We start from the raw sequence: 113,302 nt of genomic DNA on the forward strand, positions 1-113,302 counted from the left end.
CTGAACGCAGAAAAAGTTGCTGTAACCGGCAACAAGCGTACAGACAAAGTGTATTACCGTCACACCGGCTACGTCGGTGGTATCAAGCAAGCGACCTTTGAAGAGATGATTGCCCGCAACCCAGAGCGTGTGATTGAAATCGCGGTTAAAGGCATGCTGCCAAAGGGTCCGTTGGGTCGTGCAATGTTCCGTAAACTGAAAGTTTACGCGGGCACCGAGCACACTCACGCGGCACAGCAACCGCAAGTTCTTGACATCTAATCGGGATTATAGGCAATGGCTGAAAATCAATACTACGGCACTGGTCGCCGCAAAAGCTCCGCCGCTCGCGTTTTCATCAAGCCGGGCAGTGGTAACATCGTAATTAACCAGCGTAGTCTGGAACAGTACTTCGGTCGCGAAACTGCCCGCATGGTAGTTCGTCAACCGTTGGAACTGACTGACATGGTTGGTAAGTTTGACCTGTACATCACCGTTAAAGGTGGTGGTATCTCTGGTCAGGCTGGCGCTATCCGTCACGGTATCACCCGTGCACTGATGGAGTACGACGAGACTCTGCGCGGTGAATTGCGTAAAGCTGGCTTCGTTACTCGTGACGCCCGTCAGGTTGAACGTAAGAAAGTCGGCCTGCGTAAAGCACGTCGTCGTCCGCAGTTCTCCAAGCGTTAATTTTTTACTGCCTCGGCAGTGGAATTTACGCCAAAAACCCGGTGCTTCACCGGGTTTTTTTATGCCTGAAAATCAACTTGTCGCTACTAAAATCTTTGGTATATCAGACAATTCAATACGAAATCACCGCACAGCCCCCACAAAACAAGCAAAATCTGGTAAACTATCATCCACTTTTGCGCCTGTTCGCCATGCAGCAGTTATCAGTCTACCTCCGAGGCCGTTTTTATGACCTAAGGTTTCGCTGCAAGTTGCTGGCCTGCGGTCAAGATCATTCAGGATAGCAGCCTGTCAGTTGGCTATTCGCAGTATTTTCTAGATAACTTGGAGGTTTTCATGGCTGTCGCTGCCAACAAACGTTCGGTAATGACGCTGTTCTCTGGCCCGACCGACATTTTTAGCCATCAAGTACGTATCGTACTGGCGGAGAAAGGTGTCAGCGTTGAGATTGAGCAGGTTGAGTTGGATAACCTGCCGCAGGATCTGATTGACCTCAACCCGTACCAGACGGTGCCTACCCTGGTCGATCGCGAACTGACCCTGTATGAATCCCGTATCATCATGGAATACCTCGATGAGCGTTTCCCGCACCCACCATTGATGCCGGTCTACCCGGTTGCTCGTGGTGAGAGCCGCCTGATGATGCTGCGTATCGAGAAAAACTGGTATTCGCTGATGTACAAAATCGAGCAGAGCAACGGCCAGGAAGCTGAATCAGCTCGCCGTCAACTGCGCGAAGAACTGCTGGCGATTGCCCCTATCTTTGGTCAGACCCCGTACTTCATGAGCGAAGAGTTCAGCCTGGTGGATTGCTACCTGGCGCCGCTGCTGTGGCGTTTGCCGCAGTTGGGCATTGAACTGAGCGGTGCCGGTTCCAAAGAGCTGAAAGGCTACATGACTCGCGTGTTCGAGCGTGACGCCTTCCTGGCCTCCCTGACCGAAGCCGAGCGCGAAATGCGCCTGCAGACTCGGGGCTAAGCGTTATGGATATGTCTCAGATGACTCCGCGCCGTCCGTATCTGCTGCGAGCTTTCTATGACTGGCTGTTGGACAATCAGTTGACACCGCACCTGGTGGTGGATGTGACGCGTCCTGACGTTCTGGTGCCTATGGAATTCGCCCGTGATGGTCAGATCGTTCTGAACATCGCGCCGCGTGCTGTGGGCAACCTGGAGTTAGGCAACGACGAAGTGCATTTCAACGCACGTTTCGGTGGTGTACCGCGTGAAGTCTCGGTGCCAATGGCAGCGGTGCTGGCGATTTATGCCCGTGAGAACGGTGCAGGCACCATGTTCGAACCGGAAGCCGCTTATGAAGCGGAAGGCACGTTTGAAGGTTTGGACAATGAGACGATCCCTTCGGAAAGCCTGATGTCGGTGATTGATGGCGATCGCCCCGATCTGGATGAAGGTAACGATTCAGACGACGAGCCGCCACCGCCACCACGTGGTGGCCGCCCGGCACTGCGCGTGGTGAAATAATCCCGCAGCGGTGAACAGTAAAGGTCGCTTCGGCGACCTTTTTTATGGCCTGCGCCCCGGGAAAAAACAAAGGGCCCGGCAGATCACCTGCGGGCCCTTTGGGGAAAAGCCGGTGGAAGATTACACTTCCAGGTAGCTCATGATGCCATCGGCAGCTTTACGACCTTCGGCAATCGCCGTTACCACCAGATCCGACCCGCGCACCGCATCGCCACCGGCGAAGATTTTCGGGTTGCTGGTCTGGAAGGCATTATCGGTGCTTTCCGGTGCCACAATGCGGCCCTGTTTGTCGAGCTCAACGTCGTGCGCGGCCAGCCAGTCCATCTGGTGCGGACGGAAACCAAAGGCCATAACCACCGCGTCGGCATCAATGATGTGCTCGGAACCTGGCACCTGCTCAGCAACCTGACGGCCATTGGCATCCGGTGCGCCCAACTGGGTACGAACCATTTTCACTCCGGCCACGCGACCGGCGCTGTTGAGTTCGATGCTCAGTGGCTGCAGGTTGAATTTGAAATCAACCCCTTCCTCACGCGCGTTTTTCACTTCGCGTTTGGAGCCTGGCATGTTGGCTTCATCACGACGGTAGGCGCAGATAACATCGGTTGCCCCCTGGCGAATAGAGGTACGCACGCAGTCCATCGCGGTGTCACCACCGCCCAGCACCACCACACGCTTGCCTTCCATGCTGACATAAGGCTCGTGCTGCTCGGCCTGATAGCCCATCAACTGCTTGGTGTTGGCGATCAGGAACGGCAGGGCGTCATAGACCCCCGGCGCATCCTCGTTCTCCAGGCCACCGCGCATTGACTGATAGGTACCGACGCCGAGGAACACCGCGTCATAATCACTCAGCAGCGTCTCCATGGTGATGTCTTTGCCCACTTCGGTATTGAGTTGGAACTCAATGCCCATCTCGCTGAAGATGCCACGGCGCTTCACCATCACTTCTTTTTCCAGCTTGAAGGCCGGGATCCCGAAGGTCAGCAGGCCGCCGATCTCCGGGTGACGATCGTAAACCACCGCTTTCACGCCGTTACGGGTCAGCACATCGGCACAGGCCAGGCCAGCCGGGCCAGCCCCGATCACCGCCACGCGTTTACCGGTAGGCAGCACGTGAGACATGTCTGGTTTCCAGCCCATCTCAATCGCTTTATCGCTGATATAGCGTTCGATGTTGCCGATGGTCACCGCACCGAACTCGTCGTTCAGGGTACAGGAACCTTCACACAGACGATCCTGCGGGCAGACGCGACCGCACACTTCCGGCAGGCTGTTGGTCTGGTGCGCCAGATCCGCTGCCTCCATGATGCGGCCTTCATTCGCCAGCTTCAGCCAGTTCGGGATGTAGTTGTGAACCGGGCATTTCCATTCGCAATAAGGGTTACCGCAGGACAGACAACGGTCCGCCTGCGCCTTCGCCTGACTTTCCGAAAACGGCTCGTAAATCTCTACAAACTCAATTTTACGGATCTTGAGCGGTTTCTTTGGCGGATCAACGCGCTGCAGGTCGATAAATTGATAAACATTCTGACTCATTAATGACCTCTTACTGCGCCTGAACCCGCAGCTCGGCAGCGGTTCGACTACGGTGACCCAACAATGCTTTGACATCACTGGACTTCGGCTTGACCAGAGCGAACTTCGGTGCCCATTCCGGCCAGTTGGCCAGGATCTCTTCCGCACGCGAAGAACCGGTCGCCTGGACGTGCTCGGTAATCAAGCCGCGCAGGTGCTCTTCATGGATAGCCAGTTGTTCGACATCCAACACTTCCACCAACTCTGGATTCACACGTTTGCGGAACTCGCCGTCTTCATCCAGCACGTAGGCGAAGCCGCCGGTCATGCCCGCACCAAAGTTGATGCCGGTTTTGCCCATTACGCAGACAATACCGCCGGTCATGTATTCACAACCGTTGTCACCGATACCTTCGACGACGGTGATGGCACCGGAGTTACGCACGGCAAAGCGTTCGCCTGCCCGGCCAGCGGCGAACAACTTGCCGCCGGTCGCACCATACAAACAGGTATTGCCGATGATGCTGGCTTCGTGGCTGCGGAACGCAGAACCAATCGGCGGACGTACCGCGATACGGCCACCGGCCATGCCTTTACCAACGTAGTCGTTGGCGTCGCCGGTCAGGGTCAGTTCAACCCCACCCGCATTCCAGACGCCGAAGCTCTGGCCGGCGGTACCGGAGAAGTACGCCTTGATCGGGTCGGCAGCCATGCCCTGATCGCCGTGCACGGTTGCGATAGCCCCGGACAGGGTAGCGCCCACCGAACGGTCGGTATTGCGGATATCGAAGTAGAAAGCCTTGCTTTGTCTGGCTTCGATATGCGGTTGCGCCTGCGCCAGCAGATCTTTGTTCATCAACCCCTGGTCGAACGGCGGGTTGCTGCTTTCGGTGCAGTACAGCGCCTTGCCCGGATGCGGCGTGGCGGTTTGCAGCAACGGTGACAGATCCAGCTTGTTCTGCTTGGCAGAAATGCCATCCAACTCGGTCAGGAACTCGGTGCGGCCAATCAGATCTACCAGTTGGCTGACGCCCAGTTGCGCCATAATCTCGCGGGTTTCACGGGCGATAAACTGGAAGTAATTAACCACACGTTCCGGCAGGCCGTGGTAGTGATCGCGGCGCAGTTTTTCATCCTGAGTTGCTACGCCGGTTGCGCAGTTATTCAGGTGACAGATACGCAGATATTTACAGCCCAGCGCCACCATAGGGCCGGTGCCGAAGCCAAAGCTTTCCGCACCGAGGATCGCCGCTTTGACGATATCCACGCCGGTTTTCAGGCCACCGTCTACCTGCAAGCGGATTTTATGGCGCAGGCCATTAGCCACCAGCGCCTGCTGTGTTTCCACCAGACCCAGTTCCCACGGACAGCCGGCGTATTTTACCGAAGACAGCGGGCTGGCACCGGTACCGCCGTCGTAGCCGGCAATGGTGATCAGGTCGGCATAGGCTTTCGCCACGCCGGTGGCAATGGTACCCACGCCCGGTTCTGACACCAGTTTTACCGAAATCATCGCCTTCGGGTTGACCTGTTTCAGGTCGAAAATCAACTGCGCCAGATCTTCGATCGAGTAGATGTCGTGGTGCGGCGGTGGCGATATCAGGGTCACGCCCGGTACCGAGTAACGCAGCTTGGCGATATAAGGGGTCACCTTGTCGCCCGGCAACTGGCCGCCTTCACCCGGCTTGGCCCCTTGCGCCACTTTAATTTGGATCACATCGGCATTTACCAGGTAGGCCGGAGTCACGCCGAAACGGCCGGATGCCACCTGCTTGATGCGTGACACCTTGTTGGTGCCGTAACGTGCCGGATCTTCGCCGCCCTCGCCGGAGTTGGAGAAGCCGCCGAGGCTGTTCATGGCGATTGCCAGCGACTCATGCGCTTCCGGGCTCAGGGCGCCGATAGACATGGCCGCTGTATCGAAGCGTTTGAACAGCGACTCTGCCGGTTCAACCTGATCGACCGGAATTGGCGTGCTTTTCGGCGTGATGGCCAACAGGTCGCGCAGCATCGCCACCGGGCGTTCATTCACCAGCTTGGCGTAAGTCTGATAGTCGCTGTATTTGCCGCTGTGGACCGCGGTTTGCAGCGTGCTCACCACGTCAGGGTTGTACGCATGGTACTCGCCGTCGTGGACGAACTTCAGCAGGCCGCCTTGTTCCAGCGGTTTGCGTTTCAGCCAGGCGCGCTTGGACAGGTTTTGCAGATCCTGTTGGATGTCACTGAAGCTGGCACCGCCGATACGGCTGACCACGCCCTGGAAGCATAGATCGGACAGATCGCGATGCAGACCGACGGCCTCGAACAGTTTGGCGCAGCGGTAAGAGGCAATGGTCGAAATGCCCATTTTGGACATGATCTTGTACAGGCCTTTGTTGATGCCATTACGGTAGTTCAGCATCACTTCACGGTATTTCTTGTCGATCGCCTGGGTATCTACCAGTTTGGCCAGGGTTTCGTAGGCCAGGTACGGGTAGACCGCCGTTGCACCGAAACCCAGCAACACGGCGAAATGGTGTGGATCGCGGGCGCTGGCGGTTTCAACAATGATGTTGGCGTCGCAACGCAGGCTCTTTTCAACCAGACGGGTCTGGATCGCCCCTACGGCCATCGGTGCAGGCACCGGCAGACGGCTGGTGGAGATCGCGCGGTCCGACAATACCAGCAGCACAGCGCCGTCGCGGACTTTGCGTTCCGCTTCGTCGCACAGGGCGCGAATGGTCTGCTCCAGATCCTGCTCCGCCGGATCAAAGGTCAGATCAAGCGTATCGGCGCGATAATATTCGCCTTCCAGCGTGGTGAGCTGTTTGAAGTCGGAGTACAGCAGGATCGGTGATTTGAAGCTTAAACGGTGTGCCTGGCCTTCGGCCTCGCAGAACACGTTCATTTCGCGGCCGATGCTGGTCGCCAGCGACATCACATGCGCTTCACGCAGCGGGTCGATCGGTGGGTTGGTCACCTGGGCGAACTGCTGACGGAAATAGTCATAAATAATGCGCGGACGGCTGGAGAGCACTGCGAACGGGGTATCGTCACCCATTGAACCCGTGGCTTCCTGGCCAATCTCACCCAGCACGCGGATCACCTGATCCAGTTCTTCGCTGCTGTAACCAAACTGTTTCTGGTAAGTCTCAAGCTGCGAGTCGTCAAGCTCACGGCTGCCAACCTGATCGGCCGGTAGATCTTCGAATGGCACCAGACGTTTGACGTTCTTTTCCATCCACTCTTTATACGGATGGCGGCTTTTCAGATCGTCGTCGGTCTCGGCGGAGTGCAGGATCCTGCCGCTGCGGGTGTCGATCACCATCAGCTCGCCAGGGCCCACGCGGCCTTTCTCTACCACTTCATCGGGTTGGTAATCCCAGATACCGACTTCCGAGGCGCAGGTGATCAGCTTGTCTTTGGTGATGACGTAGCGCGCCGGACGCAGGCCGTTACGGTCCAGGTTACAGGCAGCGTAGCGGCCATCGGACATCACGATGCCGGCAGGGCCGTCCCACGGCTCCATGTGCATCGAGTTGAAGTCGAAGAAGGCGCGCAGATCGGTATCCATATCCGGGTTGTTCTGCCATGCCGGCGGCACCAGCAGGCGCATGGCACGGATCAGATCCATCCCGCCCGCCAGCAGCAGTTCCAGCATGTTATCCAGCGAGCTGGAGTCGGAGCCGGTTTCGTTAACGAAGGGGGCAGCAGTCTGCAAGTCCGGGATCAGCGGCGTCTGGAATTTATAAGTACGGGCACGCGCCCACTGACGGTTGCCGGTGATGGTGTTGATCTCGCCGTTGTGCGCCAGATAGCGGAACGGCTGCGCCAGCGGCCAGCGCGGCACGGTGTTGGTGGAAAAACGCTGGTGGAACAGGCAGATGGCCGATTCCAGACGCAAGTCCGCCAAATCAAGATAGAAACGCGGCAGATCCGCAGGCATGCACAGGCCTTTATAGATCGTCACCAGATTCGAGAAGCTGCAGACGTAGAAGCTGTCGTCCTGGACGCGCTTCTCGATACGGCGACGCGCGATAAACAGGCGGCGTTCCATATCACGCGGACGCCAACCGGCCGGGGCGTTCACGAAGATTTGTTCAATGCGTGGCAGAGAAGAGAGGGCGATCTCACCCAATACGTCCGGGTTGGTCGGCACTTCACGCCAGCCGACTACCGACAGCGTTTCATTCTGCAGCTCTTCTTCGACAATGCGGCGGCTGGCACGGGCTTCCTCTTCGTTCTGGCTGAGGAACATCATGCCAACGGCGTAGTTCTTGGCTAAACGCCAGCTGCGCTCTTCTGCGACCATGCGGAAGAAGCGATCGGGCTTTTGCAATAACAGGCCGCAACCGTCGCCAGTCTTGCCGTCAGCAAGGATTGCGCCACGGTGCTGCATACGGGCAAGTGCGTGAATAGCGGTACGCACCACCTTATGGCTAGGTTCGCCTTCTATGTGGGCGATCAGGCCGAAACCACAGTTGTCCCGCTCTTGGGATTTATCGTACAACATATCAGTGAACCTCCCCAGGCTCTGCGTGACTCTCACAACCCACTGCGAGCGGCTTCTTAATTTCAGGCAGAAGTCCAATCAGCAAGGTTAATAGCGCCGATCTGCTTTTCCGCCCTCCGTTAATGGCCTCTCGTGACGGTTCTCACAAGTGGTAAATGACTTGTTTTAAGAGGGAGTCTTAAATTACTGCATAAATATGACGAGACGTTTGCCCGTCCAGAAAGCTTCCAGCGGACTTCCAACTTAGCGAGAAAGAATACGCAGGTCAACTATAGGCCTAAGGGGGTTTCTTATGGGATTTTTTGCGCTCAATTAGTTGATATTTAATATGTTATATCCGTTTTTGAGCTTGTGCAGGAGAGCAGTAACCCCCGGAGAAATGTGAGCTGTCTCACTATAGTGCAACGCCTGAATCTCTGCACCATGCTAGTGCGGGTGGGAATGTCGGAATTTTATTCTAATAAGTTATTCTTTTTCGTTGTTTATAACTATTTTTCATCGCTTTGTCATATTGACGTGAACGGTTGCGTGAGAATAAGAAAAATTCATCTCGGCCAGAGTGATTTTATTTGCATTTATAATGAATAGTTATGCCTGGTGAAGCCTTGCGGGGAAAGCGTTGATCTCTGTCATCGCGGGAAAAGCCGTTTCTTATTAGCATCACGGGCTTTGAGCACAGAGACTCCCAAGATTATGCAGTTGCCGCAATTAGTCAATATGTTTGGCGCCGATCTTCAGCGCCGCTATGGTGAAAAGATCCATAAACTCACGCTGCATGGCGGTTTCAGTTGCCCGAACCGCGATGGCACGCTTGGGCGCGGTGGCTGTACCTTTTGCAATGTGGCCTCTTTCGCCGATGAACAGATGCAGCAACAAAGTATCGCCGAGCAGCTGGCGCTGCAGGCGGTCAGGGTCAACCGTGCCAAGCGTTATCTGGCCTATTTCCAGGCTTATACCAGTACTTATGCCGAAGTGAACCTGCTGGCACAGATGTATCGGCAGGCGCTGGCGCAGGCGGATATGGTCGGTATCTGCGTCGGCACGCGCCCGGACTGTGTACCGCCCGCCGCACTGGATCTGCTGGCGGGTTACCTTGAACAGGGCTATGAGGTGTGGCTGGAGTTGGGGCTACAGACCGCGCACGATAAAACTCTGAAACGCATCAATCGCGGCCATGATTTCTCCTGTTATCAGCACACCGCCCGGCTGGCGCGTGAACGCGGGTTGAAGGTCTGCAGCCATCTGATTGTTGGGCTGCCAGGGGAAACGGCCGCCGACCATCTGGCGACCCTGCAACAGGTGGTGGACAGCGGGGTGGACGGCATCAAGCTGCACCCGCTGCATATCGTGACCGGCAGCACCCTGGCGCGGGCCTGGCAGGCTGGGCGCTTGCCTGAGCTGGCGCTCGAGGAGTATGCCTGCAGCGCCGGTGAGATGATCCGCCATACGCCGAAAGAGGTGGTGTATCACCGCATCTCCGCCAGTGCCCGCCGGCCGACGCTGTTGGCACCATTATGGTGCGAAAACCGTTGGAACGGCATGCAGGCGGTGGGGGGGTATCTGCAACGCCATGGCGGTCAGGGCAGCGCATTGGAAGAAAAGCAGCAATATCGCCCTTGCGCACTGTTTTGATTTGCAATCTTTCCCACACTTCGGCGTTTGCTTTCTTATCTCACCGGGGTTTTACGGTATGATTTACAAGATTCTGTCTGATGGGAGCGGCTATGAAGCAAATCCGGGTGTTAGCCCAGTACTACGTTGATTTAATGGTAAAACTGGGGCTGGTGCGCTTTTCGCTGCTGCTGGCATCGGCGCTGGTGGTGCTGGCGATGGTGGTACAGATGGCGGTCACCATGCTGCTGCGCGGGGAAGTAGAAAGCATAGACGTGGTGCGTTCCATCTTCTTCGGCCTGCTGATTACGCCATGGGCGGTCTATTTTCTGTCGGTGGTGGTCGAACAGCTTGAGGAGTCGCGCCAGCGCCTGACGCGGCTGGTGGATAAGCTCGAAGAGATGCGCCACCGCGACCTGGAGCTGAACCAACAGCTTAAGGACAACATCAGCCAACTGAATCAGGAAATTGCCGACCGTATCAAGGCGGAAGAGGAACGTCAGCAGGTGATGGACAAACTGACGGGAGAGATGGAGCAGCGTGAACTGGCGCAGATCGAACTGGGCCAGCAGTCGGCGCTGTTGCGCTCCTTCCTCGATGCTTCACCGGATCTGGTCTATTACCGCAACGAAGACAAAGAGTTCTCTGGTTGTAACCGGGCGATGGAACTGCTGACCGGCAAAAGCGAAAAGCAGCTGATCGGTCTGACGCCTTTTGACGTCTACGGTGAGGAAATTGCCGAGAAGGTAATCGAAACCGACGAGAAAGTGTTCCGTCACAACGTCTCACTGACCTACGAACAGTGGCTGGTTTACCCGGATGGTCGCAAGGCCTGTTTTGAGCTGCGCAAGGTGCCGTTTTACGACCGCGTGGGCAAACGCCACGGCCTTATGGGCTTTGGCCGCGATATAACCGAGCGTAAGCGCTATCAGGACGCGCTGGAGAATGCCAGCAGGGACAAGACTACCTTCATCTCAACGATCAGCCACGAGCTTCGTACGCCGCTTAACGGCATCGTCGGCCTGAGTCGCATTCTGCTCGATACCGAATTAAACGACGAACAGCTGAAATACCTCAAAACCATCCATGTCAGCGCCATCACGCTGGGTAATATCTTCAATGACATTATCGAGATGGACAAACTCGAGCGCCGTAAAGTGCAGCTCGACAATCAACCGGTGGACTTTACCGGCTTCCTGGCCGATTTGGAAAACCTCTCCGGCCTGCTGGTGCAGCCGAAAGGACTGCAGTTTGTGATGGAGCCGCAGCAACCGCTGCCGCAACAAATCATCGCCGATGGCACCCGCCTGCGGCAGATCCTGTGGAACCTGATCGGCAACGCGGTGAAGTTTACCCCGCAGGGGCAAATCGTGGTGCGGGTGCGGCGTGAAGAGCAGGATCGGCTGGTGTTTGAAGTGGAAGACTCCGGCATGGGCATTCCGCAGGATGAACAGGACAAGATCTTCGCCATGTATTATCAGGTGAAGGATCAGCACGGCGGCCGTCCGGCAACCGGTACCGGCATTGGGCTGGCGGTTTCCAAGCGGCTGGCGCAGAGCATGGGCGGCGATATCACCGTCAGCAGCGTACAGGGGCAGGGTTCTTGCTTCACCTTATCCATCAAGGCACCGGCGGTGCAGGAAGTGGAAAGTGAAACCGCAGTTGAAGAGGAACTGCCATTGCCGGCGCTGCATATCCTGCTGGTGGAAGATATTGAGCTGAATGTGATTGTGGCGCGTTCGGTACTGGAAAAACTGGGTAACAGCGTTGAAGTGGCGATGAACGGCCAGGATGCGCTGGCCATGTTTGATCCGGACGAGTTCGATCTGGTGCTGTTGGACATCCAGTTGCCGGATATGACCGGGCTGGATATCGCCCGGATACTGCGTGAACGCTATGCCGGGCAGGCATTGCCACCGCTGGTTGCGCTGACTGCCAACGTACTGAAAGACAAAAAAGAGTACCTCGACGCGGGAATGGACGATGTGCTGAGCAAGCCGCTGTCGGTACCGGCGCTGACCAAAGTGATTAAACATTACTGGGATCATCAACCCTCTCACACCACGAAGAAAACGGAGCAAAAGACGATGAAGATTAATGAGTCTTTACTGGATACCACCATGCTGGAACAGTATATGGACCTGGTGGGGCCGCAGTTGATTCATCAGAGCCTGGAGATGTTTGAGCAGATGATGCCAGGTTATCTGGCAGTGCTGGATTCCAACATGACGGCGCGCGATCAGAAAGGCATCACGGAAGAGGGGCATAAAATCAAAGGTGCCGCCGGCTCGGTTGGCCTGCGTCATTTGCAACAGATTGCGCAGCAAATTCAAACTCCGACGCTGCCGGCATGGTGGGATAACGTGCAAGATTGGGTTGATGAGTTGAAGCTGGAATGGCGCAACGATGTGCAGGTACTGCGTGAGTGGGTAGCGGAAGCTGAAAAAAAATGACCCCGACCTAGGCCGGGGTGCGCGAATATTGCGCCAACACCAGGGAAATTGTGAACCTGCGTATTGGTTTTAATGTTCTGGTCGAGCAGGTTGTAGAGAATTCCTAAACATCATACAGCCAACAACATAGCAAATGTAAGCGCTCTTGTTAGAAGATTCATTAAAATGTGTGATGTAGATTAGTGTTTGTCAACTCAGAGCACTAACCAGTTGACAGTAGCGACAGGAGGAAGGGTGATGAAAAACGTTGGCGTAGTGCTGAGTGGCTGTGGGGTTTATGACGGTTCGGAGATCCATGAAGCCGTCCTGACGCTGCTGGCGTTGGACCGGGCGGGGGCGCAGGCGGTGTGTTTTGCCCCGGATAAACCTCAACTTCATGTTATCAATCATTTATCTGGCGATGTAGTGCCGGAAAATCGCAATGTTTTAGTGGAGTCTGCGCGCATTGCCAGAGGTAAGGTTCAGCCGCTTTCGCAGGCTGACGCCAGCCAACTCGACGCCCTGATCGTCCCCGGCGGCTTTGGTGCGGCAAAGAACCTCAGCAGTTTTGCCAGCGAAGGGGCGGAATGCTGGATTGATAAGGATTTGGCTAAGTTAACGCAGCAAATGCATAAGGCAAATAAACCAATTGGTTTTATGTGTATTGCGCCTGCCTTGCTGCCGAAGTTGCTGGATCAACAAGTGCGGCTGACCATTGGCAACGATCCCGACCTGGGTGAAGTGATTGATGCCATGGGCGGCGAGCCGGTGATTTGTCCGGTTGACGACATCGTAGTGGATATCGAGAACAAAGTGGTGACTACGCCGGCCTATATGCTGGCGAAATCGATCGCTGAGGCGGCCAGCGGAATTGATAAGCTGGTTTCACGGGTGCTGGATTTGACTGAATGAGAAAATCTGCGGGCAAATCGATTTTTTCCCGGCCCTGGTTTTGGCTGAAACGTGGATTAATTGTGCTGGTTGGCGCATGGCTACTGGGGATCCTTGCCTTTGCTTTCCTGCCAGTGCCTTTTTCTGCGGTGATGGTTGAACGGCAGATCGGTGCCTGGTTGAGTGGCGATTTTAGCTATGTGGCGCATTCCGACTGGGTGTCGATGGACGATATTTCCCCGCAGATGGCGTTGGCGGTGATGGCGGCGGAAGATCAGAAATTCCCGGAGCACTGGGGGTTTGACGTGGCGGCGATCGAAAAGGCGTTTAGCCACAACGAACGGCGGCCCACGCGCATCCGTGGTGCATCCACGCTGTCCCAGCAAACGGCGAAGAACCTGTTCCTGTGGGATGGGCGTAGCTGGCTGCGTAAAGGGCTGGAGGCCGGGCTGACATCGGGCATTGAGCTGGTGTGGACCAAGCGACGGATCCTGACGGTTTATCTGAATATCGTGGAGTTCGGCGACGGCGTCTTCGGCGTGGAGGAAGCGTCACAGCGCTTTTTCAATAAACCGGCCAAACGTCTGACGGCCTCAGAGGCGGCATTGCTGGCGGCAGTCTTGCCCAACCCGCATCGCTTCAAAGCCAATGCGCCTTCGGGCTACGTGGTACAGCGGCAGCAGTGGATCATGCGCCAGATGCGTCAGTTGGGTGGTGAAGGGTTTCTGAAAGAAAATAATCTGGATTGAGTGAGCTTTCCCCTCTCCGGTGGGAGAGGGCCGGGGTGAGGGCATCAGACAATGCTGAAGCCACTTTCCCCGGCAAGCGGTTATTTCACAAAGGTAAAGGCGGTGGTGACGTGTTTCACGCCGCCGACCTGGCTAGCCGTCTGTGCCGCAGACTGCGCTTCCTGTTGCGTGACCAGACCCAGCAGGAACACTTCACCATTTTCGGTGGTGACTTTCACATTGGATGATTTCACTGCATCGCTGGTGAGCAATTGTGAACGCACCTTGGTGGTGATCCAGGTGTCGGAAGACGCGGTGCTCAGACTGACCGGTGTACCCTGACGGACCTCGTTATACACTTCGGTAGTGCCTTCAACACCCATCGCGATTTGCTTGGCGCGGGCGGCCAGATCGGTATTCGGCGCCTGGCCGGTCAGCAGCACCTTACCCTGATAGGCGGTCGCAACCACCCGGGCCTCTTTCTTCAACTGCTGATCTTTACTCAGGGCGTTTTCAACCCGGGCTTCCAGCGTGCCGTCGTCTACCTGAGTCCCGACGCTACGTGGGTCGGTGGCCGTTTTGGTGGCAACGGCGGCGCTGCCAACGACAACGCCTGCAATACAGCCTTGTAACAGCAGGGCGCTGGACAGCACTGCAAATGTGGCTTTCAGCTTCATCTCAGTTCCTTATTCGTCCTGGTGGGGAAACAACGTACTATCAATCAGGTCGCATAGGCAATTTACGGTAAGCATATGCATTTCCTGAATACGTGCACTGCGGTGTGATGGAATGCGGATCTCGACATCCTGCTGGCCGAGCAAGCCGGCCAGTTCACCGCCGTCATAGCCGGTCAGTGCGACAATCGTCATGTCGCGCGTCACTGCGGCTTCGACCGCTTTCACAATATCACGGCTGTTGCCGCGGGTGGAAATTGCCAGCAATACGTCGCCGGCATGGCCGAGCGCGCGGACTTGTTTGGCATAAACTTCGTCGTGCAGACGATCGTTGGTGATCGCCGTCAGCACCACGTTATCGGCATTCAGCGCAATGGCCGGCAGGCTTGGGCGCTCGGTTTCAAAGCGATTGATCATGCTGGCGGCGAAATGCTGCGCGTTGGCCGCCGAGGTGCCGTTGCCGCAGCACAGAATTTTATTACCGTTAAGTAAGGATTGAACCAGCGTCATCGCAGCACGCGAAATGGCGTCGGGCAAGGCCTCCGCTGCCGCAATCTGGGTTTGGATGCTTTCGGTAAAACAGGCTTTAATTCTATCCAGCACGTTGTATTAATCCACTAAGTCAAAGGGCCGGTCTGCACCGGTAAACCATGATTAATCCGCATTGAAGGCGTTGGGTATCCATTCTAACTGGCTACCGGTGATGGCCAAAACATCAAAACGGCAAGACGATGTGTCAAAACTGGCTCCGCGTCCCGCCAGCCACACGGCGGCGGCATGCAGCAACCGCTGTTGCTTGCGGTAAGTGACGCTGGCAGCCGCACCGCCAAAAGCGTCACTGCGGCGGTAGCGGACTTCAACGAACACCCAGGTTTGACCATCGCGCATGATGAGATCGAGCTCACCGCCGCGCAGCGCCACATTGGCGGCGCAGAAGGTGAGCCCGGCGCGTTCCAGATAGTGGCGGGCCTGTAACTCATAGCCCGCCCCTATGGCGCGTTGACTCAAGAGACCGGAACGACCGTGCCCTGACGATATTGCAGCCAAGGCAGCTTTCTGTTGATCACACAGCCTGGCGCGGCGGTGAGTACGCCAGTGGTGCCGGAGACCTGGAAGCCAGGCAACTGGCGCATTTCAGCAAAGTGGTTGGACAATGTCCAGGCATCCATCCCCATTGCGTACAGGCGCACCAGCGAATAGTCGTTGCGGAACTGGCTGCTTGCCTGCTGCAACAACTGCGGGTTAGCACCGGCCAACAATGGAATATCACTAAATTGCAGGCCTTCCATTTCCAGGCGGAAGTCCGGGCCGGCACCGGCCTGGTAGCTGCGAGAACTGGCGTACATTGCCGGTTTGCTGCGCGAGTTGGTGGCCATATCGATCATCGGTTTAATCAGCGTCAGCTGGGACTGAGTCGCGACGATATACACCGAGTCTACGCTGCCACCGCTGGTTGCAGGCGTATCGCTTGGTGGTGCCGGAATAGTCAGCCCGGCAATGGTCACTGCCTGCGGCGCCGGTGCGGTGGAGATTGGCGTACCGGACATGCGAATACCACCGCTGTTGACCATCTGGCGCAGCTCACTGGCGGAACCGATGCCTTGCTGCAGCACGGTTTGGCCACCCAGTTTCTGCCACTCCTGGTTAAAGGCTTTGGCAACGCGATCGCCGAAGGCACCGCGTGGGATCAGCAACAGCGGCTGCCGCTTCTGCTGTTCCCAAATATGACGGGCTGCATCACGCGCTTCGTCTTCCGGAGAAAGGGCGAAGTAACAGATATTCGGGTTATCTTTCGGCGTTTCCGGCTGATTGAGCGCCAGTACGTTCAGCGTAGTGGTGCTGCTGGCCAGTTGATCGACGTTTTCTTTCAGCAGCGGGCCGACCACCAGGGTCGCGCCATCCTGCTGTGCCTGCGTCAGCAACGCGGCCAGCGGTTGGCTGGAGGTATCATACACCTTAATCTGTGCGTTAGCGGCCTGCGGCGGTGTAATTGGCGCAGTAGAAGGCGCAGAAGGCTGGGCGGCGGTCACCGGGGCCGCATCCGGTGACGAGGTGCTCACCGCACCATTGGCGTTTGGATCGGTTGATGCCGGTTGCGCTGCCTGCTCAGGTACGCTGGCGGGTTGTTGTTGCTGAACCGGCGTAGAAGGCGTCACGCCATTTTTAGCCGCTTCAAAGCCTTTTTGGATCGCGTCGGCGAACACTTTGGCCTGGCCGTTCAACGGCAGCAGCAGGGCGATTTTCGACGTGGAAGCCTGGGTAAAGTGCAGTACCTGGTTCAACTGGGTCGGTAGCGTTTTCGCCGCTGGGTTCTGCGGGTAACGGTTCTGCCAGTCTTTAATCCCGGCCTTCAGCAGGTCAGGATCCTGTTTGTTGTCCTGATATACCCGCAGCAGATCCAGCCAGCCTTGCAGCACATTTTCATTGGCGTTGATCACCAGGCTGTTCATGTCCTGCGGCGTCAGTTGCAGCAGTGACTGCCAGGTTTGATCCAGGTTGTTCTGATGTGCCTTGCCGGTCAGCAATGGCTCTTGCGCAATGTAAGCGCGGATTAGCGGCAGGGAAGCTTTACCCTGATTGACCGCGATCTGAGCCTGGTAGAAGCGCACCAGCTGATTGGCTGATAGCGAGCCGCTATCGATATGACCCAGCGTGCTGCGCGCGCTGACGTAGCTTTTGTTCGCCACCTGCAGTTCTGCGGTCAGCAACTGGCTTTCCACCTGCTGCACGCTGCTGAGGTTTTTCGGCAGTTGGTTCAGTTGTTCACTGGCCTGCGGCAGTTTCCCTTCGCGTAACAACGCGCGAATAGCAAGTAATTGCCAGTCAGCCTTGTTATCATTGCTGCTTTGCTGCAGCTGCTGCAGATAGTAATCGGAACTGGCGCTCGCTTCGTCCTGTATATTGGCAGGCGGCGTCTGCGGGGCCTGACTTGGACAGCCTGCAAGGAACAGGGCTGCTGCGATAACTGCGGTAAGTCGGACAGGCTTTGAACGCCCTGCTTTGGTACGAACGAATGTTGAGGAAAGCATACTGTATCCAGTGATGTTTTTTTCAAGATGCTCAATATTAAATCGGCAACCCGGATGAAACAATGAATCAACACCAACAATCAGTCATTTCTGCATCAACGCTGTATGTGGTGCCCACCCCAATCGGCAATTTAGGGGATATTACCCACCGTGCGTTAGAGGTACTGAAAAGCGTTGATCTGATTGCGGCGGAAGACACGCGCCATACCGGGTTGCTGCTGCAACACTTTGCGATTAGCGCGCGGTTGTTTGCGCTGCATGACCATAACGAACAACAAAAGGCCGATCAACTGTTGGCGAAACTGCAGGAAGGCCAGAGCATTGCGCTGGTTTCCGATGCGGGTACGCCGTTGATCAACGATCCTGGTTATCACCTGGTGCGCCGTTGCCGTGAAGCAGGCATCCGTGTGGTGCCGCTGCCAGGTGCCTGTGCGGCAACTACCGCACTTTGTGCCGCCGGTTTGGCTTCAGACCGCTTCTGCTACGAAGGGTTCCTGCCGGCGAAAACCAAGGGGCGTAAGGATACGCTGATGGCGCTGGCAGAGGAACCGCGCACGTTGATTTTCTACGAATCCACCCACCGTTTACTGGAAAGTTTGCAGGACATGGTCACCGTCTGGGGGCCGCAACGTTATGTGGTGCTGGCGCGCGAGCTGACCAAAACCTGGGAATCCATCACCGGCGCACCGGTTGGTGAACTGCTGGCCTGGGTGCAGGAAGATGAAGTCAGACGTCGCGGCGAAATGGTACTGATCGTTGAAGGCCACAAGGCGCAGGAGGACGCATTGCCGCTGGAGGCGCTGCGTACCCTGGCACTGCTGCAAAAAGAACTGCCGTTGAAAAAGGCGGCGGCGCTGGCGGCGGAGATCCACGGCGTGAAGAAAAATGCGTTGTATAAATATGCTTTAGAGCAACAAGAACAGTAAAGCGGTTGACCTGCGGTGGGCGCAACGCTACTATCCGCGCCGGAGTTGACCAGACAGTCGCCGCTTCATTGCCGTCCCTTTCGGGGGAGACAGATGGAGGGGAGGAAAGTCCGGGCTCCATAGGGCAGGGTGCCAGGTAACGCCTGGGAGGCGCAAGCCTACGACTAGTGCAACAGAGAGCAAACCGCCGATGGCCCGCGCAAGCGGGATCAGGTAAGGGTGAAAGGGTGCGGTAAGAGCGCACCGCGCGACTGGCAACAGTTCGTGGCACGGTAAACTCCACCCGGAGCAAGGCCAAATAGGGGTTCACATGGTACGGCCCGTACTGAACCCGGGTAGGCTGCTTGAGCCAGTGAGCGATTGCTGGCCTAGAGGAATGACTGTCCACGACAGAACCCGGCTTACCGGTCAGCTCCCTCTATAAAGAAAACCCCGCGTGACGCAAGTTACGCGGGGTTTTTTCCTTTCTGGATGCCCATTACACCGGCAAATCGATCAGCAGTGCGCGCAGCGGTGTCTCGGCGCGGATGGTCAGGCGGTTTTCCTCGTGGATAAACGCCCCATCGCCGCAGGTCAGGTGTTGGCTGTCGTTGCGCTCGCCATGGGCTTCAATGGTGCCGTGGATCGATTGCAGGTACGCCCGCGGTCCGTTCAGCGCCAGCGTCTGCTGTTCGCCCGGCTGTAAATCCAGATGGTGGATCCACACCTGTTGACGCAGTTGCAGACTGCTCTGAGCACCGTCTGGCGAGGCCAGCAGTGTCAGGCCGGCCTCTGGCAACATCAGGCGCTGTACGCGTTCGTTGTTGCGCTCTGGGCAGGCATCCAGCCACAGTTGCAAGCGGGTCAGCGGCGTATCACTGCTGATGTTCTGCTCGCTGTAACTCAGCCCCGGCTGGGTGGCCAGCAGCAAAGCCTCACCGGCACTGGCGTTGACCGTGTTGCCTTCGCTGTCGCGGTATTCCGCTTTACCCTGCAGGATTAAATTCAGGATATCCACGCTGGGGTAGGTGCGTGGCTGGAACGACGCGCCCGGTGCCAGCACTTCTTGATTTAACACCCGCAGCGAGGCGTAGCCCATCAGCTTGGGATCGAAGTAGTGTCCAAAAGAAAAGGTGTAGCGAGCCTGCAGCCAACCAAAGTCAGCTTGCCCGCATTGTTGTGCTGTTCTGCATGTAATCATGGCAATCGGCTCTCTAAATTCATTATCTAGATGGTAAGCATCTGGACGGCGGATTGTTAGCCAGTTAATCTGGTCGGTATATTCAAATTTCCTGACAGAGAGATTCGATGGCCAGAGATCGGGCGTTAACGCTTGAAGCGTTAAGGGTTATGGATGCGATTGACCGACGTGGCAGCTTCGCTGCGGCAGCCGATGAGCTGGGGCGCGTGCCTTCGGCGCTCAGCTACACCATGCAAAAATTGGAAGAAGAATTGGACGTGGTGCTGTTCGACCGCTCCGGGCACCGTACCAAGTTCACCAACGTCGGACGTATGCTGCTGGAGCGCGGACGGGTACTGCTGGAGGCGGCAGACAAGCTGACCACCGATGCCGAAGCGCTGGCGCGCGGCTGGGAAACCCACCTGACGATTGTCAGCGAGGCGCTATCACCCCCGAGCAAACTGTTTCCGCTGGTCGATAAACTCGCGCTGAAGGCCAATACCCAGGTGTCGATCTTGACCGAAGTGCTGGCCGGTGCCTGGGAAAGGCTGGAGCAGGGGCGAGCCGATATTGTTATCGCTCCGGATATGCACTTCCGCGCGTCGTCCGAAATCAATACGCGTAAGCTGTACAAGGTGATGAGCGTGTATGTGGCCGCACCGGGCCATCCAATCCACCTGGAACCGGAGCCGCTGTCTGAAGTGACGCGCGTGAAGTACCGCGGTATTGCGGTCGCGGATACCGCCCGGGAACGCCCGGTACTGACGGTGCAATTACTGGATAAGCAGCAGCGTCTGACGGTCAGCACCATTGAAGACAAGCGCCTGGCATTGCTGGCCGGGCTGGGTGTGGCGACCATGCCTTACCCGATGGTCGAGAAAGACATTGAAGAAGGGCGTCTGCGCGTTGTGGGGCCGGAATACAGCCGCGAAGTTGACATCATTATGGCCTGGCGGCGTGACAGCATGGGGGAGGCAAAGGCCTGGTTCCTGCGCGAAATTCCGCGTCTGTTTGCACAGTTGGAACGACAGTAAAACTCCCTCTTGCCGTTAAGCAAAAGGGAGGTGTGCGTTAACCAAAACGCCGGTCGCGGCCGTGTGGCTCATCCAAATCTTGCACCGGTCCGATAGAAATAATGCCGTGCGGATTGATGGTGGCATGGCTGCGGTAATAGTGATTGCGGATGTGCGGCAGGCTGACCGTTTCGGCAATGCCCGGCATTTGGTAGATGTCCCGCAGGAAGCCGTACAGGTTGAGATAATCGCTGATACGGTGTTTGTCGCATTTAAAGTGGGTGACATACACCGGGTCGAAGCGTATCAGCGTGGTCCACAGGCGCAGATCGGCCTCAGTCAGGCGATCGCCCGTCAGGTAACGTTGTTGCCCCAGGATCTGTTCCAGTCGCGCCAGCGCGTCAAACACCCCGTTTACCGCTTCGTCATAGGCTTCCTGGCTGGTGGCGAAACCGGCCTTGTAGACGCCATTATTCACCTGGTCATAAATCCAACCATTCAGTTCATCAATTTGTCCGCGCAGCTCGGTGGGATAATAGTCGCCGGCGCGTGCGCCAACACCATCAAATGCGTTGTTGAACATGCGAATGATATCGGCGGATTCATTGCTGACGATGGTCTGTTGCTGTTTGTCCCACAGCACTGGCACCGTCACGCGGCCGGTGTAGTGCGGGTCGGCGCGCAGGTAAAGCTGGTAGAGAAAATCCGAGTGGTACAGGCTGTCGCCGGTGGCCTCAGGGAAGTCGGTGCCAAAGGTCCAGCCATTTTCCAGCATCAGCGGATGCACCACGGAAACGGGAATGAGTGACTCCAACCCTTTCAGTTTACGCATCAGCAGCGTGCGGTGCGCCCAGGGGCAGGCGAGTGAAACGTACAGGTGATAACGATCCTGCTCCGCTTTAAAACCTCCGACTCCGTGTTCGCCCGGCTGACCGTCGGCGGTCACCCAGTTGCGGAACTGAGAGGTTGAGCGTTTGAAACGGCCCCCGGTGGATGAGGTGTCATACCAGATGTCTTGCCAAACGCCATCGACGAGTTGTCCCATGGGAATCTCCTTCGTGTCCGAGTGAAAAAGCAAAAGGGCCCGACATGCGGGCCCCTGAGTCGGTGTTAAAACCTTACCACTTTTTGTTCAGAAGACGGTCGATGCTGAAACCGCCTGGGCCGGCAACGGCCAGTACGATGAAGCCGCCGGCGATGGTCAGGTTCTTCATGAACATCAGCTGGTTTACGCCATCTGCAAAGTTAGTATGGAACAGTAACGCGGTCAGGATGGTAAAACCGGCGGTGAACAGTGCCACGGTGCGAGTCAGGAAACCGAACAAAATTGCCAGACCGCCGCCAAATTCCAGCAGGATGGTCAGCGGCAGCAGGAAGCCAGGTACGCCCATCGATTGCATGTACTGTTGGGTGCCGGCATAGGCATCACCCATTTTGCCGTAGCCTGCCACGATAAACAGGATTGGCATCAGAATACGAGCAACCAGCAAACCTGCATCTTCTAATTTTTTCATCATTTACTCCAAAGTGATTTTTGTTTGCCAGTTTTGGCGTTTGTCATGTTAGTGAGCGGTATGCCGGGTATCTGACCCTGTCCTGCCCGTTTCGTCTTGATGGAGTGAATGTTAATCGGGATGAGTACGCTTTGTTAGCAAGTAAAACTGTCGTATTTTTTCAAAAAAACTGAATCTTTAGCCTGCTAACAAATCGTGGGGAATCAGAAAGTTGCCCAGCCTTCACCGGCAGAAACGCAAAGTCTCTGTGAAAAGGCGGGCAAAACATCGGAAGTATTGATGGAAGGGGGGAAGGTTACTTGCTGGAAAACGTTTTCTGGATCAAGCGGATAGTACCAAAGGCACCAAAAGCGCGGCGTGACCAGCGAATCAACTTGCTGGGATGGCGGATGCCGTACAACGCCATCACGCTGGAACCGACCACCAGATATTTACGCAGGCCGAAAAGGGTTTGCCAGCCGCGATCGATGCGCTCGGTCTTTTCCAGCCACAGGGTTTTGTTTTCGGCAAGATCCAGCCTTTGTTGCTGGATCTTGCCAATCAACTTCTCTTTTCTCCATTCCAGATAGCGGCGGCGATTCATTTTTCACCTTCCAGCTCGGAACGGTCGATTTCCAACTGATTGCGTGTCGCACCCAGCAGCGTGGAGCGGCGCGCTTTGACCAGTGTCCAGATAGCGCCAGCCACGGCCAGGAACAACAGCACACCGGTCGTCGTGCCTAACGCGATCAAACGGTAGACGGGATCTACGGCCCAGAAAATCAGGATCAGCAGGCTCATCAGGCCGAATGCGGTGAATAACAGGGTCATACCGGCCATAATCAGCAACTGAATGAGGTTAGCTTTCTCCTCCTCCAGCTCGACCACGGCCAGTCGAACCCGGGTCTCCACCATACCGACCAGAATGGTGATGATGCGCTGGGCGACATCCAGGACCCCTTTAGCGGGGCCCTGTGCACGAACTTGCGGTTGTTCTGCCATAATTAGCGGCGCGCTAACAGAACGCCCAGCACTACGCCGACCGCAGCGCCGATACCGATACCGGTCCACGGATTATCACGAACATACTCGTCCGCCTGGCCGGCGATTTGTTTGGTCTGGGAGGCAATCTTGTCCCCGGCATCGCTCAGGCGAGCACGGGTATCCTTCAGCGCACCTTCAGCTTTGGAACGCAACTTTTCCAGCTCGGCTTTTGGCTTATCGGTGGAAGAGTTCAACACTTCTTCCAGCGTATCGGCTAAGGATTTAAGTTCAGCGCGTAAGTTTTCTGCATTTGAATCATGTGCCATGTGATTATTCCTTAACGTTAACTTCGACAGACTTTCAACATAGCGGATTTTTTCGCCGGAGCAAAGGGCGGATGAGTAGCTGATATCACTAAGCATCCATTTTATACGCAATAAAAATCCCGTGTGGCGTGGCTCTCAGCGATAAATCCGCTGGTGTAAAAAAATTATTCCGCTTGAGCTTGTTTCAGCTCGGCTTGAGCTTCAGCCAGCTTTTTCTGTTTCTTGGCCACTTTCTCCAGGTTGCCGGTCTGCTGGGCTTCTTTCAGTTCCTGCTGACGCTCGGTGACCTTGCTTTGTTTTTCATCGATTTTTTTCTGACGATCGGCCTGCAGGCTGGCTGGAGTGCAATGGGTCTGCACTTCGCTCAATGCCGTTTTCAGCCCGGCGACACGCTGAGTATTGCCGTGCTGGGTGGCATAATCGATCTGTTTCTGAATTTCTTGTGCCTTGGTCACACAGCCATTCTCTGCTGCGAATGACAGGGCCGGCACGAGGAATAATGGGAGGGCAAGTAACACCGAATGGCGTAATTTCATGTTATCAGTTCCTTAATTATTGGGATGCATTGGTAAACATCCTCTGTTCCTGACTGCCAACAAAGGCAGCGCGACAGGAGTCTTACGCTGCTGACTGACGCTAACCTTTAGCATAGTCATGGAAAGCGTAGACCCCCAAAGAATCCGCCCCAGTTCGGTGGTGATTGGTGATTAATTGAACAGTGAGGCTAAATGAAAGGAAAGCCCTTCATATGAAGGGGGTATTATCCCAGATTGAGTGGGGCGCGTGCAAATTCACGCACCCAATGGGTAGGAACAGGGGATTCGCTGAGGGCGATGATGTAGCCCGGTGGCAAAATGTTTTGCAATGCTTCGCGCGCCAGCAACTGTTGTTCCGGCGAGTCCAGGCGGATCACCAGGCCATCGCCTTCCGGGGTGATGCTTTTGATGCGAATGCCTCGCTGATCCAGCCTTTGGTAGACATAGAAACCGTCAGGTAGCGAAAGGCCTTGCTGGCCCGCACGGATGCGCAGTTCGCTTTCGGTACGCACCATGCAGGGCACCAACAGCGTGGCGAGTGCCAGTAAAGCTAGCGCAATCAGCAACACGTACTGCCAGCGCGGGCGCTTGATCATCACGCCCCTTTCCCCTGATCGGCGCGTTTCTTGCGCCACAGCACGATTAACGAGCCCACCAGCCCCGCTACCAGCAACACCAGCGGCAGTAGCATCAGGCAGAACATCAGTTGGTCTTCATATTTGCGGAACACCGGAGTTTTGCCCAAGGCAAAGCCCAGCGAGGTCAGGATCACCACCCACAGCAGACCGCTCATCCAGTTAAAGAACTGGAAACGTGCGTTGCTCAGGCCGGAGAGGCCGGCAATGGTCGGCAGCAGAGTGCGGACAAACGCCAGGAAACGGCCGACCAGCAGAGCGGAAAGCCCGTGGCGGTGGAACAGCTGATGGGCACGCTGGTGATAGTGAGCCGGCAGATGGGATAGCCAGCCCTGCACGGTTCGGGTATTACCGAGCCACTTGCCCTGTATGTAACTGACCCAACACCCCAGACTGGCGGCGACGGTGAGGATAAAAATGGTGAGCGGGAAATTCATGGTGCCTTTGGCGATCAGCACGCCAACCAGGATCAACAGGCTGTCACCCGGCAGAAACGCCGCCGGCAACAGGCCATTTTCCAGGAACAGAATCAAAAACAGCAGGCCGTAGAGCGTCCAGACTAGCGAGGGATTCGCCAGCGTCTCAAAATCCTGCTGCCATAAGGCATGTAACAGTTCTTTAATGATGTCCATCCGGTGTTCCTAAAACGTCATTGTTTGTTTTTGTCTCAGCGGCGGATCGGGAGTGGACGCAGAGCGCGCGGGCGATCCTGGCTGCTGATAATGATGAAACGGCGTTGCTTTTTAGTGGTTTCTAATCGGTGCGACACCGGTCAAGAGTGGTAAGTCAGCGTACCACGATAAAGCATATTACTTTCTTTCCAGCCACCCAGCCTGTTTTGCTGCTGCGAGGTATGCAGCGTCCAGTTCATCTGGGCAAGCCGGTTTGGCGCAGGTGATTTCTGGCGCGGGAGGCAAGTGCTGTGACCCAACTCTGTGGCTAACGAATAAACCGGCAACAGTTGGGCGGGGGCAGGTAGCGAACCGGGGTAAGAATGCACCCGCGGCAGCAGCAGCGGCATTTTACCGGGCGCTTTACGCCGCAGTTCTGCCGGTGACCGGTAAACCGGGTCATCAGGGGAGAACACCGACTCGGCAAGCGATGGCTGACCGTTCAGTGCCGTGGGAATAGCTTTGGAGGGCGCCGCGCATAGCTTTTGGCCGGAGACCGAACCGGTCCAGCAAAAAAGAGCAATAAGCATGGCAAACAACCAGCGCATGTATTCGCGTCCCGCCCCGTAGCAGAGGGTAAAAAGTGGCTCAACTTTACCAAAATAGCACGATTGGCAACAGGGAAATCTACGTTGCCAGCGGTGAAATACTACACGGCAAATCGCCGTTCAGGCATCGATTCAGCGGATTTTACAATACCTGACATAACGCTACGGTTTTTGACTGCTCGCGCTATTTATTTTCTGCGGCCACGCCGTCCAGATGAACCACCGGGTTATCGGCGAACAGATAGCGGTCGGCATTATATTCAAAATCGTCGCTGGTGGCGTTGAACAGCATCTGCTTGGTATTTTCCAGATGCTGCCACATGGCCAGTTTGGCGGCGTAAGGATCTTTACGTATCAATGCCTTGAGGATCTGATCGTGATCGTCGCACCAGCTGGCGATCGAGCGGTCGTCAATATGCTCATGCAGCTTGATCCAATAAGGGTTATTCACGCGCTGTACCCACATTTTTTCCACGATGGTGGCCATCGCCGTGTTCTGAGTGGCCAGCGCGACCTGAACGTGGAATTTCAGATCCCACTGCGAGTCGCGGAAGCGATCTTCCTTGCGAGCCTGTTCCTGGATCTCCATCAACAGAACGATGTCCTGTTTGGTGACCTGGGTGGCGGCGAATTCGGCAATGTTGCTTTCAATCAGTTGGCGCGCCTGCAGCAGTTCAAATGGCCCGGCGGTGGCAAACTCGATGCTGTCGCCCGGAATCACCAGGTTTTTCTGCTGGTTGGACATCACATGGATCCCGGAGCCTTTGCGCACGTCAACGTAGCCTTCCACTTCCAGCATGATGATCGCCTCCCGCACGACGGTGCGGCTGACGTTCATCTCTTCGGCAATGTAGCGTTCGGCCGGCAGTTTATCGCCCACCGGATACCGGCCGCTTTCAATACGCTGCTTTAGCTCGGCGGCCAGCTGCTGATACAGGCGTCTGGTTTCAGTGAATTCCATAGTGAATGCTCTTAGGGTAGGGAGGGGCGCGTAACCATGGATTTGTTATACCACTTATCCTGCGGAGCTACCAGTGGCCGGGAGGCGCGCCCGGCACGCTGGCCGGGCGATGGGGTTAACTGCGAGCCGAGGCCGGTTGCAGCGGATCTTCCTGCGGCTGTGAGGCCGGCCGATTTTGCAGGATGGTCCAGATGGCGATGGCACCGAGAATATCGAATACCGACAGCGCGGCGAACAGTGGGCTAAAACCCAGAGTATCGGCCAATGCGCCGACCACCAGGGCAAACATTGTGCTGGCGGTCCAGGCTGCCATGCCGGTCAGGCCGTTGGCGGTGGCCACTTCGTTGCGACCAAACACGTCAGATGAGAGGGTAATCAGCGCGCCAGACAGCGCCTGATGGGCAAAACCACCGACGCACAGCAGCGCGATAGCCGCATAAGGGCTGGTAAACAAACCGATCATGCCAGGGCCAATCATTAGCACGGCCCCCATAGTGACCACCAGTTTGCGTGACACGATCAGGTTCACCTTAAAGTGTTTTTGGAAGAACGGTGGCAGGTAGCCACCAACGATGCAGCCGAGATCGGCGAACAGCATCGGCATCCAGGCGAACATGGCGATCTCTTTCAGGTTAAAACCATAGGCTTTGAACATGAATAACGGGATCCAGGCGTTGAAGGTGCCCCAGGCAGGCTCTGCCAGAAAACGCGGCAGCGCTATGCCCCAGAACTGGCGGTTGCGCACAATCTGCCAGGCGGACATTTTCTTGGCGTTATCGGTTTGGTGCTGCGCTTCCTGGCCCTCCAGAATGTACTCGCGTTCCTCACTGCTGAGTTTCTTCTGGTCTTTCGGGTGCTTATAGAAGATCAGCCAGCAGATGGCCCAGATCAGGCTTAGCACGCCGGTGATGATAAACGCCATTTCCCAACTGTGTGCCACTATGGCCCAGACCACCAGCGGTGGAGCGAGCATGCCGCCGATTGACGAGCCGACGTTGAAGTAGCCAACGGCTATCGAACGTTCTTTGGCCGGGAACCACTCGCTGCTGGCCTTCAGCCCGGCGGGGATCATCGCCGCCTCTGCCATGCCAACGGCGCCGCGCGCCAGTGCCAGACCGCCCCAACTGTTGGCGAGTGCGGTGCCCATACAAAACAGCGCCCACAGAATGGCGAACATGGCGTAACCCACCTTGGTACCCAGTACGTCCAGCACGTATCCCGCCACCGGCTGCATCAGGGTGTAGCAGGCAGAATAGGCCGCGACAATGTACGAATACTGCTGCGTGGTGATATGTAAGGTGCCTTCCAGCGTCGGTGCCGCCACGGCCATGGCATTGCGGGTCAGGTAGCCCAGCACGGTGCCGATGGTCACCAGCCCGATCATGTACCAGCGTAACCCTTTAATTTTACGCATCCAAAATATCTCCCAGTCTTCAATAAGTGACGCCGAGATGGCGGCAGAGTTTAAGGGGCTCCCCCTTTTCGTTGTTCTGCGCCGGTCTGTCCGTCACCGACGTATTCCCGCCGCATGAACGACTGGGTGGCGAGACAATAACTTGTCATACAGATTTAAAAGTTGAGTGATATCACAAAAGCCATTTTTCAATTGAGGGATACTGCCTGCTGGATAATTAGTCTATTTAGACGGTTTTTTGCCGTAAAACTGCCAATTAATGGCCTTTTATCGGCGATGGCGCCAAGACATAGGGTGATATTTTGCTGGACGCTCAGTGAAATTGGTGTGATAACTTTGTCGCATTGGACAGAGTACCGAACGGCAAGCAAGGCGAGGAACCAAAAAAGATGGCGACGTTTTTAAGCGAAGATTTTCTGTTGGGCAACGAATTTGCCCGACGTTTGTATCATGACTATGCGGCAGACCAGCCGATCTTTGACTATCACTGTCATTTACCGCCGGAGCAGATCGCCGAGAACACCCGCTTCAAAAATTTATATGAGATCTGGCTAAAGGGCGATCACTATAAATGGCGGGCGATGCGCACCAACGGTGTGGCTGAGCGGCTGTGTACCGGGGATGCCGGTGACCGTGAAAAGTTTGATGCCTGGGCCGCTACCGTGCCGCATACCATAGGTAATCCGCTCTACCACTGGACTCATCTGGAGCTGCGCCGCCCGTTCGGGATTACCGGCACGCTGCTTTCCCCAACGACTGCGGACGATATCTGGCAGCGGGGCAACGCCTTGCTGGCGCAGGATGATTTCAGGGCGCGTGGCATCATGCAGAAAATGAATGTGAAGATGGTTGGTACTACCGACGATCCGATCGACGATTTGCGCCACCATAAAGCGATTGCGGCCGACAGTAGCTTCGATATCAAGGTGTTGCCAAGCTGGCGACCGGACAAGGCGTTCAATATCGACGCGCCGGGTTTCAATGATTATCTGCAAAAACTGGAAGCGGCAGCGGATATCAATATTGGCCGGTTTAGCGCGCTGTGTGACGTGTTGAAAAAACGCATGGATCATTTTGCCGCCCATGGCTGCAAGGTGGCTGACCATGCGCTGGACGTGGTGGTGTATGGCGAAGCGGACGAAAGCACATTGGACGCGATTTTAACCGCGCGCCTGAGTGGCAAGCTGCCGACGCCGGAGCAGAGCGCCCAGTTCAAAAGTGCGGTACTGCTGTTCCTGGCCGCCGAATATCAACGTCGTGAATGGGTACAGCAGTATCACATCGGCGCGCTGCGCAATAATAACAGCCGTATGCTCGCCAGTGTGGGGCCGGACATCGGCTTCGACTCGATTAACGACCAGCCGCTGGCGGAGGCGCTTTCTCGCCTGCTGGATGCCCAGGCACGCCAGGGCGGCCTGCCGAAAACTATTCTGTACTGCCTGAACCCGCGCGACAACGAAGTGATCGGCACCATGGTCGGCAACTTCCAGGGTGAGGGCACGCCGGGCAAGATGCAGTTCGGCTCCGGCTGGTGGTTCAACGATCAAAAAGACGGTATGCAGCGGCAAATGACGCAGTTGGCGCAACTGGGCCTGCTGAGCCGTTTTGTCGGCATGCTGACCGACAGCCGCAGTTTCTTGTCTTATACCCGTCATGAATATTTCCGCCGCATCCTTTGCCAGATGATTGGCGGCTGGGTGGAGAACGGGGAAGCACCGGCGGATATCACGTTACTGGGTGAGATGGTGAAAAACATCTGCTTCGACAATGCCAAAAACTATTTCGCCATTGAACTGGCCTAGCCGTTGCCCGAGGTGGGTTTATGCAAAGCATGGTAAAAATTCATTCGCTGGATAATGTCGCGGTAGCGCTGAGCGATCTGGCCGCCGGCGAAACCTTGGCGTTAGAAGCACAGAGGATTCAGCTGGTGCAACCGGTGACGCGTGGGCACAAGTTTGCGCTGCAGCCGATCGCTGCCGGTGAGGCCATCATCAAATACGGCTTGCCGATTGGTCATGCGCTGGAAGCCATAGCGCCGGGTGAACATATTCACTCGCAAAATGCCAAAACCAACCTGAGCGATCTCGACAGCTATCAGTATCAACCCGCTTTCCCGACGCTGCCACCACAGGCTGCGGATCGTGAGGTGCAGCTTTACCGCCGAATCAGTGGGGAGGTGGGGATCCGCAACGAACTGTGGATCGTGCCGACCGTTGGCTGCGTCAACGGCATTGCCAGGCAGATCCAGCAGCGTTTTCTGAAGGAAACTCAGGATGCGCAGGGGATTGACGGTGTGCATCTGTTCAGTCATCCGTTTGGTTGTTCGCAACTGGGTCAGGATCACGAGAACACCCGCACCATGCTGCAAAATATGGTGCGCCATCCGAACGCCGGGGCGGTGCTGGTGATTGGACTCGGGTGCGAGAACAATCAGGTGGATGTGTTCCGCAGTACGCTGGGCGCGACCGATGAGCAACGGGTGCGCTTTATGGTGTGCCAGCAGCAGGACGATGAGGTTGAAGCCGGGCTGGAGCAGTTGCATGCGCTGTATCAGGTGATGCGCGACGATCGCCGTCAGCCGGGTAAGCTGAGCGAGTTGAAGTTCGGACTGGAGTGTGGTGGATCGGACGGTCTGTCCGGGATTACCGCCAATCCATTGCTGGGGCGTTTTTCTGATTACCTGATCGCCAACGGCGGCACCACGGTGTTGACCGAGGTACCGGAGATGTTTGGTGCCGAACGGATCCTGATGAGCCGTTGTCGCGATCGGGCGACCTTCGAGAAGACCGTCAGCATGGTCAACGACTTCAAACAGTACTTCATCGCCCATAATCAGCCGATTTATGAAAACCCTTCACCGGGCAACAAGGCTGGCGGGATTACCACCCTGGAGGAGAAATCCCTCGGCTGCACGCAGAAAGCCGGGCAGAGTCAGGTGGTGGACGTGCTCAAGTATGGCGAACGCCTGCGCCAGCCCGGCTTAAACCTGCTCAGCGCGCCAGGCAATGATGCGGTAGCGACCAGCGCGCTGGCCGGTGCCGGCTGTCATATGGTGCTGTTCAGCACCGGACGCGGCACGCCTTATGGCGGCTTCGTGCCGACGGTGAAACTGGCCACCAACAGCGAACTGGCGGCGAAGAAACCCCACTGGATTGATTTTGACGCCGGTCGGCTGATCCACGGCACCTCGATGGAGAGTCTGCTGGAGCAGTTTGTCGACCTGATCGTGGCGATTGCCAATGGTCAGGCGGCGCGTAATGAAGTGAATGATTTCCGTGAGTTGGCGATTTTTAAAAGCGGGGTAACCTTGTAGGGCTGTGATATTGAGGTCAAAAAAAGGCGCCCGATAATGAGCGCCTTGTTGAATAAGCTCGGAAATTAACGCACCTTCAGCGGATCTTCATCTGCCAACCGCTGGTCTTCCGCCTGACAGGCTGCGGCAGTAAACAGGACGTCGGTAGAAGAGTTCAGTGCGGTTTCGGCGGAGTCTTGCAGCACGCCGATGATAAAGCCGACGGCGACCACCTGCATGGCCACGTCGTTCGGGATGCCGAACATGTTACACGCCAACGGGATCAGCAACAGCGAACCCCCGGCCACGCCGGAAGCGCCGCAGGCACAGACGGCGGCCACTACGCTCAGCAGCAGCGCGGTCGGCACGTCAACCGGGATCCCCAGAGTATGCACCGCCGCCAGCGTCAGCACGGTAATGGTGATCGCCGCCCCGGCCATATTGATGGTCGCACCCAGCGGGATAGAAACCGAATAGGTGTCTTCGTTCAGATTCAGTTTTTTGCACAGCTCCATATTCACCGGAATATTGGCGGCCGAGCTGCGGGTGAAGAACGCGGTCACGCCGCTTTCACGCAGGCAGGCGAACACCAGCGGATAAGGATTGCGACGGATTTTCCAGAAAACGATCAGCGGGTTCAGCACCAGTGCGACCAGCAACATACAGCCGATCAGTACCACCAGCAGTTGAGCATAACCCCACAGCGCGCCGAAGCCGGTTTCGGCCAGCGTCGAAGCCACCAGGCCGAAGATGCCAAGCGGGGCACAGCGGATCACCGCACGCACCACCATGGTGACTGCATGTGACATATCGTTAATCAATGATTTGGTGGTGTCAGAGGAGTGACGCAGCGCCAGTCCCAGCCCCACTGCCCAGGCCAGAATACCAATATAGTTAGCGCTAATCAGCGCCTGGAACGGGTTGGCCACCACGCTCAACAGCAGGCCTTTCAGCACCTCAATAATGCCGCCCGGTGGGTTGATCTCGGCATTGCCGGCCACCAGCGCCAGGTTGGACGGGAACATAAAGCTGACCACGACCGCCACCAGCGCCGCAGCGAAAGTGCCCAGCAGGTAAAGGAACAGGATCGGCCGGATATTGGTTTTCTGCCCGTGTTTGTGATTGGCGATTGAGGCCATGACCAACACCAGCACCAGTACCGGCGCCACCGCTTTCAGTGCGCCAACGAACAGCGCACCCAACAAGCCCACAGCCGAAGCCGTTGCCGGTGAGACCAGCGCCACGATAATACCGGCTATCAGGCCGACCATGATTTGTTTGACCAGACTGCCCTGAGTGATCTTCTGTAATAGTTTTTGCATAGTGCTTTTTCTTCCCGATGATGTTGCTTACAGCTTTATCTCGGCGGGAACCTCGCCGGACAACTTTTATTTGAATCTGTAACCAAGTGTGTTTGCCAAATCAGTATTCAGTAAACCAGGGGGGTTGGAAAGGGCCAGCGGTGAAATTCTGAGGGCGGATCAACTCTTGATAACATACTGGTTACATTTGTGTGATCGCAATAACGTTTGGCGTTTTAGGCGAATTGCCAAACAATCACGGGGCGACTAGCGCCCCGGATAACAGATTATGGTGCTTTATTATTAGCCAGGCGGTCATTCCGGCGGTTAACCCAGGCGTTGATCAGCAGCGTCAGCGTCAGGATACTGGCGACCACGCCGAGCGAAACACCGATCGGAATGTGGAACAAATCGATAATCAGCATCTTGACGCCGATAAACATCAGGATCAGCGACAGACCATATTTCAGCATCGAGAAGCGTTCTGCCACGTTAGCCAGCAAGAAGTACATGGCGCGCAGGCCCATGATGGCAAACAGGTTAGAGGTCAGGACGATGAATGGGTCGGTGGTCACGGCAAAGATCGCCGGGATGCTGTCGACCGCAAAGATCACGTCGCTCAGTTCCACCAGGATCAGCACCAATACCAGCGGCGTAGCAAACAGCAGGCCGTTGCGGCGCACGAAGAAACGCTCACCTTCCAGATTATCAGTCATGCGCAGATGGCTGCGCAGCCATTTCACCAGCGGCTTGTCGCCAATCGCCGCGCCATCTTCCTTCGCCAGCGCCATCTTGATACCGGTGAACAGCAGGAAAGCGCCGAACAGGTACAGCAGCCACTGGAACTGGGTCACCAGCCAGCTACCGGCGAAGATCATGATGGTACGCAGCACGATCGCGCCCAGTACGCCAAAAATCAGTACCCGACGCTGCAGGTTGGCCGGAACGGCAAAGTAGCTGAACAGCATCAGCCAGACAAAGACGTTATCAACCGCCAACGCTTTTTCGATTAGGTAACCGGTGAGGAAGGCCAGCGCCTGTGTGTCGGCAACGGCACGCCCGGCGGTTTGGTTCAGGTAGTACCAGAAACCCAGGTTGAACAGCAGAGAAAGGCTGACCCACACCAGCGACCAACTGGCGGCCTGCTTCAGCGTCATGGTATGTGCGCCTTTGCGGCCCTGCAGCAGCAGGTCAATTGCGAGCATCACAACTATGATGGCGGCAAAGCTGCCCCATAACCAAGGTGTGCCAACGGTATTCATCATCAGAGGTATCCTTCAAAAACAAAAACGGCCAACGTCGGAAGACGCTAGCCGCTCTTATGAACGCTGCAAGCAAACCTCGCCTTCCGGCAAGGTCTCACTTACAACGTTGATGAAGGTGCACCTTGGTGCTCCCTGACATCAGGTTGCCCGGTAACCGGGTGCTTGCGCACCGTAATGACGATTAACCGGCAATGAAGTTACTCCCCTTTGCACGGCAGAAAGTAATGCAAAATGTGTCAGCGGTCAACGTTTATTGCGTTACCCGGCCAGGGCTTTTTGTGCGCCCAGGCTGACGACAAACCCTTGCAACAGCAGCCGGCTGAAGGGGGTATCGCTAACCTGCTGTTGCTTAAGCTGATACTCCGCCTGTTGCTGCGGATACAGCTCACCGAGCCAACTTAGATACTGGTGCATCACCGCGCCGTTAAACTCTGGGTGGAACTGGGTGGTCAGCACGTTATCGCCATAACTGAGGATCTGATACGCATCCTGTTGCGAACGTGCCAGCACTACGGCACCGGCAGGGGGCGTCAATACGCTCTGCGAGTGGATCAGATTCGCCTTGAAGCGCGGCGGCAGCATCGCCATTCGCCGGTCATGGGCGGCGGCGGGCAACAGCTCGATATCCAGCGTCCCCACCTCCATGCCCTGCGGGTGATAGCCAACTTCCCCGCCAAGCGCATAGGCCAGCAACTGATGACCGTAGCAGGCGCCAAAAATCGGCAGTTTGATCAGCATCGCCTGACGCAGCCATTCGGCGGCCTGTTCGCTCCACGGCAGTTGCTCGGTGACCATCGCCGGTGAACCGGTGATCACCACCCCAGAGTAGTGTTGCGGTGGCAGCGGCTGTTGGCCGGCGGGTAGGTGCACGATCTGCACGCGATCGGCGTCGATATTCCCCTGTTGCAGGAACATACCATCGAAATTGGCCTTTTCCTGGCGGATAACTTCCGGCGCGTCGCCGGTCTGCATCAGTAATAACGGTTTCATGTCATTCTCCGTCGGCAGGAAACACTACGCCGGTCTGGCGGCGGATTTCGGTCAGCAGGCGGGCGATAATCAGCGAGTTTTCCAGCCCCGGATGTTCTACCTGCCGTTTCTCCACCAGTTCGGCGAAGACTTGCGCTTCGTACAGCATGGTATTGATATGCTGCGGCTGGGTCAGATCCTGGCGTTGACCACCGCGTGGCGTCAGCACTACGCCCTGACACTCCGAGATTTTCTCAATTACCAGCGTGCCTTCTTCGCCCTGGATCTCGCTCGGAATGTCCGAGTTGCTGACCTTGGAGTGGGAGATTGTCACATCGAAGTCGCCGTAGTTGAGGCAGGCGGTGCCGTGCGCATCAACGCCGGTATCCAGCAAGCTAGCGCTGGCGATCACCGATTTTGGCTCACCGAACAGCGCCACGGCACTGGCCAGGCAGTAATAACCAATGTCCATGATCGAACCGTTGGAAAACTGCGGGTTGAAGGTGTTTGGATTTTCACCGGCCAGATAGCGTGGGTAGCGCGAAGAGTATTGGCAGTAGTTGATAAAGGCTTTCCGCAACCGGCCGATTTTCGGCAGCGTCTGCTGCAAGGCCAGGAAATTCGGCAGGTGGGCGCTTTTAAAGGCTTCGAACAGCACCACCTGATTTTCACGGGCACAGGCCACCAGCTTTTCGGCTTCGCGCAGGTTGGATACCAGCGGTTTTTCGCAAATTACGTGTTTTTTATGGCTGAGGAACAACAACGACTGCTGGTAATGCAGGCTATTGGGGCTGGCGATGTAAACCGCGTCGATGGCGTCTGACTGGGCCAGCGCTTCCAGGGAATCGAAAAACAGACTGACGGGGTAGTTGGCACCAAATGCCTGCGCCTGTTCCAGCTTGCGCGAATAGACGGCGGTCAGCTTCAATTTGCCGCTTTCGTGTGCGGCGTCAATAAAGCGTTCCGTAATCCAGTTGGTACCAACAACGGCAAAGCGAATCATAGATATCTCCGGTTCCCAGACGTAAGAAATCAGAGTATCACAGGGAATCGTCAGGTATACAGATTGCCAAACACGGAGAGGTGAGTCAGATACAGCCGGGTATCGAACTCCAGTTGATGGTAGTTGGGTTCCATATGGCAGCACAGACTGTAGAAGGCTTTGTTGTGGTCTTTTTCTTTCAGGTGCGCCAGTTCATGCACCACGATCATGCGCAGAAACGGTTCCGGTGCCAGCTTGAATACCGTCGCCACGCGGATTTCCGCCTTGGCCTTCAACTTGCCACCCTGCACGCGGGAAATGGCGGTATGCATGCCGAGCGCGTGTTTCATTACCTGGATTTTACCGTCGTAGGCCACTTTGCTCAGCGGCTGGGCATTGCGCAGGTACTGGTTTTTCAGATCGACGGTAAACTGATAAAGCGACTTGTCGGTGGTGCAGTCGTGCACCTGCGGATAGCGCTGTAACAGCACCTCACCCAGACGCTGCTGGTCGATCAACTGTTGCACCTGGCTTTGCAGATGTTCAGAGTAACCCTGCAGGTAAGTCAGTTCGATTTCACGCATGAGTAATATCACGCCCCAGAATTTCCATAATCGGACGCAGTCGCTCGCGCTGCATATTTGCCTGTCGGGCTTCCCAGCGGTCGTGGGCCGCCTGCAGGTTTAGCCAAAAGTCTGCAGTGGTTTCAAAAAGATCGGCAAACAGGTTTGCCTCCACAACGCTGAGACGGCGATGCCCATTGCATAAACGGTTTACCGTGGCGCGAGTGACGCCCAAGACCTTGGCCAGATCCTCCTGGCCGATACCCAGCGGTGTTAAGTACTCTTCTTGCAGCACTTCCCCCACCGTAGTGGGTTTTCGGCTTGTGGTCTCTAACATATATTCTCCGTTGCCTAGGTATCTTGATGTGGGTCCAGGTAAATCAGATCGGCGGCATCATTGCGCCAGCGGAACATTAAGCGCCATTGAATATTAACCCGCATACTGGACCAACCTTGAAAGGTGCCGGACAGGCGTTTGTAGTAATTGCCGGTCGGATTATGTAAATCACACTCTTTTTCAGCGGCGGCCAGCATATCGAGTTTTCTGGCTAGTTGGCGTTCAATGGTCGAAGGAATCAAACGATCGTGTCGACCCTCCTGATAGAATTGCGCCAAATATTTGTCTCGGAAAGACGAAATCATTTCCTTCCCCATTCCATTGGGCCAATGAGTGTAACATTTAAAGTTACATTGCGTCGGATTAAAAATTGCTCAATACAGATTAAGCGGAAGGAATGCTATAGCTATCAGCAGCGAAAAGCGGGTTTGGCTTTCCGCTATGCGAGTGAATGCGCAATTTATCCGAAAAAACATTTTACTGGCGGACGTTTTTAGGGGATAAACAGCCCAAATTTTATCAGTCAGGAGGGGCAATGAGCCAACTCGATCTGGGAACACAGCAACTTGAGCTGGAGCGTTATCCCCAACAGGAAGAATCCACCCAACTACAGGCGTGGGAAGCGGCGGACGAATATCTGCTGCAACAGCTTGAAAATGTAAACATTGGCGATCGTCCGGTGCTGATTTTCAACGACAACTTTGGCACGCTGGCCTGTGCGCTGCACGGCCATCAGCCTTACAGCATCAGCGATTCCTACATGAGCCAGTTGGCCACGCGCCATAACCTGAAGCTCAATGAATTGGATCCGCAGCAGGTTACGCTGCTGGACACCCTGGCCGAATTGCCTGCGTCACCGGCGGTGGTGCTGATCCGCGTTCCTAAAGCGCTGGCACTGTTGGAACAGCAGCTGCGTGCGTTGCGTGATGTAGTGGCACCGGACACGGTGATCATCGCCGGGGCCAAAGCGCGCGACGTGCATACCTCTACCATGCAGCTGTTTGAAAAGGTGCTCGGCCCCACTCGCACCAGCCTGGCATGGAAGAAAGCGCGGTTGATCCACTGTGAAGTCGCAGACATCGTGCCACCGGCAGCGCCGGTAACCACCAACTGGGTGCTGGACGGCACCGATTGGGTGATCCACAACCATGCCAACGTGTTCTCACGCAGCAACCTGGATATTGGCGCACGCCTGTTCCTAGATCATCTGCCGCATGACATTGAAGGCCACATTATCGATCTGGGCTGCGGTAACGGTGTCATCGGCATGGCCGCATTGATGCAGAACCCGCAAGCGCAGGTGAGCTTTGTTGATGAGTCCTATATGGCGGTGGCCTCCAGTGAACTGAACGTGGAGCATAACCTGCCGCAGGATATGGATCGTTGCCAGTTTGAAGTGAACAACTCGCTGGCGGGGATTGAGCGTGAAAGCGTGCAGGCGGTGCTGTGTAACCCACCGTTCCACCAGCAGCATGCGATCACCGATCATACCGCCTGGCAGATGTTCTGCGACGCCAAGCGTTGCCTGCAGGTGGGCGGCGAGCTGCGCATCGTCGGCAACCGCCATCTGGATTACCACCAGAAGCTGAAGCGTTTGTTCGGTAACTGCACCCTGATCGCATCCAACAAAAAGTTCGTGATCCTCAAAGCGGTGAAATCCGGCGCACGTTACTGATTGGCGGAGCGTAGAGCCAGCCATTTCCCATCAATATCTCGTTGAATCTCTTTGGCTAATGCGGTTGGTAACCCGACCGTATTAGCCTGTTGTTGGAAATGGCTTACCACGCTGTAAATTTCTTCGGCCACATTCATTACGGCCTTGGCGTTGGCCAAACCGGCCTGCCCGGCCATCATCGTCATTGCTGATGCGGTGATTTTCGAACCGTTACCGTTAAAAGCCGTCATATGCTGACCATAAGGCGAAGGGCTATAAACGATGTCATAACAGGGGGATAGCCGCCAGTTGTCTTGATCATCCGCCAGAAAAGCAAAGTTTTTGGCGTGGTCGTCCTGATTTACCGTCAGATAATTGAACAGGGCTCGGCGTAGTAATTTTCTGGCTTCTTCCACACCGCAGAGTATTCGGGTCGCTTTAATCAGATCGACATAATCCAATGAAGGCTCACGAAAAGGGGCATCCAATAATCCGCTGGCAGAAATCATGTGCCGACGGCCATGGTCACCCACGCAGTCAAAGCGTTCTTGCTCAAGCCAATGACGGTCTTTGCCAATATCGATCAAAGTAAAGTCTGCGACTTCAATACCGGCTTGCCGCGCCATCATCATATAAACGTATTCGATCTGGCTTTCACGATGCCCAAGGGCAAATTTCTCGGAGGTTAGCTTTACCAAAAGCTTCTTGCCGACAGCATCCTGTTGGCTAGAAAAAGTACCATCAGCTAAGCGAGTGACGCTTAATTTTGGCCGCGCGCCCCCCGATCCCCCGGCAGCCATCAAATGAGCAATCAGGTGTGACTCCGTCCCTTCAAACTCCTTAACGGCCTCATTCCCCAGTGTTATCAAGGTTAAATCTTGATTGTTCTCCTGACGGGATAATGGCAAGTCAGGCTCATAAAACAAAGCACCAAACCCACGTTCACCGGTGAAGGCCAACCTTTCCAATACGCTAATTGTTCTGGGATTGTAGCCATTTTGTCGAAATACACGGTCCATCAAATAAAGCCCCCAACCGTCCGGCAGGCTATCGGCAAAAACGCCCTCTAACCCGTAATGCGGCTGTTTTGGTGCCTGATGCAAAAAGTTATCCCAGGGCAAATTGAAGGGGGAAAGTGAACTCTGATGCGAGGCTAAATAGCTTTCGTCGTAACGGAAATAAACACCGGTGGCATTTTCTGCCAGTTGCCCCACATTTTGTACATTGCCATCGCTCAGGCGACGTTTTACCAGCAGAGGAATATCAAGCATTTTTCAATACCTCCTCAATAGTTTGCGGTCTATTGCGGGTTCTGGTCAGTTGATGAAGTTCATTCAGATCACCAAGAGCGTCATAGAGCATCAGGAACTGACGCAATGAGATATTGCCGTCGGCTTCAAACTTACGGATGGTACTATTAGGGACGCCAGAAATTTTAGCCAAGGCGGCGACTGATAATTTACGGCGTTTACGCAATTGCTTCAGGTAATCCTGCAGGGCGAGTTGCGTATCGTAGGGAGTATGTAGGGAAATCATGGTGCACCTATGACAACCTTAATTGCTACTATTATAGCAATTAAGGTCATATATAGGTGTTTTTTGCCACTATAGTGGCAATTTTTTACAGAGCCATCGCCAGCCGCGTGCCCTGATCGATAGCGCGGCGGGCATCCAGCTCGGCGGCCACGTCCGCTCCGCCAATCAAGTGCACCGTTTTGCCCATCTCCAGCAGCGGCTGTTGCAGCTCGCGGCGCGGTTCCTGCCCGGCGCAGATAATCACCGTGTCTACCGGCAGGCAACTTTCCTGTTCGGCTCGTGAAATATGCAGGCCTTCATCATCAATGCGTTGATAATTCACGCTGTTGAGCATTTTTACGCCGCGCATCGCCAGACTGGTGCGGTGGATCCAACCGGTGGTTTTCCCCAGGCCTTCACCCACTTTGCTGGTCTTGCGTTGCAGCAGATAAATCTGCCGAGCCGCGTGCGTCGCCACAGGCCCTTCGGCTGCCAGACCGCCGCGATGGTTAAGCTGGTTGTCGATGCCCCATTCACGGTTAAACTCCGCCTGATCCAGGCTGCTCGACACGCCGTGCTGGCTGAGGTATTCGGCGGTGTCGAAGCCGATGCCGCCAGCACCGATAATCGCCACCCGTTGGCCGACCGGTTTTTTGTCGCGCAGCACGTCCAGATAGGTCAAGACTCTGGCGTTATCGATGCCTGGGATCTCCGGGGTACGCGGCACGATGCCGCAGGCGAGGATCACTTCGTCAAATTCTGCCAGATCGGCCGCCGTCACCCAGGTACCCAGTTTCAGCGTCACCTCCAGCAGCGCCAGTTGGCGGCGGAAGTAGCGCAGGGTTTCATGGAATTCCTCTTTGCCGGGGATCTGTTTGGCAATATTGAACTGGCCGCCAATCTGATCGGCAGCGTCGAACAGCGTCACCCAGTGGCCGCGGCTGGCGGCGGTGGTGGCAAAGGCCAGCCCGGCTGGCCCGGCGCCGATCACCGCCAGTTTCTTCGGTTTTTCTGCCGGAACCAGTGGCATTTCGGTTTCGCGGCAGGCGCGTGGGTTAACCAGGCAAGAGGTGAGTTTGCCTTCAAAAATCTGGTCGAGGCAGGCCTGGTTACAGCCAATACAGGTATTGATTTCGTCGGCGCGACCTTCGGCGGCCTTTTGCACAAAGGCGGCGTCGGCCAGGAACGGACGGGCCATCGACACCATATCGGCGCAGCCGTCTGCCAGCACCTGCTCGGCAACGGCCGGATCGTTAATGCGGTTGGTGGTGATCAGCGGAATGCGCACTTTGCCCATCAGCTTACGAGTTACCCAACTGAAACCGGCACGTGGCACCATGGTAGCGATGGTCGGGATACGCGCCTCATGCCAACCGATACCGGTGTTGATGATGGTCGCCCCCGCCTGCTCAACTGCCAGCGCCAACTGTTCGATCTCCTGCCAGCTGGACCCCTCTTCCACCAGATCCAGCATCGAAAGGCGGTAAATCAGAATGAAATCGCTGCCGACCGCCTGTCGCACCGCCCGGACGATCTCCACGGCAAAACGCATGCGGTTGCTGAAGCTGCCGCCCCATTGGTCGTCGCGCTGGTTGGTGCGCGACACCAGAAATTGGTTGATCAGATAACCTTCGGAACCCATCACCTCGACGCCATCGTAACCGGCCTGCTGCGCCAGTGCCGCACACTGGGCGAAGTCGGCGATGGTCTGCACGATCTCCGCCTCGCTCAGCGCAGTGGGAGCGAAGGGATTGATCGGTGCCTGCAGCGCGGAGGGGGCGACCGGCTGCGGCTGATAACTGTAGCGACCGGCATGCAGGATCTGCAGCGCAATTTTACCGCCGGCCTGATGAACGGCCTCGGTGACGATGCGGTGGTGGCTGACCTGCTGTGGGTGGCTGAGGGTGGAGCCGCCGCGATACACCACGCCCTTTTCATTGGGGGCGATCCCGCCGGTGACGATTAGCGCTACACCGGCCGCCGCGCGTTCGGCATAGAAAGCGGCCATGCGCTCGGGGCCATTGGGCAGTTCTTCCAGGCCGGTGTGCATCGATCCCATCAGCACCCGATTTTTCAGGGTAGTGAAGCCGAGATCCAGCGGCGCCAGCAGGTGTGGGTAATTGCTCATTGCAGTCTCCATCGCGTCTTTCATCGTTATTATTATGTACGACCAAGTGGTCGGATGAGATAAATCTAGCCGTCTTCACTGCGGTTGGGAATCTGCATTGCGCTGAATGTGATAGATGTCATGAATCTTTATTGCTGTTTGCATCGTGAACAGTAAATCGGTTAGCATTTGCGCGTTGAAATACCTTCTCTCTGCGGAGCCATTACCGAAAATGAACACACACGCCTGCTGATATCTTGTCCCACGTTGCGCACATCGGTGCCTTGTGGGGATGTTTTGATCTCATTCAGGAGTGCTTATGGCTCATTTTGCGCAGTCACCTCATCTTGTTTTACATCAACTGAGCTGCCAGTTTGCTGACGGCGAAACGCTGTTCGGCCCATTGGATCTGACTTTCGATCAACAACGCTGCGGCCTGGTTGGGCGCAACGGCGTCGGCAAAACGCGTCTGCTGCGGCTGATTGCCGGGCTGGACTTGCCGGGTAACGGCCATGTTGAATCCCATGCTTCACTGGCCTACGTGGCGCAGCAGTCGGATCTCGCACCGCGGACCACGCTGGCGCAGCTGCTCGGCTACGGCGAGACCTTTGCCGCGTTGGCCCGTCTTGAGCAGGGACGACCGCAGGCGGACGATATCGATCGTCTGGAAGGGCAATGGGATCTCAGCGATCGTCTGCAGGCCGCTTTTACCTCCGCCGGATTGCCGCCGTTCGATCCGCAACGGCCAGCGAGCGATCTGAGCGGCGGTGAACGGATGCGTGCCGCCTTGTGCGGGGCGATGCTCGGTGGCGCGGACTTCCTGCTACTGGACGAACCGACCAACCACCTTGATACCCGCGCCCGCGACTGGCTGTATCAGCAGTTAGAAAACTGGCGTGGCGGCTTGCTGGTTGCCAGCCACGATCGACAACTGCTGGCGCGTATGCAGCGCATTGTCGAACTGACGCCCGGCGCACTGCACAGCTACGGCGGTAATTATGATGATTATCGTCACCAGCGTGATCTGGAGCAGCAGGCTGCGCGTGCCGGACTGGAACATGCGCGTCAGGAACGTCGACGCACCCGCGCCCGGCAGCAGAAAGAACACGACATCAGCCAACGGCGCTCTGCGCAGACGCTGAAAACCGTCGATACGCTGAATATTGCCTCCTTTGAACGCGTGGCCTACAAGGCGGCGGCCAAAGAGAGTTTGGGTACGCTGCGCAAGCAGCATCAGGAGCAGAAAGGCTCCCTTGATGCCGCAGTGCGTGAAGCCTGGCAGCGGGTGGAGGAAGACAGCCCGGTGATGTTGACTCTACCAAGCAGTGCAGTGGCGGCGGGCAAACAGGTATTGGTGCTGGAACAACTGCAACTGCCCTTTATCACTATGCCGCCGCTGGATTTACGCATCGATGGCCCGATGCGCGTGGCGTTAACCGGCCCGAACGGCTGCGGTAAAACGACCTTGCTGAAGGTGATCCTCGGGCAGTTGGCCGCCAAAGCCGGTCGTTGCCATTGCTTGCTACCGACGGCTTATCTCGATCAAAATCTTTCGCAGCTCGATCTGTCGCTCTCGGTGGTTGAGCACCTTGGCCTGCAGGATTCGCCGCTAAATGAGGGCAGGATGCGCAGCCAGTTGGCACAGTTGCAGCTAAACGCCGAGCGCGTACTGTTGCCCCTGGCGGCGCTGAGTGGCGGTGAGCGGTTGAAGGCGGCGCTGGCCTGCATGCTGTGGCGGCAGGAACCGGCGCAGTTGCTGCTGCTGGATGAGCCGACCAACCACCTGGATCTGGCATCGTCACTGGCGATCGAGGCCGCACTGGCCAGTTTTCCCGGCGCGATGCTGGTGGTCTCCCATGATGAAGCGTTTTTGCAGGCGCTGAAATTAACTCACCGTTTGCAATGGCGGCAGGAAGGGTGGCAATTGCAGAGCCTTTGATGGAAAACAGCGCTCAGGGACGGATGCATTCCAGCAGCAGGGTAAAGGCGGCGGCCATTTGTTCTTCTGGCACGCAGGCAAACCCCATCAGCAGGCCACGGCGATGGTTGGGCAGCATGTAGTAGCGCGACAGCGGCCGCACCAGCACGCCGCGTTCGTTGGCAGCGGCGGCGATAGCCACGTCGTCCGCCTCGTCAGGCAGGTTTAGGATCAGGTGCAGGCCGGCGTTGTTGTTGAACTCGCTCAACGCCTGCTTGCCCAGATGCTGCTCGATCAATGCGGTCAGAAACGCCCGGCGGCGGGCATACAGCAGCCGCATGCGGCGAATATGCGCGGTGTAATGGCCTTCTTGAATAAACTGCGCCAATGCGGTCTGGATCAGCAGATGACCGCCGCGGTACAGCTCGGCATGGGCGGTTTTCAACGCCGCGACCAGCGGCTTTGGCAACACCACGTAGCCCAGCCGTAGCGCCGGGTACAGCGTTTTACTGAAGGTGCCGATATAGATCACCGGTGCGTCGGCTTCCAGCCCCTGCAATGCCGGGATCGGCTGGCCAGAAAAGCGGAATTCACTGTCGTAGTCATCCTCAACGATCCAGCTGCCGCCGTTGCGTGCCAGTGCCAGCAAGCGTTGTCGCCGCGCCAGGCTCATCACCGATCCCAATGGATATTGGTGCGACGGGGTGACAAATATCAGTCGCGGTGCGCCGCTGGGCTGCTCCGGCGGCACCATGCCGGCCTCATCAACCTCCAGCGGGCAGATATTCACGTCGTTCATTCGCAGGATATTGCGGATCCCCCAATAGCCCGGCTCTTCAATCCAGGCATCGTCGCCCGGATTACACAGCAGCCGCGTCACCAGATCTATCGCCTGATGGATGCCCTCGGTAATCAGAATCTGCTCCGGCGAACAGCGTACCGAACGCGCCACACGCAGATAATCCACCAGCGCATGTTGCAGTTCCGGGCTGCCGCCCTGGTTGCTGTAGGTCAGTTTCTGCGGGGCTGGGCGACGGCTAATGCGTGCCTGGATCTTGCTGAATAACTGATGAGGGAAGGCATTAACATCGGGCACGCCGGGGATAAACGCGCCCCATTGTTTGGGGCTGGCGCTGGCGTGATGCAACAGAGCGGCGCCGCGCTCTGACAGTTCAATACGCCGCTGTTCCCCGTCACTGCCTGCCGGGGCGCTGGCAGTGGATAAACAACTATCTGGCACGGTTTCGGCGACGAATGTGCCACTTCCTGCGCGCGCCAGAACATATCCTTCTGCCAGCAATTGTTCATAAACGGTTAAAACCGTGTTACGTGAAAGGCTAAGCTCCTGCGCTAAATCGCGTGAGGCGGGCAGGCGACTGGAGGGCGGCAGACTGCCGTCCAGAATGCTGGTACGGATCGCATTATAGAGCCGTTTATGCAGCTTATCATCGGGCTGTTCGCCCAGACGCTGCAATAACAGGTCACCACTCAGTGAGCGCAATTGGATCCCTCAATTAATCGTAACTGGCTCTCGATTATAGGGCCACATCCTGTGTAAATAAACGCCATTGTTTCACGAATGTGAACGAAACGTACAACTGGCATCGCTCATCGACCGGAGAGAACAACATGAAAAACGCAGAATTGAATCAACGTCGTCAGGATGCCACCCCGCGTGGGGTAGGCGTGATGTGTGGTTTTTACGCAGAGCGTGCAGAGAACGCCACGCTGTGGGATGTCGAAGGCAATGAAGTCATCGATTTCGCGTCTGGTATTGCGGTGTTGAATACCGGTCACCGCCACCCGAAGGTGATCGCCGCGATTGAAAAGCAACTGAAGGCCTTCACCCACACCGCTTACCAAATTGTTCCTTACGAAAGCTACGTCACGTTGGCGGAACGCATTAACCAGCGCGCGCCAATTGAAGGCCCATGTAAAACCGCATTCTTCACCACCGGTGCCGAAGCGGTAGAGAACGCGGTCAAAATTGCCCGTGCTCATACCGGTCGTCCAGGTCTTATCACCTTTGGCGGCGGTTTCCACGGCCGTACCTATATGACCATGGCGCTGACCGGCAAAGTGGCTCCTTACAAACTGGGCTTCGGGCCATTCCCTGGTTCGGTGTTCCACGGTCAGTACCCAAATGCGCTGTACGGCGTGACCACCGAAGACGCGATGAACAGTCTGGAACGTATCTTTAAAGCGGATATCGATCCCAAGCAGGTTGCGGCCATCGTGCTGGAGCCGGTGCAGGGTGAGGGTGGTTTCAACATCGCACCGGCCGAGTTTATGCAAGCGCTGCGCACGCTGTGTGACGAGCACGGCATTCTGCTGATTGCTGACGAAGTGCAGACCGGTTTTGCCCGTACCGGCAAGCTGTTCGCCATGGATCATTACAGCGTGAAACCCGATCTAATCACCATGGCGAAAAGCCTGGCGGGCGGTATGCCGCTGTCGGCGGTGGCCGGGCGTGCCGAAGTGATGGATGCCCCGGCACCGGGTGGGCTGGGTGGCACCTATGCCGGTAACCCGCTGGCGGTGGCGGCAGCGTTGGCGGTGTTGGAAGTGATTGAAGAAGAGCAACTGTGCCAGCGTTCGCAGCGCCTGGGGCAGCATCTGGTGGAGGTGTTGCAGCAGGCGCGCCAGACCAGCAAGGCGATCGTGGATATCCGCGCGCAAGGTTCGATGGTGGCAGTGGAGTTCAACGATCCCGCCACCGGCAAGCCTTCGGCGGAGATTACCCGTCAGGTACAGCAAAAAGCGCTGGCAGAGGGCCTGCTGTTGCTGAGCTGCGGCGTCAACGGCAACGTGATCCGTTTCCTGTATCCGCTGACCATTCCGGAAGACCAGTTCACCAAGGCGCTGGGCATTCTTTCCCGCGCGCTGGCCCAATAAGGAGTGCGTGGCAATGAAATTGAATAATCCCGAGCTGCTGCGTAGCCAGTGCCTGATTAACGGTGAGTGGTGCGATGCGCTGAGCGGCAAGCGTGAAGCGGTGATCAACCCGGCGACCGGCGTAGAACTGGCCAGTATTCCGCTGGTCAGCGGCGAAGAAACCCAGCAGGCGATTAACGCGGCGCAGGTGGCGCAGCAAGGCTGGAAGCAACTGACCGCCAAGCAACGTTCCGCACTGTTGCTGGCCTGGGCCGATAAGATAATGGCGGCGCAGGAAGATTTGGCGCAGTTGATGACCGCTGAACAGGGCAAGTCATTGGCGGAAGCGCGTGGTGAAGTGGCCTATGCCGCTTCGTTTATCACCTGGTTTGCCGAAGAGGCCAAACGGGTCGACGGTGCGGTATTGCAGGCACCGCTGGCCTCACAGCGCCTGGTGGTGGTCAAGCAACCGATTGGCGTTTGTGCGGCGATCACCCCGTGGAACTTCCCAGCGGCGATGATCACCCGCAAGGTCGCGCCGGCGCTGGCGGCAGGCTGCGCGATTATCGTTAAACCGGCCGAACAAACGCCGCTGACCGCGCTGGCGTTAGGCAAGCTGGCGCAGGATGCCGGCATTCCTGCTGGCGTATTGCAGATTGTCACCGGTGATGCCGCTCAGGTGGGCAAGGTACTGTGCGACAGCCCGGTGGTGCGCAAACTGAGTTTTACCGGTTCGACCGAGGTCGGCCGGATCCTGATGGCGCAGTGCGCACCAACCATCAAAAAACTGTCGCTGGAACTGGGCGGCAATGCGCCGGTGATCGTGTTCGACGACGCCAACCTGGACGCGGCAGTCGCCGGCATTATGGCCTCCAAATTCCGCAACAGCGGCCAGACCTGCGTCTGCGCCAACCGCATCTACGTGCAGGACGGCATCTATGACCGTCTGGTGGACAAGCTGGTGGCGGCGGTCGAGCAACTGAAAGTCGGCGACGGCAGCCAGGAAGGGACCACTCAGGGCCCGCTGATCGACCAGGACGCGGTGGAAAAAGTGCAGAGCCACATCGACGATGCGCTGATCAAAGGTGCGCAGATCGCTATCGGCGGTCAGCCACACGCGCTGGGACGTACCTTCTTCCAGCCCACGGTAGTGACCGGCGTGACGCAGAAAATGCGTTTCGCCAAAGAAGAAACCTTTGGCCCGGTGGCGCCGTTGTTCCGTTTCCATGATGAGGCGGAAGCCATCGCCATGGCCAACGATACCGAATTCGGCTTAGCTGCCTATCTGTTCACGCAGAACGCCTCACGCCAGTGGCGAGTCCCGGAAGCGTTGGAATACGGCATGGTTGGCATCAATACCGGGCTGATTTCCAACGAGGTCGCGCCGTTTGGTGGCGTGAAACAATCAGGGCTCGGGCGTGAAGGATCGCGTTACGGGATTGAAGAATATCTGGAGTTGAAATACCTGTGTATCGATGTGAGCTGTTAATCACTGGGAAATTAACCTCTCCCGGTGGCTCGCACCGCCGGGAGACAAAGGATGCTGCATGTCTTCTGATAATACCTATATTCCTCCGGCGCTTAGCGCCGGGGTGCGAAAGCCTGCACCCGCCAAATCACTGAGTTTTCTCGAAGGGGTGGCGATGATTGTCGGCACCAACATTGGCGCCGGCGTGCTGTCTATCGCTTACGCTTCCAGCAAGGCCGGTTTTTTACCGCTGTTGTTCTGGCTGGTGCTGGTGGGCAGCCTGACCACTATCACCATGCTTTACGTCGCCGAATCCACTCTGCGCACCCGTGCTCACCTGCAATTAAGCGGGCTGGCGAAACGTTATGTCGGCGGTATCGGTGCCTGGCTGATGTTTGCTTCGGTCTGCGTCAACAGCGTCGGGGCGCTGACCGCCTATATGACCGGCAGCGGTAAACTGCTGCAATCCCTGTTTGGTATCTCACCGGCGATCGGCAGCCTGCTGTTTTTCGTGCCGGCGGCGGGGGTGTTGTACCTGGGGCTGAAGGCGATTGGCCGTGGCGAAAAGTTTATCAGCATTGGCATGGTGGTGATGCTGACCGCGCTGGTGGCCGCCACGCTGCTCAAAGACACCACTCAGATGCGCAACCTGCTGGACGGTGACTGGCGCTTTATGGTGCCGGTCTTCAACGTGGTGGTGTTCTGCTTCTCGGCGCAGTATATCGTGCCGGAAATGGCGCGCGGTTTCTCGGACAAACCAGAGCAACTGCCCAAGGCGATTATGGTCGGTATGGCGGTGACCTTTGTGTTGCTGGCGGCGGTGCCGATGTCGGTCATTGCTCTCAGTGGATTGGATGGCATCACTGATGTGGCGACCATTTCATGGGGCCAGGCGTTGGGGCAATGGGCGTTCTTCTCCGCCAACATCTTTGCCCTGTGCGCGATGTTGACCTCTTACTGGGGGCTGGGCGGCAGCTTCCTGACCAATATTTTCGACCAGTTCAGACTGGGTAATGACGAACAGCCGCTGCGCCGTTTCGGCGTGCTGATGCTGGTGGTATTGCCGCCGTTCGCGCTGGCTTACAGCGGGCTGGTATCATTCGTTAACGCGCTGTATTTCGCCGGGGTATTCAGCGGGGTGATTCTGTCGATTATGCCGATGCTAATCCTGCGCGGAGCGCGCAAGCACGGTGACCAGACGCCACGTTGGCAGTGCAGCTGGATCACCCATCCGTTGTTGCAGATCAGTATCGTATTGCTGTACTTGGGCAGTGCGGTGTATGCCATTGCGTCGCTGTTCGGCTATCTGCCCTCTGGATGGTGAATTGCCTTCCCTCAAGAAGTGATGTTGTTTCTCGATAATTGAGAACGGCGGCGTCGTGGCCGCCGGTTTTTTTAGCCGCGCATTTTCTCCGGCAGTGCCAACCAGGCCTGCACCGAAGGACGTTGCCACTGTTTCTGCGCATAGTGGCGAATGTTTTCCGGCACCGCATCACCGTGTATCACCAGCCGATTGAGCATCAATGCCAGATCGGTATCGGCAATGCACCATTCCCTGAACAGATTATCCTGGCCGTGGCTCAGCATTTTTTCGACGGCGGCGATCAGCTTGTTGGCGTCAGCCTGTGCGGCGGCGGACAGCGGGGGAAACTTGCCTTTGCCGAAAACGGCCTCGGTCGAGCGTTCGGCGCGAAGGTTCTGCAGATCGCTGCGTAGCCATGCCTGGACTTCCCGGGCCTTGGCGCGTTGTTTAACGTCGCGCGGATACACCGGGTGAGCCGGGTGGATCTCATCGAGATATTCATCAATGGCCGAGGACTCCGAGAGTTGAAACTCACCGACCACCAGCGCAGGGACTCTGCGTGTCAATGACAGCGCTGCATAGGTTGCCGCTTTGTTTTCTCCCTGTGACAGGTCGACCGGTTTAACGGTAAAGGGAATGCCTTTCTCCGTCAGGGTAATAAACGCCGACATGGCATAGGGGCTGAAAAATTCGGCATCGGTATAGAGTTCGGCAATCGGCTGAGACATTGGGTTTTCCTCAAGGCAAAGGGATGCGAACTTTGATAATTGCCGAGCAGTGGCTAAAAATCAATCTGTTAGCGGAAAGTTATTTCAACGGCGACCCGCACTGCGGGCGGTGGCTGCCGACGTTGTGATATATTTGTTGCTATTAAGTTGGTTTTGGCAGCGCGAAGTAACATGAAGAAGCAGTGGATAGAGAGTTTGAAACTAGGGTGCGCTCGTTTGTGGCCGCATCCCTTAGCCGTAAGCAAAAAAGAGATATTGCTTTCCAGCGTTGGCGCCGGATTGGGGCTGATGATTTCCGGTTGGATCAGCCATTTTGTTCTGGGCGAAGTGAACCTGTGGTTTATTGCGCCGATGGGGGCTTCCGCCGTGCTGCTTTTTGGCGTGCCGAACAGTCCGCTGGCGCAGCCATGGTCCATCGTCGGGGGCAATATGTCGGCCGCAGCGGTGGGGGTCAGCACCAGCCTGCTGATAGCCGATCCCGGCCTGGCCTGTGGAGTGGCGGCGGCATTGGCGATTGGGTTAATGTTTAAACTGCGTTGCCTGCATCCTCCCGGCGGCGCGGTCGCGCTGACTGCGATCCTCGGTGGGCCGGGCATTCATCAATTGGGCTATAGCTTCGTGCTGTACCCGGTGCTGTTGAACTCGGTGTTATTGGCGCTGCTGGCGATTATCTTCAATAACCTGGCCGGACGACGCTACCCGCACCCTCTGGCCTCGGCCGAGGCCAAGCCAGCCAATCTGCCGATTGATGCGGTGTCTATCACCCGCGCTGACTTGCATGAGGCACTGATGCAGGGCGAACTGTTTGATATCGACGAAGACGACCTGCAGGAAATCCTGCTGCGTGCCGAACAGTTGGCTCACCAGCGGCAGAACGGTGGCGCCTGATTAAGCTATCGCCATTTCATCGCCATGAAAATCAGGGCAACAAAAAAGCCACTTCGTGTGAAGTGGCTTAATGTGCTGTTATATCAGCTAAATTTGGTGGCCCCTACTGGACTTGAACCAGTGACCAAGCGATTATGAGTCGCGTGCTCTAACCAACTGAGCTAAGGGGCCAAGCGGCGAGATTATACGGTAATCCTCCGGCGCAGGTCTACTGTTAACCATCTGTATGTTGCTTTTATGCGCAGTTCTAGCCTGTTGTAATTGCTGGCGGATTTTGCGATAACCGCTGTAAATCCCTTTAATGGACTCTCGAACCTTATGGAACTCCTGGCACCCAACCTGCGGGTCGTGTTTTGCGGCATCAACCCTGGCCTGTCCTCGGCCCATCAAGGCTACCCCTTTGCTAACGGCAGTAACCGATTCTGGAAGGTAGTGCATCAGGCCGGTTTTACCGATACTCAGTTAGCGCCTGAGCAGTGGCAACAGCTGCAGGATACCGGTTGTGGCATCACTGCGCTGGTGGCGCGGCCCACGGTGGCGGCCAGTGAGGTAACGCGTGACGAATTGCTCAGCGGCGGTGAGGCGTTAAAGGAAAAGATCCTGCGTTACCAGCCGCGTGCGCTGGCGATTTTGGGCAAGCAGGCGTTCAGCAGTGCCTTTGGGGTGAAAAATGCGGCCTGGGGCCGTCAGGAGATGACGATTGGCAAAACGGAGGTTTGGGTATTGCCTAACCCCAGCGGATTGAACCGTGCCACGCTGGAGCAGCTTACGGAGAGCTACCGCGAGTTGTTCCTGGCTCTGAAATAATTTTTATTGCGGGCATGAGATCGATAATAAGGCTGTGGGGACTGTCAAAGAGCTGCCCCGGCTTTTGCCGCGAGCAGCTTATACTGACTTAATTCAAACCAAACTAATAGAGCAGCGACTACCCTGGATAGCCGTTACGTTTGGCATTGGCAATGCAATCGGAACGGTTCTTATAACCCTCCGTAGATGCGCCGACAATCTTACCGTTAGGTGCCGTACGGCGCCAACGCCATTCATTGCGATTGTCTTGATAAAACTCCCATTTATCATTCATCAAAATCATTCCTTTTATTTGATATCTCTCAGTAATGTTCTTAAGACAATTACCTCGTGTTTTAACGGAAACCGTAAAACACTATTAATATGGTGTTTTTTTGACCGCCGCTCAAGACCTTTTTTATTGTAGGGTTACTGGTGTTTTGAGGCATAAAAAAACGGCTTCCTGTTAAAGAAGCCGTTTATTGTCAAAGCTTAAAGTTCGATCAACCAAACCAAAGCTTAGTCGTCCAGGAAGCTACGCAGCACTTCGGAACGGCTTGGGTGACGCAGTTTACGCAGCGCTTTGGCTTCGATCTGACGAATACGCTCACGGGTAACGTCGAACTGTTTGCCCACTTCTTCCAGCGTGTGGTCGGTGTTCATATCGATACCGAAACGCATACGCAGCACTTTCGCTTCACGGGCGGTCAGGCCGGCCAGAACGTCGTGCGTGGCAGAGCGCAGGCTCTCCGAAGTAGCAGAATCCAGCGGCAGCTCGAGGGTGGTATCCTCGATGAAATCGCCCAGATGTGAATCTTCATCATCACCGATCGGCGTTTCCATGGAGATCGGCTCTTTGGCGATCTTCAGCACTTTGCGGATTTTGTCTTCCGGCATCAGCATGCGTTCAGCCAGCTCTTCCGGCGTCGGTTCGCGGCCCATCTCTTGCAGCATCTGGCGCGAAATACGGTTGAGTTTGTTGATGGTCTCAATCATATGCACCGGAATACGGATGGTACGCGCCTGGTCGGCGATAGAGCGGGTGATAGCCTGACGGATCCACCAGGTGGCATAAGTTGAGAACTTATAACCACGGCGGTATTCAAACTTGTCTACCGCTTTCATCAGACCGATGTTGCCTTCCTGGATCAGATCCAGGAACTGCAGACCACGGTTGGTGTATTTCTTGGCGATAGAAATAACCAGACGCAAGTTGGCTTCAACCATCTCTTTCTTCGCACGGCGGGCTTTCGCTTCACCGATAGACATGCGACGGTTAATGTCCTTCACCTGCTCGATGGTCAGGCCGGTTTCTTCTTCGATCTGACGCAGTTTCTGCAGGCTGCGCTGCACGTCATCCGCGACGTCTTTGAGCTTTTCTGACCATGGCTTGGCCATTGCCAGCGCTGCTGCGAACCAGGTATCACTGGTTTCGTTGCTGGAGAACAGGGTAACGAAGTTTTTCTTCGGCATTTTGCACTGCTCAACGCACAGCTTCATGATGATACGTTCTTGAGTACGAACGCGGTCCATCATGATGCGCATGCTGTTGACCAGGAAGTCGAACTGTTTTGGCACCAGGCGGAACTGCTTGAACACTTCAGACAGCTTCAGAATTTCTTCTGCTGCGCTGGCGTGGCTGCGGCCGTTCTTTTTGATGACTACACGAGTCGCTTCATACTGATCGCGCAGATCGGCGAACTTCTGACGAGCCAGCTCTGGATCGATGCTGTTGTCATCTTCTTCTTCGTCTTCGTCGTCTTCTTCTTCGTCATCTTTCTGCTCTTCGGTCGACAGCTCAGAACCGACGTGCGTTGCGGTAGGAGCGATGTCTTCTTCCGCGTTAGGATCGACGAAGCCGGTGATCAGATCGGACAGGCGAGCTTCGCCCGCTTCGACGCGATCGTACTGCTCCAGCAAATAGGTAATGGCTTCCGGGTACTCGGCAACCGAGCACTGAACCTGGTTGATGCCGTCTTCAATGCGCTTGGCGATGTCGATTTCGCCTTCGCGCGTCAGCAGTTCAACGGTCCCCATTTCACGCATGTACATGCGCACCGGGTCGGTGGTACGGCCAATTTCAGACTCAACGCTGGACAACACTTGAGCAGCCGCTTCCGCCGCATCATCATCGGTGTCGGTGGTGTTCTCGGCCAGCATCAGGTCATCGGCGTCCGGTGCTTCTTCCAGCACCTGGATGCCCATGTCGTTAATCATCTGGATGATGTCTTCGATCTGGTCGGAGTCGACGATATCTTCCGGCAGATGGTCATTGACCTCAGCATAGGTCAGATAGCCTTGCTCCTTACCACGGGTGACAAGTAGCTTTAGCTGTGACTGCGGGTTTTGCTCCATAAGACGGTATCCACACTTCAGAGTATTGGGGTTGGTGTCGGTCGGCGAAACCGCCAACAATAGCATTTGGGGCGTTTTTGTTGTTGCCGCGGCCCACTGTGGCGGCATATTGCAGGGCTCTGCCCTCGCATTTATCGGCACTTAAGCCGTTTAGGTATTCAGTTTTTCTTCGCTAGCACTTGGTTAAGAGAACGGACTTCTTCACGTTCTTCCGGGCTGAGGCCATGTGTTCTGGCCTGGGCGATCAATGTCTCCAGCCGTTGCTCCAGTACCGAGTCATATAGGCTGGCCAAGGTGTCCAAAAAGGTCTGTTCGACCCTTTCCTCAACGATCATATGGTTCCATGTCGCCAGGGTTTCAAGCTGCTGGCTCAATTTGTTGTCGCGATACTGCTCCAACAACTGGCCGGTAGTCAGGCCTGGCTGAGCTAAACAGGTCTGCACCAACTCGACAAACAGCGGTAAACCGGCCTGTTTGGTCTGCTCCAATCCCTCGAGTGAAGGGATAAGTGTAGCCAACTGCGGATTTTGTACCAGTAACCCTATTAGTATACGCATGGTTGTGCGTTTTAGCTGGGGTGCCTGATAGGTATTCGCATTTTCAGCCTGTTTGGGCATCAGCTTGTCTAGCTGGCTGTCATCGAGCAGGCCAAGCTTGCTGCCGAGCTGTTGACGCAGGTACAAGCGCAACGTTTCGCCCGGCACCTGAGTAATCAGCGGTAGCGCCAGCGTGCTCAGCTTGGCGCGGCCGTCCGGGCTGCTCAGATCAACCTGTGGCATCAGGGTTTCGAACAGGAAAGTGGAAAGCGGCTGCGCCAGCTCCATCCGTTGTTCGAAGGCCTCTTTGCCTTCTTTGCGTACCAATGTGTCCGGGTCTTCGCCATCAGGCAAAAACATAAACCGCAGCTGACGCCCGTCATTGAGATAGGGCAGCGCGGTTTCCAGTGCGCGCCAGGCCGCTTCACGACCGGCCCGGTCACCGTCATAGCAACAGACCACGTTGTCGGTGGCGCGGAACAGCAGCTGAATATGTTCAGCCGTCGTTGAGGTTCCGAGCGAGGCGACGGCATAATCAATGCCGTATTGCGCCAACGCCACCACGTCCATATAGCCTTCCACTACCAGCAAACGCTGCGGGGTAGGGTGGTTCTGCTGCGCTTCATACAGGCCGTACAGTTGACGACCCTTGTGGAATACTTCAGTTTCCGGCGAGTTCAGGTATTTCGGCATGCCGTCACCCAACACGCGTCCGCCAAAGGCGATCACTCGCCCACGCTTGTCGCGAATAGGGAACATTACGCGTTCACGGAAACGATCGTACGAGCGTCCTTGATCGTTAGTCACCAGCATGCCGGCATCGTTCAATGCACTACGGCTGTCGGCGTCGCGACCAAAACGCTTTAAGGCATTATCCCAACCGGCAGGTGCAAAGCCGATGGCAAAATGGCGGATAACATCGTCACTCAACCCGCGCTGTTGCAGATAATTACGCGCCGGCGCACCGGAAGGTTGATGCAGTGACTGTTGATAGAACGAACTGAGCTGTTCCATCAGTTGATACAGGCTTTGGCGCTGATGACGTTCGATTTGGGTCGGCCCGGAACCTGCCTCGTAAGGCACTTCCAGTCCGTGCATGGTTGCCAGCTCTTCGATGGTTTCGACAAACTCAAGTCGGTCGTAATTCATCAGAAAGTCGACGGCGTTACCGTGCGCACCACAACCAAAACAGTGATAAAACTGCTTTTCACCATTAACGGTAAATGAAGGCGTTTTTTCGTGGTGGAACGGACAGCACGCGTGATAGTTCTTGCCCTGCTTCTTGAGCTTTACCCGGGCGTCGATCAGATCGACGATGTCGGTGCGAGCCAGCAAGTCATTGATAAATACACGCGGAATTCGTCCAGCCATAAGCCCTTACTTTACTAGCCTATAAACGAGAACAAGCCGCGCATTCCTTTCGGAAAGCACGGCCTTCGTATGCAACTACTCGGTCTGCGCGATTTTTAAAATCAGAAATTCACGCGGCGGGGTTGCCCCCGAAGAATTAATACAGACGAGTGCGGCGTGCGTTTTCGCGAGCCAGTTTCTTCGCGTGACGTTTCACAGCAGAAGCTTTAGCGCGCTTACGTTCGGTAGTCGGTTTTTCATAGAACTCACGACGACGAACTTCAGCCAAAACGCCCGCTTTTTCGCAAGAGCGTTTGAAACGACGCAGAGCAACGTCAAATGGCTCGTTTTCACGTACTTTAATTACAGGCATGTGCCTCTCACCTCAATAAAATTCGGTTTGCTGCTGGCCAAGCGCCAGCAATTTCAAAATGGTGCGGAATTTTACTTCAACGGATGCTGCTTTGTAAAGCACCACAGCAAATTGAACCTGCGGCCACCCTGGTAAAACATGCGCAATTTTGCATCGGGCGCTGATTATAGACTAATCAGAAAAAAATGCTCGTTTTTAATCAAACGGCATTTATGGCTGGAATCATCAACATAGCCCAGGGGAGCCGACAAGATGCGCCGCACTGGCGGTAAACCGGCCTGTTTGTGCTAAACTGGCGGCCGCACGTGAATGATGGGAAATGTAATGCGAGTACTGGGTATAGAAACCTCCTGCGATGAAACCGGAATTGCAGTGTATGACGATCAGGCCGGTTTATTAGCGAATCAATTGTACAGCCAGGTGAAGCTGCACGCCGACTACGGCGGTGTGGTGCCGGAACTGGCTTCCCGCGATCATGTGCGTAAAACCGTGCCCTTGATTCAGGCGGCATTGAAGGAAGCGAACCTGACCGCGGCCGATATCGACGGCGTTGCCTATACTGCCGGGCCGGGCCTGGTGGGGGCGCTGCTGGTCGGCGCGACCATTGGTCGTGCGCTGGCGTTTGCCTGGGGCGTGCCGGCAGTACCGGTGCATCACATGGAAGGCCACTTGCTGGCACCGATGCTGGAAGACAATCCACCGGCGTTCCCGTTTGTCGCGCTGCTGGTTTCCGGCGGCCATACCCAGTTGATCAGCGTGACCGGCATTGGTCAATACCAACTGCTGGGCGAATCGGTCGACGATGCGGCGGGTGAAGCCTTCGACAAAACGGCCAAGCTGTTGGGGCTGGACTATCCCGGCGGGCCAATGCTGTCGAAAATGGCGCAGCAGGGTGCCGCAGGCCGTTTCACCTTCCCACGGCCAATGACCGATCGGCCGGGGCTGGATTTCAGTTTCTCCGGGTTGAAGACCTTTGCCGCCAACACCATTCGTTCCAACGGTAATGACGATCAGACGCGTGCGGACATTGCTCGGGCGTTTGAAGATGCGGTAGTGGATACGTTGGCGATCAAATGCAAACGTGCGCTGGAGCAAACCGGTTTCAAACGGCTGGTTATGGCCGGCGGCGTCAGTGCCAACCGCACGCTACGCACCAAAATGGCGGAAATGCTGCACAAACTCGGCGGTGAGGTGTTCTACGCCCGTCCGGAATTCTGCACGGATAACGGCGCAATGATCGCTTATGCGGGTCTGGTACGGTTGCAGAGCGGTGCCAATCCGGAACTGAGCGTTTCGGTGCGACCGCGTTGGCCGCTGGCTGAATTGTCTGCGGTATAAATAGTCGAAGGCCGGAGAGCTCCGGCCTTTTTGATTACTCTTCTTTTTTTTCTTCCTGCTCTGCCGCGTCGTTTTTCTTCTTGCGGAAGACACCCCAGATTTTTCCTTCCTGGCCACGCCACAGGCGCTGAATATTGTCGTGGTGCCGCATCAGGATCAGGCACGACAGCATCGCTACCGGGAAGGTGAACTGCGGTTTGAACCACCAGACGTAGAACGGAGCAATCAGCGCGCTGATAATCGCACCCAGCGAAGAATAGCCGCTGAGCAGCACGGTCAGCAGCCAGGTGCCGGTCATCAGGCCGGTAAGATCCCAGCCGATCGGTGCTATGGCACCAAACGCCGTTGCCACGCCCTTACCGCCGCGGAAGTGGAAGAACACCGGGTAGATATGTCCCAGACAGGCGGCGATCGCCGTCAGGCCCAGATACAGCGGCGGGACATCAAGTTTGTATGCCAGCCAGACCGGCAGCATCCCTTTGAGAATATCGAATACCAGCACCGCCGCCGCAGCTACGCGCCCGCCGATACGCAGGACGTTGGTCGCTCCTGGATTCCCTGAGCCATTTTCACGCGGATCGGGCAGCCTGGCGATCCGGCAAACCAGGATCGCACTGGAAATTGAGCCACACAGATACGCGAAGATAATCATGCCAAGCGCGGTAGCACTCATAACGCGGTTCCGTTTAATAAGGGTCGTTTTACTCGCAACATATATGGATAATACCCATATTCCGCTGGAAGTGGTATCCGGCAAGGCCAAAAACAGAGAATGACGTGATGGATATCGTATTTATAGAAGAGCTTACCGTAATTACTACCATTGGCGTTTATGACTGGGAACAAAACATTCGCCAGAAGCTGGTGTTCGATATCGAAATGGGCTGGGACAATCGCCAGGCGGCCGCCAGTGACGATGTGAATGACTGCCTGAGCTACGCCGATATCAGTGAAGCCATCATCCAGCACGTGGAGCCCAATCGCTTTGCGTTGGTGGAGCGGGTTGCAGAGGAAATATCTGAAATATTACTCCAGCGCTTCAATTCCCCGTGGGTCCGTATTAAGGTCAGCAAACCGGGCGCTGTTGCACATGCCAGCCGGGTTGGGGTGATCATTGAACGTGGCACCCGGCCGGTGTGACGTTCTGTCATACCTGTGCAACTAAAGGTCATTAAATTGGTCTGAACCTGAGAATTGTTTTAGCGGCAATGTATTGAACACTGCCGCTTTTTTATGTTTATAGCCGTAAATTTATAGGGTGATCGAAGCACATGGCGGACATGCATTCACTGTTTATTGCGTTTGTTCTTGGGGTGGTCGAAGGGTTAACTGAATTCTTACCGGTGTCTTCAACCGGGCACATGATTATTGTCGGCGAGTGGCTGGGTTTTACCGGCGATAAGGCCAAAACCTTTGAGGTGATCATCCAGCTGGGGTCGATTCTGGCGGTGGTGGTGATGTTCTGGCGTCGCTTGTTCGGGCTGATCGGCATTCATTTCGGTGGTAAGCCGGTTGAGCATGAAGGCAAAACGACGGGCCATTTGAAACTGGGCCATATTCTGCTGGCGATGATCCCGGCGGTGGTGCTGGGGCTGCTGTTCCACGACGTTATCAAGTCGCTGTTTGCACCGAAAAACGTGATGTATGCGCTGGTGGTGGGTGGTTTCCTGCTGCTGGCAGCGGAATGGTTGAAGCCGAAAAAGCCGAGTGCTGAAGGGCTTGATGACATCACCTACCGCCAGGCGTTTATGATTGGTTGCTTCCAATGTCTGGCACTGTGGCCGGGCTTCTCCCGCTCAGGTTCCACCATTGCCGGTGGCATGCTGGTGGGCGTGAATCGTTACGCGGCTGCGGAGTTCTCATTCATTCTGGCGGTGCCGATGATGATTGGTGCCAGTGGGCTGGATTTGTACAAGAGTCTGCATTTCCTGACGATGGGCGATTTACCGATGTTTGCAGTCGGCTTTGCCACGGCCTTCGTGGTAGCGCTGATCGCGATCAAGACCTTCCTGACGCTGATCAAACGCATCTCGTTTGTACCGTTTGCCATCTATCGCTTTATCGTGGCCGGCGTGGTTTACATGGTCTTCATGTAAGCCGAGCTGCAATAAGAAACCCCGCGCTGCGGGGTTTTTTTATGCCTGATCGAGAGGGATATCCTGAGTTTGTTTCCACTCGGCCAATGCTTGTTGGCGGCGGCGTTTTAGCTCGTCGCGGACAGCCAGCCCTTGCAGGCCGCTGGCCACCACCTCTTTGACCGATACCGCATTCGCCACCTGAAACGCCTGGCGCAGATAGTCGCCCTGCGGATAAGGGTTGTTTTCAAAGCCGGTACGGCCTCGAGCGTCGGCTTCGCTGGTGAGGATCATCTGTTCCAGCCGCTGCGGTTTGCGCCAAACATCGACCGCATCAAACAGTTTCAGCAAGGTCTCAGGGCGCAGTTTGTTTACCGTATGGATCAGATCGTGATATTCGGCAACCAGCTTGGCCAGATCGCGCACCGGATTGGGGACTCGCAGCCGCCGGCACAGTGCTTCGACCAACAGAACGCCCGCCGGTCCATGACCGTGGTGATGCGGCCATAGCTCTTTTGGCGTCTGCCCCTTGCCGAGGTCGTGACAGAGTGCGGAGAAGCGTACGTCCACTTCAGGGCTGAGCTGGGCAGCGATAGCCAGCGTCATCAGGGTATGAATGCCGGTGTCGATCTCCGGGTGCCATTTGGCGGGGGCCGGTACGCCGAACAGCGCGTCGATCTCCGGGAACAGCACGCCCAGCGCCTCGCAGTCACGCAGTACCTGAAAATAGACCTGTGGACTCTGGCTTTGCAGCGCCTTCTCGGTTTCTTTCCATACCCGCTCGGCCGTCAGCGCTGCCAGTTCACCACTGCGTGCCATCTGACGCATCAACTCGGCGGTTTCCGGGGCGATGCTAAAACCCAAATGGGCGAAGCGGGCGGCGAAACGCGCCACGCGCAGTACACGCAACGGATCTTCACCAAAGGCATCGGACACGTGGCGCAGCACTCGCGCTTGCAGGTCGGCCACGCCGTTGAAAGGGTCGATCAGCTCACCGTCGTCGCTGCGGGCAATGGCGTTGATGGTTAAATCACGACGTTGCAAATCTTCTTCCAGCGTTACGTCCGGCGCGGCGTAGCAGGTAAAACCGGTATAGCCCTGGCCGGATTTTCGCTCGGTGCGCGCCAGCGCATATTCTTCATGTGTCTTGGGGTTGAGAAACACCGGGAAGTCTTTACCGACCTGTTGATAGCCCAGGGCTGTCAGCTCGGAAGGCGCAGCACCTACCACCACCCAGTCGCGGTCGACTACCGGTATCTCAAGCAAGCTGTCGCGGACGGCACCGCCGACCAGGTAAGTCTTCACTGTTAACTCCTGAATTTATCCTAAGGCTCTGTTGACCAGATTACCTCAATTAGCGGGGCGCTGCCGAAACCAATAAAAAGGGCGCCCCGCAGGCGCCCAATCTCAAACCGAACGATACTTTAATCAGTTCATCCAGCGGTTGTTGCTTTTACGACGCGGGATCAGGTGTGGTAACAGCAGACCCAACAGCAGGCCTACGCCGGCCACGCCGCCGCCGTACATAAACCACTGCAGGATAATGGTGCGCTGTTTGTCGTCGAGCTGCAGGTTAACCGCGTTAACCTTTTTCTGCGCCACTACCAGCTGGTTTTTCAGATCCTGGTTTTCCTGCTGCAGGCCGCTGATGGTGCTGTCGCTGCCGGCCACTTTCTGCTGCATTTCAGCGGTACGCTGGTTCCAGCTGTTGTCGATATTGGCCAGTTTATCGGTCAGGGTTTTGACCTGCTGCTCCAGCGCGGGCACCTGAGTGCGCAGGCTTGGGGTCTGGCTAAGCTGATCCAACGGGATCCAGGTGTTGCGGCCCTTGGCATCGCGGATCTGGCCATAGTTGGTGCTGTCGTTTACGCTCAACAGGGTCACTTCTTCACCGGCGTTCAAGGTGCCGACAATACGGTACTGATTACCCGGGCCGCTGTGGACGTAAGTATTCAATTCATCGGAGATATAGCGTTTATCTTCGGCATGGGCGCCCCAAGTGATGCTGAAGCTCAGCACGGCAAGGCAAATCAGGCGTAATTTCTGCATTAGTTCATCGTTTCTGTGTGAATTTATGGGAACGATAGTAGAGCGTTCAGTCTGACGACGCAACGCTAAAACCGGAATGAGAACTATCTTACTGTGGCAGATTCTGTGAGTTGCGCAGCGTTTTATAACGTAACAGGTTTTTTCTGCAGTTAGCAGGGTTAAGGCGCCGGGAATCGCGGTAAGATAACGGCAACTGTGCGTCACCGGGCAGAACGTGGCAGGCCAGGCCCGCCGCCGTGAAGGCTGACGCGAATGCGTAACTTATTGGTGTAAAAGACTTATGACCGTTGAAATAGAACTGAAATTTATTGCCACCCCGGATGCGGTTGCCGCCTTGCCGCAGCAACTGGCTGCCTGGCCGAATCAGCATTCCGCACCGCAAAAACTGACCAATATTTATTTCGAAACCGCCGACAATTTCCTGCGTGGTCAGGATATGGGGCTGCGTATCCGCGGGTTCGACGACAGTTATGAAATGACTATCAAAACCGCCGGCAAGGTGGTGGCGGGCTTGCATCAGCGTCCGGAATATAATGTGGCGATTGCCACGCCGGAGCTGGCGCTGGATCGGTTCCCGGCAGATATCTGGCCGCAGGGTTGTGATATCCCGGCGTTGCAGCAGGCGTTACAACCGCTGTTCCGCACCGATTTCGTGCGTGAGAAGTGGGTGGTCACTTACGGTAAGAGCGAGATTGAGGTTGGTCTTGACCAGGGTGAAGTGCGTGCCGGGGAACTGAGCGAAGCACTGTGCGAAATCGAACTGGAATTGAAAGAAGGCAATACCGCCGATTTGCTGGCGTTAGCCAACCAACTGGCGGAGCACGGCGGCCTGCGTCAGGGCAGCCTGAGCAAGGCGGCGCGGGGTTATCATTTGGCGCAGGGCAACGTCCCGCGCGAACGTCTTCCATTGGCGGTGTTGAAGCCAGCCGCCAAATCCAGCGTTGAGCAAGGGATGATCGCCAGTTTTGAACTGGGTTTGAGCCATTGGCAGTATCACGAAGAACTGTGGTTGCGTGGCGATACTCAGGCCCGTCGTTCCGTGATGGAGGCGATTGCGCTGATCCGCCAGGCACTGGTGATTTTCGGCGGCCTGGTCCCCCGCAAGGCCAGCGCCGATCTGCGCGCCCGGCTGACTGCACTGGAGCCGCTGCTGATTGATAAAACTACTCAGCCACAGGAGTTGTGCTATAGCGCGGAATATCTGCAATGTAAGTTGGCGCTCACATCGTGGTTGGTGACCGCTGCCTGGAAACCTTTTATCGATGCCAAGGCGCAGGCCAAGCTTGACGGTTCCTTCAAACGTTTCAGCGACATTATGCTGGGGCGCAGCGCCGCCGAGTTGAAAGAAGCCTTCACCCGCACGCTGAACGATGACGAATACGAGGAACAGCTGCCGCGTCTGACTCGTCAGGTCTCGGCATTTATCCTGCTGTCTGGGGCTTACCCTGACGACGAAACCGGCCCCTACATTGACGGCTGGCGCGAGCTGCAACTGGCGGTGGCCGAACGGCGCCAGGGCTGGTACGAAGGCAGCCGCAAGCAGGCCTTATCGCATGCGCCATTCTGGTTAAACGGCGCGCTCCGCTAACTAAGCTGGCCTGCCAGGCGCAGGCCTTCGATTGGATCATTCACTATGTTGCCACTTTCAGCAGCGTTACAGACTCAGGCACAGAACATCGTGCAGCGTTTTCAGGAAACTCAGGGCGCGGACTGCGCGCTCAGCAGCCAGGAACTGTGGGTTTTGGCGTCGAGCGACTTTGTCTGCGACATGTTGCAGAGCCAGCCGGAATGGCTGGCGACGCTGCGCAAGCAACCGCCGGTGGCGGACGAGTGGCAACATTATGCCGCCTGGCTGCAGGATGATTTGGAAGAGGTGCGTGACGAAGCGCAACTGATGCGTGCACTGCGCCTGTTTCGCCGCGAGACGCTGGTCAGGATCGCCTGGGCGCAGGCGCTGGGCCAATGCAGCACGCAAGAAACGCTGTTGCAGCTGAGTGGGCTGGCGGAAACGCTGATTGTCAGCGCCCGCGACTGGCTGTACCAAACCTGCTGCCGTGAGTGGGGCACTCCATGCAATGCTCAGGGCGTGCCGCAGCCGTTGCTGATCCTCGGTATGGGGAAATTGGGCGGCGGTGAGCTGAACTTCTCGTCCGATATCGATCTGATCTTTGCCTACCCGGAAAACGGCCAGACCCAGGGCGGGCGGCGTGAGCTGGATAACGCCCAGTTCTTCACCCGTCTGGGGCAGCGGCTGATCAAGGCGCTGGATCAGCAAACCATTGACGGTTTCGTCTATCGCGTGGATATGCGGCTGCGGCCGTTCGGCGACAGCGGCCCACTGGTGATGAGCTTCGCCGCGCTGGAGGATTATTACCAGGAGCAGGGCCGTGACTGGGAACGTTATGCGATGGTCAAGGCGCGGCTGATGGGCGGCTCGGAAGACGCCTACAGCGAAGAGCTGCGCAAAACCCTGCGGCCGTTTGTCTTCCGTCGCTATATCGATTTCAGCGTGATCCAGTCGCTGCGCAATATGAAAGGCATGATCGCCCGTGAAGTCCGGCGGCGCGGGCTAAAAGACAATATCAAACTGGGTGCCGGTGGCATCCGCGAAATTGAATTTATCACCCAGGTATTCCAACTGATCCGCGGTGGCCGCGAGCCGGCGTTGCAAGGGCGCTCGTTGCTGCCGACGCTACAGGCGGTGGGGGAACTGGGGCTGCTGGAGCCGCAACAGGTACAGGCGATGAGTGCCAGTTACCTGTTCCTGCGCCGGCTGGAAAACCTGCTGCAGGCGATTGCCGATCAACAAACGCAAACGCTGCCGCAAGATGAACTCGACCAGGCGCGGCTGGCCTGGGGCATGGGGTTCGACGACTGGTCGGCCCTGCTGCTGGCGCTGGATCACCATATGCAGGCGGTCAGGGCGGTATTTAACGACCTGATTGGCGATGATAGCCCCGACGTTGGCGAAGATCCTGATTATCAGCACTATCACAGTCTGTGGCAGGACGCGCTGGAAGAGAACGAACTGGCCCCGTTGACGCCACATCTGGATGAAGAGGCGCGCAGACAAATGCTGCGTACCATCGCTGAATTTCGGCATGACGTCGACAAACGCACCATCGGCCCACGCGGTCGTGACGTGCTCGATCAACTGATGCCGCGCCTGCTGGCGGAAGTCTGTCCGCGTCAGGATGCGCCGACCGCACTGCTCAGGCTGACCCAGCTGTTGCTGAGCATCGTGACCCGTACCACCTACCTTGAGCTGCTGGTGGAATACCATGCGGCCCTTAGCCATTTGATTCGCCTGTGTGCCGCTTCGCCGATGGTGGCCAACCAGCTGTCGCGTTATCCGCTGCTGCTCGATGAGCTGTTGGAGCCGGCGACGTTGTATCAGCCGGTGGCCCCGGATGCCTACCGCAGCGAGCTGCGCCAGTACCTGCTGCGGGTGCCGGAGGACGACGAAGAGCAGAGGCTGGAAGCGCTACGCCAGTTCAAACAGGCGCAGCAGCTGCGTATTGCCGCCGGGGATATCTCTGGTGCGCTGCCGGTGATGAAAGTGAGCGATCACCTCACCTATCTGGCGGAGGCGATTATCGACACCGTGGTGCAGCAGGCGTGGAACGATATGGTCGTACGCTATGGCCAGCCAACCCATTTGCAGGAGCGTGAAGGGCGCGGTTTTGCGGTGATTGGCTACGGCAAGCTGGGCGGTTGGGAACTGGGTTACAGTTCCGATCTTGACCTGGTGTTTATCCTCGATTGTCCGCCGGAGGTGATGACCGACGGCGATCGCAGCATCGACGGCCGTCAGTTTTATCTGCGTCTGGCACAGCGGGTGATGCACCTGTTCAGCACCCGTACCTCGTCCGGTATTTTGTATGAAGTGGACGCCCGCCTGCGGCCGTCGGGTGCGGCCGGCATGTTGGTCAGCACCGTCGAAGCCTTTGCCGATTATCAGCAGAGCGAAGCCTGGACCTGGGAACATCAGGCGCTGGTACGGGCACGCATCGTGCATGGCGATCCGCTGTTGCATCAGCAGTTTGATGTTATCCGCCGGGAGATCCTGTGCAAACCGCGTGACCTGGAAACGCTGAAACGCGAGGTGCGTGAGATGCGCGAGAAAATGCGCAATCACCTTGGCAACAAGCAGCGTGAACTGTTTGATATCAAAGCCGACGAGGGCGGGATCACCGATATCGAATTTATTGCCCAGTATCTGGTCTTAGGCTATGCGGCCGCCGAACCGCGCCTGACGCGCTGGTCTGATAACGTGCGCATTTTCGAACTGATGGCCAATTACGACATCATGCCGGAAGAGGAAGCGCGTGCGTTGACTCAGGCTTACGTCACCATGCGCGATGAGATCCATCATCTGGCGTTGCAGGAGCATTCCGGCAAGGTTGGCAATGGGCAATTCGCCGCCGAACGTGAACAAGTCCGCGCCAGTTGGGCGAAGTGGCTGGGCTGAGCAGGCCGGTTGCGCAATACGTTTTGCAGCTATTACAGACGTCTGTGGTAATATCTGCGCCACTAAAATTTTGTACTTTTTTGGAGTTATCGGATGAAAGTTACACTGCCTGATTTTCGCCGCGCCGGGGTATTGGTGGTGGGTGACGTCATGTTGGATCGCTATTGGTATGGGCCGACCAGCCGCATTTCACCGGAAGCGCCGGTGCCGGTGGTCAAGGTTGAAACCATTGAAGAGCGTCCCGGCGGTGCGGCTAACGTAGCGATGAACATTGCTTCGCTGGGCGCCAATTCACGCCTGGTGGGCCTGACCGGTATTGATGATGCCGCGCGGGCGCTGAGCGCCAAGCTGAATGAAGTCAACGTGCGCTGTGATTTTGTCTCGGTGCCGACGCACCCGACCATCACCAAGCTGCGCGTGCTGTCGCGTAACCAGCAATTGATCCGCCTCGATTTCGAAGAAGGTTTCTCAAACGTCGATCCGCAGCCGCTGTTGGAACGTATTCAGCAGGCATTGCCGCAGATTGGCGCACTGGTGCTGTCAGATTACGCCAAAGGCGCGCTGAGCCAGGTGCAAAGCATGATCCAACTGGCGCGTGCCGCCAAGGTGCCGGTGCTGATCGATCCAAAAGGTTCTGATTTTGAGCGTTATCGCGGTGCAACGTTGCTGACGCCAAACCTGTCCGAATTCGAAGCGGTGGTCGGTCACTGTAAAGACGAAGCCGAACTGGTTGAGCGCGGCATGAAGCTGGTGGCGGATTTTGAGCTTTCTGCACTGCTGGTCACCCGTTCCGAGCACGGCATGACGCTGCTGCAACCGGGCATCGCGCCGCTGCATTTGCCCACTTTGGCGCAGGAAGTGTTTGATGTTACCGGTGCCGGCGATACCGTTATCGGCGTGTTGGCCGCGGCACTGGCTGCCGGTAACACGTTGGAAGAGTCCTGTTTCCTGGCCAATGCCGCCGCCGGCGTGGTGGTAGGCAAACTGGGGACTTCGACCGTTTCACCAATCGAGCTGGAAAACGCGGTACGCGGCCGGGCCGAAACCGGCTTTGGCGTAATGACCGAGGCGCAATTGAAAACCGCCGTGGCGCAAGCCCGTCAGCGCGGTGAAAAAGTGGTGATGACCAACGGCATCTTCGACATTTTGCATGCCGGTCACGTCTCTTATCTGGCCAATGCCCGCAAGCTGGGCGATCGCCTGATTGTGGCGGTGAACAGCGATGCTTCCACTAAACGTCTGAAAGGCGAAACCCGTCCGGTCAACGCGCTGGAAAACCGCATGATTGTACTGGGTGCGCTGGAAGCGGTGGACTGGGTGGTGCCGTTCGAAGAAGACACGCCACAACGCCTGATCGCCGATATCCTGCCGGATCTGCTGGTGAAAGGGGGCGATTACAAGCCTGAAGATATCGCCGGTAGTACCGAGGTATGGGCCAATGGCGGCGACGTAAAAGTGCTGAACTTTGAAGACGGCCTGTCGACCACCAACATCATCAAGGCAATCAAAGACGGGCGTGGCTAACGTTCGCTGAAAACGGCGGTGGGCAGTGAGTGGACTGAAGCAAGAGCTGAGTTTGGCGCAGGGCGTTGGGCTATTGTCCACTTCACTGCTGGGTACCGGCGTATTTGCCGTTCCGGCTTTGGCAGCACAGGTGGCACAGGGCGATAGTCTGTGGGCCTGGCCGCTGCTGATTATCCTGGTTTTCCCGATCGCCATTGCCTTTGCGGCTTTGGGCCGCCATTTCCCCAGTGCGGCTGGTGCCGCGCACTTTGTCGGGCTGGCCTTTGGTCCGCGCATGGCGAAAGTCACCGGCTGGCTGTTTTTGTCGGTTATTCCGGTTGGCCTGCCGGCGGCGCTGCAGATTGCCGCCGGTTTTTGGCAGGCCACTTTCGGCTGGAGCGCCAATGGCCTGCTGTTGGTGCAAATTGCCACGCTGGTGATGATTTGGTTTTTAGGCACGCGCAGCGCGGGTTCCAGTGCCAATATTCAAACGCTAATCGCCGTTCTGGTGGTAGCGCTGGTGGCCGCTATCTGGTGGCGTGGCGACATTTCACTGTCCCAAATTCCCTGGCCGGCAATCAACGAAATCTCCTCGCCCAATCTGTTCCATGCGCTGGCAGTGATGTTCTGGTGCTTTGTGGGGTTGGAGGCGTTTGCGCATTTAGCGACCGAGTTCCGTAACCCTGAACGCGATTTTCCGCGTGCACTTCTGTTTGGCATGTTGGTCGCCGGGGCGGTGTACTGGGGCTGTACCGTGGCGGTGCTGCATTTCCACGCCTACGGTGAGCATCAGGCGGCGGCTGCGTCATTGCCGGGTATCGTGGTGCAACTGTTTGGTCAGCATGCGCTGTGGGTGGCCTGTATCATTGGCTATCTGGCCTGCTTTGCCAGCGTCAATATCTATACCCAAAGCTTCGCCCGGCTGGTGTGGTCGCAGGCGCAGGATCGTCCGTCCAGCGCACTGGCCAGGCTGTCTGCCGGACAGGCACCGGTCAATGCATTAAGCGCGGTGGTGGGCAGCTGTTTGCTGTTCACCTTGCTGATTTATACGCTGAAGCTGCCGCTGGATACGCTGCTGGTGTATGCCAATGGCATCTTTGTGCTGATCTATCTGTTGTGTATGCTGGCGGGCTGCCGAATTTTACACGGGCGTTCGCGGCTAATGGCGGCGACAGGATTAGGGCTGTGTGTGCTGTTGATGGTGATTATCGGCTGGAAAAGCCTGTATGCGCTGGGAATGTTCGCGCTGATTTGGCTGGTGTTGCGGCTTAAGGCTCAGGCGGCGCTCAAACCGCAATAAGGGCGCAGTATCGCGCCCTTAACGGTAACTTATTCGGCGTCTGGCTGTTGCGCAGCAGGCGTGGCGTTCAGCTTGCTTTCCAGCTCGCTCATACGCTGTTCCAGCAACGCCAGTTTTTCACGGGTGCGCAGCAATACCTGGGTCTGCACGTCGAACTCTTCGCGGTTGACCAAATCCAGACGGGTGAGCTGTGACTGCAACACCTGACGGATTTTCTTCTCAACGTCTTCCCCGAATTCGCGCACGCCTTTAGGCATGGACTCATGCACCTGACGTGCGATCTGTTCAATTTTTTTCGGGTCAATCATGGCGTATCCCTTTCAGAGTTTAATAGCTGTCGCCTAGTGTAATGCGAGTTGCCCGCCGGATAAACTATTTAACCGCATTCCCTGCGGCTGGCCGAATTGTGCTTTTGCCAATTGCCCTGATTAATCATTAGCGTTATAGTCGAGAGGCTTATTCTCAGGGCGGGGTGCAAGTCCCCACCGGCGGTAAATCACCTTCTACGGTGAAAGCCCGCGAGCGCTCAGCCAGTCTCTTGCAGTTTGGTTAGAGGTCAGCAGATCCGGTGTAATTCCGGGGCCGACGGTTATAGTCCGGATGGGAGAGAGTAACGGTATCTGCCGGGTTTGCGCCCGCTTGCGTTATTTTTTTAGCTATTGCTAGCTACTCCTCAAGATCGCCCTGGTTCTGGTAATCCATAATTTTCTAATGAGGTTTTTTACCATGAATCAGACCCTACTTTCAGATTTCGGCACGCCGGTAGAACGCGTAGAACGCGCTCTTGAAGCATTGCGCAATGGGCGCGGTGTGATGGTGCTCGATGATGAAAATCGTGAAAACGAAGGTGATATGATCTTCGCCGCAGAAACCATGACCGTTGAGCAGATGGCGCTGACCATTCGCCACGGTAGCGGTATTGTGTGCCTGTGTCTCACCGAAGAACGCCGTCAGCAGCTTGAGCTGCCGATGATGGTGACCAACAACTCCAGCCAGTTCCAGACCGCCTTCACCGTGACTATCGAAGCGGCGCAGGGTGTGACGACCGGTGTTTCCGCGTCCGATCGCCTGACCACCATTCGCGCGGCGGTAGCCGATAACGCCAAGCCGAGCGATCTGAATCGTCCTGGCCACGTGTTCCCACTGCGTGCGCAGCCGGGTGGCGTCCTGAGCCGTCGTGGCCATACCGAAGCGACTATCGATTTGGTATCTATGGCCGGTTTCAAACCTGCCGGCGTGCTGTGTGAACTGACCAACGATGACGGCAGCATGGCGCATGCGCCAGAAGTTATCCTGTTCGCCAAACAGCATGATATGACCGTACTGACCATCGAAGATCTGGTGGCTTATCGCCAGGCTCACGAACAGAAAGCCAGCTGATATCGGACTGATTTTCTGAATATAAAAAAGCCGCGAATGCGGCTTTTTTTGGCTTAAAAGGTTTAACCGATCCCGCTGCTTTGCAATAACGTCAGGCTGAATCCCATCACCGCCATTCCGCACAGCACGCCGTAACTCGGGTTATTGTTCGGATCAATTTCTTTCGCCAACGGCATCAGCTCATCGACCGACAGCGCCACCATAATGCCGGCGACTGCCGCCATAATCGACGCCATCACCACCGGCGATATCATCGGGCCGAGCAGCAGAAATGCCAGCACGCCGCCGAGAATTTCCGCCATGCCGGAAATACCCGACCACAGCAACGCCTTGGTCTTTGAGCCGGTCGCGGCATAAACCGGCCCGGCGACCGCCAGACCCTCAGGGATATTGTGAATGGCGACGGCCAGCGCGATACCCATTCCCAGCTCCAGATCGGCGCTGGCGGTCACGAAGGTGGCGATGCCCTCCGGGAAGTTGTGCAGGCTGATGCCTAGCGTCAGCAGCACGGCAGTACGTTTCAGGTTGTGCGGCTGGAGTGGTTTTTGCAGTAAATCCTGTGGATGCTGATGTGGCAGCATCCGGTCCAGCGCAAAATAACCCAGCAGGCCAAGCATGAACATGCCGTAGCCCAGCATGGGTGACATACCGACGGTGTGCAGCGCCGCTGGCAGCATTTCCATCAGCGATATCAACAGCATAATCCCGGCCGCAAAGCCGAGAGCAAACGCCAGCATTCGGTTGGATGGCTTCTGGCCGATAATGCCGAACAGGGCACCGACAAAGGTGGCGCCGCCGGCCAGCAAGGTCAGGAGCAGCGGTACGGACATAGTCTTCTCCTGTACGTTGAAATTGTTGTTTATTTTCTGATACTAACAGAGTAAAGGCATAAATCGAGTGGATTTGGCTGATTGCTTCCATTGTTTTAACCATTCAAATTTATTGAAGATCATCATCATGGTTATCCGGCTGTTTTACCTCGGCAAACGGCGTAGTCTGGTTTATAGAATGTATTGCGACCAACCAAGGATCCTCTATGAAAACCTCTCGTATGCCAGCACTTTTCCTCGGCCACGGTAGCCCGATGAACGCGCTGGAAGAAAACCGCTACACCCGGGCATGGCGTACGTTGGGTGAAACCTTGCCACGTCCGAAGGGCATCGTTGCCGTATCCGCTCACTGGTATACCCGTGGCACCGCCGTTACTGCGATGGAAAAACCGAAAACCATCCATGACTTTGGTGGTTTCCCACAGGCGCTGTTTGATACCCAGTATCCGGCTCCCGGCTCTCCCGAATTGGCTGCGCAGGTCCAGCAGGTGTTGGAGCCGACTCGCGTCAAGGCTGACGTCAGTGAATGGGGGTTGGATCACGGTACCTGGGGCGTGTTGATCAAAATGTACCCTGAGGCGGACATTCCGGTGGTGCAGCTCAGCATCGACGGTACTCAGCCGGCAGAATACCATTATGAGCTGGGCCGCAAGCTGGCGGAGTTACGCGAACAGGGGATTATGATCGTTGCCAGCGGTAACGTGGTGCATAACCTGCGGATGGTGAAATGGCAGGGTGACGCGACGCCTTATCCGTGGGCCACGTCGTTTGACAAGTTCGTGCGGGATAACCTGAATTATCATGGCGATAACCACCCGCTGGTGAACTTTATGCAGCATGAAGGCGCGGCGCTTTCGAACCCGACGCCGGAGCACTACCTGCCGCTGCTGTATGTGCTTGGCGGTTGGGACGGCAAGGAAGCGATCACCGTGCCGGTAGATGGCATTGAGATGAGCTCATTGAGCATGCTGTCAGTGCAGATCGGCTAGATCATTCACGCCAGCTCAGGCTGGCGTGGATTTATCGGCAAAACCGCAGGACTCGCGGATCACCAAAGAAGGCGGCAGGATGATACGTTTTGGCGGCTCATCATTACCCTGAATACGGCTGTACAACAGTTCCCCGGCTTTACGGCCAATCTCGCGTGAAGCCACCGATACGGTGGTCAAACCCGGCTGTACCAGCGAGGCTTCGGTAATATCATCAAAACCAATTAGCGCAAAATCACGGCCAATCTGGCGGTTGAGTTTGCGCAATGTCTGCATCACCCCCAGCGCGACAATGTCCTGATAGCATAAGGCCGCAGTGATTTCAGGATGGGCTTTCAGTAACTGTTCCGCCGCCATGGCTCCGGAACTCTGGCTGGCCTCGCTATCCACAATCCATTCCCCGTTGACCGCGATACCGTGCTCTACCAGCTTGCTGGTGTAGCCGCCCAGCCGTTGTGCGCGGGTAGTCGAGCTGATGGATCCCCCGATAAAGGCGATATGGCGATGCCCCAGATTCAGCAGATGCTGAGTCGCCAATTGAGTGCCCAGGAAGTTATCGGTGCCGACGAAGTCAAAGTGCGCATCGGCCACCGGGCGGACTACCATAATGGCCGGTATCTTGCGGCGTTTCAGCGTTTCAAAAAACAGCGGTGGTGTTTGTCTTGCGGCGCACAGCACCATGCCGCTGGTATTGTTCTGCAACAGGGAGTCGACAAATTTTTGCTGCCTGTCGGCAGACTCTTCGCTGTTGGCCAGAAACAGCATCAACTGATGGCGCTCCATCTCCTGGCTCAGCCCGGCGGTCATCTCCGCATAAAACGGATTGGTGATGTCGTGCAGCAGCAGGCCGACCTGATTGCTGCTGCGATTGCGCAGGTTAGCGGCGGTCTGATTGTAGACATAGCCCAGCTCATCAATGGCGCTCAGCACGCGCTTGCGGGTGGCATCCGATATGCGACCACGATTGCGCAATACCATCGATACCGTCGCGGTGGAGACTTTTGCAAGTGCGGCGACGTCCGCCAAGGTTATTGTGCTCATTTCATCTCCTGTCGGTGCCGACTGTCATAGCAAGGTATAACGATTAACCTTATTTTGTAAAACCCTGCCGATAAATCGTGATTCGCGTCACGAAAGTTTGGTTTTTTATGGGGTTATTATCGATTGTAAGAGGTTAATCTCGTTAATCAGCCTATTTTGTCTTCGGTTAATCGATTAATCTTTTTCTATGTATTCAGTTCATAGGCAGAAGAATATGACACAGCAACAGCATAAATCAACAAGCTATGACAAGTATCCGGAAGTGGCAGTGCAGGGATTTGATCATGCCGCCTGGCAGGGCTGGCAGGCAGTGGCCGCCGCCGTCAGCCACAAGATTGCCACTCTTGGGTTGCGCAAAACCCTGTTGGTGGTGGATTGCTACCATGGGGTGAGCCTGGCAGAGCTAACCGAGAATTTTATTCATCCTCTGCAACCGGTCAGTAGCATCAACGCCGAGTCGGCTAAATACGATGAGCCGCACATCCACGCGATGATTGAGCGCAATTTAACGGATGACCGTGTGTTTGGCGTGCTGTCGTGCCATGAAATGCCCGAGTTTTTTGATGCCGAGCGCGTCCGGCAATTGCGCGATCAAATTGCGAGCGTAGACAGTGGGCTGGTGGTGGTTTACGGGCCGGGCGCGGCGCTGATCGCCGAAGCCGATGTGCTGGTGTATGCCGATATGGCCCGCTGGGAAATACAGCAGCGTTTCCGTCGCGGCGAACTGGGCAACTGGGGGGTGAATAATGTGGACGAAGACGTGCTGCGCCGTTACAAGCGGGCATTCTTCGTGGAATGGCGAGTCTTCGATCGTCATAAAACCCCGTTGCTGCAGCGTGCCGATTTTGTGTTGGATACCAATCAAGCCGGTCAACCCAAGCTGGTGACCGGCACGGCTTTCCACGCCGGATTGCAGCAGGCAACCCAACGCCCATTCCGCGTGGTGCCTTTTTTTGACCCTGGCATTTGGGGTGGCCAGTGGATGAAACAACAGTTCGATCTCGACCCGACGGCAGCCAACTACGCATGGTGTTTTGACTGCGTGCCCGAGGAAAACAGCCTGCTAATGCGTTTTGGTGACGTTCGGGTCGAGATCCCCTCACAGGATTTGGTGCTGTTATATCCCCGCCCCTTGCTGGGTGAGCAGGTGCATGCCCGCTTCGGCGCCGAATTCCCGATCCGCTTTGACCTGCTGGATACCGTCGGTGGGCAAAATCTCAGTTTCCAGGTGCACCCGCTGACGGAATACATCCAACAGCATTTCGGTATGCATTACACCCAGGATGAAAGCTATTACATTCTGGCGGCAGAGCCGGGGGCTGAGGTGTACCTGGGAGTGAAAAACGGCACCGAACCGCAGGCGATGATGGCCGACCTGGCCGCTGCCCAAAGCGGTGAAAAGCCCTTCGATGACCAGCGTTTTGTTAATCGTTTTCCGGCGCGTAAACACGACCATTTCCTGATCCCTGCGGGGACGGTGCACTGTTCCGGCTCCGGCTCCATGGTGCTGGAGATCAGCGCGACGCCATATATTTTCACCTTCAAACTGTGGGACTGGGGCCGCCTGGGGTTGGATGGTCAGCCACGCCCGGTGCATCTGCAGCATGGCGAACAGGTGATCAACTGGCAGTGCGACACCACCTGGGCGAAGGAGCATCTGGTGAACCGTATTGAACAGGTTGCTGAAGGTGCGGGCTGGCAGGAAGAGCGAACCGGTTTGCACGAGCGCGAATTTATCGAAACCCGTCGTCACTGGTTCAGTGAACCGGTGCTGCACCATACCGAAGGCCGGGTGAACGTACTGAATTTGGTTGAAGGGGAAGAGGCGGTAATTGAAAGCCCTGAGGGCCATTTCGCGCCCTTTGTGGTGCATTACGCCGAAACCTTTATCGTACCGGCCGCCGTGGGGCCATACCGTATCAGCCCCCATGGTCGCAGCCTGGGCAAGACCATGGGCACCATCAAAGCCTGGGTAAGGGGATAAGCATTATGTTGAAAGTGATAGTGACCTCCCATGGCCCGCTGGCCGAGGCGCTGATGAGCAGCGCACGTATGGTTTACGGTGATCTGCCGGGGACCAGCCATGTAGGCCTGAGCGAAGGTGCCGGTATCGAAGCCTTTAAACAGGAGTTTGCCGACGAATTGCAGCGCGTGAGCGCAGGGGCCGACGGCGTACTGGTGCTGTGCGACATGCTGTGCGGTACGCCCTACAACGTGGCCTGTCGCCACGCTTTTGATCCCCAAACGCCGGTGCCGATGGCCGTGGTGACCGGCGTGAATTTCCCGATGCTGTTGATGAGTGCCGAATTGCTGGAAGAAAAGGACGTTCACCAGGCGGCACAGGAGCTGGTAGCGCTGGCGGGTGAGGCGATTGCCGTTGCCCGTCCGGCGGTAACGGCGCAACTGGACGATTTCTGAGGAGAGAAGATGGCCATTTCATTTGTACGTATCGACGACCGGGTCATTCACGGTCAACTGGTCACCCGTTGGGCGAAGGAGTTGCCTTGCGACGGTATTGTGGCGATCGATGATGAGGTGGCGGCAGACCCGTTGCTGTCATCGGTGATGAAGGGGGCGGTGCAGGACACGAAAGTGTGGCTGTTTACCGTGCAGCAGGCGATAGAAAAACTGCCGAAGGTGATCGCCAGCGACAAGCAGTACTTTGTGATTGGCAAGTCGCCGGTCACGCTGCGCAGGTTGATAGAGGCAGGGATCGATCTGAGTAATCGTAACAAGAAAATCAACGTCGGGCCGATGTCTGCCCGCAAGGAAACGGTGACCATCGGCCCGAATCAATCCGTGAACGCGGCAGAGACAGAGGCCTTTGATTTCCTTGCTGAACAAGGACATGCCATCGAATTCCGTTTAGTCCCAGACGCCAGCCATTTCAGCTGGCTGGACGCAAAAAAGAAACTCAAATAAGCCTGAACGGCGGGAGTTAACTATGTGGTTTGAAGCGACGCTTATCGGGATACTTTGTTATCTCGGTGCGCTGAGCAGCCCCTGGCTGCTGGGACTGACCGGAGGCTGGTATATCCTCAGCCGTCCGCTGGTTTCCGGCATGCTGGTGGGGGCTATCCTCGGCGATGTACAGACCGGCATTATCATCGGTGTTGCGGTTCAGGCGGTGTATATCGCCATGGTAACACCGGGCGGATCGATGCCGGCCGATCTCAATTTTGTGGCGTTCCCGGCGATTGCGTTGGGCATTCTTTCCGGTAAGGGAACCGAGGTGGCGGTGGCGCTGGCGGCGACTATCGGCATCATGGGCACCGTGCTGTTCAACGCCATGATGGTGCTCAACTCTTACTGGAATCACCGAGCGGATCTGGCGGTAGAGCGCGGCGATGAGCGGGGGATTTACCTCAATAGCGCCATCTGGCCGCAGGTCACCAACTTCCTGTTGCGGTTTATACCGACGTTCATCGCGGTCTTTTTCGGGGCGCGCTATATCAATGCCTTTATGGACAGCCTGCCGGCGCTGGTGTTGACTACCATGAACGTGGTGGGCGGTATTCTGCCTGCGGTCGGCATCGCTATTCTTCTCAAACAGATAATTAAAAGCTACAGCATGCTGATTTACTTCCTGGTGGGGTTCATCTGCATCGTTTTCCTCAAGCTGAATATGGTGGCGCTGGTGATTGTCGGCGCACTGCTGGCACTTATTCACTACAACTATAAGCCAGAGCCGCAGGTGGCCGCCGCACAGGGCACGCCTCAGGCTGATGATGAGGATGAATTCTGATGGATACGCCAACACCAAAATTGAATAAGCAGGATCTGCGTCGTTGCTGGCGCAGCTGGATGATGTACAACCTGTCATCGATGAGTTTCGAACGCCTGGAATCTTACGGTTTTTGCCTGAGTATGATGCCGGCGCTGAAAAAACTGTATCAGGATAAACAGCAGCGTATTGAAGCCATTCGCCGTCATACCTCGTTTTACAATACCGAGCCACAGCTGGGTGCGATTGTTAACGGCATGGTGATTGGGCTGGAAGAAAAACGCGCCAACGGCGAGCCGATCGACGGGGAAACCATCAACACGCTCAAGGTGGGGCTGATGGGGCCGGTGGCCGGCATTGGCGACTCGATGGTGCCGGGCATGCTGATCCCGATTTTGTTAAGTATCGGCATGGCGCTGGCGGCCGGCGGCAGTGTGATTGGCCCGCTGTTTTACATCATCGCGTTTAGCCTGATCGTCATTCCGGGGTCTTACTGGCTGTTTATGAAAGGCTACCATATGGGATCCGGCTCGGTGGAGATGCTGGTCAGCAGCAAGTCCTCACGGCTGCGGGAAGCCCTTTCTCTGCTGGGAGTGTTCGTCATGGGCGGCGTCGCGGCGAGCTACGTCAAACTGGGGACTGGGCTGGAGTTTGTGACCAAAGACGGGGTGAATATTCACCTGCAGCAAATGCTGGACGGCATTTTCCCTAACCTGATGCCGCTGATCGTGGTGCTGGCGACCTGGTATCTGATGGCCAAGCGCGGACTGTCACCGGTGAAGGCGATGCTGGGGTTGTTGGTTTTGGCAGCGGCAGGGGTAGCCTGCGGTCTATTCTCGTAAGCTATCAATGAGCTACACGTACGGGGCGAATATATTCGCCCCGTTCTTTTTTACGGCTCAAATCGTTGCCATTTTTCCGCTACGCTGCCCGGTTTGGAAATGAACTGGAAGCGCGCCGGGTCAGCTTCAAACTGTGAGTATAAGGGAGCGTCGCTCAGACCGAATTCGTGGTATTGGCGCGGCCCGATGGCGTGCAGCCTGCCGGATTGATAGCGTGGATTCTGCTGCCAGACAATATTGTTGCCCTGCAACAGCGGGTACCAGGCCAGCCCTTTATATTCACGTACGGCATCGTATTCAAAGCCATATTCACGATCGCACCAGGCGGCGAAGGTCAGCGGCTGATTGGCATCGGCGGAAATCGTGGCGTGCGCCCATCCTGGCGGTACCAATACTTTCTCACCCGGGCCGGCATGCACGGCAAAGCAACGTCCCGGCTCACGCTCAACCCTTTCTTGCATGTAAATAATGGCCTTCCCTTGCCAGATTTCGTACAGCTCCGGCGGTGACCAGCCACTGTGTACACTGATGCGATGCACATGACCCTGACTGCGTACTGGCTCCTGACCTAACTGCCCTTTGGCATAGGTGACAATGCCGAACAACAACATGCGTTTTTTTAATTCGGCTAAATGCTGCTGTTTGGCGACGTCCATGGCGATGGCATAGACCTGTTCTGGCCCACTGCAGTCAGGGTCGCGCAGAGAACGGCGGATTTGTTCCAGCGTCCGAATCTCCGGCAAGGGGCCAATCACCTCTTCGCCATAGGCAAACCCCATCGGATGGTCGTTAATGGAGACATCCAGGCCAAATCTAAGCATCGAATCACTCATATTGCGCCTCCGCTTTCCAACCGCTGCCATCGGCAAACACCCGCAGTTTGAAGCCCTGTGGCTGTAGTGCGTCGTAGTTGTGTCCAGCCACCGTTGGCCAAACCGCCAGTGCGGACAGTACCTCAGTACCGGTGTTGATCAGGCGATGAGCGGTAAAGGAAGGGATATGGTGCACGCTGCCGGGGGATACCTGTTCCAGCATGCAAGCACCGTCCCGGTGTTGCAGCAACAGCAAACCCTGGCCACGCAGACCAAAATAGAATTCCGCCTGTTCGGGGCGCTGATGAAAGTGCCCGCGGGTCATAAAGAATTCGTTGCCCACCCGGCCAGGTTGCAGGTGAGTGGTGCCGACAAATAGCTCACCTTCCTGTTGCTCGGAAGGCAGCATTTCTACCTGATACACGGCAAGTTCTGCTGGCATCGCGCGCCATGCGGCAGGATCGGAAAAGATCCCCGTCAGACTGCCCAGGGTGGTAGATTTTCGTTGAATATCAGGTGCAGTAAAGCATCCGTCCGCCAGGTTGACCTGCGGTGGAATAATGGACGTCAGTTTCATATCTGGTTGCTCCGCCCGAGGAGAACAGACGCTTCGAGTATAAAAGGTTAATCGATTAATCACCAGCCGGAAAGCATAAAAAAAGCGCGATATGATCGCGCTTGATATCAACCAATTTGTTCGTTAGCCGAGGATGATGTGCGGATAGAAACGCGACAGATCCTGGGTGATCAGCTCGCGATCTTCACGCAGACCGATGCCGCAGGGTTGATCGTCAACCAGCCAACTGCCGATCAGCGTATAGCTGCCTTCGAACTGTGGCAGTGGGTGGAACTGCTGCACGATCATGCCTTCTTCGCCGTAAGGGCCATCGACGCGTGCCACTTCCTGACCGTTCTGCACGATCTGGATATTGGCACCTTCACGTGAGAACAGCGGCTTGGTGACGTAGTGATCGAGCTGTGGATGATCGTCTTCTGCAAAGTACGACGCCAGCAGATTAGGGTGATCCGGGAACATTTCCCACAGCATCGGCAGCAGGGCCTTGTTGGAGATAATGCTTTTCCACGCCGGCTCCAGCCAGCGCACGCCGGCATCTTCCAGCTTGGTGGAAAACATCTCGCGCAGCATGAATTCCCACGGGTAAAGCTTGAACAGGTTACCGATGACCTGATTTTGCAGGTCGGTAAACTGGCCTTTCTCACCCAGACCAATCTCTTCCATAAACAGGAATTCGGTCGGGACTCCGGCTTCCAGCGCGCAGTCTTGCAGGTATTGCACAGTACCGCGATCTTCCTCACTGTCCTGGCAGCAGGCCAGGTGCAGCAGGCCGAAACCGTGGTGTGCTTTCAGATCGGCGAAACGCTCGATCAGTTTTTCCTGCAGACTGTTGTACTGATCGGACTCCGGGCTGAGCTTGCCGGCGTTGATCTGGTCTTCCAGCCACAACCATTGGAAAAAGGCCGCTTCGTACAGCGAGGTCGGGGTATCGGCGTTGTTCTCCAGCAGCTTGGGCGGATTGATACCGTCGTAGGCCAGATCAAGACGTGAATACAGTGACGGTTGGCTGGTGCGCCATGAGCTGCGTACGAACTCCCAGGTGTGTTTCGGGATGCGGAACTTGGTCATCAGCGCATCGCTGCTGACCACTTTCTCTACCACCTGCAGACACATCTGGTGCAATTCGGCGGTGGCGTTTTCAATTTCTTCAATCTGCGCCAGCGTGAATTGGTAATAGGCGTCCTCACACCAGTAGGGTTCGCCATACATGGTGTGGAAGCGGAAGCCGAATTCGGTGGCTTTTTCGCGCCAGTCCGGGCGCTCGGTGATCGCAACGCGTTTCATGCATTAACCGCCCATGCTGCGTGAGCTGGAGGTCGCGCTGCTGCGCTGCATGCTGGTCTGCTTGGCGACGGATTCGCCAAAGCCACCACGGGTGACGGTATTGGTCACTGCCGGTTTCGGTGCCATGGCGGTTTTTGGCACCGTCATGGTACGGCCGCCTGCGGTGGCCGGGCCGTAGCTCTTGCCAGAGGCATCAACGAATTTGCCGTTGGCCGGGCTGGCGGCGTTTTTAGAGGTGAACAGCGGCTGTTGAGCAAAGCCGGAGCCGCCCATCATGCGGCCCATCATGTAACCCGCCATCAGCGGCATCCACATGCTGCCGCTGCTCTGTGACTCTGCAGCCATGCCGGCCTGTGCCGGAGCCGGTGCCTGAGTACACTGCGCTTCACCGAACTCGGCGACACAGTCTTCACGAGTCGCGTATTTCGGCGCGGTTTTTTCGGCTTCTTTCAGGGCGTTGTTATAGGCAGTGGTGCACTGCTCGCTCATCGAAGGGTTGGTGCGCGAACAGTCGTCGGCATTTTGATACATAGAGACCGTTTCATCGCTCTTCTCGCAGCCGGCCAGCATAAAGACTGCGCTGATCGCCAAAGCTACGGGCGCAACGCGGTAGTCGCGCCAGGATTTGCGGAACGTCTCTCGGTTGATGTTTTTTGTCCGTTTCATCGTTATTCATCCCATCAGTCGGGCTGTATTCGCCCATTCCCAGTAATGGCGGTAAGGATAGGGTAAAGATGGTTAAAATTAAAGCTGAAATACTTAAGGAATCCACTCTTTACGCAGCTATACGTTGGGTTGTGCGCCAGTTCGCTTTACCGGCTAAAAAAGCCTCGTCAGAGTTTCATTATGAAACGTCATGGGTAAAGTAATGTTCCATAATGAAACGAAAATACCGGAGGTCGCAAAGCCTTCGACAAGCCCTATAGTCAGTCCATAACAACGCGACGGCACAAGACCGACGCACTATCACCTGATATCTGAACGTTACCATCGCCAATTTCCCTACAAGGATCCGGTTATGTTGAGAATCATCCAGTCTCCAGGCAAGTACATCCAGGGCGCCAACGCATTGGCCGCCGTGGGCGAATATGCGAAAGCCCTTGCCGACCATTATTTCGTGATCGCCGACGACTTCGTGATGAAGCTGACGGGCGATACCCTGATGGGCAGCCTGCACCAGCACGGGGTGAAGCATCACGCCTGTGTGTTCAACGGCGAATGCTGCCATAAGGAAATCGACCGGCTGGGCCAGGAACTGAAGGCCCATGGCTGCCGCGGTGTGATTGGCGTCGGCGGCGGTAAAACGCTGGACACCGCCAAGGCTATCGCCCATTACCAGCATCTGCCGGTGGTGCTGATCCCGACCATTGCTTCCACCGATGCGCCAACCAGCGCGCTGTCGGTGATCTACACCGAGCAGGGCGAATTTGACGAATATCTGATCCACACCAGTAATCCGGACATGGTGATAATGGACAGCTCGATTATCGCCAAGGCGCCGGTGCGGCTGCTGGTGGCAGGCATGGGCGATGCGCTTTCAACCTATTTTGAAGCACAGGCCTGTTTCGATGCCCAGGCGACCAGCATGGCGGGCGGCAAGTCCACGCTGGCGGCATTGAGCCTGGCGCGGCTGTGCTATGAGACGCTGCTGGCAGAGGGCGTGAAGGCCAAGCTGGCGGTCGAGGCCGGCGTGGTGACCGAGGCGGTCGAGCGCATTATCGAGGCCAATACCTATTTGAGCGGCATCGGTTTCGAAAGCAGTGGCCTGGCGGCCGCGCATGCCATTCACAATGGTTTTACCGTGCTGGAAGAGTGCCATCACCTTTATCACGGCGAAAAGGTGGCGTTTGGCACGCTGTCACAGTTGGTGCTGCAAAACAGCAGCATGGCGCAGATCGAAACGGTGCTGGATTTCTGTCAGCGTCTCGGCCTGCCAATTACGCTGGCGCAGATGGGCGTTAGCGGCGACCCGGCGGAGAAAATCATGGCGGTGGCCGAAGCCAGCTGCGCGGCAGGCGAAACCATCCACAATATGCCGTTTGAGGTCACGCCTGCCAGCGTACAGGCGGCCATTCTGACGGCAGACCGGCTGGGCAACGCCTGGCTGCAACAACACTCAAGCTGATAGAACAGGGGCGCAGCACGCTGCGTCCCGTTGGCCAAACGAGGAAATAACCGTGAAAAAACTGATTAACAAGGTTGAGTCGGTACTGGAAGAGCAACTGCTGGGGTTGGCAGAGGCTCATCCTGAGCTGTTGGTGCATCAGGAGCCGGTGTTTGTCACCCGCGCCGATGCGCCGGTAGCGGGCAAGGTGGCGATCCTGTCCGGCGGCGGCAGCGGCCACGAGCCGATGCACTGCGGTTTTGTCGGCGAAGGCATGCTCGACGGTGCCTGCCCGGGGGAAATTTTTACCTCGCCCACGCCGGATAAAATGTACGAGTGCGGCCAGGCGATCGACGGCGGCGCCGGGGTATTACTGCTGATTAAAAACTACACCGGCGACGTACTGAACTTTGAAACCGCCACTGAGCTGCTGCATGACAGCGGTGTCCAGGTGGCGACGGTGCTGGTGGATGATGACGTGGCGGTTAAAGACAGCCTGTTCACCGCCGGGCGACGCGGGGTGGCCAATACCGTACTGATGGAGAAACTGCTCGGTGCGGCAACGGCACGTGGCGACGATCTCGATAGCATCGTGACGCTGGGCCACAGCATCAATAATCACGGGCATTCGATCGGTATCGCGCTGGGGGCCTGTACCGTACCGGCTGCCGGTAAACCGTCATTCGTGCTGGCGGAAAACGAGATGGAATTCGGCGTCGGTATTCACGGTGAACCGGGGATTGCGCGGCGCCCGTTCACCACCCTGAATGCGGCGGTGGACGACATGTTCCATACCCTGATCGACCATGGTCATTACCAGCGCACCATCCGCGTCTGGGATCGTCAACAGGGCGAATGGCGTGATGAAGTGCAGACCAAACAACCGCTGACGCGCGGTGACCGGGTGATCGCACTGGTAAACAACCTGGGTGCGACGCCGCTGTCCGAACTGTATGGCGTCTATCACCGGCTGGCGGAGCGTTGTGCAGAAGCGGGCATGATTGTTGAGCGCAGCCTGGTGGGTTCCTATTGCACATCGCTGGATATGCAAGGGGTCTCAATCACGCTGCTGAAGGTGGACGACGAACTGTTGTCCCTGTGGGATGCGCCGGTGAAAACGCCTGCGCTGCGTTGGGGTTGCTGAGGAGGAATCATGGCGTTAACCAAACAACAAGTGGTCGACTGGCTGATGCGCTGCGGCGAGGTATTTACTCAGCAGCGTGATTTTTTAACCCGGCTGGATACCGAGATCGGTGATTCCGACCACGGGCTGAACATGAACCGTGGCTTCAACAAGGTAGTGGAAAAACTGCCTTCGGTGGCAGACAAAGACATCGGTTTTATCCTGAAGAACACCGGCATGACGCTGCTGTCCAGCGTCGGAGGAGCCAGTGGTCCGCTGTTCGGCACCTTCTTCATCCGCGCTGCGCAGTCGACCAATGCCAAGCAGAGCCTGGATCTGGCGGAGCTGCATCAAATGATGCAGGAAGGCGTCGAAGGCGTGGTGATGCGCGGCAAGGCGGAGCCGGGTGATAAAACCATGTGTGACGTCTGGTGGCCGGTGGTGGAAAGCCTGGGCCAGTCGGCCGAGCAGCAGCTAAGCGTGGCGGAGGCCTTGCAGCGCGCCAGTGAACGGGCGGAGCAGGCGGTTGAAAGTACCATCACCATGCAGGCACGCAAAGGGCGGGCCAGTTACCTGGGTGAGCGCAGCATCGGCCATCAGGATCCGGGTGCCACCTCGGTGATGCTGATGATGAAAACGCTGGCAGCGGTCGCCGGCCAATAGCAGGAGGCGAGATGATCAATATCGTTGTAGTTTCACACAGCGCGCTGTTGGCGCGCGGGGTTGAAGAGCTGGCGTTGCAGATGATGCGTGGCGATGGTTGCAAACTGGTGCTGGCGGCGGGGGTCGATGATGCGGAGCACCCGATAGGCACCGACGCTGTCAAAGTGATGGAGGCGATTGAGTCGGTGGCTGACGGTGCGGGCATTGTGGTGCTGATGGATTTGGGCAGTGCGCTGCTGAGCGCCGAAACCGCCATCGATCTGCTGGATCCGTCGTTGGCCGCCAAAGTCCGGCTGTGCTCGGCACCGCTGGTCGAAGGGACGCTGGCCGCGGTGGTGGCTGCCAATGCCGGAGCCGGGCTGGAACAGGTACTGGCCGAGGCGCAGGGCGCATTGCAGGCCAAACAGGCGCAGTTGGGGGAAGCCACCGCGCCGGTTGCGCAAAGCGTTGAATTGCCGCTTGCTCAGGGGAAAAGTGTCAGTTGGACGGTACAGAACCCGCATGGCCTGCACGCCCGACCGGCGGCGCGGCTGGCGGAAGCGTTGGCCCCCTTTGATGCCGAGCTGGTGCTGGAAAAACAGGGCCAGTGCGCCAATCCGCGTAGTCTTAACCAGATTGCGCTTTTGCAGGTGCGCCATGGCGACACCATTCGGCTGATTGCGGACGGACCACAGGCCGAACAGGCGCTGGCGGCGTTTAGCGCACTGGCGGAGCAGCACTTTGGCGAAACGGTCTCCGAGCAGAGCCTGCCGTCGCTGCACGGTATTCCGGTGGCGGAGAGCGTGACCAGTGGCCCGGTGTGGCAAGCACTGAGCTTCTGGCCGACAGTGGTCGAGCGCACTATTGGCGCTGACGACGTGCTGAACGAACAACAGCGGCTACGCCAGGCGTTGCAGCTCACGCTGAGCGATTTGAACCGGCTGGCGGAGCGCACTGGCTCATTGATTGGCAAACCGCAGGCGGCCATATTCGGCGCCCACAGCATGCTGCTGGACGATCCAGATCTGCAGCAGGCGGCCTATACCCGCATCGCCCGCCAGCAATGCAGCGCCGAGCAGGCATGGCGGCAAGAGCTGGAAGCGATTGCCGGGGAGTATCGTGAACTGGATGATGAATATATGCGGGCGCGGGAATTGGACGTGCGCGACATGCTGCGTCGCACCCTGAGTCATCTGCAACAGCAGCCGTTACCGGTGATTACGCTAACCGCGCCGTCCATTCTGGTGATGGATGAACTGATGCCGTCTGACGTGGTGATGCTCGATCGTCGTCTGGTGCTCGGCATCTGCTTAAGCGGCGGTAACGCACTGTCGCACAGCGCCATTTTGGCGAAGGCGATGGGCATGCCGATGGTGGTGGGCATGAACGATTGCATCAGCAAAACCCGCAACGGCCAGAAAGCGATGCTGGATGCGGCGCGCGGTGTGTTGCAACTCAGCCACTGACGGCGTGCCCTCAGGCGCGCAGCTTAAACTGGCGAATATCAATCTGATACTGTTTGATTTTTCGCCACAGCGTGGTGCGACCAATGCCCAGCAGCTGCGCCATTTCGTTCAATTGTCCGCGGCTGACGTTAGCCGCGTGAATGATCGCCTGACGTTCCATCTCCGCCAGTGTTAATAGCGGTATGCCCGGTTGCGGTTCACTTTCCAGCAGTGGCTGGTGGCTGAGCAAGTGCTCGGGCAAGTCCGCCAGTTGCAGATGGTGGCCGTGGCACATCATCGCGGTGCGCTCCACCACTCCCTTCAGCTCCAGATCGTTGCCGGGCCACAGATACAGACCGAGCTGGACCATCACTTCGTCATCCACCCGAAAACGGCACTGGAAATGCTGTTCCAGCGTGCGCAGGTGGTGCTTCACCAGCAGCGGAATATCACTCAGCCGTTGGCGCAACGCCGGGATTTGGATCTCGAACGCCTGCAGGCTGTAGAACAGTTGGCGGCGAAAGCGATTCTGTTGCACCAACAGCGGCAGATCGGCGGCACTGCTGGCGATCACCCGCACATCGACCGGGATCACCCGATTGGAATTGAGCCGCATGACTACGCCGGTTTTCAGCACCTGCAGCAGCGCAGACTGCATCTCCGCCGGCAAATACTCTATTTGTTCCAGGTACAGCGTACCGCCATTGGCCAGTTCAAACTTGCTGAGCTGGCCCGCCTCTTCCTCGTTGGCATCGCTGCCGAGCAGCTCCCGCAGCCCCTGAGCCTCCGGCAAGAGCTGGCAGTTGAGGGCGATGTAAGGCCCGGTGGCGCGCTCACTGGCGTTGTGGATCGCTTGGCTGAGTAGCTCCTTGCCAACACCTTCTTCGCCGCACAGCAGGATCGGGTGCTGGCCCTTCGCCGCCTGTTGGCCATAGCGAATCAACCGCCGCATCTCCAGCGAGGCGGAAGGCATCTGTTCAAAACTGTGGCTGACGCGCCCCAGCTGGCTGCTGACATACTGATGCAGTCGTTCGAGCGGATGGAGCAGGGCAATAAAGCTGCAGCGCTCACCGTCGAAGATTGGTTTGAGGGTTAACAGCGCCGCAATAAACTGCCGCTGGCTTTCGAAGGTCACTTCAACGTGTTGCAGTGGCTGCCGCTGGGCGATGGCCCGGTTGAGCAGGGCGGGCAGCGTCAGTAACTGGCTCAGGGGCTTGCCCTGACTTTGTTGTTCATCCAGCTTGAGCAAGGAAGCGGCGCGCTGATTGATGTACTGCAGGTAACCGCGATGGTCCCAGGCCATGACGCCGTCATCCACTCCGTCGAGCAGGCCGTATAGCTGATTCAGATGGCGGTTGGATTCCGCCAGCAGGCTGTCGGCGTTGATTGAATTACCTATCTCACGTGCCAGCGCCAGCGTCAGTGACAAATCGCCGGCGGCACAGTCGGCAAGCAGGCAGCCTAATGCGATCGAGCCGCGTTGGCGGCCACTGTTGTCATAGACCGGCGTGGCGCAGAATGACCAGTCGTGCAGCGCCTCGCGCACATGTTCGCTGCCGCGGACCTGCATTGGGTGGCCCTCCGCCACCGCCAATGACGGTGCATTGGTGCCGATGTCACCTTCGGCCCAATAAGCGCCAGGCATAAAACCCAACTGTTGCAGACGTTCGCGCGTTGGGGCATCGCCACACAGCCACAGCATGCAGCCGCTTTCGTCGAGGATCATCAGCAGGCAGCGCCGTTGTTCCATGTACTCGCAAGCGTCTTCCAGCGCCGCCTGGCCGAGCGTCAGCAGATCGTTCTTACGCTGGCAGATGGAGTTAAAGGTAGCGCCGAGTGCGCAGTGGGGGGCTTTCCACACCGCGGGCTGCATCAGGCTGCGGCAGCGTAGCCAGGAAGCATAGATTGCCGGCGCAGGACGTTGTTCGGGTGGCAGGTTGCCTTCGATCAGGCGTTGCCAGCTTGAGGTGTTTTCCATTGGATCCCGTCCAGACGAGATAAAGCGATAACCTGGATGATACCACCCCAGGGTGGGGGAACGGCTGTGAGGCGGTGGGCAGAACCGATGAGCAGGCAAAAAAAACGGGGTGCGGCAGATGCCGGACCCCGTATTCAGCGCAGTACGGCAATCAATTACGGAATGGATTACCGCTGGTGCGTGCAGGCTGGCTGGTGGTGGCCGCCGGCGCGGAGGCGCGGGTGGCAACCGGTGCTGCAGTTTGTGGAGCAGGGGCGTTGCCGTTATAGCCTTCAGCGTAAGCGTCCTGTGCGGTAGTCGGTGGCGCTACCACGTCTTGCGAGGTCGAAATCGGTTTACCCAATGCGCCATTCAGCATCATCAGATCGTTCTCGTTCAGGGTACCGAGTGCCGACTTGATGTTCAGTTGGTTGATCAGGTAGGTATAACGCGCGCTGGAGAGCTGTTGCTTGGCGTTATACAGCGTACTGGTCGCATCCAGCACGTCGACGATGGTACGGGTACCTACCTGGTAACCGGCCTCGGTCGCATCCAATGAACTCTGGGCAGACACTACCGCTTGTTGGTAGGCGTTGATGCTGCTGATCGAGGCATTCACGTTATTGAACGAAGAACGCACGGTCTGCACTACGCTGCGGTGGGCGCTTTCCAGTTGCTCACTGGCGCCAACGAAGTTGTACTGCGCCTGCTGCACCTGTGAGTTGGTCTGGCCGCCGCTGTACAACGGCAAGTTAAAGCTCAGGCCCACTTTGTTCTGACCAATATCAGCGTCGTTGTTCACGTTGCGAGAACCGCTGTAATTAGTATTGCTCACCGCGGTGGATGCGCTGAAATCAACGGTAGGCATATAACCGGTCTGTGCGGAACGGATCTGCTCACGGGCCAGATCCTGGCTCAGGCGAGCGGACAACAGGCTCAGGTTACGGCTTTCGGCTTCTTTCAGCAGATTATTGACTGCATCCGGGCGTTTGGTGTTGAAACGGTCGGTATTCAACGAGGCCAGTTCCGGATAGAAGGTACCGGTGACCTGGCGCAGTTTTTCCAGCGCGTTGTCCAGGTTGTTACGGGCGGTGACTTCGGCCGCCAGCACGGTATCGTAGGACGAACGGGCGTTTTGCACGTCGGTGATCGCGACCAGGCCCACGTTAAAGCGTTGGGTGGTCTGGTCCAGGGTGCGGTAAACCGCTTGCTTGTTCGCCTGGGTGTAGGACAGCGTATCGATGGCGCTCAGCACGTTAAAATAGGCGGTAGCGGTATCGAGGATCAGTTGCTGTGACGAGGTTTGGAAAGTCACGTCGGAAATGCCGGCGGTTTTTTCCTGCAGCGTCAGCGCACGCCATTTGGACATGTCGAAGATAGTCTGGGTCAACGCCAGGGAGCCACTGGTGGCATCGCTGTTGGCATCTTTGCTGTCACGGTAGCCATTGGTGTAAGTGTAACCGGCGCTCAAACCCAACTGCGGCAGCAACGGGCTGCGTGCTTCGTTGATTTTTTCGAATGCGGCGTCACGGTCAGCGGCGGTTTTGCGCAGATCCGGGTTACTTTCCCTGGCCTGTTTGTAGACCTGCAGCAGGTTCTCTGCCTGGCTCATTGCACTGAAGCCGCCCAGGCTCAGTCCGATAAGAAGGGGGAGCAGTTTCTTCATTTGCATTCCTTGTTGTGCAGCAATATTGCGGAGTTAGCTGACGATAGACGAAATAGTTGCCGATTCTAGCAGAGTCTGTTGTACGCCTAAGGTGGCTGAATGTGCCATCTCGCGTAACTTTTACCTTTCAGGCCGCCTGTTTACATTAGTTCAACTGGTCGCACACGTCACACCTGATATCATGGCTCACAATCTATCATAAAGCCGCGGAAGATTATCCCGCCGTTTCTGTCATCAAAACTGTTTATTTTATCGGCATACTCATGCAGGAGAATTCACTTATGAGCCACTCGCTTCCGTCGCCCGTTACTCTTGATGAAAATGATGTAGAAATTATTGCACGGGAGACGCTTTACCGTGGTTTTTTTTCACTCAATTTATATCGTTTCCGCCACCGCCTGTTCAACGGTGACATGAGCCCAGAAATTAAACGTGAAATTTTTGAGCGTGGGCATGCCGCGGTGTTACTTCCCTATGACCCGGTGCGTGACGAGGTGGTGCTGATTGAACAACTGCGGATCGCCGCGGTCGATACCAGTAACTCACCCTGGCTACTGGAAATGGTGGCGGGTATGATCGAAACCGGCGAGAGCGTTGAAGACGTGTGCCGCCGTGAAGCGCAGGAAGAGGCCGGCGTCGATGTCGGGCGGTGCAAGCCGGTGCTGAGCTACCTGGCCAGCCCCGGTGGTACCAGCGAGCGCCTGTCGATTATGGTGGGCGAAGTGGACGCGACTACCGCAGTTGGCATCCATGGACTGGAAGAAGAGCATGAAGATATCCGTGTCCATGTGGTCAGCCGCGAACAGGCTTACCGCTGGGTTGAAGAGGGCGCGATTGATAACGCGGCATCAGTGATTGCATTGCAGTGGCTGGCGTTGCACCATGAATCGTTAAGAAAAGAGTGGGCCAATTAATGAAACAGCGCTATACCCCTGATTTCCCCGAAATGATGAGATTGTGCGAAACCAACTTCGCGCAATTGCGCCGCTTGTTGCCGCGCAATGACGAAGTGGGTGAAACGGTGACTTATCAGGTGAGCGGCGCCAGTTATCGTCTGACCATTATTGAATCCACCCGCTATACCTCGCTGGTGCAAATTGAACAGACCGCCCCGGCGGTCAGCTACTGGAGCCTGCCAGCCATGACGGTGAGGCTGTATCATGACGCGATGGTTGCGGAAGTGTGTTCAAGTCAGCAGATCTATCGCTTTAAAGCGCGTTATGATTATCCCAACAAAAAGTTGCATCAACGCGACGAAAAGCATCAAATTAACCAGTTTCTTGCTGATTGGTTGCGCTACTGTTTGGCGCATGGAGCGATGGCGGTTCCGGTTTGTTAAACAGACTGAGATAACAAAGGACACCATTTGGAAAGCCTGTTTAAACCGACCGTGGCAAGTGGGGCCAGGGTCAGGATCCTGCAAATAACAGATACCCACCTTTTTGCCGGCGAAAATGAGACTTTGCTTGGCATTAATACCTATCGCAGCTATCACGCGGTGTTGGACGCTATCCTGGCGCAGCAGCGTGATTTTGATCTGGTCGTCGCCACCGGTGATTTGGCTCAGGATCATTCATTGGCTGCCTACCGGCACTTTGCCGAAGGTATTGCACGACTGCCGGCGCCTTGCGTTTGGCTGCCGGGCAACCATGATTTTCAGCCGGCGATGGTCGACGCACTGGCCGACGCCGGGATTGCCCCGTCAAAACAGGTACTGGTGGGCGACCACTGGCAGGTGCTGTTGCTCGATAGCCAGGTGTTCGGCGTGCCCTACGGCGAGTTGAGCGACTATCAGCTCGAGTGGATGGAGCGCTGCCTGCAAGCCTATCCCGAGCGCTATACCTTAATGCTGTTGCATCATCATCCGCTGCCTTCCGGCTGCACCTGGCTCGATCAGCACAGCCTGCGCAACCCGCATATGCTGGGTGCGGTGCTGCTGCGTTACCCGAAAGTGAATACCCTGCTGTGCGGGCATATTCACCAGGAGCTGGATCTGGAGTGGCAGGGCAGGCGCCTGCTGGCCTCGCCGTCCACCTGCGTGCAGTTCAAGCCGCACTGCACCAATTTCACCATCGACGAGGTTTCACCCGGTTGGCGCTATATTGATTTACTGCCGGACGGCCGCGTCGAAACGCAGGTTTTCCGCTTGGAAAACGACGATTTCCGCCCCGACATGGATTCGGAAGGGTACTGATGCCTTCGACACTGCTCTATCTGCACGGTTTTAACAGTTCGCCGTTTTCGGCCAAGGCAACGTCTTTCAAGGCGTGGCTGGCCGAACATCATCCGCATATCGAGGTATTAGTGCCGCAGCTGCCGGTTTTCCCGGCGGAGGCTGCCGAGATGATCGAGAACATGGTGATGGAGCGCGCCGGGCAGACGATAGGCCTGGTCGGCTCCTCACTGGGCGGGTACTACGCAACCTGGCTTTCACAGTGTTTTTCACTGCCGGCGGTAGTGGTTAACCCTGCTGTGAAGCCGTTTGAGCTGCTGATTGACTACCTCGGCAAAAACGAGAACCCCTACACCGGCCAGCAATATGTGTTAGAGTCTCGTCACGTTTACGATCTGAAAACGATGCAGATCGATCCCTTGGAGTCACCGGATTTAATCTGGTTGCTGCAACAAACGGGCGATGAAATTCTCGATTATGGGCAAGCGGTGGCCTATTACACTGCGTGCCGTCAGACGGTGGAATCGGGTGGAAACCACGCTTTCGTCGGTTTCGAGCACTACTTCCCCCAGATTGTGGATTTTTTAGGGCTCAACGCTGTCTGAGCAGGCGGTTCCGGTTCCTTCCTTTAACCACGAAAAATTCAACGATGACTCAATCCAGCTATAACGCTGATGCCATTGAAGTACTCAGCGGTCTAGAACCAGTGCGCCGTCGTCCCGGCATGTATACCGACACGACGCGCCCCAATCACCTCGGCCAAGAGGTGATAGATAACAGCGTCGATGAAGCGTTGGCCGGTCACGCCAAGCGCATCGACGTGATTCTGCACGCCGATCAGTCACTGGAAGTGATCGATGACGGCCGCGGTATGCCGGTGGATATCCATCCTGAAGAAGGCGTTCCTGCGGTTGAGTTGATCATGTGTCGTCTGCACGCGGGCGGTAAATTCTCCAATAAAAACTACCAGTTCTCCGGCGGCCTGCACGGCGTGGGGATTTCGGTGGTTAACGCCCTGTCGACCCGGGTGGAAGTCAACGTCAAGCGCGACGGTAATGTCTACAGCATTGCCTTCGAAAACGGCGACAAGGTGCAGGATTTGGCGGTGACCGGCAGCTGCGGCAAACGCAATACCGGCACCAGCATCCACTTTTGGCCTGACGAGAAGTTCTTCGACAGCCCACGTTTCTCGGTTTCGCGTCTCAGCCACCTGCTGAAAGCCAAAGCGGTACTCTGTCCTGGAGTAGAAATCTACTTCATCGATAAGCTGAACAATACCGAGCAACGCTGGTGCTATCAGGACGGTCTGACCGATTACCTGATGGAAGCGGTTAACGGCCTGATTACCCTGCCGGAAGCGGCGTTTGTCGGCAACTTTGCCGGTGACACCGAAGCGGTAGACTGGGCACTGCTGTGGCTGCCGGAAGGCGGTGAACTACTGACCGAAAGCTACGTGAACCTGATCCCGACCATGCAGGGCGGCACCCACGTTAACGGCCTGCGTCAGGGGTTGCTGGATGCGATGCGCGAGTTCTGCGAATTCCGCAATATTCTGCCGCGCGGCGTGAAGCTTTCCGCTGAGGATATCTGGGACCGTTGCGCCTATGTGCTGTCGGTGAAGATGCAGGATCCGCAGTTCGCCGGGCAGACCAAAGAGCGTCTGTCGTCGCGCCAGTGTGCAGCCTTCGTCTCCGGCGTGGTGAAAGACGCCTTCAGCCTGTGGCTGAACCAGAACATACAGGCGGCGGAACAGCTGGCCGAGCTGGCTATTTCCAGCGCCCAGCGCCGTTTACGCGCCGCCAAAAAAGTGGTGCGCAAGAAACTGACCAGCGGTCCGGCGCTGCCGGGTAAACTGGCCGACTGCACCTCGCAGGACTTGAACATGACCGAGTTGTTCTTGGTGGAAGGGGACTCGGCGGGCGGTTCAGCCAAGCAGGCTCGCGATCGCGAGTATCAGGCGATCATGCCGCTGAAAGGTAAAATCCTCAATACCTGGGAAGTGTCTTCGGACGAAGTGTTGGCTTCGCAGGAAGTGCACGACATCTCGGTGGCGATCGGTATTGATCCGGACAGCGAAGATCTCAGCCAATTGCGCTATGGCAAAATTTGTATCCTGGCGGATGCGGACTCAGACGGCCTGCACATTGCCACGCTGCTGTGCGCGCTGTTTGTGCGCCACTTCCGTTCGCTGGTGAAGGGGGGCCACGTGTATGTGGCGATGCCGCCTCTGTACCGTATCGACCTCGGCAAAGAGGTGTTCTATGCGCTGGATGAAGAAGAAAAGGCCGGCGTACTGGAACAGTTGAAGCGCAAAAAGGGCAAGCCTAACGTTCAGCGCTTTAAAGGGCTGGGTGAGATGAACCCGCCACAGCTGCGTGAAACCACGCTCGATCCCAATACCCGTCGTCTGGTGCAGTTGACAGTGAGCGATGAAGACGTGGATCAGACGCTGGCGATGATGGACATGTTGCTGGCCAAGAAGCGTTCGGAAGATCGCCGCAACTGGCTGCAGGACAAAGGCGATATGGCCGAGCTGTCTGCCTGACAGACCCGGCGAAAGACTGACTGACCCGGCTTCCCCGCCGGGTCTTCTTCCCGCAGGGGGACCGCGTGCGGCACCCGACCACACTGGGCGGAATCCATGAAAATCACCCTCGAAGAGTTACTGGCGTTTACCACCGTTGTTGATAGCGGCTCCATTACTGCCGCCGCCGAACAACTTGGCCAGACCACCTCCGGCATCAGCCGTGCCCTCAGTCGGTTGGAAAAAAAGCTCGATACGACCCTGATGCGCCGCACCACGCGCCGGTTGGAGCTGACCGAAGAAGGCCAAAGTTTTCTCGGCCATGCGCGTGAAATTATCAACTCGGTGGAGAATGCTGAAGAGCAGATGGCGCTGCGCAGGCTGATCCCGGCCGGCAGGCTGCGGGTCAATGCCGCCGCCCCCTTTATGGAACACGTGATTGTGCCGCTGGTGGCGGGCTTTCGCCAAAGCTACCCGCAAATTGAGCTGGAACTGAATACCGATAACCTGATCATCGATCTACTGGAGAAACGCACCGATATTGCCATTCGCATCGGCGCGCTGCGGGATTCGACCATTCATGCACGCCTGCTGGGTGCCAGCCGTTTACGTATTCTCGCCAGCCCGGATTACCTCGCACGTTACGGTACACCGGCCAGCGTCGAAGCGCTGCGAGATCACAGCCTGCTGGGTTTCACCCAACCGGAGTCACTCAATCTGTGGCCGCTGCGTTATCAGCAGGCACAGCACTTTGCTATCACGCCGACAATTTCGGCATCCAGCGGCGAAACCTTGCGGCAGTTGGCGTTGCGGGGTGAAGGGATTGTGCAACTGGCTGATTTTATGACCCGTGACGATCAGCGTAGCGGGCGGCTGGTACCGTTGCTGGAACAGGAGACGTTGGATGTGCGCCAGCCGATTAATGCGGTCTATTACCGCAATACCCAGCTGGCGGCGCGTATTACCTGTTTCCTGGACTACGTCAGCGCGCATATTGATGCGCAGATGCTTTAGGGGTCATAGGGCGGCCCCTCAGGGGGATTACAGTGCGTTACCCAGTACGTGAATGGTCACGCCCAGTACGCTGTCCTTGATGGTGTCACGATGCCGATGCATGTGAGCGATATCCAGATGTTTTTCCAGGTGCGCCTGGCTGGCCCATTTTTCCAGCATAAACACCGAGTCCGGCGACAGTTTTTGCCAGGGTGCCTGGGTGTGGCTGTCGATCATCGGCGTATATTCGCTACAGCCGTCTTCTGCCAGCACCAGCGGGATCAGTTTCTCAATCGCCTTCAGGACCGTTTCACGGTGGCCCGGTTTGGTTTTGATTTCTGCAATTACGGTGATCATCACTACCTCATTGATTGACGTGCATAGTGCCAGTTAAGCAAAAATTTCGGCCAGATGCTCGCGATAACGTGCGATGTCGCTGTCGATATCCGGTTGTTTAATCACGTCATTACAGATAAAGGTCGGCAGCGCTTCCATGCCCAGAAACTCATTGGCCTTGTGGAAGTGCAGATACACGCCGTCAACGCCGACGCCGTGGAAGAACTGTTCCGGGTCGGTAAAGGCTTCCAGCGGGGCGTTCCAGGTCAGGCTCAGCATGTACTTTTTACCCTGGATCAGGCCACCGGAACCGTATTTCTTACCCGCGTCCGAGCGGGTGCGACCATCGCTGGCATACAGGCTGCCGTGCCCGGCGGTGAACACTTCATCGATGTATTTTTTCAGGATCCACGGCTCGCCCATCCACCAGCCTGGCATCTGATAAACTACCACGTCGGCCCACAGATATTTTTGCACTTCGGCTTCGATGTCGTAACCGTCATCGACCACGGTAACCTGTACCTGGTGTTGCACATCGCGCAGATAGGTTTCCGCCACGTCGCTCATGGTTTGGTTGAGTTCGCCGTTGGAATGGCCGAACTGTTTTTTAGCATTGATAATCAGGATATTGCTCATCTTTCGCGGCACCTGTCAGAGTTAAAGTCTATGATGCCCTCCGCGCCAGGGGGCGGAAAACATTTCGCTGACAGGGAGTGTAATGCTTGGCAATGTAAGTAAAAATGGGATCCAGCGCACAACAGTGTTGACTGTGAGTCAATAAATGCGCCGTGGGATAGCGAAATTTTGCATAAAATCGGCCGATGGACCCGCGACACCGGACGATTGCTGCGCCATCTGTGACAGCCACCCCGCTGATGAGTTACTATCGCGGACAGAATCAACCCTTTGTCGTCCAGGGATTGCCAAGCCACGGTCTGAGGATAATTGAGTAATGAGTGATCTGACTCATGACGGTGTAGAGCGTTTACCGCTGCACACATTCACTGAAAACGCCTATCTGAACTATTCCATGTACGTCATCATGGATCGGGCGTTGCCGTACATTGGTGACGGTTTGAAGCCGGTACAACGCCGCATCATCTACGCCATGTCTGAGCTGGGGCTGAATAACAGCGCCAAATTCAAAAAATCTGCCCGTACCGTGGGTGACGTGCTGGGTAAATATCATCCGCACGGCGACAGTGCCTGCTATGAAGCCATGGTGTTGATGGCGCAGCCGTTCTCATATCGCTATCCGCTGGTAGACGGCCAGGGGAACTGGGGGGCGCCGGATGACCCGAAATCCTTCGCCGCGATGCGTTATACCGAATCCCGCCTGTCCAAATATGCGGAAGTGCTGCTGGCCGAATTGGGTCAGGGCACGGTTGACTGGGTGCCGAACTTTGACGGCACCATGCAGGAGCCGAAGATGTTGCCGGCCCGCCTGCCCAACATCCTGCTGAACGGTACCACCGGTATTGCCGTGGGTATGGCGACCGATATTCCACCCCACAACGTGCGTGAAGTGGCCGCCGCTGCGGTGGCGTTGATCGACAAGCCTGGCGCTTCGCTGGAAGAGTTACTCGAGTTCGTACAAGGCCCGGATTACCCGACCGAAGCCGAGATCATTACCCCGCGTGAAGAAATCCGCAAAATTTATCAGAACGGTCGTGGCTCGGTCCGCATGCGCGCCGTCTGGAGTAAAGAAGACGGCAGCGCGGTGATCACTGCCTTGCCGCACCAGGTTTCCGGTGCCAAGGTGCTGGAGCAGATTGCCAGCCAGATGCGTGCCAAAAAGCTGCCGATGGTCGAAGATCTGCGCGATGAATCCGATCACGAGAACCCAACGCGGCTGGTGATTGTGCCACGCTCCAATCGAATCGATCTCGATCAGGTGATGAATCACCTGTTTGCCACGACCGATCTGGAACGCAGCTACCGCATCAACATGAACATGATTGGTCTGGACAACCGCCCGCAGGTGAAAGGGCTGGTGGAAATCCTCACCGAGTGGCTGGCATTCCGTCGCGATACGGTGCGTCGCCGCCTGAACTACCGTCTGGAAAAAGTACTGAAACGCCTGCACATCCTGGAAGGTTTGCTGGTGGCGTTCCTCAATATTGATGAAGTGATCCACATCATCCGTAGCGAGGACGAACCCAAGCCGGTGCTGATGCAGCGCTTTGGTATTTCCGATACCCAGGCCGAAGCGATCCTCGAACTGAAACTGCGCCATTTGGCGAAGCTGGAAGAGTTCAAGATCCGCGGTGAGCAGGATGAGTTAGCCAAAGAGCGCGATCAACTGCAGGCGTTGCTGGCCTCCGAGCGCAAGCTGAACACCCTGATCAAAAAAGAGATCCAGGCCGATGCGCAGGCCTATGGCGACGATCGTCGCTCGCCGATTACCGAGCGTGCAGAAGCCAAGGCGATGAGCGAGCATGACTTTGTGCCGTCGGAGCCGGTGACTATCGTGCTGTCTGAAATGGGCTGGGTGCGCAGCGCCAAGGGCCACGATATCGATCCAAGTGGCCTGAGCTACAAGGCCGGTGACAGCTTCCGCAGTGCGGCACGTGGCAAGACCAACCAGCCGGTGGTGTTTATCGACTCCACCGGGCGCAGCTACGCGCTGGATCCGCTGACGCTGCCTTCGGCGCGTGGGCAGGGCGAACCGTTGACCGGCAAGCTGACGCCACCGCCGGGCGCGACCATTGAACAGGTGCTGATGGCTGCGGACGACCAGAAGTTGCTGATGGCTTCCGATGCCGGTTATGGCTTTGTCTGTACCTTCAACGATCTGGTGGCGCGTAACCGTGCCGGTAAGGTGATGATTACTCTGCCGGATAATGCCAAAGCGCTGGCGCCGATGGAAATCCACGGTGAAGATGACATGCTGCTGTCGATCACTGCTGCCGGGCGCATGTTGTTCTTCCCGGTTGCCGACCTGCCGCAACTGTCGAAGGGCAAGGGCAACAAGATTGTCTCCATCCCGTCGGCACAGGCCGCATCCGGTGAAGACAAGCTGGCATGGCTGTTCGTGCTGCCGCCGCAAACCTCTGTAACCCTGCACGTGGGTAAACGCAAGCTGACGCTGCGTCCGGAAGATTTGCAGAAGTTCCGTGCGGAACGTGGCCGTAAAGGCACCTCACTGCCACGTGGCCTGCAGCGAATCGATCGCGTAGAGGTTGATGCCCCGGCACGTGCGCCTGGCGGTGACAGCGAAGAATAAGCCTGTGAAGGCTGGATAACCCCACGGGCGCAGCATGCTGCGCCCGCTTTATTTCCCACCACCGGCAATTATTTTCAAATAGTTAACATTTCCCGGCATAAAATTATTGTGCGTTTCGTCGGCTGGCGGGAAAATAGCAAAAAAAGGCAGGGCAGGTTTTCGAACCCTGCAAGCAAAGAATGAGTAAAGGGATCTGCGCAGCGTTTCAGGCTGCGCCGGCAGTGTGCTAATGAGGTTGTTATGTTATTAATTTTACGTGCCGTGCTCGCCACTCTGTATTGTCTTCTGGTGTGCATTTTCGGTTCTATTTACTGTTTGGTATTCCGCCCCCGCGATCCCCGCCATGTGGCGACGTTCGGTCATTTGTTTGGTCGCCTGTCCGGGTTATTTGGTCTGAAAGTGGAAGTCCGGGTACCGGCCGATGCGGCCAAAAACGGCAACTGCATTTATATTGCCAACCACCAGAATAACTACGATATGGTGACGGCCGCCAAAGCGGTGCAGCCGCGCACCGTGACCGTGGGTAAAAAAAGCCTGCTGTGGGTTCCGTTCTTCGGCCCGCTGTATTGGGTGACCGGTAACTTGCTGATTGACCGGGATAATCGCGCCAAGGCGCACGGTACCATTGCCCAGGTGGCTGAACAGTTTAAAAAACGTGATATTTCGGTCTGGATGTTTCCAGAAGGTACGCGCAGCCGCGGGCGTGGGTTGATGCCGTTTAAAACCGGTGCATTTCACGCGGCAATCGCTGCCGGGGTGCCGATTGTGCCGATCTGCGTTTCCACCACCAGCGGTAAAATTAATCTTAACCGTTGGGATAACGGTCATGCGATCGTAGAAGTGATGGAACCGATCGATATCAGTAATTACGGTAGAGAAAATGTGCGTGAGCTGGCAGCCCATTGCCATGAGCTGATGCTGGCGAAAATTGCCGAGCTGGACGCAGAAGTTGCCCAGCGCAATGCAGCCGGAAAATAATATTCCTACCGGCTTCAAAGAATGAACTTTTAAACGGCGTAAAACGCCGTTAACGCCTGGGCTCCTGCTAATCTGATTAACAGGAGCCCGGTCTTTGCACACGGTTTAGTCATTGCTTTTCATGGAGAAAATATGTCACTCAGTCGACGTCAGTTTATTCAGGCATCGGGCTTGGCGCTGTGCGCAGGAGCCGTGCCGCTGAGGGCTGAGGCGAGCGGAATGCAGACCCCATTACCTATTCCCCCGCTGCTGGAGTCCCGCCGCGGCCAGCCGCTGTTTTTAACCTTGCAGCGCGCCCATTGGGCATTTATGGATAACCGCAAGACGTCGGTGTGGGGCATTAACGGCATGTACCTTGGGCCGACGGTGCGGGTTTACAACGGTGATGACGTCAAGCTGATCTACAGTAACCGCCTGCCGGAGCCAGTGGCGATGACCATCAGCGGTCTGCAGGTGCCGGGAACCCTGATGGGTGGCGCACCGCGCATGATGTCTCCTAACGTTGACTGGTCGCCGGTGCTGCCAATCCGTCAGAGTGCCGCCACCTGCTGGTATCACGCCAGCACGCCCAACCGCATGGCACCGCATGTTTACAACGGCCTGGCCGGGCTGTGGCTGGTCGAAGACGAAGTCAGCAAGGCATTGCCGCTGCCCAACCACTATGGCGTCGATGATTTCCCGTTGATCATTCAGGACAAGCGACTGGATAACTTCGGTACACCGGAATACGCTCCCCCGTCGCAGGGCGGCTTTATCGGCGATACGCTGTTGGTTAACGGCGTGCAAAATCCTTATGTCGAAGTGTCACGCGGTTGGGTGCGCCTGCGCCTGCTCAATGCCTCCAACTCACGCCGCTACATGCTGCAACTGAGTGACGGTCGGCCGTTAAATGTGATCGCCAGCGATCAGGGTTTCCTGCCGGCTCCGGTAGCGGTACAACAGCTGTCACTGGCTCCTGGTGAGCGCCGTGAAGTACTGATCGATATGTCAAAAGGCGATGAAGTGACGATCAGCGCCGGCGAGGCTGCGGGCATTATGGATCGCCTGCGTGGCCTGATTGAGCCTTCGAGCATCCTGGTTTCTACCCAGGTTCTGACGCTGAAACCGACCGGGTTGTTGCCGCTGGTGACCGATAACCTGCCGATGCGCCTGCTGGCGGATGAACTGCTGGACGGCAGCGTCAGCCGCACCCGTGAGTTCCGTCTGGGCGATAGCCAGGCCGGGATCAACGGGGCTATCTGGGACATGAACCGTATCGATGTGCAAACCCAGCAGGGCAGTTGGGAACGCTGGAATATCCATGCGGATACGCCGCAGGCGTTCCATATTCAGGGCGTACGTTTCCTGGTGAAACGGGTCAACGGTGCGCAGCCGATGGCGGAAGATCGCGGCTGGAAGGACACGGTATGGGTCGACGGCGACGTCGAGCTGCTGGTTTACTTCAACCAGTCCACTTCGGAACATTTCCCGTTCCTGTTCTACAGCCAGACGCTGGAGATGGCGGATCGCGGCAGCGCCGGCCAGTTTATGGTGCAGCCGGCGCTTTAAGCTCGTTGCACAGACTTGTTCTGGGGAGCTGTACGCAGCATCTCCAGAAACGCCTGCACTACCGGCGTTGCGCTGTCGGCATGATAAATAGCGTAAAGATCCGCTGACGGCGCCTGCTGCAGCGGGCAAAAACGCACGCCGGGCCAGGGAATACGGCCGTAACTGTCCGGCAGCAGCGTGATGCCATAGCCTTCGGCCACCAGTGCCATCAGCGTTTGCGGCTCGTTGACCTGATAGGCGATATCCGGCTTGAAACCCTGCTGCAGACACAAATTGTGCAGATAGAGACCCAAACTGGCTTCGTGCGGCGGTAGGACAATGAATTTTTCATGCCGCAGCGCGGCGAGCGGCAGGCTTTCCGCCTGAGCCAGTGGGTGGCCCTGCGGCAGCACCAGCGCAATATTCTCCCGTGCCAGCAACTGACTCGCCAGCCCCGGCAATACCTGCTCCTTTGCCTCGCGCCAGACGCCAATATCGATATGACGCTTTTGCAGCGCAGCAATCTGCTGGCTGGGTGTCAGTTCGTTTAACGCCCAGGTGACGTTGGCCGTTTGCCCGGTAAAGCGTTTCAACGCCGGGATTAGCCCGCCCCAAACCGAAGTGCCGACCATGCCGATCACCATATGCCCGGCCTCGCCGCGCCCCAACTGCTGCACCTGATTGAGCGCATGCCCGGCCTGATCGAGCAGCATTTCTACATTGTGAAACAGCGTGCGACCGGCCAGCGTCAATGCCATCGATCGGGTGGTACGCTTGAATAACTCCACGCCCAGTTGGCTCTCCAACTCTTTAATATGTTTGCTGAGCGGCGGCTGCGAAATATTCAGCCGCAGCGCCGCCTGAGTGAAGTTCATCTCCTCCGCTACCACGCGGAAATAGTGCAGCAGGCGGAAGTTAATTCGGCTGGGATCGGGCAGTGGCTGGGGCTGTTTGATGCTGATGATCGCCTCCTGGGGCTACCAATTTATAGGTAAATGGAATAAATCGGCCGCCAATAATGTATTGGTCGCCGCCGCGCCTCGCTCTCTACTATGGGGATAACCTCCCCCCTCATAGAAGAGAATACAATGTTTAATCAAGAAGATGCTTTTTCCTGTGCCGAAGTGATCCGCACCAGGCTGCCGGACTTCCAGCCGCACGCTGCTTTGATACTGGGCTCCGGGCTGGGCGCGCTGGCAGAGGTGATGACCGACACCCTGACCATCGACTACGCAGAGCTGCCGGGTTTCCCGGTCAGTGGCGTGGTGGGCCATGCCGGGCAACTGGTTGCCGGTTGGCTGGAGGGCGTGCCGGTGCTCTGCATGAAAGGGCGCGGTCACTACTACGAAGGGCGCGGCATGCAGGTGATGACCACCGCTGTGCGCACCTTCAAACTGCTGGGCTGCGAATTCCTGCTGGCCACCAATGCTGCCGGCTCGCTGCGTCAGTCGGTGGCACCGGGCAGCCTGGTGGCACTCACCGACCACATTAATTTTATGCCTGAGTCGCCGCTGGTTGGCGATAACGACGAGCGTTTTGGCCCGCGTTTCTTCAGCCTGGCCAACGCTTACGATCGCGAGCTGCGCGGCCAGTTGGCACAGGTGGCGCAAAGCGTAGGCATTCCGCTGGCCGAAGGGGTATTTGCCGCTTACACCGGGCCAAACTTCGAAACCCCGGCGGAAATCCGCATGATGCAAACGCTGGGCTGCGACGTGGTCGGTATGTCTATCGTGCCGGAAGTGCTCTCGGCACGTCACTGTGGGCTGAAAGTGCTGGTAGTGTCCGCGATGACCAATTACGCCGAAGGGCTGTCCGATACGCCGCTGTCCCATGAGCAAACCCTGAGCTGTGCGGCGTTGGCGGCAGAGGACTTTATGCGCCTGATCCGCGAATTCTTCAAAACGCGGTAATGCCGTAAACCTCCCGACGGCAGGGTGCAGGGGCCCTGTCGTGCGAATCATCGTTTTAATCAGAATAATAAGGTGATGGTGATGGCAATAAAAACGCGACTGAAGGTGATGGTTTTTCTGCAGTTCTTTATCTGGGGTGCCTGGCTGGTTACGCTGGGATCTTACATGATTAACACCCTGCATTTCAGTGGGATGCAGGTGGGTATGGTCTACAGCGCCAAAGGCATCGCGGCGCTGATTATGCCGGGATTGGCAGGCATTCTTGCCGATCGCTGGATCAAGGCCAACTACCTGTACGCGCTGTGTCATTTGTTTGGTGCGCTGGCACTGTACTGTGCCGCCCAGGTTGAGCAACCTATGGTGATGTTCTGGGTGATGCTGTTCAACGCCATGGTGTATATGCCCACGATTTCGCTCTCCAACGCCATTTCTTATTTCTGCCTGGAGAAGCACGGTTACGATACGGTGAAAGATTTTCCGCCGGTACGGGTGTACGGCACCGTCGGCTTTATAGTAGCGATGTGGTTGATCGGTTTTAGCAGAATTGAACTCAGCAATTTGCAACTCTATCTGGCCTCCGGGGTGTCGTTGTTGTTGGCGGGTTATTCGCTGACGCTGCCGAATTGCCCGACCAGCAAAGTGGAAAAATCGAAAAGCTGGTTCAGCGTTTTGGGGCTGGACGCGCTGGTGCTATTCCGCCAGCGGCGCATGGCGCTGTTTTTCCTGTTTGCCATGTTGTTGGGTGCCGCACTGCAGGTCACCAACACCTTCGGCAATCCCTTCCTGCACGATTTCGCCAATAACCCGTTGTATCAGGACAGCATAAGCGTCAGGTACCCCGCGGTGCTGTTGTCGCTGTCACAAATCTCCGAGGTGTTCTTTATCCTCACCATTCCGTTCTTCTTGCGTCGATATGGCATCAAACAGGTGATGTTGATCAGCATGGCGGCCTGGACCCTGCGTTTCCTGTTCCTGGCCTATGGCACCCCGGCGGGTTTCGGTTTTGTGCTGCTGCTGCTTTCGATGATCGTCTACGGTTGCGCCTTTGATTTCTTTAATATCTCCGGGGCTATTTTCGTTGAGAAAGAGGCCGATCACCGCATTCGTGCCAGTGCACAAGGGTTGTTTATGACCATGGTGAACGGTATCGGCGCTTATCTGGGGGCGATTGCCAGCGGTGAGGTGGTGGACTTCTTCACCCACAACGGCGTCAAGGACTGGCAAAGTATCTGGCTGATCTTCGCGTTATATACGTTGGTATTGGGAGTGATTTTCGCACTGACCTTCAACTACCAGCATCGGCCGGAGGAGCTGCCTGGGGCGGCGCAACGGGCACATTAAAACCCTATGGGCGCAACTCGATTTGCGCCCATTTTACTTTATGGCCTCTCGCCTTGCCGCTGCGCTATTTCCCAGTTTTACCCCGGCAGGTGATATTTCTATAAATTGCTCTGGTTTATTATTATTGCTTTTAATAACGCAGATATTAAATAATGCACAACAAGATAAAACATCGATACAACAAAGTTGGTGAGGATTGTTTTATATAATGAATTTTAAGCGCCGATAGCTTATTGCTCTCGGAGTTTTTAGTCGCTAACCCTTGACTGCTATCGGGCTATGTGGTCTCTTATTCATAACGAGGAATAATGGATTATTGCTGAAGGGTATATTTTAGTTATGACACTCGCAGAGAAAAAGTTGTCTTTGGTTGAAAACGATTTTCTCGTTCTGAACAGTAAAAGTAGCACCCTAATTATCAAGCCGAAAAATATAACCATTCATCTTACTGAACTGCAGAGACGACTTTTTTGTATTTTGCTCAGTGGCGTAACCAAGAAGCAAGAAGTGATAGAGTCAGTATGGGAAAATAACTACGTTACTATCACTGACAACAACTATCATCAATTAATATATCAATGCAGAACGTTGCTTTCCCGCCATGGTATACCTCCTGAAGTCATCAAAACCATCCCCCGATATGGCGTGAGATTCAACTACTCGCCTCTGGAAGAAGTCCTGAGCCAGCGCACCGTCAAGTTGCCTAAATGGCATAAGAAACTTGCCGGAATGCTCAGTGAACGGCAAAGGTTGGTTCGCAATGTTCTGCTTCTTGTCGTTATTAATTATATAGTTATTGCCAGTGTCGTGGTTTGAGTTCGATAGGCATGCCTACATTCCATTACGACGAGTGAGAGACGCTGCATGAGGTTTGGCATTGTTTATGGCGACCTGCCAATCATCGGCCGTATTGACAAAGAAGCATGGCCGACAGTGCTGGGGTATCTATTTCTGGTGTTCGGGGTGCTGTCGGTATTTTGGGTCGGTTACGAAATTCCGAGTGCAAAAGAAATTCCTGAAGCCAATATTAAAGAATTATCCCAGATTATAGTCAGCAAACCCATGGAATTGGAGGCTAACCCATTACTGACCCTGTTATATTCAAATGCTCACGCCAACATGCCGATAGAGCAAACTCGTTTCCGTATTACCGAAAAAAAACTGAGTAATGCCCTATTAATTGCGGCGCCTGTAGCAAAGTTAGCGGTAAAAGTGGTGGGGTTGCTGTGCGATAAGGATGACCATGCCGGCATGGTGATTATTGAACGCTCAGGTCGGCAGCAGAGTTATGTATCAGGCGAAAAAATAAATGACACTTATCCGATAGTGAAAATATTGGCAGACCGGATCATTATCAATGAAAACGGATTTTATGCTGCATTAATGCTCGAAAATTGAGTGTAAACACAGCGGTTGCATGACAGCAGGCCGCAATCGGATACAGATATGTGCAACCTCGACTTATTTCCAGGCAGGCATTGGTACATGCGCGCAAAAATGACAAATATGCTCTTCTCGAAAATGATCGCATTAATGGCAGTGCTCATCATGCTGCTGTGGGTGACCGCCCCCGTTCAGGCCGAGGCGTTTTCCGCCAATTTTAAAGGAACGGATATACACGAATTTATCAGTACAGCCAGTAAGGCGCTGGGGAAAACCATCATTATTGACGATGCGGTAAAAGGCAAGGTTACGGTGCGCAGCTATGAGCCGCTGGATGCCGGGCAATATTACCAATTTTTCCTCAACGTGCTTGATGTCTATGGTTATGCGGTGATCAGCATGCCCAACAACGTTCTGAAGGTGATCCCGGCGAAAGACGGCAAAAGGGCGGCGCTCAACGCCCTGAATACCCCAGCCGAAGGCGATGAGCTGATCATGCGGATTGTGCCCCTGAACAATATCGCGGCGAAAGAGGTGGCGCCGTTGATGCGCCAGTTTAACGACAGCATTGGTATCGGGAACGTGGTGTTCCTGGAAAGTGGCAATGCGTTGTTGATCACCGGCCGTGCCGATGTGGTCAATAGTCTGGTTGAGCTGGCCCATGAAATGGATCGTACCGAACAGGCCGGCGTGGTCTCTGTCGCCTTGCAACATGCCTCCGCCTCCGATGTGGTCAGCATTGTCACTACGTTATTTCGGGATGAAAACCGTACGAAAAAGGGTGCGCTTCCCGGCATGAAAGTGGTTGCCGATGAACGGACCAACACCGTGCTGATTGCCGGTGAACCGAGCCTGCAGGCGCGCATCGAAGGGATTATCCAGCAGTTGGATCAAGAAAAAGCCAGCCAGGGGAATACCAAGGTGATCCGGCTGAAATATGCCAAAGCGCAAGGCCTGCTTGAAGTGTTGTCCGGCGTCAGTGCCAATCTGCAAGACGAGAAAAAAACGGTCGGCAACAACGTTTCCGTCATGAAGAACATGGTGATCAAGGCAGATGAACAGACCAATGCGCTGATCATCAACGCCACACCGGACGTGATGAGCAACCTGGAAAAAGTCATTGAGCAGCTTGATATTCGCCGGGCCCAGGTACTGGTTGAAGCGGTGATTGTCGAAATGCAAAACGCAGACGGTCTGAACCTGGGTATCCAATGGGCCAACCGTTACGGTGGCGGTACGCAGTTCGGCAACGCTCAGGCGCAGATCGCTCCCGGCTTTAAAGGGGGAATGACGGAGGTGTTTAAAAACGCCAACGGTCTGGTCACGGGTTTTTACAGCGGTAACTGGGCCGGCTTGCTCACCGCCATCAGTAACCAGAGCCAGAACAATATTCTCGCCACGCCGAGCATCATGACGTTGGACAACGAAGATGCCGAGTTTAGCGTGGGTCAGGATGTGCCGATTCTGACCGGCTCGCAAACCACCAACAGTGACAACGTGTTTAATACGGTGGCGCGCAAAACCGTCGGCATCAAGCTCAAGGTCAAGCCGCAAATCAACAAAGGGCAGTCGGTACTGCTGAAGATCGAACAGGAAGTTTCCAGCGTGGCGGAAAACAGCTCGGTGGATAAGGATAACCTGGGCGCGACTTTCAATATCCGGACGGTGAATAACACGGTGCTGGTTGAAAGTGGTGAGACCGTGGTGGTCGGCGGTTTGCTGGACAAGTCGCAATCTGACAGCAAAAGTGCGGTGCCGTTTTTGGAACGCATACCGCTGCTTGGGGCCTTGTTCCGCTCTACCTCTCATAAAGAGAGCAAACGGAATCTGATCTTGTTTATTCGCCCGACGGTCATACGCTCTACCGAGGAATACGCGCAAGAGAGTATGCGCAAAGCGGCCCGTTTCCGATCACTCGACGCGCAACCCCTTCCGTTAAAAACCCATGCGGAGGCGCAGCTCGATAGGGTCGGTTCCACCGCGAATGGCACCTTCCAGCGAGTCCAACGGCAAATTGATGCATTTTACCCGCGGGGGGAGCCGTGAACACACCCTGCTTGTCTTATGCCTGGGCCCGTCAGCATCACGCTGTACTCACCAGCGAAGAAAACCAATACACCCTGTGGTGTCGACAGGACGTGGGCCTGGCCACGTTGGCCGAGCTTGCGCGTCTGCTGGAGGCCGACATTCCGCTGTGTTTGCTGGACGAAAATGCCTTTGAGCAGAAGTTGCTGGAACATTACCAACAGGGCAACAGCAATACGCAAAAGACCATGGACGACCTGGGTAAGGAGCTGGATTTCTACAGCCTGGCGCAGGCGCTGCCGGCCACCCAGGATCTGCTGGATGAACAAGACGATGCGCCGATTATCCGTTTGCTTAATGCGATGCTCAGTGAAGCCATTAAAGAGCGGGCCTCAGATATTCATATCGAGACCTATGACAGCGAACTGGTGATCCGCTTTCGTATTGATGGGGTGCTGAAAACCATTCTGACTCCCCAGCATCAACTGGCGGCCTTGCTGACCTCTCGCATTAAGGTGATGTCCAAACTGGACATTGCCGAGAAGCGCATCCCGCAGGATGGCCGTATCACGTTGAAGATTGGCGGCCGGGCCGTCGATGTGCGGGTGTCCGTGCTTCCGACCAATCACGGCGAGCGGGTGGTGATGCGTCTGCTGGATAAAAGCAGCGTCAGTCTGGATCTCGCCAGGATGGGCATACGCTCGGTGGAGTTCGCGGCGCTGACGCGACTGGTTCATCAGCCCCATGGGGTGATCCTGGTGACTGGCCCGACCGGCTCGGGCAAAAGCACCACGCTTTATGCGTTACTGATGCAGATTAATGACGGCAATCGCAACATCATGACCATAGAAGACCCGGTGGAGTTTGAATTAAAGGGCATTTCGCAAACCCAGGTCAACACGCGGGTTGATATGACGTTTGCCCGCGGGTTACGCGCCTTGCTGCGGCAAGATCCGGATGTGGTGTTGCTGGGCGAAATACGCGATACCGAAACCGCACATATCGCCGTACAGGCTTCACTGACCGGGCACCTGGTGTTATCCACGCTGCATACCAATACCGCCATCGGCGCCATCACCCGCCTGCGTGACATGGGGATCGAACCCTTCCTGCTGGCCAGCTCGCTGACGGGCATTCTCGCTCAGCGGCTGGTGCGAAAATTGTGCCCGCATTGCCGCCAGGCTTATGTGCTTTCTGCAGAGCAAGCGCTCTCGCTACAGCTCTCTGTCGAGATTGAGCAGGTCGCGTGGCGTCCGATCGGCTGTGAAAAATGCAATGGCCTGGGCTACCGTGGGCGTCTGGGGATCCATGAACTGCTGCTGATTGATGACGCTATCCGCAAAGCCATTCATTTGGGCAGCAGTGAGCAGGAGATAGAACAACTCTGCGGCCATGCGCGACACACCCTGCGGCAAGATGGCGCGCGCAAACTGCTGACCGGTGAAACCAGTATTGAGGAAGTTCTGCGGGTCACCGGGGGGGATCATTGCGGTGAAGTTTAACTATCACGCATACGATGCAGCCGGCAAAGGCGTCAGAGGGGTACTGGAGACGGATTCTTTGCGCAGTGCCCGACAACGGCTCCGTGAGCAAAATCTGACGCCCTCGCATATTGCGCCGCAGCGAAACGGCGTGGCCGCCACTTTGCTGGCCGCCAGGCCCCGACATCGTTTGAGCAGTGGCGAACTGGCTCTGGTGACCCGGCAGCTCGCCACCCTGATCGCGGCGGCTTTGCCACTGGAAGAGGCACTATTAACCGTCGCATGTCAGTCAGAAAAAAAAACCGTTATCCAGTTAATCACCCGCATACGCAGCCATGTGCTGGAAGGCTTGTCGTTGTCGCAGGCATTGATGCAATTCCCCTCGGTTTTTGACCGTCTGTTTTGCGCCATGGTGGCCGCCGGAGAGAGCAGCGGCCAATTGCCGCTGATCTTCACCGAGTTGGCGGACTATGTCGAACAGCGGCAGAAAATCAAAAATAAAATGACTCAGGCAATGACTTACCCCGTGATATTGACGCTGGTCGCCATTGCGGTGATCGGCGTGCTGTTGGTGGCGGTGGTACCGAAGGTGATTGAACAGTTTGTGCATATGAAACAAACGCTGCCGTTAACCACGCAGATCCTCCTGCTGTGCAGTGAAGGCGTCGGTCGGTGGGGGCCTTCTGGCCTGACGGTGGTCGTGCTGAGCTTGCTGGGTTTTCGCTGGCAGTTGAAAAAACAGCGGTTTCGCCTGGCGTGGCACCGTTATCTGTTGCGCATGCCGTACCTGGGAAGCCTGTTCCTGAATCTGGATACGGCCCGTTATGCACACACTCTCAGCATCCTGACGCTCAGCGCGGTGCCTTTACTGGACAGCATGAATATCAGTGCTGCGGTGTTGAATAACGAGGAGGCCCGGCGTCGGTTGCTCGAGGCGATGACGCAGGTACAGGAGGGGGGATCTTTGCATCAGGCGCTGGCGGACAGCGATCTTTTTTCCCCGATGATGCGCCACATGATCGCGGCGGGCGAACGCAGCAGTGAACTTGGCAGCATGTTGAAACGGGCCGCCGCTATGCAACAGGACGCCCTTAATCAGCGCATTGCGTTGGTCCTGAGCCTGTTTGAGCCGGCGCTGGTGATCAGCATGGCCGGCATTGTCCTGTTCATTATTCTGGCGATCCTGCAGCCGATCTTACAGCTCAACAACATGATGGGTTAACTCAATGGAGAACCGTATGCGAACCCCAACAATGGCAAGGAACACCCGGCAGTCGGGATTTACACTGATGGAAATCATGGTGGTGATTGTGATCCTGGGCCTGCTGGCCAGCTTTATCATCCCCAATCTGATGGGCAATAAGGACAAGGCGGATCGGCAAAAAGCCGTCAGCGACATTGTTGCGCTGGAGAATGGGCTGGATATGTACCGTCTCGACAATGGCCGCTACCCCAACAACGAACAGGGGCTGGAGGCGTTGATTGCCAAACCGGTGACGCCACCGCTGCCCCGTAATTATCCGGAAGATGGCTACCTGCGCCGCCTGCCGCAGGATCCCTGGGGGAGCGATTACCGTTTGCTTAATCCGGGGAAACACAACCGGATAGACATTTCGTCAGCCGGACCAGATGGCCAATGGGATAGCGAAGACGATATCACCAATGGCTCCTAGCGGCAGGCCGCATCAGCGTGGGTTTACCCTACTGGAAATTATGTTGGTTCTGGTGCTGATTGGCCTCACCGGTGCGATGTTAGTTCCCCATGGGCGTTCAGAGCGGGCGCTTTTTTCCACGACCATGAGCACGTTGATTCTGGCGCTGGATGCCGCTCAGCAGCGCGCAGAGCAAACGGGTTTGCCCGTGGGCATTGCCGTTTCCGAGCAAGGATGGCAGCGGATGATCTACCGTCTGAGGGACCGGCCAGAAGCAACCGAAGGTTGGCGAGCCGATGGCGTTCATACCGTCATTTTGCCTGAAACCCTCAGCCTTTCATTACGTCTGGAGTTGCAGGAGATCGCCTTGCCGCCTTCCCTGACCCCCGACGTGACACCGCAGCTTTGGTTCTATCCCGGTGGTGAAATGTCGGTTTTTACCCTGAGGCTACGACAAGGGGCATGCGAACGGGTCCTGGAGACGAGCGGTTATATGAGCTTTAGCTCGGGAGATGAAAGTTGTGATGATGCGCAAGCACCCTAACGGCATGACTTTGCTGGAAGTTCTGTTGGCGATGGTGATTTTATCCGTCGGTTGCATGGCGGTGATCCGCACTACCGGGCTACAGGTGCGCAATCTTGGCACGCTGGAGGAAAAAATGGTGGCCGGCTGGGTGGCGGATAACCAACTGACGCAGCTCTATCTGGGGGATATGACCTTGTCTCCGTTATGGCAGCAGGGGAATAGCATGATGGCTAATCGACAATGGTTCTGGCGTTGTCGCAGTCGGCAGACCACCGACAGCCATCTGCAGGCTATTGATATTGAAGTGGATAGTGAACCTGAGTTCAGGTCCCCGATCTTGCGCCTGCGAACCTGGAGGATAAGCGATGCCAAACCCTGAGCAAAAGGGGTTCACCTTAATCGAAATGATGCTGGCGATCGCGATTTTTTCCTTGATGTCGCTGATGGCGTCACAGTTGCTGAGCAGCATCGTTAAGAACAATGCCATAGTGCAAACTCAGGCCAACGCGCTGACCCAGATACAACAGGCACTGGCTCTGATGGAGCGGGATGTCCGCCAAACCCTGTTGTTCCTGCCTGATCATCCGCTCAGGACCAATCTGGGGACTGCCCAAGTGGGGGAAGCCTCGCCGACGCTGGCGTTACTGCGTAGCAACTGGCTCAACCCTGGGGGCTTATTGCCTCGTTCCTCCCTGGAGCGCGTCAGTTACCGTCTGCATGACGGGCAGTTGCAGCGCCTGAGCTATCCGACCCCCGATGCCCCGGAAGACAAAGCCAGAGTCGTCACTTTGTTACAGGGTGTAGAACGTTTCCAACTGCGTCACCGGCTTACCGGACGTTGGCAAGAGGGGGCGTTTAACGGTGCCGGTTTACCTCAGGCGATAGAGGTGTCCGTGACCTTGTTCGACCGGGGGGAACTACAGCGTATTTTCTTGACGGCCGATGGAGAGGCGGCATGAAAAAATCACGGGGAATGGCGCTGCTGATCGTCCTGTTATTGCTGGCGCTGATGGCCACTTTGTCGATGGGCATTCATCAGTTTTGGCAGCTTACTTTCACCCGAACATTGCACGCGCAAACGACTTTTCAGGCCAAATGGGATCTGTTGGCGGGGGAGCAATTTGTTCGGCAGTTATTGGTGGAAAGTTTGCAAGAACAGACCTCCGTTAATCTGGGGCAGCGATGGGCAACGCCTGGGATGATACACATGGAAGACAGGGGGATTTCTTATGTTATCAAGGATGCCCAGGCCTGTTTTAACATCAATACGTTACGCTACCACTACTTGCCGGATAAGCAAAAATCGCCCCCGCAGGACCC

Annotated in this window: 107 protein-coding genes, 1 tRNA gene, 1 other RNA gene and 1 riboswitch (2 of these 110 cut by a window edge); of the genes, 59 read left to right on the top strand and 50 right to left on the bottom strand. The window is 56.4% G+C overall.

What is annotated here, in order from left to right:
• From rplM to sspB, 4 genes are all read left to right on the top strand, one after another.
• Positions 1-261, top strand: partial view of a 50S ribosomal protein L13 gene (rplM, locus tag M2406_RS13880; RefSeq protein WP_012147045.1) — the 3' portion only. Its footprint begins 168 nt before the window's first position; 261 of the gene's 429 nt are visible here — the last part of the coding sequence; its start codon lies beyond the left edge, outside the window; the stop codon is at positions 259-261.
• A gap of 15 nt (positions 262-276) precedes the next feature.
• Positions 277-669, top strand: coding sequence for a 30S ribosomal protein S9 (gene rpsI, locus M2406_RS13885; RefSeq protein WP_012147044.1), 393 nt, complete (start codon positions 277-279; stop codon positions 667-669).
• A gap of 336 nt (positions 670-1,005) precedes the next feature.
• Entirely contained in the window at positions 1,006-1,647 is a 642-nt protein-coding gene (gene sspA, locus M2406_RS13890) for a stringent starvation protein SspA (protein ID WP_012147043.1), read from the top strand.
• A gap of 5 nt (positions 1,648-1,652) precedes the next feature.
• Positions 1,653-2,150, top strand: coding sequence for a ClpXP protease specificity-enhancing factor (gene sspB / locus M2406_RS13895; RefSeq protein WP_012147042.1), 498 nt, complete (start codon positions 1,653-1,655; stop codon positions 2,148-2,150).
• Positions 2,151-2,270: 120 nt separating this feature from the next.
• Here sspB and M2406_RS13900 read toward each other — a convergent pair whose 3' ends face one another.
• Positions 2,271-3,689, bottom strand: a complete 1,419-nt coding sequence (locus M2406_RS13900; RefSeq protein ID WP_115183668.1) for a glutamate synthase small subunit — start codon at positions 3,687-3,689, stop codon at positions 2,271-2,273.
• Between the two features lie 10 nt (positions 3,690-3,699).
• Positions 3,700-8,160: a glutamate synthase large subunit gene (gene gltB, locus M2406_RS13905; RefSeq protein ID WP_259190353.1), complete on the bottom strand. Its 4,461-nt coding sequence runs from the start codon at positions 8,158-8,160 to the stop codon at positions 3,700-3,702.
• A 693-nt stretch (positions 8,161-8,853) separates the two neighbouring features.
• Here gltB and M2406_RS13910 point away from each other — a divergent pair.
• From M2406_RS13910 to mtgA, 4 genes are all read left to right on the top strand, one after another.
• Positions 8,854-9,792 carry a TIGR01212 family radical SAM protein gene (locus M2406_RS13910; protein ID WP_259190354.1) on the top strand — a complete coding sequence of 313 codons (939 nt, stop codon included), beginning with the start codon at positions 8,854-8,856 and terminating at the stop codon, positions 9,790-9,792.
• A gap of 92 nt (positions 9,793-9,884) precedes the next feature.
• The gene (gene arcB, locus M2406_RS13915; protein WP_012147038.1) at positions 9,885-12,224 is read left to right on the top strand and encodes an aerobic respiration two-component sensor histidine kinase ArcB; all 2,340 of its coding nucleotides are present in this window, start codon (positions 9,885-9,887) and stop codon (positions 12,222-12,224) included.
• Positions 12,225-12,461: 237 nt separating this feature from the next.
• Positions 12,462-13,115, top strand: a complete 654-nt coding sequence (elbB, locus tag M2406_RS13920; RefSeq protein ID WP_017894133.1) for an isoprenoid biosynthesis glyoxalase ElbB — start codon at positions 12,462-12,464, stop codon at positions 13,113-13,115.
• Positions 13,112-13,843: a monofunctional biosynthetic peptidoglycan transglycosylase gene (mtgA, locus tag M2406_RS13925; RefSeq protein ID WP_012147036.1), complete on the top strand. Its 732-nt coding sequence runs from the start codon at positions 13,112-13,114 to the stop codon at positions 13,841-13,843. The genes elbB and mtgA overlap by 4 nt, the downstream gene beginning before the upstream one ends.
• An 80-nt stretch (positions 13,844-13,923) precedes the next feature.
• Here mtgA and dolP read toward each other — a convergent pair whose 3' ends face one another.
• Genes dolP through M2406_RS13945 form a run of 4 tightly spaced genes read right to left on the bottom strand, consistent with a single transcriptional unit; the run spans position 13,924 to position 17,525 of the window.
• Complete coding sequence (gene dolP, locus M2406_RS13930; protein WP_012147035.1) at positions 13,924-14,499, bottom strand: division/outer membrane stress-associated lipid-binding lipoprotein; 576 nt, start codon at positions 14,497-14,499, stop codon at positions 13,924-13,926.
• Positions 14,500-14,508: 9 nt separating this feature from the next.
• Positions 14,509-15,099 carry a DnaA initiator-associating protein DiaA gene (diaA, locus tag M2406_RS13935; protein WP_004948462.1) on the bottom strand — a complete coding sequence of 197 codons (591 nt, stop codon included), beginning with the start codon at positions 15,097-15,099 and terminating at the stop codon, positions 14,509-14,511.
• A gap of 51 nt (positions 15,100-15,150) precedes the next feature.
• Positions 15,151-15,504: a YraN family protein gene (locus M2406_RS13940; RefSeq protein WP_012147034.1), complete on the bottom strand. Its 354-nt coding sequence runs from the start codon at positions 15,502-15,504 to the stop codon at positions 15,151-15,153.
• Positions 15,501-17,525, bottom strand: coding sequence for a penicillin-binding protein activator (locus M2406_RS13945; RefSeq protein ID WP_259190355.1), 2,025 nt, complete (start codon positions 17,523-17,525; stop codon positions 15,501-15,503). Before M2406_RS13945 ends, M2406_RS13940 begins: the two co-directional genes overlap by 4 nt.
• Before the next feature lie 62 nt (positions 17,526-17,587).
• Here M2406_RS13945 and rsmI point away from each other — a divergent pair, with 62 nt between their 5' ends.
• Both rsmI and rnpB read left to right on the top strand, forming a co-directional pair.
• Positions 17,588-18,451 carry a 16S rRNA (cytidine(1402)-2'-O)-methyltransferase gene (gene rsmI / locus M2406_RS13950; RefSeq protein WP_012147032.1) on the top strand — a complete coding sequence of 288 codons (864 nt, stop codon included), beginning with the start codon at positions 17,588-17,590 and terminating at the stop codon, positions 18,449-18,451.
• A gap of 41 nt (positions 18,452-18,492) precedes the next feature.
• Positions 18,493-18,871, top strand: an RNA gene (gene rnpB / locus M2406_RS13955) — RNase P RNA component class A.
• 58 nt (positions 18,872-18,929) lie between these two features.
• Here the strand turns inward: rnpB and M2406_RS13960 are convergent.
• Positions 18,930-19,631, bottom strand: a complete 702-nt coding sequence (locus tag M2406_RS13960; RefSeq protein WP_259190356.1) for a pirin family protein — start codon at positions 19,629-19,631, stop codon at positions 18,930-18,932.
• A gap of 107 nt (positions 19,632-19,738) precedes the next feature.
• Here M2406_RS13960 and M2406_RS13965 point away from each other — a divergent pair, with 107 nt between their 5' ends.
• Positions 19,739-20,644 (top strand): LysR family transcriptional regulator, encoded by a 906-nt coding sequence (locus M2406_RS13965; RefSeq protein WP_012147030.1) that lies wholly within the window; start codon positions 19,739-19,741, stop codon positions 20,642-20,644.
• A 37-nt stretch (positions 20,645-20,681) separates the two neighbouring features.
• Here M2406_RS13965 and M2406_RS13970 read toward each other — a convergent pair whose 3' ends face one another.
• From M2406_RS13970 to M2406_RS14020, 11 genes are all read right to left on the bottom strand, one after another.
• The gene (locus tag M2406_RS13970; protein WP_259190357.1) at positions 20,682-21,668 is read right to left on the bottom strand and encodes a glutathione S-transferase family protein; all 987 of its coding nucleotides are present in this window, start codon (positions 21,666-21,668) and stop codon (positions 20,682-20,684) included.
• Between the two features lie 73 nt (positions 21,669-21,741).
• Complete coding sequence (locus tag M2406_RS13975; protein ID WP_112363736.1) at positions 21,742-22,137, bottom strand: DoxX family protein; 396 nt, start codon at positions 22,135-22,137, stop codon at positions 21,742-21,744.
• Positions 22,138-22,432: 295 nt separating this feature from the next.
• Positions 22,433-22,720 carry a YqjK-like family protein gene (locus tag M2406_RS13980; protein WP_174354457.1) on the bottom strand — a complete coding sequence of 96 codons (288 nt, stop codon included), beginning with the start codon at positions 22,718-22,720 and terminating at the stop codon, positions 22,433-22,435.
• Positions 22,717-23,118 (bottom strand): phage holin family protein, encoded by a 402-nt coding sequence (locus M2406_RS13985; RefSeq protein WP_012147026.1) that lies wholly within the window; start codon positions 23,116-23,118, stop codon positions 22,717-22,719. The genes M2406_RS13980 and M2406_RS13985 overlap by 4 nt, the downstream gene beginning before the upstream one ends.
• 2 nt (positions 23,119-23,120) lie before the next feature.
• Positions 23,121-23,426, bottom strand: a complete 306-nt coding sequence (locus M2406_RS13990; RefSeq protein WP_012147025.1) for a YqjD family protein — start codon at positions 23,424-23,426, stop codon at positions 23,121-23,123.
• 164 nt (positions 23,427-23,590) lie between these two features.
• A complete protein-coding gene (locus M2406_RS13995) occupies positions 23,591-23,962 on the bottom strand; it encodes a DUF1090 domain-containing protein (protein WP_012147024.1) in 372 nt (123 codons plus the stop codon).
• A 224-nt stretch (positions 23,963-24,186) separates the two neighbouring features.
• The gene (mzrA, locus tag M2406_RS14000) at positions 24,187-24,558 is read right to left on the bottom strand and encodes an EnvZ/OmpR regulon moderator MzrA (protein ID WP_012147023.1); all 372 of its coding nucleotides are present in this window, start codon (positions 24,556-24,558) and stop codon (positions 24,187-24,189) included.
• Positions 24,558-25,229, bottom strand: coding sequence for a DedA family protein (locus tag M2406_RS14005; RefSeq protein ID WP_012147022.1), 672 nt, complete (start codon positions 25,227-25,229; stop codon positions 24,558-24,560). Before M2406_RS14005 ends, mzrA begins: the two co-directional genes overlap by 1 nt.
• A 140-nt stretch (positions 25,230-25,369) precedes the next feature.
• Positions 25,370-25,816 (bottom strand): hypothetical protein, encoded by a 447-nt coding sequence (locus M2406_RS14010; protein WP_115183674.1) that lies wholly within the window; start codon positions 25,814-25,816, stop codon positions 25,370-25,372.
• A gap of 184 nt (positions 25,817-26,000) precedes the next feature.
• On the bottom strand, positions 26,001-26,777 hold the full coding sequence (exuR, locus tag M2406_RS14015; RefSeq protein WP_012147020.1) for a transcriptional regulator ExuR: 777 nt from the start codon (positions 26,775-26,777) through the stop codon (positions 26,001-26,003).
• Positions 26,778-26,892: 115 nt separating this feature from the next.
• On the bottom strand, positions 26,893-28,191 hold the full coding sequence (locus M2406_RS14020; RefSeq protein ID WP_012147019.1) for an MFS transporter: 1,299 nt from the start codon (positions 28,189-28,191) through the stop codon (positions 26,893-26,895).
• Between the two features lie 389 nt (positions 28,192-28,580).
• Here M2406_RS14020 and uxaC point away from each other — a divergent pair, with 389 nt between their 5' ends.
• The gene (gene uxaC / locus M2406_RS14025; protein WP_259190359.1) at positions 28,581-29,993 is read left to right on the top strand and encodes a glucuronate isomerase; all 1,413 of its coding nucleotides are present in this window, start codon (positions 28,581-28,583) and stop codon (positions 29,991-29,993) included.
• Positions 29,994-30,013: 20 nt separating this feature from the next.
• Positions 30,014-31,504, top strand: coding sequence for a UxaA family hydrolase (locus tag M2406_RS14030; RefSeq protein WP_259190360.1), 1,491 nt, complete (start codon positions 30,014-30,016; stop codon positions 31,502-31,504).
• 65 nt (positions 31,505-31,569) lie between these two features.
• Here the strand turns inward: M2406_RS14030 and sstT are convergent, their stop codons facing one another.
• The 7 genes from sstT to M2406_RS14065 all read right to left on the bottom strand — a co-directional run bounded on the left by sstT (position 31,570) and on the right by M2406_RS14065 (position 37,205).
• Complete coding sequence (sstT, locus tag M2406_RS14035) at positions 31,570-32,805, bottom strand: serine/threonine transporter SstT (protein WP_259190361.1); 1,236 nt, start codon at positions 32,803-32,805, stop codon at positions 31,570-31,572.
• A gap of 266 nt (positions 32,806-33,071) precedes the next feature.
• Positions 33,072-34,049 carry a TerC family protein gene (locus M2406_RS14040; protein ID WP_112363732.1) on the bottom strand — a complete coding sequence of 326 codons (978 nt, stop codon included), beginning with the start codon at positions 34,047-34,049 and terminating at the stop codon, positions 33,072-33,074.
• Between the two features lie 258 nt (positions 34,050-34,307).
• Positions 34,308-35,039 carry a glutamine amidotransferase gene (locus tag M2406_RS14045; RefSeq protein ID WP_012147014.1) on the bottom strand — a complete coding sequence of 244 codons (732 nt, stop codon included), beginning with the start codon at positions 35,037-35,039 and terminating at the stop codon, positions 34,308-34,310.
• A gap of 1 nt (position 35,040) precedes the next feature.
• Entirely contained in the window at positions 35,041-36,021 is a 981-nt protein-coding gene (locus M2406_RS14050; RefSeq protein ID WP_012147013.1) for a Gfo/Idh/MocA family protein, read from the bottom strand.
• A gap of 50 nt (positions 36,022-36,071) precedes the next feature.
• On the bottom strand, positions 36,072-36,584 hold the full coding sequence (locus M2406_RS14055) for a M48 family metallopeptidase (protein ID WP_012147012.1): 513 nt from the start codon (positions 36,582-36,584) through the stop codon (positions 36,072-36,074).
• Positions 36,577-36,900 (bottom strand): HigA family addiction module antitoxin, encoded by a 324-nt coding sequence (locus M2406_RS14060; protein ID WP_012147011.1) that lies wholly within the window; start codon positions 36,898-36,900, stop codon positions 36,577-36,579. Before M2406_RS14060 ends, M2406_RS14055 begins: the two co-directional genes overlap by 8 nt.
• Positions 36,901-36,914: 14 nt before the next feature.
• Complete coding sequence (locus tag M2406_RS14065) at positions 36,915-37,205, bottom strand: type II toxin-antitoxin system RelE/ParE family toxin (protein ID WP_041418770.1); 291 nt, start codon at positions 37,203-37,205, stop codon at positions 36,915-36,917.
• Positions 37,206-37,435: 230 nt separating this feature from the next.
• On the opposite strand from M2406_RS14065, the gene rlmG reads away from it, so the two are divergent.
• Complete coding sequence (rlmG, locus tag M2406_RS14070; RefSeq protein ID WP_115183677.1) at positions 37,436-38,575, top strand: 23S rRNA (guanine(1835)-N(2))-methyltransferase RlmG; 1,140 nt, start codon at positions 37,436-37,438, stop codon at positions 38,573-38,575.
• Here the strand turns inward: rlmG and M2406_RS14075 are convergent.
• The 3 genes from M2406_RS14075 to M2406_RS14085 form a co-directional block, all read right to left on the bottom strand.
• The gene (locus M2406_RS14075) at positions 38,569-39,825 is read right to left on the bottom strand and encodes a type II toxin-antitoxin system HipA family toxin (RefSeq protein ID WP_259190365.1); all 1,257 of its coding nucleotides are present in this window, start codon (positions 39,823-39,825) and stop codon (positions 38,569-38,571) included. The genes rlmG and M2406_RS14075 overlap by 7 nt on opposite strands.
• On the bottom strand, positions 39,818-40,090 hold the full coding sequence (locus M2406_RS14080; protein WP_012147007.1) for a helix-turn-helix domain-containing protein: 273 nt from the start codon (positions 40,088-40,090) through the stop codon (positions 39,818-39,820). Before M2406_RS14080 ends, M2406_RS14075 begins: the two co-directional genes overlap by 8 nt.
• A gap of 85 nt (positions 40,091-40,175) precedes the next feature.
• On the bottom strand, positions 40,176-42,197 hold the full coding sequence (locus tag M2406_RS14085) for an NADPH-dependent 2,4-dienoyl-CoA reductase (RefSeq protein WP_259190367.1): 2,022 nt from the start codon (positions 42,195-42,197) through the stop codon (positions 40,176-40,178).
• A gap of 298 nt (positions 42,198-42,495) precedes the next feature.
• Between M2406_RS14085 and M2406_RS14090 the strand changes: the two genes are divergently transcribed.
• Positions 42,496-44,115 (top strand): ABC-F family ATP-binding cassette domain-containing protein, encoded by a 1,620-nt coding sequence (locus tag M2406_RS14090; RefSeq protein ID WP_259190368.1) that lies wholly within the window; start codon positions 42,496-42,498, stop codon positions 44,113-44,115.
• 13 nt (positions 44,116-44,128) lie between these two features.
• Here the strand turns inward: M2406_RS14090 and M2406_RS14095 are convergent, their stop codons facing one another.
• Positions 44,129-45,595, bottom strand: a complete 1,467-nt coding sequence (locus tag M2406_RS14095; RefSeq protein ID WP_259190369.1) for a PLP-dependent aminotransferase family protein — start codon at positions 45,593-45,595, stop codon at positions 44,129-44,131.
• 128 nt (positions 45,596-45,723) lie between these two features.
• Between M2406_RS14095 and M2406_RS14100 the strand changes: the two genes are divergently transcribed.
• The 3 genes from M2406_RS14100 to M2406_RS14110 are packed head-to-tail and all read left to right on the top strand — an operon-like array spanning position 45,724 to position 49,760.
• Positions 45,724-46,989 carry a 4-aminobutyrate--2-oxoglutarate transaminase gene (locus M2406_RS14100; RefSeq protein ID WP_012147003.1) on the top strand — a complete coding sequence of 422 codons (1,266 nt, stop codon included), beginning with the start codon at positions 45,724-45,726 and terminating at the stop codon, positions 46,987-46,989.
• Between the two features lie 13 nt (positions 46,990-47,002).
• The gene (locus tag M2406_RS14105) at positions 47,003-48,457 is read left to right on the top strand and encodes an NAD-dependent succinate-semialdehyde dehydrogenase (RefSeq protein ID WP_259190370.1); all 1,455 of its coding nucleotides are present in this window, start codon (positions 47,003-47,005) and stop codon (positions 48,455-48,457) included.
• Between the two features lie 58 nt (positions 48,458-48,515).
• On the top strand, positions 48,516-49,760 hold the full coding sequence (locus tag M2406_RS14110; RefSeq protein ID WP_259190371.1) for an amino acid permease: 1,245 nt from the start codon (positions 48,516-48,518) through the stop codon (positions 49,758-49,760).
• A gap of 71 nt (positions 49,761-49,831) precedes the next feature.
• On the opposite strand, the gene yfcF is transcribed toward M2406_RS14110, so the two are convergent.
• Positions 49,832-50,467 carry a glutathione transferase gene (yfcF, locus tag M2406_RS14115; protein WP_012147000.1) on the bottom strand — a complete coding sequence of 212 codons (636 nt, stop codon included), beginning with the start codon at positions 50,465-50,467 and terminating at the stop codon, positions 49,832-49,834.
• Between the two features lie 171 nt (positions 50,468-50,638).
• Between yfcF and M2406_RS14120 the strand changes: the two genes are divergently transcribed.
• Entirely contained in the window at positions 50,639-51,355 is a 717-nt protein-coding gene (locus M2406_RS14120; protein WP_012146999.1) for an HPP family protein, read from the top strand.
• A gap of 94 nt (positions 51,356-51,449) precedes the next feature.
• Here the strand turns inward: M2406_RS14120 and M2406_RS14125 are convergent.
• Positions 51,450-51,526 (bottom strand) — tRNA-Ile (locus M2406_RS14125).
• Positions 51,527-51,673: 147 nt separating this feature from the next.
• Here M2406_RS14125 and mug point away from each other — a divergent pair.
• Positions 51,674-52,162 (top strand): G/U mismatch-specific DNA glycosylase, encoded by a 489-nt coding sequence (gene mug, locus M2406_RS14130; RefSeq protein ID WP_012146998.1) that lies wholly within the window; start codon positions 51,674-51,676, stop codon positions 52,160-52,162.
• A 118-nt stretch (positions 52,163-52,280) separates the two neighbouring features.
• Here mug and M2406_RS14135 read toward each other — a convergent pair whose 3' ends face one another.
• The 4 genes from M2406_RS14135 to rpsU form a co-directional block, all read right to left on the bottom strand.
• Positions 52,281-52,436, bottom strand: a complete 156-nt coding sequence (locus M2406_RS14135) for a DUF1508 domain-containing protein (protein WP_017894064.1) — start codon at positions 52,434-52,436, stop codon at positions 52,281-52,283.
• A gap of 224 nt (positions 52,437-52,660) precedes the next feature.
• Positions 52,661-54,496, bottom strand: a complete 1,836-nt coding sequence (rpoD, locus tag M2406_RS14140; protein WP_017894063.1) for an RNA polymerase sigma factor RpoD — start codon at positions 54,494-54,496, stop codon at positions 52,661-52,663.
• Between the two features lie 158 nt (positions 54,497-54,654).
• On the bottom strand, positions 54,655-56,403 hold the full coding sequence (gene dnaG / locus M2406_RS14145; protein ID WP_012146996.1) for a DNA primase: 1,749 nt from the start codon (positions 56,401-56,403) through the stop codon (positions 54,655-54,657).
• A gap of 136 nt (positions 56,404-56,539) precedes the next feature.
• Entirely contained in the window at positions 56,540-56,755 is a 216-nt protein-coding gene (gene rpsU / locus M2406_RS14150; protein WP_001144069.1) for a 30S ribosomal protein S21, read from the bottom strand.
• Between the two features lie 324 nt (positions 56,756-57,079).
• On the opposite strand from rpsU, the gene tsaD reads away from it, so the two are divergent.
• Entirely contained in the window at positions 57,080-58,093 is a 1,014-nt protein-coding gene (gene tsaD, locus M2406_RS14155; RefSeq protein WP_259190377.1) for a tRNA (adenosine(37)-N6)-threonylcarbamoyltransferase complex transferase subunit TsaD, read from the top strand.
• 34 nt (positions 58,094-58,127) lie between these two features.
• Here the strand turns inward: tsaD and plsY are convergent, their stop codons facing one another.
• The gene (gene plsY / locus M2406_RS14160; RefSeq protein WP_012146994.1) at positions 58,128-58,766 is read right to left on the bottom strand and encodes a glycerol-3-phosphate 1-O-acyltransferase PlsY; all 639 of its coding nucleotides are present in this window, start codon (positions 58,764-58,766) and stop codon (positions 58,128-58,130) included.
• A gap of 107 nt (positions 58,767-58,873) precedes the next feature.
• On the opposite strand from plsY, the gene folB reads away from it, so the two are divergent.
• Together folB and bacA are read left to right on the top strand one after the other, a co-directional pair.
• The gene (gene folB / locus M2406_RS14165) at positions 58,874-59,233 is read left to right on the top strand and encodes a bifunctional dihydroneopterin aldolase/7,8-dihydroneopterin epimerase (protein ID WP_006320572.1); all 360 of its coding nucleotides are present in this window, start codon (positions 58,874-58,876) and stop codon (positions 59,231-59,233) included.
• A gap of 131 nt (positions 59,234-59,364) precedes the next feature.
• Complete coding sequence (bacA, locus tag M2406_RS14170) at positions 59,365-60,189, top strand: undecaprenyl-diphosphate phosphatase (protein WP_012146993.1); 825 nt, start codon at positions 59,365-59,367, stop codon at positions 60,187-60,189.
• A gap of 39 nt (positions 60,190-60,228) precedes the next feature.
• Here the strand turns inward: bacA and M2406_RS14175 are convergent, their stop codons facing one another.
• Together M2406_RS14175 and M2406_RS14180 are read right to left on the bottom strand one after the other, a co-directional pair.
• Positions 60,229-61,473 carry a multifunctional CCA addition/repair protein gene (locus tag M2406_RS14175; protein ID WP_112363704.1) on the bottom strand — a complete coding sequence of 415 codons (1,245 nt, stop codon included), beginning with the start codon at positions 61,471-61,473 and terminating at the stop codon, positions 60,229-60,231.
• A gap of 123 nt (positions 61,474-61,596) precedes the next feature.
• On the bottom strand, positions 61,597-62,217 hold the full coding sequence (locus M2406_RS14180; RefSeq protein ID WP_012146991.1) for a TIGR04211 family SH3 domain-containing protein: 621 nt from the start codon (positions 62,215-62,217) through the stop codon (positions 61,597-61,599).
• Between the two features lie 280 nt (positions 62,218-62,497).
• On the opposite strand from M2406_RS14180, the gene M2406_RS14185 reads away from it, so the two are divergent.
• From M2406_RS14185 to yjeH, 4 genes are all read left to right on the top strand, one after another.
• Positions 62,498-63,805: an inorganic triphosphatase gene (locus M2406_RS14185; protein ID WP_259190379.1), complete on the top strand. Its 1,308-nt coding sequence runs from the start codon at positions 62,498-62,500 to the stop codon at positions 63,803-63,805.
• A gap of 45 nt (positions 63,806-63,850) precedes the next feature.
• On the top strand, positions 63,851-66,688 hold the full coding sequence (gene glnE, locus M2406_RS14190; RefSeq protein ID WP_017894057.1) for a bifunctional [glutamate--ammonia ligase]-adenylyl-L-tyrosine phosphorylase/[glutamate--ammonia-ligase] adenylyltransferase: 2,838 nt from the start codon (positions 63,851-63,853) through the stop codon (positions 66,686-66,688).
• Between the two features lie 93 nt (positions 66,689-66,781).
• Entirely contained in the window at positions 66,782-68,212 is a 1,431-nt protein-coding gene (gene hldE / locus M2406_RS14195) for a bifunctional D-glycero-beta-D-manno-heptose-7-phosphate kinase/D-glycero-beta-D-manno-heptose 1-phosphate adenylyltransferase HldE (protein ID WP_012146988.1), read from the top strand.
• Positions 68,213-68,237: 25 nt separating this feature from the next.
• Positions 68,238-69,491 (top strand): L-methionine/branched-chain amino acid transporter, encoded by a 1,254-nt coding sequence (gene yjeH / locus M2406_RS14200; RefSeq protein ID WP_218216700.1) that lies wholly within the window; start codon positions 68,238-68,240, stop codon positions 69,489-69,491.
• 29 nt (positions 69,492-69,520) lie between these two features.
• Here the strand turns inward: yjeH and ubiK are convergent, their stop codons facing one another.
• Entirely contained in the window at positions 69,521-69,799 is a 279-nt protein-coding gene (gene ubiK, locus M2406_RS14205) for a ubiquinone biosynthesis accessory factor UbiK (protein ID WP_012146986.1), read from the bottom strand.
• A gap of 146 nt (positions 69,800-69,945) precedes the next feature.
• Positions 69,946-70,107: riboswitch (FMN riboswitch) on the top strand.
• A 110-nt stretch (positions 70,108-70,217) separates the two neighbouring features.
• On the opposite strand from ubiK, the gene ribB reads away from it, so the two are divergent.
• Complete coding sequence (gene ribB / locus M2406_RS14210; protein WP_012146985.1) at positions 70,218-70,871, top strand: 3,4-dihydroxy-2-butanone-4-phosphate synthase; 654 nt, start codon at positions 70,218-70,220, stop codon at positions 70,869-70,871.
• Between the two features lie 62 nt (positions 70,872-70,933).
• Here ribB and zupT read toward each other — a convergent pair whose 3' ends face one another.
• Entirely contained in the window at positions 70,934-71,701 is a 768-nt protein-coding gene (zupT, locus tag M2406_RS14215) for a zinc transporter ZupT (protein ID WP_259190381.1), read from the bottom strand.
• 206 nt (positions 71,702-71,907) lie between these two features.
• On the opposite strand from zupT, the gene ygiD reads away from it, so the two are divergent.
• Positions 71,908-72,690, top strand: coding sequence for a 4,5-DOPA dioxygenase extradiol (gene ygiD / locus M2406_RS14220; RefSeq protein WP_012146983.1), 783 nt, complete (start codon positions 71,908-71,910; stop codon positions 72,688-72,690).
• Positions 72,691-72,705: 15 nt separating this feature from the next.
• Here ygiD and M2406_RS14225 read toward each other — a convergent pair whose 3' ends face one another.
• The gene (locus M2406_RS14225; RefSeq protein ID WP_012146982.1) at positions 72,706-73,731 is read right to left on the bottom strand and encodes a LacI family DNA-binding transcriptional regulator; all 1,026 of its coding nucleotides are present in this window, start codon (positions 73,729-73,731) and stop codon (positions 72,706-72,708) included.
• Between the two features lie 214 nt (positions 73,732-73,945).
• Between M2406_RS14225 and M2406_RS14230 the strand changes: the two genes are divergently transcribed.
• The 5 genes from M2406_RS14230 to M2406_RS14250 are packed head-to-tail and all read left to right on the top strand — an operon-like array spanning position 73,946 to position 78,297.
• On the top strand, positions 73,946-75,715 hold the full coding sequence (locus tag M2406_RS14230) for a class I mannose-6-phosphate isomerase (protein WP_259190382.1): 1,770 nt from the start codon (positions 73,946-73,948) through the stop codon (positions 75,713-75,715).
• A gap of 5 nt (positions 75,716-75,720) precedes the next feature.
• On the top strand, positions 75,721-76,149 hold the full coding sequence (locus tag M2406_RS14235) for a PTS sugar transporter subunit IIA (RefSeq protein WP_126501831.1): 429 nt from the start codon (positions 75,721-75,723) through the stop codon (positions 76,147-76,149).
• Positions 76,150-76,158: 9 nt separating this feature from the next.
• Positions 76,159-76,653 (top strand): PTS sugar transporter subunit IIB, encoded by a 495-nt coding sequence (locus tag M2406_RS14240; protein WP_012146979.1) that lies wholly within the window; start codon positions 76,159-76,161, stop codon positions 76,651-76,653.
• A 22-nt stretch (positions 76,654-76,675) separates the two neighbouring features.
• Complete coding sequence (locus M2406_RS14245; protein WP_012146978.1) at positions 76,676-77,476, top strand: PTS sugar transporter subunit IIC; 801 nt, start codon at positions 76,676-76,678, stop codon at positions 77,474-77,476.
• A complete protein-coding gene (locus tag M2406_RS14250) occupies positions 77,476-78,297 on the top strand; it encodes a PTS system mannose/fructose/sorbose family transporter subunit IID (protein ID WP_012146977.1) in 822 nt (273 codons plus the stop codon). Before M2406_RS14245 ends, M2406_RS14250 begins: the two co-directional genes overlap by 1 nt.
• Before the next feature lie 50 nt (positions 78,298-78,347).
• Here M2406_RS14250 and M2406_RS14255 read toward each other — a convergent pair whose 3' ends face one another.
• The 4 genes from M2406_RS14255 to M2406_RS14270 form a co-directional block, all read right to left on the bottom strand.
• Complete coding sequence (locus M2406_RS14255; protein WP_259190385.1) at positions 78,348-79,130, bottom strand: glucose-6-phosphate isomerase family protein; 783 nt, start codon at positions 79,128-79,130, stop codon at positions 78,348-78,350.
• Entirely contained in the window at positions 79,123-79,686 is a 564-nt protein-coding gene (locus M2406_RS14260; RefSeq protein ID WP_259190387.1) for a glucose-6-phosphate isomerase, read from the bottom strand. The genes M2406_RS14255 and M2406_RS14260 overlap by 8 nt, the downstream gene beginning before the upstream one ends.
• Positions 79,687-79,809: 123 nt before the next feature.
• A complete protein-coding gene (locus M2406_RS14265; protein ID WP_012146974.1) occupies positions 79,810-80,970 on the bottom strand; it encodes a glutathionylspermidine synthase family protein in 1,161 nt (386 codons plus the stop codon).
• A 3-nt stretch (positions 80,971-80,973) separates the two neighbouring features.
• On the bottom strand, positions 80,974-81,636 hold the full coding sequence (locus M2406_RS14270; RefSeq protein ID WP_012146973.1) for a DUF1190 family protein: 663 nt from the start codon (positions 81,634-81,636) through the stop codon (positions 80,974-80,976).
• Positions 81,637-81,988: 352 nt separating this feature from the next.
• On the opposite strand from M2406_RS14270, the gene M2406_RS14275 reads away from it, so the two are divergent.
• From M2406_RS14275 to dhaM, 4 genes are read left to right on the top strand one after another with little or no spacing between them, the layout of a single operon-like run.
• Positions 81,989-83,095 (top strand): glycerol dehydrogenase, encoded by a 1,107-nt coding sequence (locus M2406_RS14275; protein ID WP_017894049.1) that lies wholly within the window; start codon positions 81,989-81,991, stop codon positions 83,093-83,095.
• A 52-nt stretch (positions 83,096-83,147) separates the two neighbouring features.
• Entirely contained in the window at positions 83,148-84,218 is a 1,071-nt protein-coding gene (dhaK, locus tag M2406_RS14280; protein ID WP_012146971.1) for a dihydroxyacetone kinase subunit DhaK, read from the top strand.
• A 9-nt stretch (positions 84,219-84,227) separates the two neighbouring features.
• Positions 84,228-84,860 (top strand): dihydroxyacetone kinase subunit DhaL, encoded by a 633-nt coding sequence (gene dhaL, locus M2406_RS14285; protein WP_017894048.1) that lies wholly within the window; start codon positions 84,228-84,230, stop codon positions 84,858-84,860.
• Between the two features lie 11 nt (positions 84,861-84,871).
• Positions 84,872-86,305: a dihydroxyacetone kinase phosphoryl donor subunit DhaM gene (gene dhaM / locus M2406_RS14290; protein ID WP_259190388.1), complete on the top strand. Its 1,434-nt coding sequence runs from the start codon at positions 84,872-84,874 to the stop codon at positions 86,303-86,305.
• Between the two features lie 10 nt (positions 86,306-86,315).
• Here dhaM and dhaR read toward each other — a convergent pair whose 3' ends face one another.
• Entirely contained in the window at positions 86,316-88,262 is a 1,947-nt protein-coding gene (dhaR, locus tag M2406_RS14295) for a dihydroxyacetone kinase operon transcriptional regulator DhaR (RefSeq protein ID WP_259190389.1), read from the bottom strand.
• 151 nt (positions 88,263-88,413) lie between these two features.
• On the bottom strand, positions 88,414-89,907 hold the full coding sequence (gene tolC, locus M2406_RS14300) for an outer membrane channel protein TolC (protein WP_012146967.1): 1,494 nt from the start codon (positions 89,905-89,907) through the stop codon (positions 88,414-88,416).
• A gap of 281 nt (positions 89,908-90,188) precedes the next feature.
• Here tolC and nudF point away from each other — a divergent pair, with 281 nt between their 5' ends.
• The 6 genes from nudF to M2406_RS14330 all read left to right on the top strand — a co-directional run bounded on the left by nudF (position 90,189) and on the right by M2406_RS14330 (position 95,618).
• Complete coding sequence (nudF, locus tag M2406_RS14305) at positions 90,189-90,821, top strand: ADP-ribose diphosphatase (protein WP_112364136.1); 633 nt, start codon at positions 90,189-90,191, stop codon at positions 90,819-90,821.
• The gene (locus tag M2406_RS14310) at positions 90,821-91,246 is read left to right on the top strand and encodes a DUF1249 family protein (protein ID WP_012146965.1); all 426 of its coding nucleotides are present in this window, start codon (positions 90,821-90,823) and stop codon (positions 91,244-91,246) included. Before nudF ends, M2406_RS14310 begins: the two co-directional genes overlap by 1 nt.
• 27 nt (positions 91,247-91,273) lie before the next feature.
• Positions 91,274-92,101 carry a 3',5'-cyclic-AMP phosphodiesterase gene (cpdA, locus tag M2406_RS14315; protein WP_012146964.1) on the top strand — a complete coding sequence of 276 codons (828 nt, stop codon included), beginning with the start codon at positions 91,274-91,276 and terminating at the stop codon, positions 92,099-92,101.
• A complete protein-coding gene (yqiA, locus tag M2406_RS14320) occupies positions 92,101-92,685 on the top strand; it encodes an esterase YqiA (protein ID WP_012146963.1) in 585 nt (194 codons plus the stop codon). Before cpdA ends, yqiA begins: the two co-directional genes overlap by 1 nt.
• 44 nt (positions 92,686-92,729) lie before the next feature.
• Entirely contained in the window at positions 92,730-94,625 is a 1,896-nt protein-coding gene (gene parE, locus M2406_RS14325; protein WP_012146962.1) for a DNA topoisomerase IV subunit B, read from the top strand.
• Positions 94,626-94,721: 96 nt separating this feature from the next.
• Positions 94,722-95,618 carry a LysR substrate-binding domain-containing protein gene (locus M2406_RS14330; protein WP_112364137.1) on the top strand — a complete coding sequence of 299 codons (897 nt, stop codon included), beginning with the start codon at positions 94,722-94,724 and terminating at the stop codon, positions 95,616-95,618.
• Positions 95,619-95,645: 27 nt separating this feature from the next.
• Here the strand turns inward: M2406_RS14330 and M2406_RS14335 are convergent, their stop codons facing one another.
• Positions 95,646-95,954: a putative quinol monooxygenase gene (locus tag M2406_RS14335; RefSeq protein WP_012146960.1), complete on the bottom strand. Its 309-nt coding sequence runs from the start codon at positions 95,952-95,954 to the stop codon at positions 95,646-95,648.
• 33 nt (positions 95,955-95,987) lie between these two features.
• The gene (locus M2406_RS14340; RefSeq protein WP_012146959.1) at positions 95,988-96,569 is read right to left on the bottom strand and encodes an NAD(P)H-dependent oxidoreductase; all 582 of its coding nucleotides are present in this window, start codon (positions 96,567-96,569) and stop codon (positions 95,988-95,990) included.
• Positions 96,570-96,885: 316 nt separating this feature from the next.
• Here M2406_RS14340 and parC point away from each other — a divergent pair, with 316 nt between their 5' ends.
• From parC to ftsP, 3 genes are all read left to right on the top strand, one after another.
• On the top strand, positions 96,886-99,159 hold the full coding sequence (parC, locus tag M2406_RS14345; RefSeq protein ID WP_012146958.1) for a DNA topoisomerase IV subunit A: 2,274 nt from the start codon (positions 96,886-96,888) through the stop codon (positions 99,157-99,159).
• A gap of 240 nt (positions 99,160-99,399) precedes the next feature.
• A complete protein-coding gene (locus M2406_RS14350) occupies positions 99,400-100,137 on the top strand; it encodes a 1-acylglycerol-3-phosphate O-acyltransferase (RefSeq protein WP_012146957.1) in 738 nt (245 codons plus the stop codon).
• A 132-nt stretch (positions 100,138-100,269) separates the two neighbouring features.
• Positions 100,270-101,685 (top strand): cell division protein FtsP, encoded by a 1,416-nt coding sequence (gene ftsP / locus M2406_RS14355; RefSeq protein ID WP_112364139.1) that lies wholly within the window; start codon positions 100,270-100,272, stop codon positions 101,683-101,685.
• Here the strand turns inward: ftsP and M2406_RS14360 are convergent.
• Positions 101,682-102,620, bottom strand: coding sequence for a LysR family transcriptional regulator (locus tag M2406_RS14360; RefSeq protein ID WP_115183697.1), 939 nt, complete (start codon positions 102,618-102,620; stop codon positions 101,682-101,684). The two genes, ftsP and M2406_RS14360, sit on opposite strands and share 4 nt — an antisense overlap.
• A 132-nt stretch (positions 102,621-102,752) precedes the next feature.
• On the opposite strand from M2406_RS14360, the gene xapA reads away from it, so the two are divergent.
• From xapA to gspK, 12 genes are all read left to right on the top strand, one after another.
• The gene (gene xapA / locus M2406_RS14365) at positions 102,753-103,574 is read left to right on the top strand and encodes a xanthosine phosphorylase (RefSeq protein ID WP_112364141.1); all 822 of its coding nucleotides are present in this window, start codon (positions 102,753-102,755) and stop codon (positions 103,572-103,574) included.
• A gap of 81 nt (positions 103,575-103,655) precedes the next feature.
• Entirely contained in the window at positions 103,656-104,915 is a 1,260-nt protein-coding gene (locus tag M2406_RS14370) for a nucleoside permease (protein WP_112364227.1), read from the top strand.
• 339 nt (positions 104,916-105,254) lie between these two features.
• The gene (locus M2406_RS14375; RefSeq protein WP_259190392.1) at positions 105,255-105,731 is read left to right on the top strand and encodes a helix-turn-helix domain-containing protein; all 477 of its coding nucleotides are present in this window, start codon (positions 105,255-105,257) and stop codon (positions 105,729-105,731) included.
• A gap of 48 nt (positions 105,732-105,779) precedes the next feature.
• Positions 105,780-106,313, top strand: a complete 534-nt coding sequence (locus M2406_RS14380) for a type II secretion system protein N (protein ID WP_259190393.1) — start codon at positions 105,780-105,782, stop codon at positions 106,311-106,313.
• A gap of 87 nt (positions 106,314-106,400) precedes the next feature.
• A complete protein-coding gene (gspD, locus tag M2406_RS14385) occupies positions 106,401-108,344 on the top strand; it encodes a type II secretion system secretin GspD (RefSeq protein WP_405050625.1) in 1,944 nt (647 codons plus the stop codon).
• Positions 108,320-109,825, top strand: a complete 1,506-nt coding sequence (gspE, locus tag M2406_RS14390) for a type II secretion system ATPase GspE (RefSeq protein ID WP_041418761.1) — start codon at positions 108,320-108,322, stop codon at positions 109,823-109,825. Before gspD ends, gspE begins: the two co-directional genes overlap by 25 nt.
• Positions 109,815-111,026 carry a type II secretion system inner membrane protein GspF gene (gene gspF, locus M2406_RS14395; protein WP_259190396.1) on the top strand — a complete coding sequence of 404 codons (1,212 nt, stop codon included), beginning with the start codon at positions 109,815-109,817 and terminating at the stop codon, positions 111,024-111,026. The genes gspE and gspF overlap by 11 nt, the downstream gene beginning before the upstream one ends.
• Positions 111,027-111,042: 16 nt before the next feature.
• Entirely contained in the window at positions 111,043-111,477 is a 435-nt protein-coding gene (gene gspG / locus M2406_RS14400) for a type II secretion system major pseudopilin GspG (protein ID WP_223272808.1), read from the top strand.
• The gene (gspH, locus tag M2406_RS14405; protein WP_112364146.1) at positions 111,467-112,000 is read left to right on the top strand and encodes a type II secretion system minor pseudopilin GspH; all 534 of its coding nucleotides are present in this window, start codon (positions 111,467-111,469) and stop codon (positions 111,998-112,000) included. Before gspG ends, gspH begins: the two co-directional genes overlap by 11 nt.
• Positions 111,981-112,361 carry a type II secretion system minor pseudopilin GspI gene (gspI, locus tag M2406_RS14410; protein WP_135345180.1) on the top strand — a complete coding sequence of 127 codons (381 nt, stop codon included), beginning with the start codon at positions 111,981-111,983 and terminating at the stop codon, positions 112,359-112,361. The genes gspH and gspI overlap by 20 nt, the downstream gene beginning before the upstream one ends.
• Positions 112,348-112,941 (top strand): type II secretion system minor pseudopilin GspJ, encoded by a 594-nt coding sequence (gene gspJ, locus M2406_RS14415; RefSeq protein WP_115183702.1) that lies wholly within the window; start codon positions 112,348-112,350, stop codon positions 112,939-112,941. The genes gspI and gspJ overlap by 14 nt, the downstream gene beginning before the upstream one ends.
• On the top strand, positions 112,938-113,302 hold the 5' portion of the coding sequence (gene gspK / locus M2406_RS14420) for a type II secretion system minor pseudopilin GspK (protein WP_259190397.1). The gene runs 592 nt beyond the window's last position; the window shows 365 of its 957 coding nt (coding positions 1-365); its start codon is at positions 112,938-112,940; the stop codon falls past the right edge of the window. The genes gspJ and gspK overlap by 4 nt, the downstream gene beginning before the upstream one ends.

This window comes from Serratia sp. BIGb0163 (assembly GCF_024809935.1).
Taxonomy (GTDB): Bacteria; Pseudomonadota; Gammaproteobacteria; order Enterobacterales; family Enterobacteriaceae; genus Serratia; species Serratia quinivorans.

What these genes read in the sequence shown, in the direction of transcription:
- M2406_RS14340 (WP_012146959.1), bottom strand. Translation starts at nt 96,569, where the DNA reads ATGAGCAATATCCTGATTATCAATGCTAAAAAACAGTTCGGCCATTCC.
- M2406_RS13945 (WP_259190355.1), bottom strand. Translation starts at nt 17,525, where the DNA reads ATGCTTTCCTCAACATTCGTTCGTACCAAAGCAGGGCGTTCAAAGCCT.
- gspD (WP_405050625.1), top strand. Translation starts at nt 106,401, where the DNA reads ATGCGCGCAAAAATGACAAATATGCTCTTCTCGAAAATGATCGCATTA.
- M2406_RS14335 (WP_012146960.1), bottom strand. Translation starts at nt 95,954, where the DNA reads ATGATCACCGTAATTGCAGAAATCAAAACCAAACCGGGCCACCGTGAA.
- glnE (WP_017894057.1), top strand. Translation starts at nt 63,851, where the DNA reads ATGTTGCCACTTTCAGCAGCGTTACAGACTCAGGCACAGAACATCGTG.
- gltB (WP_259190353.1), bottom strand. Translation starts at nt 8,160, where the DNA reads ATGTTGTACGATAAATCCCAAGAGCGGGACAACTGTGGTTTCGGCCTG.
- M2406_RS14240 (WP_012146979.1), top strand. Translation starts at nt 76,159, where the DNA reads ATGGCCATTTCATTTGTACGTATCGACGACCGGGTCATTCACGGTCAA.
- M2406_RS13980 (WP_174354457.1), bottom strand. Translation starts at nt 22,720, where the DNA reads ATGAATCGCCGCCGCTATCTGGAATGGAGAAAAGAGAAGTTGATTGGC.
- M2406_RS13970 (WP_259190357.1), bottom strand. Translation starts at nt 21,668, where the DNA reads ATGGGACAACTCGTCGATGGCGTTTGGCAAGACATCTGGTATGACACC.
- M2406_RS13975 (WP_112363736.1), bottom strand. Translation starts at nt 22,137, where the DNA reads ATGAAAAAATTAGAAGATGCAGGTTTGCTGGTTGCTCGTATTCTGATG.
- M2406_RS14040 (WP_112363732.1), bottom strand. Translation starts at nt 34,049, where the DNA reads ATGATGAATACCGTTGGCACACCTTGGTTATGGGGCAGCTTTGCCGCC.
- tolC (WP_012146967.1), bottom strand. Translation starts at nt 89,907, where the DNA reads ATGAAGAAACTGCTCCCCCTTCTTATCGGACTGAGCCTGGGCGGCTTC.
- yqiA (WP_012146963.1), top strand. Translation starts at nt 92,101, where the DNA reads ATGCCTTCGACACTGCTCTATCTGCACGGTTTTAACAGTTCGCCGTTT.
- plsY (WP_012146994.1), bottom strand. Translation starts at nt 58,766, where the DNA reads ATGAGTGCTACCGCGCTTGGCATGATTATCTTCGCGTATCTGTGTGGC.
- M2406_RS13910 (WP_259190354.1), top strand. Translation starts at nt 8,854, where the DNA reads ATGCAGTTGCCGCAATTAGTCAATATGTTTGGCGCCGATCTTCAGCGC.
- gspJ (WP_115183702.1), top strand. Translation starts at nt 112,348, where the DNA reads ATGCCAAACCCTGAGCAAAAGGGGTTCACCTTAATCGAAATGATGCTG.
- nudF (WP_112364136.1), top strand. Translation starts at nt 90,189, where the DNA reads ATGAGCCACTCGCTTCCGTCGCCCGTTACTCTTGATGAAAATGATGTA.
- M2406_RS14010 (WP_115183674.1), bottom strand. Translation starts at nt 25,816, where the DNA reads ATGCGCTGGTTGTTTGCCATGCTTATTGCTCTTTTTTGCTGGACCGGT.
- zupT (WP_259190381.1), bottom strand. Translation starts at nt 71,701, where the DNA reads ATGTCCGTACCGCTGCTCCTGACCTTGCTGGCCGGCGGCGCCACCTTT.
- M2406_RS14270 (WP_012146973.1), bottom strand. Translation starts at nt 81,636, where the DNA reads ATGAAACGGACAAAAAACATCAACCGAGAGACGTTCCGCAAATCCTGG.
- M2406_RS14030 (WP_259190360.1), top strand. Translation starts at nt 30,014, where the DNA reads ATGCAAAGCATGGTAAAAATTCATTCGCTGGATAATGTCGCGGTAGCG.
- M2406_RS13985 (WP_012147026.1), bottom strand. Translation starts at nt 23,118, where the DNA reads ATGGCAGAACAACCGCAAGTTCGTGCACAGGGCCCCGCTAAAGGGGTC.
- M2406_RS14250 (WP_012146977.1), top strand. Translation starts at nt 77,476, where the DNA reads ATGGATACGCCAACACCAAAATTGAATAAGCAGGATCTGCGTCGTTGC.
- dnaG (WP_012146996.1), bottom strand. Translation starts at nt 56,403, where the DNA reads ATGGCTGGACGAATTCCGCGTGTATTTATCAATGACTTGCTGGCTCGC.
- M2406_RS14180 (WP_012146991.1), bottom strand. Translation starts at nt 62,217, where the DNA reads ATGCAGAAATTACGCCTGATTTGCCTTGCCGTGCTGAGCTTCAGCATC.
- M2406_RS14225 (WP_012146982.1), bottom strand. Translation starts at nt 73,731, where the DNA reads ATGAGCACAATAACCTTGGCGGACGTCGCCGCACTTGCAAAAGTCTCC.
- M2406_RS14080 (WP_012147007.1), bottom strand. Translation starts at nt 40,090, where the DNA reads ATGATTTCCCTACATACTCCCTACGATACGCAACTCGCCCTGCAGGAT.
- M2406_RS14085 (WP_259190367.1), bottom strand. Translation starts at nt 42,197, where the DNA reads ATGAGCAATTACCCACACCTGCTGGCGCCGCTGGATCTCGGCTTCACT.
- elbB (WP_017894133.1), top strand. Translation starts at nt 12,462, where the DNA reads ATGAAAAACGTTGGCGTAGTGCTGAGTGGCTGTGGGGTTTATGACGGT.
- M2406_RS14230 (WP_259190382.1), top strand. Translation starts at nt 73,946, where the DNA reads ATGACACAGCAACAGCATAAATCAACAAGCTATGACAAGTATCCGGAA.
- folB (WP_006320572.1), top strand. Translation starts at nt 58,874, where the DNA reads ATGGATATCGTATTTATAGAAGAGCTTACCGTAATTACTACCATTGGC.
- mtgA (WP_012147036.1), top strand. Translation starts at nt 13,112, where the DNA reads ATGAGAAAATCTGCGGGCAAATCGATTTTTTCCCGGCCCTGGTTTTGG.
- parC (WP_012146958.1), top strand. Translation starts at nt 96,886, where the DNA reads ATGAGTGATCTGACTCATGACGGTGTAGAGCGTTTACCGCTGCACACA.
- rpsI (WP_012147044.1), top strand. Translation starts at nt 277, where the DNA reads ATGGCTGAAAATCAATACTACGGCACTGGTCGCCGCAAAAGCTCCGCC.
- bacA (WP_012146993.1), top strand. Translation starts at nt 59,365, where the DNA reads ATGGCGGACATGCATTCACTGTTTATTGCGTTTGTTCTTGGGGTGGTC.
- M2406_RS14120 (WP_012146999.1), top strand. Translation starts at nt 50,639, where the DNA reads ATGAAGAAGCAGTGGATAGAGAGTTTGAAACTAGGGTGCGCTCGTTTG.
- rpoD (WP_017894063.1), bottom strand. Translation starts at nt 54,496, where the DNA reads ATGGAGCAAAACCCGCAGTCACAGCTAAAGCTACTTGTCACCCGTGGT.
- M2406_RS13990 (WP_012147025.1), bottom strand. Translation starts at nt 23,426, where the DNA reads ATGGCACATGATTCAAATGCAGAAAACTTACGCGCTGAACTTAAATCC.
- yfcF (WP_012147000.1), bottom strand. Translation starts at nt 50,467, where the DNA reads ATGTCTCAGCCGATTGCCGAACTCTATACCGATGCCGAATTTTTCAGC.
- dolP (WP_012147035.1), bottom strand. Translation starts at nt 14,499, where the DNA reads ATGAAGCTGAAAGCCACATTTGCAGTGCTGTCCAGCGCCCTGCTGTTA.
- M2406_RS13900 (WP_115183668.1), bottom strand. Translation starts at nt 3,689, where the DNA reads ATGAGTCAGAATGTTTATCAATTTATCGACCTGCAGCGCGTTGATCCG.
- M2406_RS14375 (WP_259190392.1), top strand. Translation starts at nt 105,255, where the DNA reads ATGACACTCGCAGAGAAAAAGTTGTCTTTGGTTGAAAACGATTTTCTC.
- gspH (WP_112364146.1), top strand. Translation starts at nt 111,467, where the DNA reads ATGGCTCCTAGCGGCAGGCCGCATCAGCGTGGGTTTACCCTACTGGAA.
- M2406_RS14110 (WP_259190371.1), top strand. Translation starts at nt 48,516, where the DNA reads ATGTCTTCTGATAATACCTATATTCCTCCGGCGCTTAGCGCCGGGGTG.
- M2406_RS14055 (WP_012147012.1), bottom strand. Translation starts at nt 36,584, where the DNA reads ATGCGTGAAATCGAACTGACTTACCTGCAGGGTTACTCTGAACATCTG.
- ygiD (WP_012146983.1), top strand. Translation starts at nt 71,908, where the DNA reads ATGAAAACCTCTCGTATGCCAGCACTTTTCCTCGGCCACGGTAGCCCG.
- parE (WP_012146962.1), top strand. Translation starts at nt 92,730, where the DNA reads ATGACTCAATCCAGCTATAACGCTGATGCCATTGAAGTACTCAGCGGT.
- hldE (WP_012146988.1), top strand. Translation starts at nt 66,782, where the DNA reads ATGAAAGTTACACTGCCTGATTTTCGCCGCGCCGGGGTATTGGTGGTG.
- rsmI (WP_012147032.1), top strand. Translation starts at nt 17,588, where the DNA reads ATGAATCAACACCAACAATCAGTCATTTCTGCATCAACGCTGTATGTG.
- ftsP (WP_112364139.1), top strand. Translation starts at nt 100,270, where the DNA reads ATGTCACTCAGTCGACGTCAGTTTATTCAGGCATCGGGCTTGGCGCTG.
- exuR (WP_012147020.1), bottom strand. Translation starts at nt 26,777, where the DNA reads ATGGAATTCACTGAAACCAGACGCCTGTATCAGCAGCTGGCCGCCGAG.
- mzrA (WP_012147023.1), bottom strand. Translation starts at nt 24,558, where the DNA reads ATGATCAAGCGCCCGCGCTGGCAGTACGTGTTGCTGATTGCGCTAGCT.
- M2406_RS14310 (WP_012146965.1), top strand. Translation starts at nt 90,821, where the DNA reads ATGAAACAGCGCTATACCCCTGATTTCCCCGAAATGATGAGATTGTGC.
- M2406_RS14380 (WP_259190393.1), top strand. Translation starts at nt 105,780, where the DNA reads ATGAGGTTTGGCATTGTTTATGGCGACCTGCCAATCATCGGCCGTATT.
- M2406_RS14275 (WP_017894049.1), top strand. Translation starts at nt 81,989, where the DNA reads ATGTTGAGAATCATCCAGTCTCCAGGCAAGTACATCCAGGGCGCCAAC.
- sspB (WP_012147042.1), top strand. Translation starts at nt 1,653, where the DNA reads ATGGATATGTCTCAGATGACTCCGCGCCGTCCGTATCTGCTGCGAGCT.
- sspA (WP_012147043.1), top strand. Translation starts at nt 1,006, where the DNA reads ATGGCTGTCGCTGCCAACAAACGTTCGGTAATGACGCTGTTCTCTGGC.
- rpsU (WP_001144069.1), bottom strand. Translation starts at nt 56,755, where the DNA reads ATGCCTGTAATTAAAGTACGTGAAAACGAGCCATTTGACGTTGCTCTG.
- M2406_RS14020 (WP_012147019.1), bottom strand. Translation starts at nt 28,191, where the DNA reads ATGCGTAAAATTAAAGGGTTACGCTGGTACATGATCGGGCTGGTGACC.
- M2406_RS14255 (WP_259190385.1), bottom strand. Translation starts at nt 79,130, where the DNA reads ATGAGTGATTCGATGCTTAGATTTGGCCTGGATGTCTCCATTAACGAC.
- M2406_RS14060 (WP_012147011.1), bottom strand. Translation starts at nt 36,900, where the DNA reads ATGTTAGAGACCACAAGCCGAAAACCCACTACGGTGGGGGAAGTGCTG.
- M2406_RS14350 (WP_012146957.1), top strand. Translation starts at nt 99,400, where the DNA reads ATGTTATTAATTTTACGTGCCGTGCTCGCCACTCTGTATTGTCTTCTG.
- ubiK (WP_012146986.1), bottom strand. Translation starts at nt 69,799, where the DNA reads ATGATTGACCCGAAAAAAATTGAACAGATCGCACGTCAGGTGCATGAG.
- tsaD (WP_259190377.1), top strand. Translation starts at nt 57,080, where the DNA reads ATGCGAGTACTGGGTATAGAAACCTCCTGCGATGAAACCGGAATTGCA.
- M2406_RS14090 (WP_259190368.1), top strand. Translation starts at nt 42,496, where the DNA reads ATGGCTCATTTTGCGCAGTCACCTCATCTTGTTTTACATCAACTGAGC.
- rlmG (WP_115183677.1), top strand. Translation starts at nt 37,436, where the DNA reads ATGAGCCAACTCGATCTGGGAACACAGCAACTTGAGCTGGAGCGTTAT.
- M2406_RS13965 (WP_012147030.1), top strand. Translation starts at nt 19,739, where the DNA reads ATGGCCAGAGATCGGGCGTTAACGCTTGAAGCGTTAAGGGTTATGGAT.
- sstT (WP_259190361.1), bottom strand. Translation starts at nt 32,805, where the DNA reads ATGCAAAAACTATTACAGAAGATCACTCAGGGCAGTCTGGTCAAACAA.
- ribB (WP_012146985.1), top strand. Translation starts at nt 70,218, where the DNA reads ATGAATCAGACCCTACTTTCAGATTTCGGCACGCCGGTAGAACGCGTA.
- uxaC (WP_259190359.1), top strand. Translation starts at nt 28,581, where the DNA reads ATGGCGACGTTTTTAAGCGAAGATTTTCTGTTGGGCAACGAATTTGCC.
- M2406_RS14005 (WP_012147022.1), bottom strand. Translation starts at nt 25,229, where the DNA reads ATGGACATCATTAAAGAACTGTTACATGCCTTATGGCAGCAGGATTTT.
- gspI (WP_135345180.1), top strand. Translation starts at nt 111,981, where the DNA reads ATGATGCGCAAGCACCCTAACGGCATGACTTTGCTGGAAGTTCTGTTG.
- M2406_RS14075 (WP_259190365.1), bottom strand. Translation starts at nt 39,825, where the DNA reads ATGCTTGATATTCCTCTGCTGGTAAAACGTCGCCTGAGCGATGGCAAT.
- dhaL (WP_017894048.1), top strand. Translation starts at nt 84,228, where the DNA reads ATGGCGTTAACCAAACAACAAGTGGTCGACTGGCTGATGCGCTGCGGC.
- M2406_RS14065 (WP_041418770.1), bottom strand. Translation starts at nt 37,205, where the DNA reads ATGATTTCGTCTTTCCGAGACAAATATTTGGCGCAATTCTATCAGGAG.
- M2406_RS14370 (WP_112364227.1), top strand. Translation starts at nt 103,656, where the DNA reads ATGGCAATAAAAACGCGACTGAAGGTGATGGTTTTTCTGCAGTTCTTT.
- M2406_RS14100 (WP_012147003.1), top strand. Translation starts at nt 45,724, where the DNA reads ATGAAAAACGCAGAATTGAATCAACGTCGTCAGGATGCCACCCCGCGT.
- M2406_RS14235 (WP_126501831.1), top strand. Translation starts at nt 75,721, where the DNA reads ATGTTGAAAGTGATAGTGACCTCCCATGGCCCGCTGGCCGAGGCGCTG.
- M2406_RS14185 (WP_259190379.1), top strand. Translation starts at nt 62,498, where the DNA reads ATGACCGTTGAAATAGAACTGAAATTTATTGCCACCCCGGATGCGGTT.
- M2406_RS13960 (WP_259190356.1), bottom strand. Translation starts at nt 19,631, where the DNA reads ATGATTACATGCAGAACAGCACAACAATGCGGGCAAGCTGACTTTGGT.
- M2406_RS14245 (WP_012146978.1), top strand. Translation starts at nt 76,676, where the DNA reads ATGTGGTTTGAAGCGACGCTTATCGGGATACTTTGTTATCTCGGTGCG.
- M2406_RS14050 (WP_012147013.1), bottom strand. Translation starts at nt 36,021, where the DNA reads ATGATTCGCTTTGCCGTTGTTGGTACCAACTGGATTACGGAACGCTTT.
- dhaR (WP_259190389.1), bottom strand. Translation starts at nt 88,262, where the DNA reads ATGGAAAACACCTCAAGCTGGCAACGCCTGATCGAAGGCAACCTGCCA.
- dhaM (WP_259190388.1), top strand. Translation starts at nt 84,872, where the DNA reads ATGATCAATATCGTTGTAGTTTCACACAGCGCGCTGTTGGCGCGCGGG.
- M2406_RS14260 (WP_259190387.1), bottom strand. Translation starts at nt 79,686, where the DNA reads ATGAAACTGACGTCCATTATTCCACCGCAGGTCAACCTGGCGGACGGA.
- mug (WP_012146998.1), top strand. Translation starts at nt 51,674, where the DNA reads ATGGAACTCCTGGCACCCAACCTGCGGGTCGTGTTTTGCGGCATCAAC.
- arcB (WP_012147038.1), top strand. Translation starts at nt 9,885, where the DNA reads ATGAAGCAAATCCGGGTGTTAGCCCAGTACTACGTTGATTTAATGGTA.
- M2406_RS14045 (WP_012147014.1), bottom strand. Translation starts at nt 35,039, where the DNA reads ATGAAACCGTTATTACTGATGCAGACCGGCGACGCGCCGGAAGTTATC.
- M2406_RS14135 (WP_017894064.1), bottom strand. Translation starts at nt 52,436, where the DNA reads ATGAATGATAAATGGGAGTTTTATCAAGACAATCGCAATGAATGGCGT.
- M2406_RS14330 (WP_112364137.1), top strand. Translation starts at nt 94,722, where the DNA reads ATGAAAATCACCCTCGAAGAGTTACTGGCGTTTACCACCGTTGTTGAT.
- xapA (WP_112364141.1), top strand. Translation starts at nt 102,753, where the DNA reads ATGTTTAATCAAGAAGATGCTTTTTCCTGTGCCGAAGTGATCCGCACC.
- M2406_RS13995 (WP_012147024.1), bottom strand. Translation starts at nt 23,962, where the DNA reads ATGAAATTACGCCATTCGGTGTTACTTGCCCTCCCATTATTCCTCGTG.
- gspG (WP_223272808.1), top strand. Translation starts at nt 111,043, where the DNA reads ATGCGAACCCCAACAATGGCAAGGAACACCCGGCAGTCGGGATTTACA.
- M2406_RS14105 (WP_259190370.1), top strand. Translation starts at nt 47,003, where the DNA reads ATGAAATTGAATAATCCCGAGCTGCTGCGTAGCCAGTGCCTGATTAAC.
- M2406_RS14265 (WP_012146974.1), bottom strand. Translation starts at nt 80,970, where the DNA reads ATGAAACGCGTTGCGATCACCGAGCGCCCGGACTGGCGCGAAAAAGCC.